This is a genomic window from Methylobacillus pratensis, from assembly GCF_054072455.1.
The window spans coordinates 1-114289 of record NZ_JBSUSR010000002.1 but is presented as its reverse complement, the minus strand read 5'-3'; the positions used below and the strand labels follow the sequence as shown (position 1 = coordinate 114289).

Annotated in this window: 109 protein-coding genes and 2 tRNA genes (1 of these 111 cut by a window edge); 73 read left to right on the top strand and 38 right to left on the bottom strand. The window is 57.3% G+C overall.

What is annotated here, in order from left to right:
• From ACW4YW_RS05200 to ACW4YW_RS05150, 11 genes are all read left to right on the top strand, one after another.
• Positions 1–3573, top strand: partial view of a filamentous haemagglutinin family protein gene (locus ACW4YW_RS05200; RefSeq protein ID WP_457136593.1) — the end only. The gene continues 6273 nt to the left of window position 1, outside the view; the window shows 3573 of its 9846 coding nt (coding positions 6274–9846); its start codon lies off the left edge, out of view; the stop codon is at positions 3571–3573.
• A gap of 136 nt (positions 3574–3709) precedes the next feature.
• Positions 3710–5374 (top strand): DUF2341 domain-containing protein, encoded by a 1665-nt coding sequence (locus ACW4YW_RS05195; RefSeq protein WP_457136977.1) that lies wholly within the window; start codon positions 3710–3712, stop codon positions 5372–5374.
• Positions 5375–5376: 2 nt separating this feature from the next.
• Positions 5377–5784, top strand: coding sequence for an ExbD/TolR family protein (locus ACW4YW_RS05190; RefSeq protein WP_457136592.1), 408 nt, complete (start codon positions 5377–5379; stop codon positions 5782–5784).
• 3 nt (positions 5785–5787) lie between these two features.
• A complete protein-coding gene (locus tag ACW4YW_RS05185; RefSeq protein WP_457136591.1) occupies positions 5788–6192 on the top strand; it encodes an ExbD/TolR family protein in 405 nt (134 codons plus the stop codon).
• A gap of 38 nt (positions 6193–6230) precedes the next feature.
• Positions 6231–6902, top strand: coding sequence for a TonB family protein (locus tag ACW4YW_RS05180; protein ID WP_457136590.1), 672 nt, complete (start codon positions 6231–6233; stop codon positions 6900–6902).
• A 68-nt stretch (positions 6903–6970) separates the two neighbouring features.
• Entirely contained in the window at positions 6971–8611 is a 1641-nt protein-coding gene (locus ACW4YW_RS05175; RefSeq protein ID WP_457136589.1) for a putative porin, read from the top strand.
• Positions 8611–9279, top strand: a complete 669-nt coding sequence (locus ACW4YW_RS05170; RefSeq protein WP_457136588.1) for a hypothetical protein — start codon at positions 8611–8613, stop codon at positions 9277–9279. The genes ACW4YW_RS05175 and ACW4YW_RS05170 overlap by 1 nt, the downstream gene beginning before the upstream one ends.
• Before the next feature lie 189 nt (positions 9280–9468).
• On the top strand, positions 9469–10953 hold the full coding sequence (locus ACW4YW_RS05165; RefSeq protein ID WP_457136587.1) for a choice-of-anchor I family protein: 1485 nt from the start codon (positions 9469–9471) through the stop codon (positions 10951–10953).
• A gap of 147 nt (positions 10954–11100) precedes the next feature.
• Complete coding sequence (locus ACW4YW_RS05160) at positions 11101–11592, top strand: FxDxF family PEP-CTERM protein (RefSeq protein WP_457136586.1); 492 nt, start codon at positions 11101–11103, stop codon at positions 11590–11592.
• Positions 11593–11792: 200 nt separating this feature from the next.
• Positions 11793–12308 (top strand): FxDxF family PEP-CTERM protein, encoded by a 516-nt coding sequence (locus tag ACW4YW_RS05155; protein ID WP_457136585.1) that lies wholly within the window; start codon positions 11793–11795, stop codon positions 12306–12308.
• Positions 12309–12491: 183 nt separating this feature from the next.
• Positions 12492–12992, top strand: coding sequence for an FxDxF family PEP-CTERM protein (locus ACW4YW_RS05150; protein WP_457136584.1), 501 nt, complete (start codon positions 12492–12494; stop codon positions 12990–12992).
• Positions 12993–13058: 66 nt separating this feature from the next.
• Here ACW4YW_RS05150 and ACW4YW_RS05145 read toward each other — a convergent pair whose 3' ends face one another.
• Entirely contained in the window at positions 13059–15122 is a 2064-nt protein-coding gene (locus tag ACW4YW_RS05145; protein WP_457136583.1) for a 7TM-DISM domain-containing protein, read from the bottom strand.
• Positions 15123–15154: 32 nt separating this feature from the next.
• Between ACW4YW_RS05145 and ACW4YW_RS05140 the strand changes: the two genes are divergently transcribed.
• The 4 genes from ACW4YW_RS05140 (at position 15155) to ACW4YW_RS05125 (ending at position 26401) form a co-directional block, all read left to right on the top strand.
• Entirely contained in the window at positions 15155–15910 is a 756-nt protein-coding gene (locus ACW4YW_RS05140) for a response regulator transcription factor (protein WP_457136582.1), read from the top strand.
• A gap of 363 nt (positions 15911–16273) precedes the next feature.
• A complete protein-coding gene (locus ACW4YW_RS05135) occupies positions 16274–21673 on the top strand; it encodes an SdrD B-like domain-containing protein (protein WP_457136581.1) in 5400 nt (1799 codons plus the stop codon).
• Entirely contained in the window at positions 21670–25878 is a 4209-nt protein-coding gene (locus ACW4YW_RS05130) for an OmpA family protein (protein ID WP_457136580.1), read from the top strand. Before ACW4YW_RS05135 ends, ACW4YW_RS05130 begins: the two co-directional genes overlap by 4 nt.
• Positions 25879–25897: 19 nt before the next feature.
• The gene (locus ACW4YW_RS05125; protein WP_457136579.1) at positions 25898–26401 is read left to right on the top strand and encodes a hypothetical protein; all 504 of its coding nucleotides are present in this window, start codon (positions 25898–25900) and stop codon (positions 26399–26401) included.
• On the opposite strand, the gene ACW4YW_RS05120 is transcribed toward ACW4YW_RS05125, so the two are convergent.
• Genes ACW4YW_RS05120 through ACW4YW_RS05100 form a run of 5 tightly spaced genes read right to left on the bottom strand, consistent with a single transcriptional unit; the run spans position 26291 to position 33216 of the window.
• A complete protein-coding gene (locus ACW4YW_RS05120) occupies positions 26291–27703 on the bottom strand; it encodes an ABC transporter ATP-binding protein (RefSeq protein ID WP_457136578.1) in 1413 nt (470 codons plus the stop codon). The genes ACW4YW_RS05125 and ACW4YW_RS05120 overlap by 111 nt on opposite strands.
• Positions 27700–28500: an ABC transporter permease gene (locus ACW4YW_RS05115; RefSeq protein WP_457136577.1), complete on the bottom strand. Its 801-nt coding sequence runs from the start codon at positions 28498–28500 to the stop codon at positions 27700–27702. Before ACW4YW_RS05115 ends, ACW4YW_RS05120 begins: the two co-directional genes overlap by 4 nt.
• On the bottom strand, positions 28497–29468 hold the full coding sequence (locus tag ACW4YW_RS05110) for an ABC transporter permease (RefSeq protein WP_457136576.1): 972 nt from the start codon (positions 29466–29468) through the stop codon (positions 28497–28499). Before ACW4YW_RS05110 ends, ACW4YW_RS05115 begins: the two co-directional genes overlap by 4 nt.
• A gap of 3 nt (positions 29469–29471) precedes the next feature.
• Positions 29472–31040 (bottom strand): ABC transporter substrate-binding protein, encoded by a 1569-nt coding sequence (locus ACW4YW_RS05105; RefSeq protein WP_457136575.1) that lies wholly within the window; start codon positions 31038–31040, stop codon positions 29472–29474.
• Positions 31041–31077: 37 nt separating this feature from the next.
• Complete coding sequence (locus tag ACW4YW_RS05100) at positions 31078–33216, bottom strand: TonB-dependent siderophore receptor (RefSeq protein ID WP_457136574.1); 2139 nt, start codon at positions 33214–33216, stop codon at positions 31078–31080.
• A gap of 276 nt (positions 33217–33492) precedes the next feature.
• Here ACW4YW_RS05100 and ACW4YW_RS05095 point away from each other — a divergent pair, with 276 nt between their 5' ends.
• The 12 genes from ACW4YW_RS05095 to ACW4YW_RS05040 all read left to right on the top strand — a co-directional run bounded on the left by ACW4YW_RS05095 (position 33493) and on the right by ACW4YW_RS05040 (position 41448).
• Positions 33493–33741, top strand: a complete 249-nt coding sequence (locus ACW4YW_RS05095; RefSeq protein ID WP_407993199.1) for an FmdB family zinc ribbon protein — start codon at positions 33493–33495, stop codon at positions 33739–33741.
• 32 nt (positions 33742–33773) lie between these two features.
• A complete protein-coding gene (locus ACW4YW_RS05090; RefSeq protein WP_309566076.1) occupies positions 33774–34376 on the top strand; it encodes a DUF502 domain-containing protein in 603 nt (200 codons plus the stop codon).
• 38 nt (positions 34377–34414) lie between these two features.
• Positions 34415–36202 carry an aspartate--tRNA ligase gene (aspS, locus tag ACW4YW_RS05085; RefSeq protein WP_457136573.1) on the top strand — a complete coding sequence of 596 codons (1788 nt, stop codon included), beginning with the start codon at positions 34415–34417 and terminating at the stop codon, positions 36200–36202.
• 54 nt (positions 36203–36256) lie between these two features.
• On the top strand, positions 36257–36472 hold the full coding sequence (locus ACW4YW_RS05080; protein WP_457136572.1) for an addiction module protein: 216 nt from the start codon (positions 36257–36259) through the stop codon (positions 36470–36472).
• Entirely contained in the window at positions 36473–36778 is a 306-nt protein-coding gene (locus tag ACW4YW_RS05075; protein ID WP_457136571.1) for a type II toxin-antitoxin system RelE/ParE family toxin, read from the top strand.
• A 14-nt stretch (positions 36779–36792) separates the two neighbouring features.
• Positions 36793–37320 carry an adenine phosphoribosyltransferase gene (locus ACW4YW_RS05070; RefSeq protein WP_457136570.1) on the top strand — a complete coding sequence of 176 codons (528 nt, stop codon included), beginning with the start codon at positions 36793–36795 and terminating at the stop codon, positions 37318–37320.
• Positions 37320–37799, top strand: a complete 480-nt coding sequence (gene nudB / locus ACW4YW_RS05065) for a dihydroneopterin triphosphate diphosphatase (protein WP_457136569.1) — start codon at positions 37320–37322, stop codon at positions 37797–37799. The genes ACW4YW_RS05070 and nudB overlap by 1 nt, the downstream gene beginning before the upstream one ends.
• 10 nt (positions 37800–37809) lie before the next feature.
• On the top strand, positions 37810–38943 hold the full coding sequence (gene nadA, locus ACW4YW_RS05060) for a quinolinate synthase NadA (protein WP_457136568.1): 1134 nt from the start codon (positions 37810–37812) through the stop codon (positions 38941–38943).
• Between the two features lie 13 nt (positions 38944–38956).
• Positions 38957–39712 carry an endonuclease/exonuclease/phosphatase family protein gene (locus ACW4YW_RS05055; RefSeq protein ID WP_457136567.1) on the top strand — a complete coding sequence of 252 codons (756 nt, stop codon included), beginning with the start codon at positions 38957–38959 and terminating at the stop codon, positions 39710–39712.
• The gene (clsB, locus tag ACW4YW_RS05050; RefSeq protein WP_457136976.1) at positions 39712–40863 is read left to right on the top strand and encodes a cardiolipin synthase ClsB; all 1152 of its coding nucleotides are present in this window, start codon (positions 39712–39714) and stop codon (positions 40861–40863) included. Before ACW4YW_RS05055 ends, clsB begins: the two co-directional genes overlap by 1 nt.
• A complete protein-coding gene (locus ACW4YW_RS05045) occupies positions 40863–41300 on the top strand; it encodes a DUF2721 domain-containing protein (protein WP_457136566.1) in 438 nt (145 codons plus the stop codon). The genes clsB and ACW4YW_RS05045 overlap by 1 nt, the downstream gene beginning before the upstream one ends.
• A 72-nt stretch (positions 41301–41372) precedes the next feature.
• Positions 41373–41448, top strand: a tRNA-Thr gene (locus ACW4YW_RS05040).
• Between the two features lie 69 nt (positions 41449–41517).
• Here the strand turns inward: ACW4YW_RS05040 and katE are convergent.
• Positions 41518–43650 carry a catalase HPII gene (katE, locus tag ACW4YW_RS05035; protein ID WP_457136565.1) on the bottom strand — a complete coding sequence of 711 codons (2133 nt, stop codon included), beginning with the start codon at positions 43648–43650 and terminating at the stop codon, positions 41518–41520.
• A 241-nt stretch (positions 43651–43891) separates the two neighbouring features.
• Positions 43892–46192: a putative bifunctional diguanylate cyclase/phosphodiesterase gene (locus ACW4YW_RS05030; protein WP_457136564.1), complete on the bottom strand. Its 2301-nt coding sequence runs from the start codon at positions 46190–46192 to the stop codon at positions 43892–43894.
• Between the two features lie 295 nt (positions 46193–46487).
• On the opposite strand from ACW4YW_RS05030, the gene ACW4YW_RS05025 reads away from it, so the two are divergent.
• The 6 genes from ACW4YW_RS05025 to ACW4YW_RS05000 all read left to right on the top strand — a co-directional run bounded on the left by ACW4YW_RS05025 (position 46488) and on the right by ACW4YW_RS05000 (position 56100).
• Positions 46488–47267 carry an alpha/beta hydrolase gene (locus ACW4YW_RS05025; protein WP_457136563.1) on the top strand — a complete coding sequence of 260 codons (780 nt, stop codon included), beginning with the start codon at positions 46488–46490 and terminating at the stop codon, positions 47265–47267.
• A gap of 255 nt (positions 47268–47522) precedes the next feature.
• The gene (locus ACW4YW_RS05020; protein WP_457136562.1) at positions 47523–49604 is read left to right on the top strand and encodes a putative bifunctional diguanylate cyclase/phosphodiesterase; all 2082 of its coding nucleotides are present in this window, start codon (positions 47523–47525) and stop codon (positions 49602–49604) included.
• A 67-nt stretch (positions 49605–49671) separates the two neighbouring features.
• Positions 49672–50046, top strand: a complete 375-nt coding sequence (locus ACW4YW_RS05015) for a hypothetical protein (protein WP_457136561.1) — start codon at positions 49672–49674, stop codon at positions 50044–50046.
• Positions 50047–50262: 216 nt separating this feature from the next.
• Complete coding sequence (locus tag ACW4YW_RS05010) at positions 50263–53469, top strand: efflux RND transporter permease subunit (protein ID WP_457136560.1); 3207 nt, start codon at positions 50263–50265, stop codon at positions 53467–53469.
• The gene (locus tag ACW4YW_RS05005; RefSeq protein WP_457136559.1) at positions 53459–54652 is read left to right on the top strand and encodes an efflux RND transporter periplasmic adaptor subunit; all 1194 of its coding nucleotides are present in this window, start codon (positions 53459–53461) and stop codon (positions 54650–54652) included. The genes ACW4YW_RS05010 and ACW4YW_RS05005 overlap by 11 nt, the downstream gene beginning before the upstream one ends.
• Complete coding sequence (locus ACW4YW_RS05000) at positions 54649–56100, top strand: efflux transporter outer membrane subunit (RefSeq protein ID WP_457136558.1); 1452 nt, start codon at positions 54649–54651, stop codon at positions 56098–56100. Before ACW4YW_RS05005 ends, ACW4YW_RS05000 begins: the two co-directional genes overlap by 4 nt.
• Positions 56101–56104: 4 nt before the next feature.
• On the opposite strand, the gene ACW4YW_RS04995 is transcribed toward ACW4YW_RS05000, so the two are convergent.
• From ACW4YW_RS04995 to fae, 6 genes are all read right to left on the bottom strand, one after another.
• Positions 56105–56932, bottom strand: coding sequence for a helix-turn-helix domain-containing protein (locus ACW4YW_RS04995; protein ID WP_457136557.1), 828 nt, complete (start codon positions 56930–56932; stop codon positions 56105–56107).
• A 34-nt stretch (positions 56933–56966) separates the two neighbouring features.
• Complete coding sequence (locus tag ACW4YW_RS04990; protein ID WP_457136556.1) at positions 56967–57566, bottom strand: ABC-type transport auxiliary lipoprotein family protein; 600 nt, start codon at positions 57564–57566, stop codon at positions 56967–56969.
• An 8-nt stretch (positions 57567–57574) separates the two neighbouring features.
• On the bottom strand, positions 57575–58525 hold the full coding sequence (locus ACW4YW_RS04985) for an MlaD family protein (RefSeq protein ID WP_457136555.1): 951 nt from the start codon (positions 58523–58525) through the stop codon (positions 57575–57577).
• Between the two features lie 3 nt (positions 58526–58528).
• Positions 58529–59308, bottom strand: a complete 780-nt coding sequence (locus ACW4YW_RS04980; protein ID WP_457136554.1) for an ABC transporter ATP-binding protein — start codon at positions 59306–59308, stop codon at positions 58529–58531.
• Between the two features lie 6 nt (positions 59309–59314).
• Positions 59315–60433, bottom strand: coding sequence for an ABC transporter permease (locus ACW4YW_RS04975; protein WP_457136553.1), 1119 nt, complete (start codon positions 60431–60433; stop codon positions 59315–59317).
• Positions 60434–60567: 134 nt separating this feature from the next.
• Positions 60568–61116: a formaldehyde-activating enzyme gene (gene fae, locus ACW4YW_RS04970; protein WP_457136552.1), complete on the bottom strand. Its 549-nt coding sequence runs from the start codon at positions 61114–61116 to the stop codon at positions 60568–60570.
• Between the two features lie 153 nt (positions 61117–61269).
• Here fae and ACW4YW_RS04965 point away from each other — a divergent pair, with 153 nt between their 5' ends.
• Genes ACW4YW_RS04965 through ACW4YW_RS04955 form a run of 3 tightly spaced genes read left to right on the top strand, consistent with a single transcriptional unit; the run spans position 61270 to position 64163 of the window.
• Positions 61270–61689: a secondary thiamine-phosphate synthase enzyme YjbQ gene (locus tag ACW4YW_RS04965; protein WP_309566105.1), complete on the top strand. Its 420-nt coding sequence runs from the start codon at positions 61270–61272 to the stop codon at positions 61687–61689.
• A gap of 3 nt (positions 61690–61692) precedes the next feature.
• Positions 61693–62307 carry an NAD(P)H-dependent oxidoreductase gene (locus tag ACW4YW_RS04960; protein ID WP_457136551.1) on the top strand — a complete coding sequence of 205 codons (615 nt, stop codon included), beginning with the start codon at positions 61693–61695 and terminating at the stop codon, positions 62305–62307.
• Positions 62307–64163 carry a monovalent cation:proton antiporter-2 (CPA2) family protein gene (locus ACW4YW_RS04955; protein ID WP_457136550.1) on the top strand — a complete coding sequence of 619 codons (1857 nt, stop codon included), beginning with the start codon at positions 62307–62309 and terminating at the stop codon, positions 64161–64163. Before ACW4YW_RS04960 ends, ACW4YW_RS04955 begins: the two co-directional genes overlap by 1 nt.
• A gap of 32 nt (positions 64164–64195) precedes the next feature.
• Here ACW4YW_RS04955 and ACW4YW_RS04950 read toward each other — a convergent pair whose 3' ends face one another.
• Positions 64196–64624, bottom strand: coding sequence for a CBS domain-containing protein (locus ACW4YW_RS04950; protein ID WP_407993179.1), 429 nt, complete (start codon positions 64622–64624; stop codon positions 64196–64198).
• Between the two features lie 447 nt (positions 64625–65071).
• Here ACW4YW_RS04950 and ACW4YW_RS04945 point away from each other — a divergent pair, with 447 nt between their 5' ends.
• The 7 genes from ACW4YW_RS04945 to ruvA all read left to right on the top strand — a co-directional run bounded on the left by ACW4YW_RS04945 (position 65072) and on the right by ruvA (position 69614).
• A complete protein-coding gene (locus ACW4YW_RS04945) occupies positions 65072–65602 on the top strand; it encodes a MarR family winged helix-turn-helix transcriptional regulator (protein ID WP_457136549.1) in 531 nt (176 codons plus the stop codon).
• A 57-nt stretch (positions 65603–65659) separates the two neighbouring features.
• Entirely contained in the window at positions 65660–66127 is a 468-nt protein-coding gene (locus tag ACW4YW_RS04940) for a YybH family protein (protein WP_407993177.1), read from the top strand.
• Positions 66128–66152: 25 nt separating this feature from the next.
• A complete protein-coding gene (locus ACW4YW_RS04935) occupies positions 66153–66533 on the top strand; it encodes a YybH family protein (RefSeq protein WP_309566112.1) in 381 nt (126 codons plus the stop codon).
• A gap of 149 nt (positions 66534–66682) precedes the next feature.
• On the top strand, positions 66683–67600 hold the full coding sequence (locus ACW4YW_RS04930; RefSeq protein WP_309566113.1) for a DMT family transporter: 918 nt from the start codon (positions 66683–66685) through the stop codon (positions 67598–67600).
• 165 nt (positions 67601–67765) lie between these two features.
• Positions 67766–68491 carry a YebC/PmpR family DNA-binding transcriptional regulator gene (locus tag ACW4YW_RS04925; protein WP_309566114.1) on the top strand — a complete coding sequence of 242 codons (726 nt, stop codon included), beginning with the start codon at positions 67766–67768 and terminating at the stop codon, positions 68489–68491.
• The gene (gene ruvC / locus ACW4YW_RS04920) at positions 68491–69033 is read left to right on the top strand and encodes a crossover junction endodeoxyribonuclease RuvC (RefSeq protein WP_309566115.1); all 543 of its coding nucleotides are present in this window, start codon (positions 68491–68493) and stop codon (positions 69031–69033) included. Before ACW4YW_RS04925 ends, ruvC begins: the two co-directional genes overlap by 1 nt.
• Positions 69030–69614: a Holliday junction branch migration protein RuvA gene (ruvA, locus tag ACW4YW_RS04915; protein WP_457136548.1), complete on the top strand. Its 585-nt coding sequence runs from the start codon at positions 69030–69032 to the stop codon at positions 69612–69614. Before ruvC ends, ruvA begins: the two co-directional genes overlap by 4 nt.
• A gap of 781 nt (positions 69615–70395) precedes the next feature.
• On the opposite strand, the gene ACW4YW_RS04910 is transcribed toward ruvA, so the two are convergent.
• From ACW4YW_RS04910 to ACW4YW_RS04885, 6 genes are all read right to left on the bottom strand, one after another.
• Positions 70396–71700, bottom strand: a complete 1305-nt coding sequence (locus ACW4YW_RS04910) for an LLM class flavin-dependent oxidoreductase (RefSeq protein WP_457136547.1) — start codon at positions 71698–71700, stop codon at positions 70396–70398.
• A gap of 2 nt (positions 71701–71702) precedes the next feature.
• Positions 71703–74003 (bottom strand): TonB-dependent receptor, encoded by a 2301-nt coding sequence (locus ACW4YW_RS04905; RefSeq protein WP_457136546.1) that lies wholly within the window; start codon positions 74001–74003, stop codon positions 71703–71705.
• Positions 74004–74088: 85 nt separating this feature from the next.
• Positions 74089–74907, bottom strand: a complete 819-nt coding sequence (locus ACW4YW_RS04900; protein ID WP_457136545.1) for a carbohydrate ABC transporter permease — start codon at positions 74905–74907, stop codon at positions 74089–74091.
• The gene (locus tag ACW4YW_RS04895) at positions 74907–75830 is read right to left on the bottom strand and encodes a carbohydrate ABC transporter permease (RefSeq protein ID WP_457136544.1); all 924 of its coding nucleotides are present in this window, start codon (positions 75828–75830) and stop codon (positions 74907–74909) included. The genes ACW4YW_RS04900 and ACW4YW_RS04895 overlap by 1 nt, the downstream gene beginning before the upstream one ends.
• The gene (locus tag ACW4YW_RS04890) at positions 75827–77092 is read right to left on the bottom strand and encodes an ABC transporter substrate-binding protein (RefSeq protein WP_457136543.1); all 1266 of its coding nucleotides are present in this window, start codon (positions 77090–77092) and stop codon (positions 75827–75829) included. The genes ACW4YW_RS04895 and ACW4YW_RS04890 overlap by 4 nt, the downstream gene beginning before the upstream one ends.
• The gene (locus tag ACW4YW_RS04885; protein ID WP_457136542.1) at positions 77089–78228 is read right to left on the bottom strand and encodes an ABC transporter ATP-binding protein; all 1140 of its coding nucleotides are present in this window, start codon (positions 78226–78228) and stop codon (positions 77089–77091) included. The genes ACW4YW_RS04890 and ACW4YW_RS04885 overlap by 4 nt, the downstream gene beginning before the upstream one ends.
• Before the next feature lie 207 nt (positions 78229–78435).
• Between ACW4YW_RS04885 and ACW4YW_RS04880 the strand changes: the two genes are divergently transcribed.
• From ACW4YW_RS04880 to xerD, 18 genes are all read left to right on the top strand, one after another.
• Positions 78436–79461: a LacI family DNA-binding transcriptional regulator gene (locus tag ACW4YW_RS04880; protein WP_457136541.1), complete on the top strand. Its 1026-nt coding sequence runs from the start codon at positions 78436–78438 to the stop codon at positions 79459–79461.
• Between the two features lie 29 nt (positions 79462–79490).
• Positions 79491–80531, top strand: coding sequence for an L-glyceraldehyde 3-phosphate reductase (mgrA, locus tag ACW4YW_RS04875; RefSeq protein ID WP_457136540.1), 1041 nt, complete (start codon positions 79491–79493; stop codon positions 80529–80531).
• A gap of 418 nt (positions 80532–80949) precedes the next feature.
• Positions 80950–81987, top strand: a complete 1038-nt coding sequence (ruvB, locus tag ACW4YW_RS04870; RefSeq protein WP_407996386.1) for a Holliday junction branch migration DNA helicase RuvB — start codon at positions 80950–80952, stop codon at positions 81985–81987.
• Positions 81984–82394: a tol-pal system-associated acyl-CoA thioesterase gene (ybgC, locus tag ACW4YW_RS04865; RefSeq protein ID WP_407993166.1), complete on the top strand. Its 411-nt coding sequence runs from the start codon at positions 81984–81986 to the stop codon at positions 82392–82394. Before ruvB ends, ybgC begins: the two co-directional genes overlap by 4 nt.
• Before the next feature lie 33 nt (positions 82395–82427).
• A complete protein-coding gene (gene tolQ, locus ACW4YW_RS04860) occupies positions 82428–83102 on the top strand; it encodes a protein TolQ (RefSeq protein WP_407996050.1) in 675 nt (224 codons plus the stop codon).
• 10 nt (positions 83103–83112) lie between these two features.
• On the top strand, positions 83113–83499 hold the full coding sequence (locus ACW4YW_RS04855; protein WP_309566127.1) for a biopolymer transporter ExbD: 387 nt from the start codon (positions 83113–83115) through the stop codon (positions 83497–83499).
• Between the two features lie 3 nt (positions 83500–83502).
• Positions 83503–84339: an energy transducer TonB gene (locus ACW4YW_RS04850; RefSeq protein ID WP_457136539.1), complete on the top strand. Its 837-nt coding sequence runs from the start codon at positions 83503–83505 to the stop codon at positions 84337–84339.
• A gap of 120 nt (positions 84340–84459) precedes the next feature.
• A complete protein-coding gene (gene tolB, locus ACW4YW_RS04845) occupies positions 84460–85758 on the top strand; it encodes a Tol-Pal system beta propeller repeat protein TolB (protein ID WP_457136538.1) in 1299 nt (432 codons plus the stop codon).
• A 139-nt stretch (positions 85759–85897) separates the two neighbouring features.
• On the top strand, positions 85898–86443 hold the full coding sequence (pal, locus tag ACW4YW_RS04840; protein ID WP_309566130.1) for a peptidoglycan-associated lipoprotein Pal: 546 nt from the start codon (positions 85898–85900) through the stop codon (positions 86441–86443).
• A gap of 3 nt (positions 86444–86446) precedes the next feature.
• The gene (locus ACW4YW_RS04835) at positions 86447–87265 is read left to right on the top strand and encodes a YbgF trimerization domain-containing protein (RefSeq protein ID WP_457136537.1); all 819 of its coding nucleotides are present in this window, start codon (positions 86447–86449) and stop codon (positions 87263–87265) included.
• Between the two features lie 6 nt (positions 87266–87271).
• On the top strand, positions 87272–87910 hold the full coding sequence (gene queE, locus ACW4YW_RS04830) for a 7-carboxy-7-deazaguanine synthase QueE (protein ID WP_457136536.1): 639 nt from the start codon (positions 87272–87274) through the stop codon (positions 87908–87910).
• Positions 87911–87955: 45 nt separating this feature from the next.
• On the top strand, positions 87956–88645 hold the full coding sequence (gene queC, locus ACW4YW_RS04825) for a 7-cyano-7-deazaguanine synthase QueC (protein WP_457136535.1): 690 nt from the start codon (positions 87956–87958) through the stop codon (positions 88643–88645).
• Positions 88646–88716: 71 nt separating this feature from the next.
• Positions 88717–88965: a 30S ribosomal protein S16 gene (rpsP, locus tag ACW4YW_RS04820; protein ID WP_309566134.1), complete on the top strand. Its 249-nt coding sequence runs from the start codon at positions 88717–88719 to the stop codon at positions 88963–88965.
• 53 nt (positions 88966–89018) lie between these two features.
• Positions 89019–89513: a ribosome maturation factor RimM gene (rimM, locus tag ACW4YW_RS04815; protein ID WP_457136975.1), complete on the top strand. Its 495-nt coding sequence runs from the start codon at positions 89019–89021 to the stop codon at positions 89511–89513.
• Positions 89510–90304 (top strand): tRNA (guanosine(37)-N1)-methyltransferase TrmD, encoded by a 795-nt coding sequence (trmD, locus tag ACW4YW_RS04810; protein WP_457136534.1) that lies wholly within the window; start codon positions 89510–89512, stop codon positions 90302–90304. Before rimM ends, trmD begins: the two co-directional genes overlap by 4 nt.
• Before the next feature lie 13 nt (positions 90305–90317).
• Positions 90318–90707 carry a 50S ribosomal protein L19 gene (gene rplS, locus ACW4YW_RS04805; RefSeq protein ID WP_309566138.1) on the top strand — a complete coding sequence of 130 codons (390 nt, stop codon included), beginning with the start codon at positions 90318–90320 and terminating at the stop codon, positions 90705–90707.
• Between the two features lie 125 nt (positions 90708–90832).
• Positions 90833–91321, top strand: a complete 489-nt coding sequence (locus ACW4YW_RS04800; protein ID WP_457136533.1) for a methylated-DNA--[protein]-cysteine S-methyltransferase — start codon at positions 90833–90835, stop codon at positions 91319–91321.
• Complete coding sequence (gene xerD / locus ACW4YW_RS04795; protein WP_457136532.1) at positions 91308–92201, top strand: site-specific tyrosine recombinase XerD; 894 nt, start codon at positions 91308–91310, stop codon at positions 92199–92201. The genes ACW4YW_RS04800 and xerD overlap by 14 nt, the downstream gene beginning before the upstream one ends.
• A gap of 10 nt (positions 92202–92211) precedes the next feature.
• On the opposite strand, the gene ACW4YW_RS04790 is transcribed toward xerD, so the two are convergent.
• Positions 92212–92979 (bottom strand): helix-turn-helix domain-containing protein, encoded by a 768-nt coding sequence (locus ACW4YW_RS04790; protein ID WP_457136531.1) that lies wholly within the window; start codon positions 92977–92979, stop codon positions 92212–92214.
• 97 nt (positions 92980–93076) lie between these two features.
• On the opposite strand from ACW4YW_RS04790, the gene ACW4YW_RS04785 reads away from it, so the two are divergent.
• The gene (locus ACW4YW_RS04785) at positions 93077–94156 is read left to right on the top strand and encodes a DUF3047 domain-containing protein (RefSeq protein ID WP_457136530.1); all 1080 of its coding nucleotides are present in this window, start codon (positions 93077–93079) and stop codon (positions 94154–94156) included.
• 2 nt (positions 94157–94158) lie between these two features.
• Here the strand turns inward: ACW4YW_RS04785 and folB are convergent, their stop codons facing one another.
• Positions 94159–94515 carry a dihydroneopterin aldolase gene (gene folB / locus ACW4YW_RS04780; protein WP_457136529.1) on the bottom strand — a complete coding sequence of 119 codons (357 nt, stop codon included), beginning with the start codon at positions 94513–94515 and terminating at the stop codon, positions 94159–94161.
• A 70-nt stretch (positions 94516–94585) separates the two neighbouring features.
• On the opposite strand from folB, the gene plsY reads away from it, so the two are divergent.
• Positions 94586–95176 (top strand): glycerol-3-phosphate 1-O-acyltransferase PlsY, encoded by a 591-nt coding sequence (gene plsY, locus ACW4YW_RS04775; RefSeq protein ID WP_457136528.1) that lies wholly within the window; start codon positions 94586–94588, stop codon positions 95174–95176.
• Positions 95177–95194: 18 nt separating this feature from the next.
• On the opposite strand, the gene tsaD is transcribed toward plsY, so the two are convergent.
• Positions 95195–96214 carry a tRNA (adenosine(37)-N6)-threonylcarbamoyltransferase complex transferase subunit TsaD gene (gene tsaD / locus ACW4YW_RS04770; RefSeq protein ID WP_457136527.1) on the bottom strand — a complete coding sequence of 340 codons (1020 nt, stop codon included), beginning with the start codon at positions 96212–96214 and terminating at the stop codon, positions 95195–95197.
• Between the two features lie 86 nt (positions 96215–96300).
• On the opposite strand from tsaD, the gene rpsU reads away from it, so the two are divergent.
• The 6 genes from rpsU (at position 96301) to ACW4YW_RS04740 (ending at position 101625) form a co-directional block, all read left to right on the top strand.
• Positions 96301–96513, top strand: a complete 213-nt coding sequence (gene rpsU, locus ACW4YW_RS04765; RefSeq protein WP_011480545.1) for a 30S ribosomal protein S21 — start codon at positions 96301–96303, stop codon at positions 96511–96513.
• An 18-nt stretch (positions 96514–96531) separates the two neighbouring features.
• On the top strand, positions 96532–96978 hold the full coding sequence (locus ACW4YW_RS04760; protein ID WP_457136526.1) for a GatB/YqeY domain-containing protein: 447 nt from the start codon (positions 96532–96534) through the stop codon (positions 96976–96978).
• An 89-nt stretch (positions 96979–97067) separates the two neighbouring features.
• Positions 97068–98798, top strand: coding sequence for a DNA primase (dnaG, locus tag ACW4YW_RS04755; RefSeq protein WP_457136525.1), 1731 nt, complete (start codon positions 97068–97070; stop codon positions 98796–98798).
• A 101-nt stretch (positions 98799–98899) separates the two neighbouring features.
• A complete protein-coding gene (rpoD, locus tag ACW4YW_RS04750) occupies positions 98900–100822 on the top strand; it encodes an RNA polymerase sigma factor RpoD (RefSeq protein ID WP_457136524.1) in 1923 nt (640 codons plus the stop codon).
• Positions 100823–100837: 15 nt separating this feature from the next.
• Positions 100838–100916: transfer RNA gene (locus ACW4YW_RS04745), tRNA-Ile, on the top strand.
• A 106-nt stretch (positions 100917–101022) separates the two neighbouring features.
• Complete coding sequence (locus ACW4YW_RS04740; protein WP_457136523.1) at positions 101023–101625, top strand: hypothetical protein; 603 nt, start codon at positions 101023–101025, stop codon at positions 101623–101625.
• Here ACW4YW_RS04740 and ACW4YW_RS04735 read toward each other — a convergent pair.
• From ACW4YW_RS04735 to ACW4YW_RS04695, 9 genes are all read right to left on the bottom strand, one after another.
• Positions 101585–102586, bottom strand: a complete 1002-nt coding sequence (locus ACW4YW_RS04735) for a phage integrase (protein WP_457136522.1) — start codon at positions 102584–102586, stop codon at positions 101585–101587. The genes ACW4YW_RS04740 and ACW4YW_RS04735 overlap by 41 nt on opposite strands.
• 156 nt (positions 102587–102742) lie before the next feature.
• The gene (locus tag ACW4YW_RS04730) at positions 102743–103975 is read right to left on the bottom strand and encodes a zonular occludens toxin domain-containing protein (protein ID WP_457136521.1); all 1233 of its coding nucleotides are present in this window, start codon (positions 103973–103975) and stop codon (positions 102743–102745) included.
• Positions 103976–103982: 7 nt separating this feature from the next.
• Positions 103983–104300, bottom strand: a complete 318-nt coding sequence (locus ACW4YW_RS04725; protein ID WP_457136520.1) for a hypothetical protein — start codon at positions 104298–104300, stop codon at positions 103983–103985.
• Positions 104301–104309: 9 nt separating this feature from the next.
• A complete protein-coding gene (locus ACW4YW_RS04720) occupies positions 104310–105221 on the bottom strand; it encodes a hypothetical protein (RefSeq protein WP_457136519.1) in 912 nt (303 codons plus the stop codon).
• A 618-nt stretch (positions 105222–105839) separates the two neighbouring features.
• Entirely contained in the window at positions 105840–105974 is a 135-nt protein-coding gene (locus ACW4YW_RS04715) for a hypothetical protein (RefSeq protein WP_457136518.1), read from the bottom strand.
• Between the two features lie 12 nt (positions 105975–105986).
• A complete protein-coding gene (locus ACW4YW_RS04710) occupies positions 105987–106292 on the bottom strand; it encodes a hypothetical protein (RefSeq protein WP_457136517.1) in 306 nt (101 codons plus the stop codon).
• Positions 106289–106501, bottom strand: coding sequence for a hypothetical protein (locus ACW4YW_RS04705; RefSeq protein ID WP_457136516.1), 213 nt, complete (start codon positions 106499–106501; stop codon positions 106289–106291). Before ACW4YW_RS04705 ends, ACW4YW_RS04710 begins: the two co-directional genes overlap by 4 nt.
• 5 nt (positions 106502–106506) lie before the next feature.
• Entirely contained in the window at positions 106507–106803 is a 297-nt protein-coding gene (locus tag ACW4YW_RS04700) for a hypothetical protein (RefSeq protein WP_407997750.1), read from the bottom strand.
• 3 nt (positions 106804–106806) lie between these two features.
• Positions 106807–107913 carry a replication initiation factor domain-containing protein gene (locus tag ACW4YW_RS04695; protein WP_457136515.1) on the bottom strand — a complete coding sequence of 369 codons (1107 nt, stop codon included), beginning with the start codon at positions 107911–107913 and terminating at the stop codon, positions 106807–106809.
• A gap of 316 nt (positions 107914–108229) precedes the next feature.
• Here ACW4YW_RS04695 and ACW4YW_RS04690 point away from each other — a divergent pair, with 316 nt between their 5' ends.
• Positions 108230–108442, top strand: a complete 213-nt coding sequence (locus ACW4YW_RS04690; RefSeq protein WP_457136514.1) for a hypothetical protein — start codon at positions 108230–108232, stop codon at positions 108440–108442.
• On the opposite strand, the gene ACW4YW_RS04685 is transcribed toward ACW4YW_RS04690, so the two are convergent.
• Positions 108437–108616 (bottom strand): hypothetical protein, encoded by a 180-nt coding sequence (locus ACW4YW_RS04685; protein ID WP_457136513.1) that lies wholly within the window; start codon positions 108614–108616, stop codon positions 108437–108439. The two genes, ACW4YW_RS04690 and ACW4YW_RS04685, sit on opposite strands and share 6 nt — an antisense overlap.
• Positions 108617–108733: 117 nt before the next feature.
• On the opposite strand from ACW4YW_RS04685, the gene ACW4YW_RS04680 reads away from it, so the two are divergent.
• Genes ACW4YW_RS04680 through ACW4YW_RS04670 form a run of 3 tightly spaced genes read left to right on the top strand, consistent with a single transcriptional unit; the run spans position 108734 to position 110599 of the window.
• On the top strand, positions 108734–109009 hold the full coding sequence (locus ACW4YW_RS04680; protein ID WP_407997761.1) for a helix-turn-helix transcriptional regulator: 276 nt from the start codon (positions 108734–108736) through the stop codon (positions 109007–109009).
• 49 nt (positions 109010–109058) lie between these two features.
• Positions 109059–109802, top strand: coding sequence for an abortive infection system antitoxin AbiGi family protein (locus ACW4YW_RS04675; protein WP_457136512.1), 744 nt, complete (start codon positions 109059–109061; stop codon positions 109800–109802).
• Positions 109803–109831: 29 nt separating this feature from the next.
• Positions 109832–110599 (top strand): hypothetical protein, encoded by a 768-nt coding sequence (locus ACW4YW_RS04670; RefSeq protein WP_457136511.1) that lies wholly within the window; start codon positions 109832–109834, stop codon positions 110597–110599.
• A 9-nt stretch (positions 110600–110608) separates the two neighbouring features.
• Here ACW4YW_RS04670 and ACW4YW_RS04665 read toward each other — a convergent pair whose 3' ends face one another.
• The 4 genes from ACW4YW_RS04665 to nhaR all read right to left on the bottom strand — a co-directional run bounded on the left by ACW4YW_RS04665 (position 110609) and on the right by nhaR (position 114135).
• A complete protein-coding gene (locus ACW4YW_RS04665) occupies positions 110609–111193 on the bottom strand; it encodes a hypothetical protein (protein ID WP_457136510.1) in 585 nt (194 codons plus the stop codon).
• Between the two features lie 24 nt (positions 111194–111217).
• Complete coding sequence (locus ACW4YW_RS04660; RefSeq protein ID WP_457136509.1) at positions 111218–112195, bottom strand: ImmA/IrrE family metallo-endopeptidase; 978 nt, start codon at positions 112193–112195, stop codon at positions 111218–111220.
• 358 nt (positions 112196–112553) lie between these two features.
• Complete coding sequence (locus ACW4YW_RS04655) at positions 112554–113039, bottom strand: GlcG/HbpS family heme-binding protein (protein ID WP_457136508.1); 486 nt, start codon at positions 113037–113039, stop codon at positions 112554–112556.
• 196 nt (positions 113040–113235) lie between these two features.
• Positions 113236–114135, bottom strand: a complete 900-nt coding sequence (gene nhaR, locus ACW4YW_RS04650) for a transcriptional activator NhaR (protein ID WP_457136507.1) — start codon at positions 114133–114135, stop codon at positions 113236–113238.
• Positions 114136–114289: the final 154 nt, after the last annotated feature.

Here is a 114289-nt window from a genome sequence, read left to right as displayed (position 1 = left end):
ACATTGCATGGACAGGCTAGTACTGGTAAGACCAGTGGCAGTTTTGTGCTGGATGCTGGCAGGCTTGCTGATTTTTCTGTTCTGAACGCAGCATTGAACGATGGTGGATTCCACGCCTCACGGGATTTGCGAGTACGTACTGGTGATGTGCATATCGCAGCTGGTGATAATGTGGAAGTGAGTCATTTCACCCTGAGTGCTGATGGTGGCGGTATCGAAATTGCAGGTACTGTTGATGCCAGTGGAAACAACGGTGGCGATATCAGGATATATGCTCGCGACAACCTGAGACTTAATGCTGGTGGACAGCTACTTGCCCGCGGGGCGAGTGATGGCAAAGGTGGCAAAGTATTGCTCTCAAGCGAAAGTGGCACGATCAATACCAAAGTGTTCGGGGCAGATGGTGTTACTCGGCTGGCTGATGCGGCAATGATCGATGTGAGTGGTGGCCAGCGAGGGCAAGTGAACATGCGCGCTGAGCGCGAGGGTACTGCTGGCCTCAAGGTTGACCATAATGCGACTGCTGCAGTGTCTGGTGCCGATAAGATATTACTGGAATCGGTGCATGTTATGGAGAGTGGCACTACCCTGAATGCCGCCACGCTCAATTCGATCAAAGCCAATACTGATCAGTTCTATGCGGATGCAGACGCTGCAGCAGCGAGCTATCACGCTAGTAGCGACGGCGTTACCGCGATTGTCGCGCCACATACTGAAGTGCGTGTGGATGGTAACGCGACTCTGGCGAATGACTGGAATTTAAACTCCCTGTCGCAAGGGCGCGATGGAGCAATCACGATACGTAGTACAGGCAATCTGCAGCTCAATGGCAGTATCAGTGATGGCTTCAATGGCGTCCTTGCGACATCGGCATTGGCGACAGGTGATTCGTGGTCGATCAGTCTGGTATCGGGCGCAGATATGACGGCTGTGAATCATTTGTCCACCATCCAAAATGAAACATCAGGCAACCTAGTGCTGGCGAACGGCAAACTTGTGCGTACTGGGACAGGGGATATCAATATTGCCACTGGTGGAAACCTGACACTCGGTAATGCAAGCTCGGTGATTTATACCGCGGGCAATGCAGCCGCAGACCTGAATGGTTTTATTGCACCGGCTACCACGGATGGATTTGGTAATAATGGAGCGCAATACCTGACCAATGGTGGTGATCTGAGTATTGTGACGCAAGGAGACATCACTGGCATATTAGTAAATGCTTCTGGCACCCAACAAGTGGTGAACAACTGGTTGTTCCGCCAGGCAGTCGGTACCACAAACAAACATCCCACATGGTGGTTGCGCACGGACTTGTTCCAGCAGGGTGTCGCGGCGTTTGGTGGTGGCAATGTGCTAGTGAGTGCGGGTGGCAATATCACTAACTTCTCGGCCTCGGCGCCTACGACGGCACGTTATGCGCCTGATGCATCGGTCATCGATGGCGGCGGTAATCTGAGTGTTTCGTCTGGAGGCAATATCCTCAATGGCATGTATTTTGTGGGTAAGGGCCAAATGGATATACAAGCGGGGGGTGAAATTGGCCGTACCTTCAATGCACAAGGCAATGCAGTGACTTTGGGGACTACATTAGCCTTGCAGGATGCGACTGCCAACGTGGCTGCGCTCGGTAACGTCTACATTGAATCGGTATACAACCCGACCCTATTTGCGCAAACGACAACCAATGCGCAAAGCACATTGAACCAGACTGGACGCAGCGCATTCTTCAACACCTACTCTGACCGGGCAGCCATTGACGTGGCATCGCTTGGAGGGGGAGTGACATTTGGCATGGTGCAGTCAAGCACCTCTAATTTCGTCAGCAAGTTGACCGGATTGGCAAACGCAAATAATTCAATTGCCAGCTTGGCTTATTATCCAGGCACTGTCAGTGCGACGGCTTTTGGTGGTGATATTAATGTTGGCACGATGAAATTGATGCCTAATGCTAATGGCAACTTGAGCCTGTTGGCGGCAGGTAGTTTGCTGGCAGACCAAATCCTCATTTCAGATGCTGATCCTGCGCAAGTGCCTGGTATCAGGTCGCCTATATTCAATCCTGCTGGCGCTAACGGGCTGGATAACATCATTGTCAATAATCATGCGCCCGTACCCTTGCATCGTGACAATATGTTAATAGCGTCCATTGTGGCACGCGATGGCTCCTTGGCATCATGGACGAATACGTCTGGCCTTTCCAGCATTACCTTGCCCAAGGAATCCGTCATTGTGGCAGGCCAGGATATCCGCAATCTTGATCTAAATATGCAGAACATGCGTAGTGGTGATTTGAGCGTGGTGCGTGCCGGGCGTGATTTGTATTACGCCAATGTCCGGGCTGGCGGCATTAATGTTGGCGGGCCAGGCAATTTACTTGTTGAGGCTGGGCGCAACCTGGATCTGGGTCGTAGCAATGGTATCAACAGCTTGGCGAATACGGCGAATGCGGCTTTGCCACAACAAGGAGCCTCAGTCACAGTTTTGGCGGGTGTCGGGCAGGGTGCCAGTGTTGATGATTATATTAATTACTATATCAAGCCTGATGGTGGCGGACCGGTTGCACTTCAAGGTGACCCTGCGAGCATGGCGGCATATCGTGTGGCGACCAGTCAAGCCCTCACAGAATATATGCGTGGGCTGACTGGTAATGCCAATTTGTCAGATGCCGATGCATTAACGTCCTATCTTGCCCTAGAAAAAGATCAACAGGCGGTCTTTGTTTATCGGCATTTCTCGTCGGAACTCTTGGCATCTGGCAAGGCATATGCCTCAACACAAAGCCATGCACGTGGTGACGCAGCGATTGCGATGCTTTGGCAGTCTGATCATTACAAGGGAGATATGAGTCTCTTCCAAAGTCGTATCCGCACCGTGCGCGATGGCAGCATAGATCTGTTGGCGCCTGGAGGCATGATCAACGTGGGCGTTCCAGGTGGCGCTGCATCTGGCAATATTGGCGTATTTACCGAAGGTGGCGGTGATATTCGGGCGTTTGCAGAGACTGGCTTCCAGGTCAATCAGTCCCGCGTGATTACTCAGTATGGTGGTGATATTACGGTATGGGTAAATCATGGGGATATTGATGCAGGGCGCGGATCTAAGACGGCGGTGTCGATTCCCGACGTGGAAATCAGTACGGACGTATTTGGTCGCACGACCCGTACGGTCAAAGGTGCTGCCGCAGGTAGCGGCATTCAGGCTCAGACTTATGACCCTGACGGCTTTGATGGCCCGCTTGAGGCACCGAAGCGAGGTGCTGCATCTTTATTGGCTCCTCGGGGATTGTTGAATCTCAATGAAGCTGGAGTGGTGGCAGGTGATTTCTTGGTAGTAGGGCCTATTATTGGCATGGGTGGACTTACCGTATTTGGTAACACCCAGGGGGTTACCCCTGCACCGACCAGTACTCTGGCTGGAGCTAATGTCGGCAGTAGCGGAACGGGAGCATCAGCAACAAATGCTGCGGATATAGCCGCTCAGATGGCGCCAGCACAGCTATTTAATCCTGCGACAATGCTGCCATCGTTTGTAACGGTAGAGATTTTAGGCCTGGGTAATATACTGAGATAACGCACGGTAGTGAGAAAAAGGACTAGTCGAGACTAGTTCTTTTTTCATTTTTGTGACTCGGCAATTTCACGTATGGGTCACTAGTGTGTCACATGTGAAATTTATATTACGCGCTTTGTTTGTGGAGCGCGGTTCGATGTTGAGAAAGTGTGGTTTTCTGCTGGGCTTGCTGATGGTGTCCTCATTGGCGCATGCAGCCTGGAACGATGCCTGGAGCAGCCGTGCCAAGGTGGATGTGAATCCGGCGGGGATACAGTCTGCGGAAAGCCAGGTGCCTGTGGTGCTGCGATTGCATTCCGGCAATTTCGATTTCTCTTCCGCCAATCTCGATGGCTCGGACCTGCGCGTGATTGCCGCAGACGACAAGACCGAACTCAAGTTCCATATCGAGAAGTTCGACTCGATCAACGAATTGGCCGTGGTATGGGTATTACTGCCGACGGTGGATCCGGCCGACAAGAGTGCCCACATCTGGCTCTATTCCGGCAATGAATCCGCAGCGTCTACCTCGGACAGCCAGGGCAGCTTCGATGAGGCCACCACGGCGGTATTCCATTTCGCCGAAAAAACCTTCCTGCAGGATACCAAGCACGGCCTGGTTGCCAGCGGAAATGCTTCGGTGCAGAAGGCGGCGTTGATTGGGGAGGCCGCTGTGCTGGATGGGTCGCCATTGGTGATCCCGGGAAATCCCACTCTGGCGCTGAGCAATGCGGGTGGGTTGAGCGTGAGCGCATGGCTCAAGCCCACTGCGCTGGATGGCACTTTGTACCAGCAGGGCAATATCAGCTTTTCCCTCGAAGGCGGCAAGCTGAAATTCAGCAATGGCAGCGCGGCAATTGCGGGCGGTGAACTCAAGTCCGGCGCATGGCAGCATGTCGCGCTGACGGTAGGCAACGGCAAGGCCAGCCTCTACCTGGATGGCGCCGAAGTTGCCAGCGGCGATGCAGGGCTGGCGGATGTTGCAGATAACGTCCAGGTCGGTGCGGGCATCCAGGGCGAGCTGGATGAACTGGAGCTGGCGAACACTGCCCGCAGCGCTGCTTGGATTAAGCTGGCGGCCATAGGGCAGAGCATGGACAGTCAGTTGATCAAGGTGCATGCCGCTGATGAAGGTGACGAAGAGGAAGGCAGCAGCTCGCACTTCATGGTGCTATTCCATAGCCTGACGGTGGATGCCTGGGTCGTCATCATCATCCTGACCATCATGTTTGCCATCAGCGTTGCCGTGATGGCGGCCAAGGCAAGGCAGGTCGCCCGCAACGATAAGGCCAACCGGGATTTCCTGCAACGTTTCAATGAAGCCAGCAATGCGCAGTTGTTGCAGCTAGACCAAGGCGCCAATACAAGCGATTCCACATTGGCCAGGCTCTATATGGCGGGATTGCGTGAAATACGCAAGCGCTACGCAGAGGACGGCTCGCTGGCGCTCAGCGGCGCTTCCCTGGATGCAATCAAGGCGGCGATCGATGCGGATCTGATCCGTGAGAACAAAAAGCTCAATGCCAATATCGTGCTGCTTACGATCGCGATTTCCGGTGGCCCTTTCCTGGGCCTGCTGGGAACCGTGATCGGCGTCATGATCACCTTTGCCGAGATTGCGGCAGCGGGTGATGTGAACGTCAATGCGATCGCGCCTGGTATTGCCGCAGCGCTGATGGCGACCGTTGCCGGTCTTGCCGTCGCGATTCCCGCCCTGTTTGGCTACAACTATCTTTCCAGCCGCATCAAGAACATCAACACCGATATGCAGATATTCGTCGATGAGTATGTCACCCGCGTTGCCGAGCTCTACGGGAAGTAAGCATGGCGGATATCAAGGAAGACAACCAGCCGTATGACGAGATCAACATCACGCCGATGCTTGATCTCGCCTATGTGCTGCTGGTGATCTTCATCATCATGACCACGGCATCGGTGCAGGGCGTCAAGGTGGAGATTCCACAGACCAGCGCGACAGGCAACCTTGCCAAGCCGGATATCCGCGGCATCACGATTACGAGCGAGGGCGATGTCTACCTGGACGCCTACCCGGTCGACCTTGCCACCTTGGAACAGCGATTGGGCGAGTACAAAGCCAACAACCCAGAGCTGCCGGTGGTGCTGAAGGGCGATGCGGCAGCGCACTACGAGAAGGTCTCTGCCGTGCTGGAAATATGCAAGAAGCTGGGCATCACCGAGGTGGGCCTGGTCACCAAGAGAGTGGAGGGCTGAGCCATGCAGATTCAAGACGACAGCAAGCCGTACGACTCGATCAATATCACGCCGATGCTGGACTTGGCCTACGTGCTGCTGGTGATTTTCATCCTCATGACGACGGCATCGGTGCAGGGCTTGACCATGAACCTGCCCAAGCCTTCCAACAAGCCGAGCACGGAGCAGCACGAAGTCAAGATCGTGCAGGTGCAGGAAGGCGGCAGCATGCTGCTGAACGGTATAGGGGTGAATCTGGCTGAGCTGGAAAGCCAGCTCAATGCCGCGAAGGCGCGCGACCCGAAATTCTCCGTGATGATCAAGGGAGATGCGCGAGCGCCCTATGCAGGAATCATTGCCGTGGTGGATCTCGTGACCCGGCTGGAAATCGAGAACGTGGGCCTGGTGACTTCCAGGATCGGGACGTGATGCAGGACGGCAATGCAATGGCAGTGGAAGCAAATGCAGTGAAGAGCACAGCAGCAGCATCCAGGCGAATTGCCATGGTGCTGCTTGCGGTGGTCGTGCTGGCATTGATTGGGTATGGCATTTATAGCCTGTTGTCGAGCAAACCAGGGCCGAAGAAGCAACCGGTGACCACGATCAAGATCCTGCCGGATACACCGCCGCCTCCGCCACCGCCGCCAAAGGAACCGCCCAAGGAGCAGCCGAAAGAGCAACCGAAGGAAATCAAGGTGGATCAGCCCAAGCCCGTGGAAGCGCCGCCCGAACCGCAGAACCTCAAGATGGAGGGCGATGCGGGAGATGCGCCCAGCGCGTTCGGCGCAGGCAAGGTTACCAACGAATATAGCGGCGGCGACGTGGGAGTGAAAATCGGCGGTAACAAGAGCCTGGCGGCATATGCCTGGTACACGGGCAAGATCAAGGCCAGCATCGAGGCGGCGATTGCAGAGCAAAAGGAGTTGGCGAAGGAGCAGTACAAGATCGTGGTCGAGTTATGGCTTGCCAAGGACGGGCAGGTGGAAAGAATCGAGCTGGTGAATGGCAGCGGAGACCAGAAGAAGGACGAGTTGCTGCGGCAGGCGCTGCGTTCGGTAAAACGCATTTCTGAACCGCCGCCCGAGGACATGCCGCAGCCTGTGAAATTACGGATTACCGCCAAGAGCATGGGCGGCTGACAGTCTCGACGGTGAGTCGGTTTGTATATGCATGGGCTTGATAGGCCAAGATGAAGATAAGAGAACAGATGATGAATAAACCAGGGATGATGAAACCCACGATAATGGCGCTAGTGATGGCGAGCGCTTTTGCATCGCCTGCCATGGCGGGCGAGCGCGAATCGCTGGAGCAGTTGCGCAGCACCACGGTCGGCTTGATCGAGGCATTGGTGCAGGAAGGCATTCTGTCCAAGGACAAGGCCGATGCCTTGATCAGAAAGGCTGAGGAAGCGAGGCAATCGCCTGCATCAAGTGCCGAGGCGGAATCAGCGGTCCCAGCGGCGGCTGGAGCAGTGGGTGCCCAAGGCGACAGCAATGTCGTGCGCGTCCAATATGTGCCTGATTTCGTCAAGCAGCAGTTACGAGCCGATATCGAGAAAGACGTGATGGCCAAGCTCAACTACCACGTTGAGGAAGAGCGGCTGAAATTGCCAGACTGGCTGGACCGCATCTCGTTTGAGGGTGATGTGAGATTGCGTTACGAACCGCTCAGATTCTCTGCACGTAATGCTTCAGAATATGCATTGGCCGTGGATCCTTCACGCCAAGTATTGATGTTGAATAGCACACAAGACCAGGATCGGTATCGGGTGAGGGCACGCTTTGGCGTGAATGCGAAATTGAGTGATTGGCTGACTGCAGGCATCCGCATGACCAGCGGCCATATGGATAATCCGTTATCTCCTAATCAATCGATTGATATCCGCGCTGCTAAATTGGATTGGGGGCTGGATCGAGTGTTCGTGACAGCCAAGCCCTATGACTGGCTGACAATAAGTGCGGGACGGTTTGCCAATCCTTTCTTTTCTTCAGACATGGTGTGGGATCGTTCATTGGCATTTGATGGGGCTGCAGCGACTTTTATGCCCAAATTTAACGATAGCGTGAAAGGCTTTGGCACGATAGGCGCTTTCCCGATCGACCAAGTGCAGAAAGGCGATGTTAACAAGGCCAAGGATAAATGGATATTGGGTGCCCAGGCTGGAGTTGAATGGACCAGTCCGAATCAGTCATCCGCCAAGATTGGCCTTGCATTCTATGACTTCAAGAATGTGCAGGGGATTCCCAACAACCTAGGGCCGGCATTGGATATGCGCTATAACAGCACCGTGATGCCTTATCGTCAAAAGGGCAATAATACGCTGGATATTTATCGTAATGGTCAAGCATCATGTGGAGATGTTTCTGGTGGGTTTGGGGTGATTGAGACTCGTGGTTGTGCCGTAGCATCTAAATTTCGCGTGATCAACCTGACGTCTCAGCTTGATCTGGCTGCATTTGATCCGGTACACGTGATTTTACAGGCTGACTATGCAATCAATATCGGATTTGACCAGCAGGAAATTTTGCGTCGTACCAATACTTTGTATGAAAAGGAAAATCAAGCTTATCAGCTCAAATTGATCGTGGGAATGCCTGAAATGCAGCAGCGCCATGATTGGCAAGTGTTTGGAGCATACAAAAAGTTGGAGGCAGATTCAGTAATGGATGCATTCACTGATTCTGATTTCCATCTTGGTGGTACTAATGCCAAGGGATTTATTCTTGGTGGGTTGTATGGTCTGGACAAGAACACATGGCTGACAGCGCGTTGGCTGAGTACGCAAGAGGTAACTGGATTGCCATTGCGAATCGACGTGTTCCAGTTTGACCTGACAGCCAGGTTCTGATGATGAAGTCAGCGAAGATATTGGTTGCGTGGTTGCTGATGGCTGGGATGTTTGCGGGTGTTTCAACCGCCGCATGGCCGGCGGACAGCAAGGACAAAGCAGCCAAGCAGCAAGAGCGTCGCATGCGTCAGATGATGCAACAGGTGCAAGCCGAAAAAGAGCAATTGCAGAGTCAGTTCGAGCAGGAGAAAGCCAAGCTCAAACAGGAGGCGGAGGCTGAACAGGTTAAGAGCAATGAGTTGAAGAGCAGCGTTGCCAGCGCCAGCCGCCGCAATGCCGTCTTGAGTGCCGAGATCGAGGAGCTTCGCAAGGAAAAGGCGGCTATGCAGTCGAGCAGCCAGGCATTGCAGGCCAAGCTTGAAGAGGCCCAGCAGCAGCTTGCCAATGCCCAGGATGCCATACGCAAGGGAGAGGCCGAACGCGGCAATATGCAGGCTGTGATCGTGAAAAAGCAGCAGCAGTTGAATGCCAGCAGGGAAAAGAACGACAGGCTCTATGACTTCGGCCTGCAGTTGATCAAGATTTATGAAAAGCCCAGCCTGTACCAGAAAGTCATACGCGACGAGCCCTTTACCCAGCTTAAGCGAGTCGAGTTGGAAAATATCCTGCAAGACTACAAGGATAAGATAGACGAAGCCAAGTTGGGCGCAGGCGATATCGCCCCCTAGCTTTGCAGTGTGATCGAGGTAAGCGCAAGCGTATTGTCCCGGCCTTAGGCCGGGATTTTTTTGTCATTCACCTTTTGTCTAATTGGACTATGAAATCACATACAACTGTCATATTGAGTTCCTAGAATAGTTTGCAATAGAAACTGCTTTAAGCAGCGTGTTATTCAAGCCAATGACAGGAAATCAAAAATGAAAAAAAGCATAATATCTGCCGCCATTGCGCTGGCATTGTTTCCAGCCGTCAGCAGTGCGGCCAACCCACTTAACGCGCTGGAAAAACTGTGGACTTACGACCATGCAAACACTGGCGTAGCAGGTCAGTCTTCCGAAATCGTTGCGTTCGATCATCTCACTAATTCGCTGTGGGTAGCGGGCGTTGCAGGAGTGGATGTGCTCAATGCGAGCAATGGCAGCTTGATTCAGCATATCAATACCAGTATTTACGGCAGTATTAATAGCGTGGCGATTTACAACGGCATTGCGGCCTTTGCTATCGAAAATACCACTGACCGTACCCAGTCGGGCGTCGTCAAGCTGTTTGATACCACGACACGCGCATTGACTACCGGTGTCAATTCCATCACCGTCGGCGCTTTGCCCGATATGCTGACATTCAGCCCGGATGGCAGCCGGCTTCTGGTCGCCAACGAGGGTACACCAACCGACTATGCAGGCTATGACCCCGTCGGCAGCGTCAGCGTCATTGAGATGGGTACGCGCACCGTCACGGCTACCGTCAATTTCAATAATGCGCCAGTATCGGGCAGTGACTTGCGTCCCCAATCCATTGCCGGAATGGATTATGAGCCGGAATATATTGCCGTGAGCCGCGATGGCACCAAGGCATTTGTTTCCCTGCAGGAGGCCAATGGCGTGGGCGTGATCAATCTCAATACCAATCAGGCCGAGCAGGTCATTGGCCTGGGTACTAAGGATTTCAGTGCGCCTGGCAACTATATTGATCCATCCGATCGTGATGGGCGTATCGAGCTGCGTCCCGTCAATGCGCGTGGCCTATACCAGCCTGATGGCATTGCAGCTTACGAGGCCAATGGGCAGACTTTCATCGTGTTGGCCAACGAGGGGGATACCCGTGAAGACGAGGTGGACAAACAGCGCCTGGGAGGAAATGGCGATGCCAACCGCCTGAATATTGCCGTTCCAGATACGACATCGGAGGATGTCGTCACATTCGGTGCGCGTTCGTTTTCCATTCGCGACCAGTATGGCAACCTTGTGTTCGATAGCGGCAACCAGCTGGATGCCAAGGCAATCGAGCTTGGCCTCTACGATGATGGCCGCAGTGACGACAAGGGGGTAGAGCCTGAAGGCGTCGAGCTGCTTGAAATCAACGGCCGCACCATTGCGTTTATCGGATTGGAGCGTACGCTCAAGTCTGCGGTCGCAGTATACGACATCACCGATCCACTCAACGTCAGGTATATCGACATGATCGTGACCGACGGTGATCTTGCGCCTGAAGGCATGAAGGGATACTTCCACGATGGTCAATACTACCTCTCGATTGCGAATGAAGGGACTGCGACCACGTCGCTTTATCGCTTGGCGATAGCTGCTGTCCCGGAGCCGTCGACGTATGCCATGTTGATGGCCGGTTTCATCTTGATGGGCTTTGTCAGCTATCGCCGCCGCCGGGAAAAATTCAAGTTGTAATGAGAATTAGTATGGATTAGTCCTAACGGACTAATCCAAAAGCACTGAAACTCAGTGCTTTTATGGAGTGGGCTCATTTATAATTGACGTAGTTTCAAGTAATAAATAACTGTTTGTCTTTACATTTATATTTTTAGGGGATTTTCCATGAAGTTTATCAAGGCTTTGCTGGCTTCCGTGGCGCTCATAGCTGCGGCTTCCAGTGCGAATGCGACCGCTTACAGTTGGGGTGTGGTAAGCGATACCGATACCTACAAGGTGTATACCGTTGCTGCCGGTAATTTCACCGACACTATTACTTTCACAATCGATGAAGACGTCGTAGCTGACTTCGGTGCCGGTGTATTGAACGTTATTGTTGGCAAGAAACAATTTGAATTCATCGACAACTTGACAGTTTCTCTTTTTGATATTGAAAACAATGAGATTGATTCAGGCCTCAATTTCTCAGTTCCATTGCTTTCTTCAGGCACGTACGTGTTGCAAATCAGTGGTTTTGCATCTGGGATTAATGAAGATGCTGGCCGCTACGGTGTGGGCCTTTCCATCGCCGCTGTACCAGAGCCAAGCAGCGTAGCGATGCTGTTGGTCGGTTTTGCCGCTCTTGGCGCTGTAGCACGTCGCCGCAAGAGCCTGTAATTCATCATTCGATGAATGCTGAGAACGGCACCGTAAGGTGCCGTTTTTATTTTTTATATCCTTGAATTTGTATAAGCTTATTCCAAGAAATTTCTCGGATTAGTCCATTCGGACTCAAGACAAAAAAATATGGCTTGTTATAATTTGTCTACGTTGTAGAACAATAAGTTTTCTTTCTCACCATTTATAGGGGATTTACCATGAAGTTTATCAAGGCTTTTCTGGCTTCCGTAGCGCTCATAGTTGCGGCTTCCAGTGCCCATGCTGATGTAGTTGATTTGGGTCCGTTAACAGAAACATATGATCACACCAAGACTGTTGCAAAAAACACAACATTCAGTGATTTTTATACATTTGAATTAGATGCCACTGGCGCTGAGTTCTCAATTAGCAAGATTATTCTGACCAATAAGGCTGGCGATCGTTATAATTTTTCCACCCTAACTTTCTCGGTTTTCTCAGGTACCTATGGTGATCTTGATGCGGATGCACTTTTGTATTCCGTATCTGTCCCTACCGCTGAAGAAGTACAGTTTGATCTGAATGCTCTCACAGCTGGTAGTTATTATGTACAAGTTGCAGGTATAACTAGCGGTGCTTCTGGTGGTACTTACGCATTCTCTATCACTCCAGTACCAGAACCAAGCAGCGTAGCCATGTTGTTGATTGGTTTTGCTGCTCTGGGTGCTGTTGCACGTCGTCGCAAGACTCTGTAATTCCTGGCATCGGATTAGTTTAATTCTGATGTGTGAAACGGCGCCGTTGGCGCCGTTTTTATTTTATAAATCAGTTATATCGCTTATATGGGAATAACTATAAATTCTTTGAATTTTAAGTTCTTGATGTATAATTCCCAATGGGGGGAATATCATCGATATTAATCAGAAAAAGGAGTTTGTATGAATATTCTCAAAAACGTACTGGTTCCTGCAGCGTTCTTAGTTGCAGCCTCTAGTGCTTATGCTGATGTGGTAGATCTTGGTGAACTCAATGCCGGTATTAATACCTATACCGATACTGTGGCTGCTGATACTACTTTCAGCACTAACTACACTTTCAGTCTTGCAGATGTTAGCAGCGGCATTTTCTCTTTGAGTCAATTGCCATTGTCTAACGGTGGTATCAGTGTGCTGGATTTCAGCAACCTGACTTTCAACCTGTATAGCTCTACTGATACTTGGTTGGCTGGTGCTGTTGCTGGTGGCGAGTTCACATTCAGCAGCCTGGCAGCTGGCGAATACTACATCACAGTGGCTGGTACTAGCAGCGGTGTATCTGGCGGTATCTACAGCGGCGCGATCAATATTGCTGCCGTGCCAGAACCAAGCAGTGTTGCTATGCTGATGATCGGTTTTGCCGCACTGGGTGCAGTAGCACGTCGTCGCAATACTAAGCTGTAATTTGGCTTTGTAATGAAGCACAAACGGCGCTCATTGAGCGCCGTTTTTTATTTATTCGAGGCCAGTTTACTGGGGATGGCGTGGCAGGGTCAGGCGGAAACAAGTGCCTTGACCAAGTTCGCTACGCACAATTAATTGCCCGCCATGGCTTTCCGCAATTCTTCTTGCAACATGCAAGCCCAAGCCAGTGCCGTGGATAGTCATGTTGCCTTCTATTCTGACGTATTTCTCAAAGATGCTTTCTTGTCGTTCCGGCGCGATGCCAGGTCCAAAATCCTGAATTTCGACATGACAATAATGTTGCCCATGAAATACACGGGCGATGATGTCTGTACCTGCCGGCGAATATTTCAGTGCATTATCAATGAGGTTGGAAATGACCAGGTTGATTAGGTACTGGTCGCCTGATACATCGGCTGGTGTGCTGCTCGACTCCATGACGATGTTGCGATCGCTGAAGTCCTGGTAATGCTCCACTGTCGTTTGCACCACTTGACATAGATCGAGTGGTTTTTGGCTGAAGCCTTGATTGGCATGTACACCTTCAAGCCTATCCATGCTCAGGAAGTTATCAATAATACGGCTCATGCGCTGTGTTGCACGCCGGATTTTACGCAAGGCTGGAGCGAGCATGGCGCTGGCATCAAGGTCAGGCTGGGATTGCAGGAGCGACAATCTCTGCGAGGTTGTGTCAATGATGGCGAGAGGGGTGCGGAATTCGTGAGATGCCATGGCAAAGAATTCCCGTTGTGCTTGCATCAGTTCTTTTTGTTGTTCAAGGGAATTTTCCAGCTTCACTTGTAACGTCTGACGCTCTCTAATTTCATCATTTAGCTTGACGTTGGCAAATGCAAGTTGCTCGGTTCTTTCCTGTACGCGTTGATCGAGTTTTCTTTGGCTTTCCTGCGAAAGTTCAAGTGCCAATTCCTTTGCTTGCAGCTTTTTTTCGGCTTCTCTTTTTGCGACATTGACAATACCAAGCGTGATCAAGGTCAGTGATAATAGTGACCATAAAATAGGCAAGTCCACCATGGTGGTCGGCGGACCTATGTCGAGGCCAAAGTTTTGCAGTATGACCAGGATATACATGCCAAATCCTACCCAGAAAGCTGAGATGTAAAGCAAACGGTCAAAATGCTTATGGGTTAATAGCCATAGGCTGCTATAGGCAAGAATACTGATATTAATCAGAGGCAGGATATTGGTCATCAGTCCGCTGAAAGGTAATAAGCGGGTACTGACGCCGATAAAAAGTAACAGTTCCAGAATGACCATTCCCTGAGCCAAACGGAATAGCAAAGGCAGATGTTGCTTGATCTGGAACAAAGCGGTATAAAAAATCAATACGGTGGCCATGAACAGAAAATTCATGGACTTTTGCAATGCGTCGGCGGTGAGGGGCTCCAGTGGAAACGCGATTTGTGCCGTGCCGGCAAGGAAGGCTTGCGCGGTACAGGTAACGCACTGGTAAAGCGAGTACAGGACGAAAATATTGTGCCGTAGCCATAACCACAAAATAAAGGCGAAGAGCGCCAGGAACAAGCGTACGCCATAATATGCACCAGTCAGGCTATCGGGGCGGCTGTGCTTGCCGACGAAAATATGGGGTTGCCAGAGCGTGGCATGGAAAGTCATGGTGTTGGTGGTCTGGAGCCGTACGTAATAGGTCAGTGCAGGGCCGTTGGCCTCAGGGAAAAGCGGGAAGATAAAGTTTCGGTGCAGGATAGGCCTGGCACTCACCGGGTGATGATCGCCCATTTGCATGCTGGTATAGCTGTGATCCGGTTGCGGAAGATAGAGCACCACATCGTCCAGCGTCGCAGGGGATATTTCAAGCCAATATTTGTTGTTGATAATGTCGGGAAAATCCAACGTGAATTTCAGCCAGACGGTGTCTGTGGTGTATCCTGCATTCCAGTCCGGGGGCAAAGGCCTGAAGGCGCCGGATTCGTCTTTGGCAATGATATCCTGCAGCGTGGCAGTGCCAGATGCGTCGCGTAGGTAGGAGACTGCGCCTATTTTGTCCAGGTCAATGCCTTCTTTCAGCGCATGCGGCACTTGCAGCGCATGCGCATAGAGCGGCAAAAGCGATAAAAAGATGGTGAAAAAACGTAATAACCGATTGAGCAAAATAGTAAACTACCGCAGCTTTGCAATAAATAATGAACGGATTCTATACGGAATTGAATAACTCTAGTCATTTGCGCGTGATTATCGTGGAGGATGATCATGACCTCCGTGAAGAGACAGAGTTGGGGTTGCGCTCGTTAGGGATAGAAGCGACGGGAGTGGCGGATGCCGCGGCGCTTTACCGCGAGCTGGTCAATAAGACCTACGATATCGCGGTCCTTGATATCGGCCTGCCGGGCGAGGATGGGTTGTCCATTCTCAAGCACCTGCGCGGCTCGAACAATATGGGGATTGTGATGCTGACCGCGCGCGGCGCCTTGAATGACCGCGTGCAGGGGCTGAATGACGGTGCCGATGCCTATATGGTCAAGCCCGTTGATTTGAAGGAGTTGGCTTCCGTGCTGGGCTCGCTGGCACGCCGCTTAGAATCGATGCGGGTCGAGCGCAGGAAGCAGGCTCCACCATTGCCAGAGTTGCAGACAGTGCCAAGCTGGAAATTGTGCAAAACGCACTGGACCTTGATCTCGCCCGAAGACATCTCCATTCCGTTGACTCCCAAGGAGTACGCGTTTTTAAGCCGCCTGGTGGAAAAATGCGGCCAGCCGGTGCCCCGAGCGCACATCGTGCATGCGTTCGGCGGCAGCGTCGATGATTTCGATTTTCACCGCGTTGAAGTCATGATTTCGCGCTTGCGCCGCAAAGGCAAGGCGATCACGGGAGAGTTGTTGCCGATCAAGGCCCTGCCTGGCTTCGGTTTTTCCTTTACCGCGGATTGCATTCTCACTTAATCCCTTTTTGTTCCTGCTATCCGGCCTTGCGGGAATAGTCCGTCTTGGCTAGTTGTCTATTGTTGACAAATTCCCCTCACATCGCACCAATATTTTTCTGATTCCTGAGATACCGCATTAGGCATAGCTTCCAGCAATATTGACATTATTTATTCATGGAAACGGCTCATGAGTGTTTGTGAGTCGTTGTGAGTAAATGTCAATGATCCCTATTTCAAATAGGGATAAATTCTCCCAGCCTTTAAAGGGGTCGTGAATCGACAAGGCAAAACAACAGAAATTGCAAGTTGTTGGGAGACCGTTGTGCAAACCAAAAAATATATATGCCGCCAGATAGCTGCTATCGGCGGAGCCTGGCATGGAATGCTGCAAAGATTCGTCAAAGTGGCGCCAGGGATTGGGAAACCTGAAACTCGTACCAATGTGAACGTGCCGGGAAGATGGCAGGTTCCGTTACGGGCATTGGTGTTTTCCGTGGCAGGGTTGGCAGCCGTGCCTGCCTTTGCCGCCAACGTGCTTGTCAGCGGCATCACGGATACACCCGATCCCGTGTTCCGCGGCGGCGACGTCGTTTATACCATTCCCCTGAACAACAACGACAGCGTCGATCCAGCCAACGATGTCACCCTGACAATACCGCTGCCGCCTACAACGCTCTACCAAGGCGCAACCATGACTGGCGGTACTTGCCCGGCAGCGGGCAGCGTCATCGCGCCCAATTCAGTGGTATGTACCCTGAGCGCCCCCATGCCGCCCAATGGTTCGGCCACCGTGGTGCTCACGCTCAGAACCACGGCTGCAACGAATACCTTTGGTATCACGGCTACCGTGGCGACTTCCAGTACCGATACCAACCTCGGTGACAACGTCGGTACCCAGAACACGACCGTCCAGAACGGCGCGGATATGCAGATCACCAGCGTTTCGGGTGCGCCAGACCCGGTGGCGGCAGGCGGAAATGTCACGTGGAACGTGAGCGGGCAAAACGCAGGTCCAAACGATGCCCCCAGCTCCACCGTCACCATGACCCTGCCGGGCACTTTGACTTTCGTTCCCGCCGGCAGTGGCGGCGATGGATTCAACTGTACCGCCTCTGGGCAACTGGTGACCTGTACCAGGAACACCCCGCTTGCAAGCGGCAATACATTCGACGGCCTCAACATCGTCACGACTGTGAATGGGGTGGGTACCGGCAATGTCTCGGTCACGCCGACGATCAGCGCGCCGGTCGGTGATCCGTTCCCGGACAACAATACCCCGCCTGAGGCCAGTGTGGTGGTGAATGCGGGTTCTGACTTGTCGATTCCGCAAATCGCCCCCAATCCGGTTTCCGCGACTTCGGGCGGTAGCGTGACCTTTATCATGCAACCCACCAACAGCGGCCCAAGCGACGCAAGCAGTGGTGTGGCGGCTAGTTACACCCTGCCAGCGGGATTTACTTACGTTTCGTCAAACGCGCCCGCGGGCTGGTCATGCGCGCCGCCCGCCGGCCAGGTCGTGACTTGTGAGCGTTTAGGCAACTATCCCAACGGCACCGTGAACGACATCACCATCGTCGCCACCGCTCCAGCGGTCGCCGGGCTGCAAAACTATTCCGGAACTGCAACTATTGCCCACCTTCCTGGCGGCCCGGCCGATCCCAATCCGGGTAACAACAGTTCAACAGAAGCGCTCAATGTGAAACCGGAAGGTCCAGGTCCCACGATCAGCAAGGAACGCTCTCCCGGTCCGGTCGCGGCGGGCCAGAACATGACCAGCACCATCCGTGTGGGCAATGCCGGGAACGGTCCTGCGCCTGCCAATACCATCATCGTGACCGACACGATCAATACCGCCAACGAGACGTTTGTCAGTTACAGCGGTAATGGCTGGTCTTGTTCGCCAGTTGGTTCGGGTGGAGGAAATTCCCTGGACGCTGCAGTCAGTACGGTGACATGTCGTTACGGGCCCGAACTGGCGGCAGGGGAGAATGCGCCTGCGCTGCAGATTGTCACCAAGGCTGGCGATGTCAATATCTCAGCGACAAATACAGCTGCAGTGAGTTGTGAGGCTGTACTACCTGCCTGCTGGTATCCAGGCCCTGCAACGGTCAATGCCAACGTCACGATCTCCAGCGAAAACAACTCGGTCGACCTTGGCATCACCAAGACGGTCACCACGCCGAATAGCGACCATATCCTGGATGCCAATGAGAGCGCCATGACCTATACCCTGGTCGTGACCAACCACAGTCCTAGCGTGGGCGCAGAGAATATCGTAGTGAGCGACCCCATCCCTGGGTATTGCGCCGCGACCGGCTGCAATACACCAAGCGTGGTTGCCAGCTATGTTGCGTCAGACCCTTCCGTTACTTTCAGTTGCGTCATGGATAGTGCCACTCTGCGTTGCACGCAGAGTGCTGGCATATTGCCGCCCAATGGCACCGTCACGTTTACCGTGCCGGTTTCACGCGATCTGCAGGCTTTCGACGGCAATAATACCGCAACCGTGAGATCCGCAACGCAGGGCGATACCAATGGGGCGAACAATACTGGTTCGACGCCTGTCCGGATCATGCCGCTCGCCGATGTGGAGATGGTTTCCAAGGTAGTGACGCCCACGCAGGGCGAGGCTGGCACCAATGTCAGCTATACACTCTCGTTCAGGAACAACGGCACGGATGCGGCGCAGAATGTCACCGTGACGGATGAGTTCGTCGTTGCGCCGGGCGATCCCGGCTTCACGGTAGTATCTGTCACTCCCAGCACGGGCGTGTCGAGTTGCAGCGGCCTGAATGTCGGGCAGAGTTACGGGGCAGGCACCCACACTATCGCTTGCCAGGTCGGTGCGCTGGGCAGGGCGGTGGCCCGCACGGTGAACATCGTCGTGCGGCCCAACTGGAAGAGCGGGCAGGTCAGCGGCCAGACCTGGAACATCGACAATACCGCGCGCATCAGCACCGATACGCCTGAAAACGTCGATGGCACGGATGGCGGCAACAACAGCAAAACTGCACAATTCATCGTGCAGGCTGCGTCGGTGGATCTACTGGTCAACAATATCGACAATGTCGATCCGCTTGGCTACGACCCCAGCAATGGCGGCGACAACCCGCAGAATGACGTGATTTACACCATCAACATGGTGAACAGCGGCCCTTCGCTTGCCACCGGGCTCAAGTTCACCTACAGCATCACGCCTCCTGCAGGAAAGACCGCGCGCTTCCTCGGCGATAGCGCCGCCATGGGGCCGCCCGCCGACAGCATTTGTGACAATATCGGCAGCGAAGTGAGCAGTCCCACAAGCGGACCGCTTACTACGTTGACCGTGACTTGCACCTTCACAGGAGAAGCCGCCAGCCTGGCCAATGGCGAGGCGCGCAACCGCTACCTCAGCGTACGCATGTTGAGCGAACCCTCAGCGAGCGGCGATGTGTACAACAGCATAGCCGAGGTTTCTGCGAATGAAACCGACGCCAACCAGGCCAACAATACCGAGGCCGAGGCCACCAGCGTGCGCGACGATATTCCGTCCAACAACCTGAGCCTGGGCGGACGGGTATATATCGACATCAATGACGACGGCGCCTGGAACGGGCCAGGGGAAACCGGCATTGGCGGCGTGACCGTCACGCTCACCGGGACGGCATCGGATGGTACACCGGTAAGCCGCACCGTGCAGACCAATGCGGACGGTAGCTATGTCTTCACTGGCTTGCCGCCTTCGAATGGCGCTGGCTACGCGGTGGTGCAAGCTCAACCGGCTGGATATACCGACGGCAAGGATAGGGTAGGTAGCGCGGGCTCGTCGCAAGGGCCGTCAGGTACGGTGCTGAATGCCGGCACGGACACTTTTACCGGGATAGTGTTGACGCAATCCGCCACGGGTTACGACTTTGGTGAAACATCGGCACCTGGCGCCTTGGCCAGCCTCAGTGGCCATGTGTGGCTGGATGGCAACCACGACAGGACATTCAACAGCACCAGTCCGGATTCGGCTGACGTGCCTCAGTCCGGGTGGGCGGTGGAGCTGCTGCGCAATGGTACGCAGGTTGCCAGTACCGTGACCGACGCCAATGGTTTCTACAATTTCATCAACCTGCCGCCTGGCTCTGGCTATCAGGTGCGTTTCCGTCATCCGGTGACCGGCCTGGTCTACGGTTTTGCCCGTCCGAATGAGCGTGGCCTGCCGTTCGATCCCGGCGTGACTAGCCCAGCCAACCCGGGCGGTGCCAGCAATGTCGATGGCACCCTCAGCGGAATCACGCTTTCCGCCGGCGACAACCTGGTGGAGCAAAGCCTCCCGCTCGACCCTGCCGGCAAGGTGTATGACGCCGTGACCCGCCAGCCGGTAGCCGGCGCCACGGTCACCATCAGTGGGCCGCCTGGATTCACCCCGGCTGCGCATCTTGTGAACGGCAATGCCACACAAACTACTGGCATAGATGGCACGTACCAGTTCCTGCTCAACCAGAACGCTCCCGCAGGGCTGTATACGCTGGAAGTGACGCAGTATCCGTCCGGGTATATTCCGCAGCCGTCCAGCATGATCCCGGTTTGTAACGCGACGCTGCAGGTCGGTGCGACCCCGGATCCAGCGCTGGTACAACAGAATGGCGTTCCGCCTGCAGAAGCGGTCGGCCCGCATGATCCGGCTACCTGCTCCCCAACGACGGGCGACGGTTCATTCGCCCTAGGCGGCGCTGGCGGCGGTACGCGCTACTACTTCAATATCCTGATCGATCCGGCGACATCGGCCGAACTGCTCAACAACCATATTCCCTTGGATCCGGTGCTGGGCGGGATCATCCGCATTACGAAGACCACGCCTCTGGTGAATGTCGTACGCGGTGACCTGGTGCCCTACACCGTGACGGCGACCAGCTCGGTGGCGATCAACAACATCACCATCACCGACCGCCTGCCGCCCGGCTTCAAGTACCGCACCGGTTCTGCATCGGTGAACGGTGTGCGTATCGAGCCCGAGGTGAATGGCCGCGACCTGGCTTGGGCGAACCAAACATTCAGTGCCGGCGAAACCAAGACCTTCAAGTTGATCCTGGTGGTGGGTACTGGTGTGGGAGAAGGGGAATACACCAACCAGGCCTGGGCGGAGAACGCCTTGGTCAGCACGCTGGTTTCCAACATCGGCTCCGCCACGGTCAAGGTCACGCCAGACCCGACCTTCGACTGCTCCGACATCATCGGCAAGGTGTTCGACGACAAGAACGCCAACGGCTACCAGGACCAGGGCGAGCCGGGCATTCCCAATGCGCGCGTGGTCACTGCGCGCGGTCTGCTGGTCACGACCGATGCCGAGGGCCGCTTCCACGTTACCTGCGCGGACATTCCCAACATGGACCGCGGCGCCAACTTCGTCATGAAGCTGGACGAGCGCACCCTGCCTTCCGGCTACCGCGTGACAACCGAGAATCCGCGTGATGTGCGTGTCACGCGAGGCAAGATGGTGAAGCTGAACTTCGGTGCGACCGTGCACCGCGTGGTTCGCCTCGACCTGAATGACCAGGCGTTCGTGCCCGATGGCATCGACCTGCAATCGCAATGGCAGCATGCGTTTGCCGACATGGTCAAGCAACTGGATGGCCGGCCTTCGGTATTGAGGGTTGCCTACGATCCGGGCGGCGGGGGGGAGAAGCTCGCCAAGAAACGCCTGGATGGTATTGCCAAGGCGGCGCGCAAGCTCTGGAAAGAGACACATAACAACAATAAGGATGAGGCAGCCTTCCCGCTGATCATCGAGACAGCAGTGGAGGTGCAGCCATGATGAAGAAGCGAGCGATTGCTATCGCCATCAGCGTGATGATGAGCGGGGCCAATGCGGAATCATTGCTGATCAGCGACCGGGGCTATGCGGCATCGATGTTGCCGACGCGCGATATGCCCGTGCCTGATTTCGAGCAGGAAACCGGCAAGCGTATCGACCATGGCCGCGTGGATTTCCATGGCATGCCTTCCCCTGCCGAGCGGCAGGGGCCAACCAGCTATCCGCTGCCTTCAGGCATCAACAGCAGCACGCTGGAGCGCATGCGGGCCGCAGCGGCCAACGTTCCGCAGGCTGAGCCGCAAGTGCTGACAAGGCTGGTGGAAAACAGCGGCGCGGCGCAGTTCGAGTCCGGCAAGGCCGATTTGACCGCCAGCTCGGTAGCCGAGCTGGAGGACTTGGCAGCCCAATTGCAGGGCAAGAAGAATGTGCGTATCGACATTGCCGGGCATACCGATAACCAGCGCCTGTCGCCCAACGCCAAGAAGATTTTCCGCGACAACCAGGGCTTGTCCGAGGCACGCTCGCTTTCCGTGGCGGCATTCCTCAAACAGAAGCTCGGGTTGGATGAGAGCCAGCTCAGCATCAGCGGCTATGGCGAGAGCCAGCCTGTCGCGGGCAACGACACGCCTGAAGGCATGGCGCAGAACCGCCGCGTGATCATCCGCGTCTGGTTCGACGAGCAGGAGATCATCCCGGCGGAACCGGTGGCTGTGGCGCCGCCTGTGCGCAGCGCTTGCGAAGCCACGTCCGTGGCGAGGGCGGGAGCGCCTTTCCGCATCAGCATCGACGGCGAGCCGGTCAATCTGGATGACGGCCCGCTGGAAGCGGACCGGCAGCGTTGCACCGACGTGGCGCTGGAAAAAGCCGATATCCAGGTGCGCTACGATAATCTTTCCACCCTGCCGCAGATGAACGTCTGGCAGACGACCAATGGCGTGGTGCGCGGCGAAGAGGCCGAGTTCCGCGCCTGGGCCAACTACTTGCCGTGGATCAGGAAGGCGGAAATCCGCCTGTTCAAGCCCGGTCAGCAACCGCAGGAGAACCCATTGGCCGTGCTGCCGGTGGATTGGAACGGCGTGACCAAGTGGCAGGCCAAGGTCGATGACACCGACCAGGTGATGTTCCTTCTGCGCGTGTACGACGAACAAGGGCGCTTCGATGAAACCGTGATGAAGCCGTTGGAGATACTCTCGCACGCTACGCCACGTCTCGGGAACGACCTGCAGCCGGGCAAGGAGGAATTGATCGGCTACGGCGAGAATAGCCTGAGCCTGCGCAATATCCCGGTCAAGGGCGGCACGGTGACCGTCAACGGCCGTTATATCCAGCCGGGCCAGCGTATCGAGACCCTGGGGCTCAACGTCCCTGTGGATGCCAATGGCCGCTTTGCCATCAAGCAGATCATGCCGCCTGGGCCGAACAGCGTGGAGGTCAAGCTGGTGGAAGCGGATGGCGAGTTCACCAGTTTCCGCCGCAACCTCAATATTGCCGACGACGACTGGTTCTATATCGCGATTGGCGACATCACCGCGGGCAAGAACAACGTGCGTGGCCCGGCGCAACTGGTGACCGGTGATAACCAGCATTACGACGGCTCCAGCCATATCGACGGCCGCGGCGCCTTCTACGTCAAGGGCAAGGTGAAGGGTGAGTATTTGCTGACTGCCTCTGCGGATACACGCGAACAACCGTTGGAGCACCTGTTCTCCAACTTTTCTTCTAAAGACCCGCGCTACCTGCTGCGCAACATCAACCCCGACCTGTATTACCCGGTCTATGGCGACGACAGCACGACAGTGGACGATGCGCCTACCCAGGGCAAGTTCTACGTCAAGCTGGCGCGCGGCGACTCTCATGTGATGTGGGGCAACTTCAAGACCAGCTGGAGCGGCACCGAGTTGCTGCAATACTCGCGCGGCCTGTATGGCGCCAACGCCAAGTACCGCTCCGACAGCACCACCAAGTACGGCGAGAAGGCGACGACGGTAGACGCGTTTGCCGCCGACCCGGGCACCTTGGGCGCGCGCGACGAGTTCCGCGGCACCGGCGGTTCGCTGTACTACCTCCGGCACCAGGCGCTCACTATGGGTTCCGAGCGCATCTGGGTGGAAGTGCGCGACCGTGATTCCGGCCTGGTGATCGAGCGCAAGCTGCTGGCGCCTGCGCAGGATTATGAAATCAACTACCTGCAAGGGCGGGTGGTGCTGCGCGAGGCGCTGACCTCGACCGGCGCGGCTTCGACCCTGATCAGCACCGCCTCGATCAACGGCAACGAAATCTACCTGGTGGCGAACTACGAGTATGTGCCGGGCCTGACCAGGGTGGATAATTTCTCCACCGGCGGGCGCGTCTCGCATTGGGTGAACGACTACCTGCAGATCGGCATCACCGGCTTCAAGCAAGGCCAGGGGGCGCTGGAGCAGAAGCTCAACGGCCTGGATGCCACCATCCGCTATACGCCTGGCACCTTCATCAAGCTGGAAGCTGCCCATTCCGAAGGCGCGGGCGATGGCGCGCAGACCTCCCTGGACGGCGGTTTTGCATTCAACAGTCTCACGACCAACGGCGAGCCGGCCAAGGCTTACCGCATCGAGGGCTCGGTCGACCTGGCGGACGTGACCGACAAGGCCAGGGGTAAAGTAACCGCTTACGTACAGAACCGCGAGCGCGGCTTCTCGGGCCCGGGCCAGATATCGACCACCGGCGAGGCGGTCGACCAGCATGGTTTCAAGGCCAATGTGCAGGTGACCGACAACACCTTTATTGATGCCAAGGGCGATGTCCGGCGCGCGGACACCATCGACACCCAGGCGGTGGAAGTCGGCGTGCGGCAGAAGCTCAACTCCGAATGGCAGGCGGGCGTGGCCGTGCGCCAGGATGACAGGAACGTGCATGTCACCAATGCCAGCAGCCTGCTGTCGCGCAACGGCAACCGTACCGACGTGCAAGTGCGCATGGACTACACGCCCGACGACCATGAAGCCGAGGTGCAGGAAGGCGAACCCTTGCCCAAGAAGGACTGGAGCGCTTACGGCTACCTGCAGGGCACGGTGGCGCGCGACGGCGAGCGCGAGGACAACAACCGCGCCGGCATGGGGATGAGCTGGCGCGTGAACGACCGCCTCAAGCTCATCGCGGAAGGATCGCAAGGCAACCTGGGCCCTGGCGTGAAGATCGGCGCGGATTATCGCCTGTCTGACCGCAGCAACGCCTATACCAACTATCTGGTCGAGAACGAGCGCCCGGACAACGCCTGGCGCGGCCGCCAGGGCAGCTGGGTTACGGGGACGTCATACCGCGTTACCGACGAAATGCGCGTGTTTGGCGAAACGCGCACCGTGGACGGTTCCGGGGTGCAAAGCCTGGTCAACGCCTTCGGCCTCGATTATGCCGCTAACGATTTCTGGAACTATGGCGTCAAGGGCGAAGTGGGCAAGGTGTCGCATCCATTGTCCGGCGACCTCAAGCGCAAGGCGGTGAGCTTCTCCATCGCTTACAAGCGCGACAACACCAAGTACAGCGGCAATGTCGAATACCGTGACGAAAGCAGCAACACCACGGGCGACCGCGATACCTGGCTGATCCGCAATACCTTCGGCCACCAGGCGACGCCGGAGTGGCGCCTGCTCGGCAAGCTCAACTGGTCGGTCTCCAACAACAGCCAGGGCGCGTTCTACGATGGCGACTACCATGAAGTCGTGGCGGGGGCCGCTTACAGGCCGATCGACAACGACCGCTGGAACACCTTGTTCAAGTACACCAACTTCTACAACCTGCCGTCGCCCGGCCAGTTGTCGCCTTCCGGTTTCACCGCGGATTACGCGCAGCGCAGCCAGGTGCTGTCCATTGACACCATCTACGACGTCAAGCCGTGGCTGTCGCTGGGTGCCAAGTACGCTTTCCGCATCGGCGAGCTGAAGGACAGCAAGGTGGATGGCCAATGGTTCTCCAGCCGGGCGGACCTCATGATCGTGCGCGCCGACTGGCACTTCGTGAAGGAATGGGATGCGGTGCTCGAGCTGCGCAACCTGCGTGCAACCGAGGCCAAGGACTCACGCGCCGGTGCATTGGTCGCTATCTACCGGCATATGGCGGAAGGCGTCAAGGCAGGTGTGGGCTACAACTTCACCAATTACTCCGACGACCTGACCAACCTGTCGTACCGCAGCCGCGGCTTCTTCATTAACGTCATCGGCACGATGTAAGGGCGGACCAGGGCGGCAGGTGAGGTTGGAGCTGGAGTATCTGGAGCAGCTGCATGTCAGCCGCGCGACGTTGTCCGGCGTCATGCGGCTGCTCGAATATCAGGCGATGGTGCAGGCTGTTCTGGCCGATATGTCCGTACGGAGGACAACCGGTATTGTGCTCGACCTGCGCGAGGTGGCGTTCAGCCTGAGCTTTGCGGAAACTTCCGGCTTGCCGGACCTCAACCTGAAGCTCGGGGTGCCCCTGCATTACCGCGTGGCCCTGGTTTACCTGGATTACTCCGCCAAGGCGGCGGGCGTCCGGCTGTACGAGGTCATCGCCGGCAACCGCGGGTTCTATGCCCAGAAGCTGTTCACCCGATATGCCGCCGCCATGCAATGGCTGGCGCCGTCCCTGGAAAGGGATGTGCGCTCAGGCACGCTGGATGACAATCTGGCGGTGCATGGTCCTGCCCGCCAACATCCTGTCGTGGGTGACCAGGAGAATTGCTGTTTCATTGGCGGCTGCCATCTCCAGCAATAAATCCATGGTCTCCTGCTGGCTGATGGGGTCCAGGCGTGAAGTCGGTTCGTCGGCAAAGATCAGCGCGGGCGAGAGCAACAATATGCGCGCCAACGCGAGCCGCTGCAGCTCCCCACCGGAAACCTGGCTCGGCACGCGGCGCAGCAGTGCTTCATCCAGCTTGAGCCTTGCCAGTAATCGAGGAAGCGTTCCCGGGTCGAGTTTGTGCAGGCGGATGAGGTCGTCAAATGCCTGTTTGAGCGTCAAGCGCGGCGCGAATGCCGAAACCGGGTCCTGGTAAAGCTTCTGCAGCTTGAGTTTATTGAGGCCCGGCGCCAGTGCAATGCTGCCCTGGTCCGGCGGCACCAGGCCCAGCAGCATATTGCCCAGCGTGGTCTTGCCCGCGCCGCTCGGGCCGCTGATGGCAATACGCTCCCCGGCATGAATTTCCAGGTTGATGCCGTTGAACAATGCTTGTGTGCCATAGCGTTTGCCTAGCCCTCGCGCTTCGAGGATTCGCTGGCCCGTGGCGGGAGCAGGCATGGCCTGTGTCCAATTTTCGGGGTCGGCGGCGAGCAGGGCGCGGGTGTATTCATGCTGCGGATTTTCCAGTACCTGCTGCGCCGGGCCTTGTTCCAGCACATTGCTGTCGCGCATCACCATGATGTCGCCGCCTAGCACCTGGGCCACGTGCATGTCGTGTGTGATCGTGAGCACGCTGCCGCCGTTCTGCAGTACCGATTGCAATACTGTGAGCAGATTGTCGCGCGCATCGGCGTCCAGGCCCTTGGTGGGCTCGTCCACGATCACAACCTGCGCCCCACCTGCGCGCGTGGCGGCGAACGCGACGCGTTGCGCCATGCCGCCGGAGAGCATGAAGGGATATTTCCCGTCCGCTGCGGCGACGCCAAGCTGGTCGAGGTCGCTCCGCGCTTGCGTCCTGGCTTGCGCCATGTCCATGCGTGCGTGGCCGACGTAGCGGTAAGACTCGGCCACCTGCTTGCCCGCGCGCATGCTGGGGTTGAGCGCCAGCCAAGGCTCCTGCGGCAGCATCGCCAGGGTGTGACCCCACCACGGGCGGCGGCCTGCGGCATCTTCCGCCCTTGAAGCCGCAGTGCCCAGGCGGATTTCCCCGCTGGCGCTGAGGCCGGGAGCGAGCGAGCCCATGATGGCCTGCACCAGCAGCGATTTGCCAGAACCGCTGCCGCCGATGATCGACAAGGCGACGCCGGGCTTCAAGGTGAAGCTGCACGGCTGCACCAGCCAGTTGCCTTTGCCGTCCTTGACGGCCAGGTCCTGGACTTTTAATTCCGGCGCGCTCATGGCAATTCCTTGCGTCCGCCCAGCAATGCCAGCGCGAGCATGATCAGCCCCAGCGTGACGACCGGGCTCGCGATCAGCCAGGGGGCTTCTTCGTAGTAAGGGAACAGTTCTATCATCATGACGCCAAGCTCCGGCGTGGGCGGGCGCAGGCCGACACCGACAAACCCCAGCGCGGCGAGCGCGAGAATTGCTGTAGAGATGCCGAACAGCATCAGCGTGCCGACGACAGGCGCGAGTTCTGGCAGCAAATGCCGCCGCAACAGGTAGGGCTTGCCGAAGCACAGCATGCGCGCGGATTCGACCGGCGCGCTGACCAGCGTGGCCTTGATCGTGGCGCGGCTGACACGGAAATATTCCACCCACAACGCAAACGACAAGCCGATGTAAAGCGACCAGAACTCGCCCTGGGCGAACGCGGAAAACAGCAGTACGACCAGCAGCACCGGCAGGGTCATGACCGCATCGGCAATGCTGGTGAGCACGGCTTCGATGACGCCGCCGCGCCAGGCGGCAAGCAAACCCAGGCTGATGCCGATGACGGCGGCGGAAAGCACGGATAGCGCGGCAAGGCTGAAAGAAAGCTGCAAGGCGTGCACCAGCCGGGCCAGCATGCTGCGGCCGAGGTGGTCGGTGCCCAGCGGCTGTTCCAGGCTGGGGGAGCGCAACACCTGGTCAAGGTCCTGCGAAACCGGGTCTGTTGCCAGTGCAGGGCCGAGCAGTGCGGCCACGATAATCAGCGCAAGCAGGGTCGCGCCGCTGCGGCGGGCGAACGTCAGGCTTTGCCACCAGCCGCTCATGCGTCAGCCCTCCTGGTGGCCAGGTAACGCTGGCGCGGGTCGGCCACCAGGCAGGCGATGTCCACCAACGTATTGCACAGCACGAACAGCAAGCCCATGACGATCGCCGTGCCCTGGATCATGGGGATGTCGCGGCCGAATACCGCGTGGGCGAGCGCATGGCCGATGCCGGGCCAGGCGAACAGGCTCTCGATGATGATCACGCCTTCCATGAGGAACACCAGTTGCACGCCGAGATAGGCGATCACCGGCACTGCGGCATTGCGCACGCCGTGGCGCAGCAGCGCCAGCAAGTCGCTCAGGCCCTTGGTGCGCGCGAAATTGAAATAGGCCGATCTGCGCACTTCCACCATCGCATCGCGCGCCACGCGCGATGAAACGGCGGCAAGCCCTAAGGCGAGCGTGAGGGCGGGCAGCAGTAGTCCGCCATGTTCATGGCTGGCGTTGGCTGCGTTGGTGATGCCGAGTTTGCTCGATAGCAGCAGGATCAGCAGGATGCCGAGCAGGAATGGCGGAAACGCGCGCAGGACGACCGAAAGCGCGAGCGATACCCGGTCCAGCCAGCCGTGCGGGTTGAGCCCCGCGACCAGGCCGATGGGCAATGCAATCGCGATGGATAATGCGAGCGCGCTGAGGGCGAGCTGCAGGGTATGGCCGAATTGCTCGCGGATTTCTTCAATGACGGGTGCGCTGGTGAGGTAGGAGTCGCCGAGGTCGAATTGCAGCAATTGCTGCCACCAGAGCAGCAGGCTTTGCAGCAACGGGCGGTCCAGCCCAAGCTCGGCCCGCACGGCTTCGGCCGCGGCGGCGGTGACCATGTCATAGCCGTAGCGGCCCGCGGCGATGCGGAACGCCAGGTCGCCCGAGAGGCTATGCATGAGGAAAAACGACACGGTGCTGACCAATAGCGCGACAAGGACGGCTTGCAGGCAGCGGCGGAACAATAGATGACTGAGGATGTTGACCATGGCTTATTTTGAAGACCAATACATATCGCTGATGTAATAGGATTGCTCAAAGGGGTCGACCTTGACGCCCTGAAGTTGCGGATGTGTTGCGACAGGCAGGCGGTACCAAGTGATGGGAATCACTGGAAGCTCCTGTTGCAGCGTTAGCATGATGTCGTGTCGATCGCGCATCTGGGCGGCCGGATCTGTCTCGACGGCAATTTTTTCAAGCAAGGCAGGCACTTCGCTGTTCTGCCACTGCATGGCGCCCCAATCGCCGCCGCCAGGCTTGAAATCCTGGTTGAGTGCGACAAACGGGTCGGGTACCAATGAATAATTGCGCGCGAGCAAGCCCATATCCAGCTTGCCGGTGCGATGTCCGAGCGGGATTTCGCTGGAGTTGGTGACCACTACCTTGACCTCGACCCCGAGCTTGCGGAACTGGTCTTGCAAGGCGGTGGCGACGATGGGCAGCTCGGGCCGGTCCGGGAATGTCGTGAGTTTGAGCGAGAAGCGCTCGCCATTTTTCTGCAGGATGCCATCGGCTCCGGGTTGCCAGCCTTGTGCGGATAACAAGGCCCTGGCATGCGCCAAGTCGGTACGCAGTTTGGGGAATTCGGCACCAAACTGGTGCCATTGGGCAATGCTGGGCGGGAAAAGCTGGTCCGCCGCGAGCTCGGGCGTACGCAGGATGCCCTTGGCAATGCCTGCGCGGTTGATGGCCAGGCTCAACGCCTGGCGTGTTTCCACATTGTTGAGGAAGCGGTGGCCGCTATTGAGCTTGAGCGTGACGGTGCGGGCGAGGTCGGCCTCTTTCATCACGACCTTGGGGTTGTGGCGCAAGCGTTGCGTGCTGGCCGGGTCGAAGCCGAACACCAGGTCTGCCTGGTGCGATTCCGCAATCAGGGCGCGCGTTTCGGGGCGGCTGACCGACAGGTAATGGATGTGCCGGATGGCGGGCTGCCTGCCTCGCCAGTGGGGAGACAATGCAAGCTCGAACTGCTGCGGCAGGGTCTGCCGCACGAGCTGGTAAGGACCGCTGCCCAGCATGCGGCGCACTTGGCCTTTTTCGTTATAGGCGGCGGGGGCGAGGATGATGGCGCTGCTGTGCGCGAGCAGCATGGGCAGCATGGCATAGGGCTTGGAAAGCGCGATCTTGATTTCCCCCGGCGCAGCCGCGCTGATGCTGGCGATGGGCGCCATGGCGAGCACGCCGGGCTGGCTGAGCGCGCGTTGCAGGTTCATGGCGACGCTCTCGGCAGTGACCGGGCTGCCGTCGTGAAAACGCGCGTCGGGCCGCAGGAAGAAGCGCCACTGCAACCCGTCGGGCGAAATCTCCCAGCGCTCGGCGAGGCCCGGCGCAGCCTTGCCTTCGAGGTCGGTGCCCACCAAGGCTTCCGCTACCTGCATGCGCAGGAAGAGATAGCCCGAGCGCGACGGCTCAAGCGTGCTGACTTCCCAGGGGCCGACAATGCTCAGGCTGCGCTTTGCCGCATTGTCGGCGGCCGTCAAAGCGGGGGCGACTAGCAATGACAGGCTCAGCATCGCTGTCGCCGCCGACAGCAAGCGCCTGCGTATGGAATATAAAAACATCGTTTGCTTTTTTATTTAAAACTTGGCTTACAGCGCCCTAGAATCTGGCTTGCAACCCTAGGGTCATCATGCGCGGCGTGCCCGGCATGGCCCAATTGCTGTTATAGGAGCTGGCGAAATATTCACGGTCGAACAAGTTGGTGACGTCGAATGAGAGTCGCAGTTTTTCATTGAATTGCCAATACGTCATTAAGCGTACCGTGACGTAGGACGGCAGTTCAAAAATATCTTCCGGGCTGTCGGCGCGCTTGCCAACATAGCTGAATCCGCCGCCTAATCCCAGTTTGCCGCCATTCGCCAATGTGCGCTCATGCATGAGCAGGGCATTGGCCGAGTGCTTGGGAATATTCGAGAGGCGCGAACCGGATGCAATGGAGGAGGCTGCGCTGAGGGCAATATCCTTGCCCAGGTAGGCATCGGTATAGGCATAGCTCGCAATCAGGCGCAGGTGTTCGGCAAGCTGGCCGTTCAAGTCCAGCTCCAGCCCACGGCTTTTGACTTCTCCAGCCGCGATGCTGAATAAGTAATTGCTTGCGGGGTCCGCGGTCAGCACATTCTGCTTGGTGATGTCGAATAAGGCGATATTGCCACCCAGTAGCTGGTTTGCGGACTGGTACTTGATGCCCACCTCGAAAGCGCGGCTGCGCTCGGGGTCAAATCCGTTGCCGGCGGCATCCGTGCCGGAGTTGGGCCTGAATGAGCGGCTGAACGAGGTGTATATCGAGACTTCAGGGTTGACCACATAAGTCAGTCCGACGCGGGGCGAGGTCACGAAATGGTCCTGCCGGGCTTGCGTATTGTTGGTGAGCGTATCTATCTGCTGGCGGAAGGAATCGAAACGCAAGCCTGCCATCAGTTTCCATTTTTCTGTGAGGCTGACCTGGTCCTGTGCGAACAATGCAATATCGGTTTGTTCTTCCTTGAAGTCCGATAATCTGGTCATCGGCGCAAGTGGCGCGCCATATACGGGGTTGTAGATATTGATGGCCGTGGCGCTCGAGCCGAATTGTCTCTGATGCTGGTTGAAGCGGTAGGCTTCCATTCCCAGCAAGAAATCGTGGCTGAGGCTGCCGGTGTTGAATTTGCCATTGAGGTCTGCTTGCAGCATCAAGTCGTCGGAATCGAATTCGCGGCCGCGCAGCCGGCGGTTGATGGTGCCGTTGGGAGAGACAGCGCTGAGCGGCGACAATTGCTCCACCGCGTCGCCATCGGTTTTGTTCTCCTTGTACGCCAGGCCAATCTTGCCGCGCCAGTTTTGTGAAAACTCGTGTTCCAGCGATAGCTGGTGGGTGTAGGCCTCCATCTTGGTATCGCCTGTGCCCGGCTCGCCCAGGAAGCGGCTATGCTTGACATTGTGCAGGCGGTTTCCATCGCGGTCACGCAAGGCAATGCCGCGGTCGAAAGGCGTGCGGTGCTTGAGGTATTCGAGTTCGTAGTTGAGGGTGGTCGCAGCGCCGACCAGCCAAGTGAAGGACGGCGCGACCAGCAAGCGCTCGCTGTCAACATAATCCCTGAAACTGCCATTATCCTCTGCCGCCACGACCATGCGGTACGCAAGGTTCTCGGTGACCGGGCCGGTGGAGTCGAGCGAGGTGCGGTAAGTGTCATAGCTGCCCGCGTAGACCTCTGCTGTATTGCTGGATTTGAACTGCGGCTTCTTGGTGACCACGTTGAGCGTGCCGCCTGGTTCGCTGTTACCGTAAAGCGCGGCGGCCGGTCCCTTGAGGAACTCGACGCGCTCGGTATTGGCGGTATCGCGCGGCGGGTTGAAGCCGCGGTTGCCGGAGAAGCCGTTGCGCAGCATGGCGGGGCCGGTGTTTTCATGGCCGGCGAAACCGCGGATGGCGAAGTTGTCCCATAGCCCGCCAAAATTGTTCTGTCGGCTGACGCCGCTCACGAGGTCGAAGGTATCGTCCAGCCGTGTAGCGTGCATGTCGTCGAGCACCTGGCGCGAGATGATCTTCACGGATTGCGAGGTTTCCTGCAGCGGGGTATCGGTACGCGTGGAGCCGCCCGCATCTTTCTGGTAATACTCGCTGGCCTTGTTCCTGGTACTGACGGCCTTGACCGTGATTTCCTCCAGTTGGGCGGGGCTCTCCGCAGTTTCGGCGTGGCTGTTGCAGGCAATGGCAAGCAGGGCAGGCAGTAGGCGCCCGACGTGGATTTGATTCTTCATAATCTCAGGGTCTGGGTTGCAGGATTGCAATCTGTGAGGAAAGCACAATGTGCGCCATTATAATTGGGTGCAACATGGTTGCGCAACGATGTTGCAATATTGTGAAAGTGTCATGAATGAAAGAGGCTGACCAAGTGAATGAAGCGCGGGCTGCGAGCTGGATTTTCCCGGCAATGCATTTGACTTGCCGTGAGCGCATTGAAAGTACGATGCAAAGCCCCATATCTTAGCCAACTCGCATTCGGGTATAATTTCATTTTTACGGGGATTGTTGCGATGCCTATTTACGATTATCAATGCACCAGTTGCGGCCACAAGGCCGAACTCATGCGCAAGGTCAGCGAGGCCGGCACCACGGCATGTCCGGCATGCGCAAAGGAAACCTTCGAAAAACAGGTATCCGCGCCGAGTTTCCAGCTGAGCGGCACGGGATGGTATGCGACCGACTTCAAGGGAAGCAGCCCTGCGAAAAAATCCGAAGAGCCAGCGCCCGCCGCCTGTGGCGCAGGCTGTGCCTGCCATTGACGCAATAAGTTTGCGTTTACATTAGAGCTGCCATGAAAAGTTACTTTATTACCGGCCTGCTAGTGCTGGTGCCGCTGTGCATTACCATTTGGGTGCTGAGCACCTTGATCGGCCTGATGGACCAGAGCCTGCTGTTGCTGCCGGAGTCCTGGCGTCCCGAGGCGCAGTTCGGCCGTGCCATTCCCGGCATTGGCGCCATTCTTACCCTGCTGATCGTGTTCGTCACAGGCCTGATCGCCACCAATTTCTTCGGCCGCCGCATCATCCAGTTCTGGGAAGCCTTGCTGGCCCGTGTGCCGGTGGTCAAGTCCATCTACTACAGCGTCAAGCAGGTGTCCGACACCCTGTTTTCCGATTCGGGCCAGGCGTTCCGCAAGGCATTGCTGGTGCAATACCCGCGCCAGGGAAGCTGGACCATCGGCTTCCTCACAGGGCAGCCCGGCGGCGACGTGGCGAACTACCTGCAAGGCGAGTATGTGAGCGTTTACGTGCCGACGACGCCCAACCCGACTTCCGGCTTCTTCCTCATGATGCCCAGGGCGGACGTGGTGGAGCTCGACATGAGCGTGGACGAAGCGCTGAAATACATTATTTCCATGGGGGTGGTGGCGCCAGCCGGCAAAGCCAAGCCTTGACTTTCAACCTTTAAGTTATAGCCTACAAGAAAACCGTTATGCGTACTCATTACTGCGGTCACCTGAACCGTGAACACATTGGCCAGACCGTCACCCTCTGTGGCTGGGCACACCGCCGCCGCGACCATGGCGGCGTGATCTTCATCGATTTGCGCGACCGCGAAGGCATGGCGCAAATCGTCATTGATCCGGATACGCCGGAGGCTTTCAAGCTGGCCGAGAGCGTGCGTAATGAGTTCGTGCTCAAGGTGGTGTGCAAGGTGCGCGCCCGTCCCGAAGGCACCGTCAACCTCAACATCCCGACCGGCGAAGTGGAGATGCTGGCGAGCGAGATCGAGATTCTCAATCCTTCGCTGACGCCGCCGTTCATGCTTGACGACGACAACCTGTCCGAGATGGTGCGCCTGGAGCATCGATACATCGACCTGCGCCGCCCCGCGATGCAGAAGAACCTGATGCTGCGCTACCGCGTCGCCAAGGTGTTGCGCGACCAGCTCGACAGCCAGGGCTTCATCGAGGTCGAGACGCCGATGCTGACCCGCTCCACACCGGAAGGCGCGCGCGACTACCTCGTGCCTTCGCGCGTGCACCATGGCCAGTTCTTCGCCTTGCCGCAATCGCCGCAATTGTTCAAGCAGTTGCTCATGGTGTCCGGCTTCGACCGCTACTTCCAGATCACCAAGTGCTTCCGCGACGAAGATTTGCGCGCAGACCGCCAGCCGGAATTCACCCAAGTGGATATCGAGACCTCCTTCCTCAACGAAGAGGAGATCATGTTCATCGTCGAAGGCATGATCCGCACCATGTTCAAGCAGGTGCAGGATATCGACCTGCCCAACCCGTTCCCGCGCATGCCGTTCTCCGAGGCGATGAACCGCTACGGTTCCGACAAGCCGGACATGCGCGTGACGCTGGAAATCACCGAGTTGACCGACGTCATGAAAGACGTCGACTTCAAGGTGTTCGCCGGCGCGGCCAATTCCGCGGGCGGCCGCGTGGCGGCCATCCGCGTGCCTAACGGCGCCGCATTGTCCCGCAGCGAGATCGACGCCTACACCGAATTCGTCAAGATATACGGCGCCAAGGGCCTGGCCTACATCAAGATCAACGATGCGAGCAAACTGAACGAGGAAGGCCTGCAAAGCCCCATCGTCAAGAACATCCACGAAACCGCGCTCAAGGCCATCATCGAGCGCACCGGCGCGCAAAGCGGCGATATCGTCTTCTTCGGCGCCGACAAGGCCAAGATCGTCAACGAGGCGTTGGGCGCGTTGCGCACCAAGGTCGGCCACGAAAAGGGCCACGTCGACGGCCGCGCCTGGGCGCCGTTGTGGGTGGTGGATTTCCCCATGTTCGAGCACGACGAGGAAAACGACCGCTGGGTCGCCCTGCACCACCCGTTCACCAGCCCCAAGGACGGCCACGAGGACCTGCTGACCAGTAACCCCGGCGCTGCCTTGTCCAAGGCTTACGACATGGTGCTGAACGGTTGGGAAGTCGGCGGCGGTTCCGTGCGTATCCATAAGCAGGAAGTGCAGTCCAAGGTATTCGACGCGCTCAAGATCAGCAAGGAAGAAGCCCAGGAGAAATTCGGCTTCCTGCTCGACGCGTTGCAATACGGCGCGCCACCGCACGGCGGCCTCGCCTTCGGCCTCGACCGCCTGGTGACCTTGATGGCGGGCGCGGAATCCATCCGCGACGTGATCGCCTTCCCCAAGACCCAGCGCGCGCAGTGCTTGATGACCAAGGCGCCGAACGAGGTGGATGAAAAACAACTGCGCGAGCTGCATATTCGCGTCAGGCAACAAAACATCACGGCTGGCTGACCGTCTTTCCACAGGGTTTTGTAGCGTGGGTAACTAAGTAAAGGAGCACTCTGTATGGATACTGCGACTAAAGCCATTGTTGAGCAAGCTGCTCAGCTTTCCGTCAATGAAAAAATCGAGTTGATTGATGCTTTGCTGGCGACTGTAGATAAGCCTGATGCTGAAATTGATGCCTTGTGGGCATCAGAAGCAGAAAATCGTTTGGCTGCATATCAAAACGGTGAATTGCAGGCGTTGGATTTGCACCAGGTATTGGCCAAATACCGTTAAATGCAGATCAGGTTTTTACAGCCTGCTCAGTATGAGTTGGATGAGGCTATCGCTTATTACAACGCCCAAGCGCCCAATTTGGGGCAAGGTTTTTTGGTGGAAGTGTTGGCAGGGTTGAATCGAGTTTGCCAGCATCCTGATGCTTGGCATGCTGTATCTGATAAAACAAGACGATGCCAATTAAGGCGTTTTCCTTATGGTGTCATCTATACAAGAGTCGACGATGTAATTTTGGTTGTTGCAATAGGGCATTTACATAGAAAGCCGGAATATTGGCAAACCTTGAAAACAAGGTTCGAGAAGTAACCTGGAAGAGATTAATGACCATCAAGTCGCTCATCCGCACCATCCCCGACTATCCCAAGCCTGGCGTCCAGTTCCGCGACATCACCACGCTACTCAAGGATGCCGACGGCTTGCGGCAGGTGGTGGATGCATTGGTTGAACGCTATGCGGGTACCAAGGTCGATAAGGTAGTAGGCATCGAGTCGCGCGGCTTCATTGTCGGCGCGGCGGTGGCATACGAGCTCGGCGTCGGCTTCGTGCCGGTGCGCAAGAAGGGCAAGCTGCCTAGCGACGTACTGGGGCATGATTATGCCTTGGAATATGGCACCGACCGCGTGGAAATCCACAGCGATGCCATCGGGCCGAATGAAAACGTATTGTTGCTGGATGACCTGATTGCGACCGGCGGCACTGCTGAAGCGGCGGCCGTGCTAATCGGGAAGCTCGGCGGCCATGTGCTGGAATGTGCGTTCATCATCGGCCTGCCCGACCTGGGCGGCGAACGGAAATTGCGCGCATTGGGCTACAAGACGTTCAGCTTGTGCGAGTTCGAGGGCGGTTAGTGAATAGCCAGCCACCGGTATACAAGACGCCGGTTTCAGCCTTGGTGCTGGTGCATACTCGGGATTTGCAAGTGCTCATCATGGAGCGTGCGGACAAGGCCGGTTTCTGGCAGTCCGTGACCGGCAGCCTGGAAAGATTGCCGAACGGCGAGCTGGAGCAGCCGGTCGATGCGGCAATTCGCGAGGTAAGGGAAGAGACCGGCCTCGATGCGGCGGATTACAAGCTGCTGGACTGGCACTGTTCGCACGTGTACGAAATCTACCCGCACTGGCGCTTCCGCTATGCGCCTGGCGTGACGGAAAATACCGAACATATATTCGGCTTGGAATTACCTGAGCCTGTCGCTGTCCAACTCGCTCCCCGCGAACATGTGGCTTACGAGTGGGTGGACTGGCGCGAGGCGGCAAAACGTGTATTCTCATGGACAAATGTCGAGGCCCTGCGCAAGCTGGGTGAACGTAACAACTTAACATTGTGAATTAGCAGCCATGCAAGCAACTCTAGAGACAACAGAAAGACCAGCGGTGATCGCCGAGCCGATCAAGTTCGAGCGTTTTCAGGCGACGCAGGAGGCCGAGCTGCAGGCGCGCATCATCGCCGCCAAGAAAAAGCTCGGCAACCGGCTGGTGATCCTGGGGCACCACTACCAGCAGGAAAGCGTGTACCGCCATGCCGATTACACCGGCGATTCGCTCAAGCTCTCTCGCTTCGCTGGCGAGACGGATGCCGAGTACATCGTGTTCCTCGGCGTGCACTTCATGGCCGAGGTTGCGGACATCCTGTCGCGCCCCGAGCAGATTTCCATCCTGCCCGACCTTTCCGCTGGCTGCTCCATGGCGGACATGGCCAACCTGGCCAAGGTCGAGCGCTCGCGCCGCGAACTGTCCAAGGTGCTGGATTTCGACGCCACCATCACGCCGATCACCTACATCAATTCCGCCGCCGACCTCAAGGCGTTCTGCGGTGAGCATGGCGGCATCGTCTGCACCTCGACCAACGCCACCAAGATCATCGAGTGGGGCTTCAGGCAGCGCGAGAAAGTACTGTTCTTCCCCGATCAGAACCTGGGCCGCTGGTCCGGGTACAAGATGGGCATCCCGCTGGAGCAGATGCCGGTGTGGGACCCAGACCTTCCGATGGGCGGCCTGACGGAAGAGCAGATCAAGAATGCCAAGATCCTGCTGTGGAAGGGCCATTGCGCGGTGCACCAGATGTTCCGCGAACAGAACATCACGCGCTTCCGCGCCGAGCATCCCGACGGCATCGTGATCTCGCACCCGGAATCGCCGTTCGAGGTATGCCTCAATTCCGATTACGTCGGTTCCACCGAGTACATCCTCAAGACCGTCAGCGACGCGCCTGCCGGCACGCGTTGGCTGGTGGGCACCGAGCTCAACCTGGTGAACCGCCTGGCCGAGCAGATGAAGCCGCAGGGCAAGATCGTCCAGTTCATGTCGCACGTGATCTGCGAGTGCTCCACCATGGCGCGCATCGACCCGCAGCACCTGGCATGGACACTGGAAAACCTGGCGGAAGGCAACGTGGTCAACCGCATCAAGGTGCCGGAACACGAGGCCGAGCTGGCCCGCCTGACCCTGCAACGCATGCTGGACGCATCCTGATGAAAGGTTGAGGTTGCAGAGCATCATCCGGATTGCCACCTTCAACATCCACAAGGGCGTGACCAGTTTCAACGCCCGTTTTGCGCTGCACGAGCAACGCGAACTGATCCGCAAGCTGCAGGCGGATATCGTCTTCCTGCAGGAAGTACGCGACCAGCATATCAAGCATAGCCGCCGCTTCAGCGCCTGGCCGCTGGACGGGCAGGTGGAGTTCCTTGCCGATGCGGTCTGGAGCGACTATGCTTACGGCAAGAACTCGGTCTATCCAGCCGGGCATCACGGCAACGCCTTGCTGTCCAAATATCCCATCGTCAAATACGAGAATACCGATATCTCGGCGCACCACAGCGAGCAGCGCGGCCTGCTGCATTGCGAGATCGCCGTGCCGGGCTGGCATCAGCCATTGCACTGCATCTGCGTGCACCTGGGGTTGTTCGCGGGCTGGCGCCGCAAGCAGATCGCCGTCCTGCGCGACCGTATTGCCGAGATGGTGCCGGAGGATGCGCCGCTGGTGATCGCCGGCGATTTCAACGATTGGAGCATGAGCGCAGGGCGCGAGCTGGTGCACGGCCTGCACCTGCACGAAGTGTTCGAACATCACGGCGGCGGTAAGCCTGCGCGCAGTTTTCCGTCTTTTCTGCCGCTGTTCAGGCTGGACCGCATCTATGTGCGCGGCTTCCATGTGCGGCATGTCGAGGTCCATGCTGGGCCGCAGTTCGTGAAGGTGTCCGACCATGCGGCACTGACGGCCGTGCTGTCGAGGATATGATGCGCTGGGAGTCCGGCAACCGCATCACCTTGCTCAGGAGCGGCACCGAGTTCTTCCCCGCATTGGCGGCTTCCATCGAGGCCGCGCAGCGCGAAATCTACATCCAGACCTATATCTACGAGCTGGACGCCACCGGCACCATGATAGGTGAAAAGCTCAAGGCCGCCGCTGCGCGCGGCGTGGTGGTCAATCTTTTGCTCGACGGTTTCGGCAGCCGCAAGCTGCCGCCGGAATATGTGCTGGAGATGGAAGCCTTCGGCATCAAGGTCATGTTCTACCGGCCGAAAATTTCCGCATGGTCGTTCAAGCGCAACCGCTTGCGGCGCCTGCACCGCAAGGTGTCGGTGTTTGACGGTCAGCACGCCTACGTCGGCGGCATCAATATCATCGACGACATGAACGTGCCGAGCAACCTCGACGCGCCTCGCGTCGATTACGCCGTTCGCGTCGACGGGCCCTTGGTATTTGGCATCCATGCCAGCGTGCGCAACCTATGGCGGCGCCTGGCCTGGATGCACTTACGGGAAGTCGCGGCCTACCCCAGCCTGCCGGCGCCGGCGTTCATCAACAACGGCATGCGTGCCGCCTTTGTCGTGCGCGATAACGTGCTGCACCGCCGCGATATCGAGCGCGCCTATCTCAAGGCCATCGGCAAGGCGCGGGTGGACGTCATCATCGCCAGCGCCTATTTCGTGCCGGGCAAGAAATTCCGCCAGGCATTGATTGAAGCCGCCAAGCGCGGCGTGCGCGTGCGCCTGCTGTTGCAGGGGCGCATGGAGTACTGGCTCATGTTTGCCACTCACGAGGTCTACGGCCTGCTGCTGCGCCACGGCATCGAGATCTACGAGTACCGGGCGAGCTTCATGCACAGCAAGGTGGCGGTGATCGACAGCCGCTGGGCCACCGTGGGTTCTTCCAACCTCGACCCGTTCAGCCTGTTGCTGGCGCGTGAAGCCAATATCCTGGTGCAGGATAAACGCTTCAATGCCGAGCTCAAGGCCGACCTGGAAAAGGCGATTGTGGAAAAGTCCGTCAAGGTGCGCCCCGAGGACTGGTCGCGCCGGCATGTGTTCAAGCGCGTATTCTCTTGGGTGGTGTATGTCGTCGTGCGGCTCATGATCGGTTTGGTTGGGTCCAAGGAGAAACATTGATGTTGCCAGTGCCTGATGTACTGAATGTCGCCAACGTCGCCAACGTGATCCAGCTGGCGGTGGCGCCCGCTTTCCTGCTCACCGGGAGCGGCGCCATGCTGGGCGTGATGGCGGGCCGCCTGGCCCGCGTCGTCGACCGCTTCCGCGAATTGCACGAATCCGGCGGCTGGAGCCATGAACAGAAATCGGTGGAAATGAACATGCTGCTCAAGCGCTCGCGCTGGATACACCGCGCCATTATCCTGACCTCGTTGGCAGCATTGCTCGTCTGCGTGGTGATCGCCACCTTGTTCGCCGCGGTGGAAGTGGGCTGGAACCCGTCGCGCATCGTTTCGCTGCTGTTCATCTGCGCCATGGGCTCATTGGTGGCGGGGCTGCTCTGCTTCTTGCGCGAGATCGCGCTTTCCACCGACATCATAGAAGAGTTCCGCGGCTAGCTGGGTTTATTGCGCGGATTTTGCGCGGCGGTTTTTAACTACTCGCCAGTTTGCGATAAAATGCGCAATGGAGCCGGTGTAGCTCAGTCGGTAGAGCAGCTCATTCGTAATGAGAAGGTCGGGGGTTCGATTCCTCTCACCGGCACCACATTGATTTAAAGGCCTCTCTAAGGAGAGGCCTTTTTTATGGCGGGCTTAATATCGTCAATTAATTTGCCTACGCTGGGATGCTGCCCACCTTTCCTTCCCTTGCCCATACGCGATGGGCGAGCAAGGCATCGGCGAAACGGTCCCGTACCGCATTGAAGTCCTTGGCCTGCAACAGGCCTTCGTCCTCGTCCAGGTTGAGCGCTTCCGTCAAGCTGGCGCCATCCCCTGTCAGCACAACCGGCTTCAAGTGCTTGAATGCCTCGAGGAGGTAGTGCACCGCTTCGCCGTTGTTCAACAATGCCGAGCTGTCTCGAATATCCGGCACCACTACCGCGTCATATAGAATCGAAGGCTCTCCCTTGATCGACCCGTCCACCTCGATGGACTTGCCGTCGCTAGTTTTGATTGGCGCAGAGGACGGCCCGAGAAATTGCAGCGTGATGTTGTGCTTTTTCGTCCAGTCGACGATTGGCTGGACCGCTTTGCTCGAAACGCCGTCGAATACCAGGGAGGCGATTTTCTTGCCTTGCAGGTCGTCGGGCGTCCGTTTCGATTGGCTCAGCGCCGGGGATTGCTTCAATTTGAATTCAGGCACTTTGATGCTCGGCCCTTTAGGCGGGGGAATGCCCAGCTTCTGGGCCACGGTGCCTGCCAGGTCCAGGTCGATATTGGACAGGATCTCGTTGACGACTCTCTCCCGGATGTATTTCCTCTTCACCTTGCCAAGCTCGAAGCTGTAAGACTCTGCAACGTGTTGTTGCTCGGTGGCGCTCAAGCTCTTGTAGAAAAGCCTGGGCTGGGAGAAATGGTCTTTGAACGACTCCGACCTTTCCCTGACCTTATGCGCATCCACGCGCTCGTAATAGCTTTCGAAACCTCCATCCTTCGCCGCTGGCGGCGTCTCTAGCGGCCATCCTCCGTCGATCGAGTTCGGCTCGTAGGAGGCCTGGCCCTTGTGGATGGTCGTCCTGTGCAATGCGTCGCGCTGGTTGTTGTGGAAAGGGCATACCGGCTTGTTGATGGGGATTTCATGAAAGTTGGGCCCGCCCAGCCTGCTCAATTGCGTATCGGTATAAGAGAAAACCCGGCCTTGCAGCAGCGGGTCGTTGCTGAAATCCAAGCCCGGAACGATATGGGCGGGACAAAAAGCGACTTGTTCCGTTTCGGCAAAGAAATTATCCGGATTGCGGTTCAATACCAGCTTGCCCAATGGAGTGATTGGCACCAGTTCCTCGGGGATGATCTTGGTGGGGTCGAGGATATCGAAGTCGAAGCTGTGCTCGTCTTTCTCATCGACGATCTGCACGCCGAATTCCCACTCGGGGTAATTGCCGAGCTCGATGGCTTCGTTCAAGTCGCGGCGATGAAAGTCCGGGTCCTTGCCCGAGATCTTTTGCGCCTCGTCCCATACTAGCGACAGCACGCCTTGCTTAGGGGTCCAGATGAACTTGACGAACTTTGAAACGCCTTCGGCATTGATGAACCTGAAGGTGTGGACGCCGAACCCCTGCATGGTGCGCAGGCTTTTGGGGATGGCGCGGTCGGACATGGCCCAGATCACCGCATGCGCCGATTCCGGCTGTAATGAAACGAAATCCCAGAAGGTGTCGTGGGCAGTGGCGCCTGTCGGGATTTCGTTATGCGGTTCGGGCTTGACCGCATGGACGAAGTCGGGAAACTTGATGGCATCCTGTATGAAAAACACCGGGATGTTGTTTCCTACCAGGTCGAAGTTGCCTTCGTCCGTATAAAACTTCAGGGCGAAACCGCGCACGTCCCGCACGGTATCGGCAGAGCCCCTAGGGCCTTGAACCGTGGAAAACCGCACGAAGACGGGAGTCTGCTTGCCCTTTTCGCTCAGGAACCCCGCCTTGGTCAGTGCGGAGTGGTCGGCATAGGATTCGAAATAACCATGGGCGCCGACCCCGCGCGCATGGACGATTCTTTCCGGGATGCGCTCATGGTCGAAATGGGTGATCTTTTCCCTGAGGATGAAGTCCTCGAGCAATGAAGGCCCGCGTGCGCCGGCCTTCAGGGAATTCTTGTTGTCCGCAATCTTGACGCCCTGGTTTGTCCTCAAGGCCTCGCCGCTCGCATCCGACTTGTATTGCTCGAGGTCGCGCGTCTTGGCATTGGTGTTTTTCTTGTCCGGGGCTGTTGCGCCCGCTAGCTGGCTTTTCTCTTTCTCCGCAGTCTTCATGACTATACCCTTATTTTATGTAGTGGCATTAGCTGTACTGTAAGGTCATATATCCAAGCGTGATGTAGGAAGATGGGAAAATGTTGTGTAGGAGAATGTAAGCAGAGGCTTGAGCATCGATGGCAACGCGCCGTGGTTCAAGGACATCGTCCTTGCATGCAAACTTGTATGAAAAACGGGATTTCCTGCCGGTATTTATCCGCACCCTCCCAGGCATCAAGCCGATGGTGAAGCGGTGGCGCTACTGCTGGTTAAGTCGCTCTACCTGCTCCGCATATTCCTCGGTGGGCATGGGGTAGCCATATAGATACCCTTGCACGGCCATGCAGCCTTCCGCGCGGACGAGGTCGAGCTGTTCGGCGGTTTCAACGACTTCCGCCACCGTGACCACGTTCAGCCGCTTGCCCAGGTCGGCAATGGCCTTGACCACGGCGGCGCAGTCGGGCCGGGTGACGGCGTCTTTCACGAAGGAGCCGTCGATCTTGATCTTGTCGAACGGGAAAATCCGCAGGTGGGCGAGGGAAGAATAGCCAGTGCCGAAATCGTCCAGCGCGATCCGCACCCCCATGTCTCGCAACTGGTGCAATTCCTCGATGCCTTCCTCGGCATGGTTGAGCAGAGCGGTTTCGGTGACCTCGAGCTCAAGGCGGCTGGGTGGCAGGCCGGAAGCGAGCAGGGCGGAGCGGATGATGTCCACGAGGAAGCCCTTGCCGATCAGGCTGGCCGAGATATTGACGGCAACGCCAACCTGCTCTTCCCAGTCGGCGGCATCGCTGCATGCATGGTTGATGACGAAATAGCTCAGGCGGCCGATCAGGCCGATCTGTTCGGCCAGCGGGATGAATTCGGAGGGAGGGATCCAGCCGCGTTGCGGGTGATACCAGCGCACCAGGGCTTCACGGGTGGTGACCTGCCCGGTCTCGATGTCGACGATGGGCTGGTAGAAGACGAACAGGTTCTCGTAATGCTCCAGCGCCAGGCGCAGGCTCAATTCCAGGTAGGTATGCTCCTGGATGCGTTGCTCCATCTCCACGGAAAACATCTTGAACGTGCATTTGCCCGCCGTCTTGGCGGCATAGAGGGCGATGTCCGCGCGCGCCAGCAACAGTTCGGCCGTGGTGCCGTGCTGCGGCGCCAGGGCAATGCCGATGGAGGCGCCGATGTTGACGTTGGCGTCGTCTTCGAGGTGGAACGGGGCGGTGATGATTTCGATGAGCGAGTCGGCCAGCGCTTTGGCCTGCCACGGGTCGTTGTGCTCCATGAGTACGGCAAACTCGTCGCCGCCGAGCCGGCCGATGGTCTTGCAGCCGCCATGGCTGGCGGTGCGCAGGCGGAGGCGGTCGGCGACCTGCTTGAGCAGGATGTCGCCGATGCGGTGGCCCTTGGAGTCGTTGACCAGCTTGAAGCCGTCCAGGTCGATGAACAGGATGCCCACGCGGCTGTCCTGCGCTTGCAGGCTGTCCGTGAGCTGCTCGTAGAAGCGGCTGCGGTTGGAAAACTTGGTGAGCGGGTCGTAGTGGGCAAGCTGCAGGATCTGGTTCTCCGCCTCGACTTCCTTGGTGATGATCGCCCAGGTCAGCATGGGGGCGATATAGCGGCCATCGTGGTCGCGCACGGCCGTGACCTGCAATTCCAGTATCTCCGGCCCCAGCCTGATGCGGGCGATATGCGGGAGGTTGGCCGGGTCGGCCAGCAGGCGGCGCTGGTATTCCGGCTGCCTGTGGAAGATGTCGATGGAGGTGCCGAGCAGGTTTTCCGCCTTGATCGGCAGCAGGTGCTCGATGCTCCTGATCAGGTTGACGGAGGTGGTATTGGCATAGTCGATGTTGAAGGTGTCGAGCTCGATGGTCATGACGGCGACAGGCATGTCGTCCAGCATGCGCAGCAGCTTGGCCTGCTCGCGCATTTGCCGGCGCAGCTCGACCTGGGCATTGATCATGCGGGCGAAGTCGCGGCTCTGGATCAGGATGATGATGACCGCGGCAACCAGCACGAGCAGTATGTTAACCGCCATGGCCTTGAGCGTCAGCACGTCGATGACGGCGAGGAAGCCGGTAAAGAATACCGCCATGATGCCAGCGACGATCAACGCAGCCGACGGCAGGTGGATCAGGCAAAACATGGTGCTGATCAGCGAAATGGCGAGGAAGAAGATCACATGGCTTTGCGTGTAGGTATCGCCGTGTGGGAACAGCATCATGGCCCAGGTGAGGAAGCCGATAGTGAGCAGGGCGGCGACCCGGTTGGTGCGCCTGGCTTCGCGCAGCGCCGTGTCTGGCGTGAGGACGACATGGCGGTTGCGCCACCAGGTGATGGTCCTGACCACGCAGATGGCGCTGAGGAAGATGGCGATACATAAGGTCATGGCGACCGGCGCCGAGTTGATGAAGCTGATGGCCAGGACCCAGCTATTGGCTATCAGGATGGAGTACAGCAGGGGAATGAAGCGGGATAGTTCCGTACACTTGGCGCAAAGCAGTTCCGGGTTGTCCCGCGGGACGGCGACGAGATTTCTAACCCGCGTAAAGGCATCTTCTAGCATGTAAGTTCTCCCTTGACTGACAATTGTCTTAATGGCGATGCCGTTCTGGTTTCTTTGGCGACCAGATTCCCCTGGCGCTTCTTGCGGCGCGCATGGGCGATTTTTATTAGTCAATATGCAATATATCAAAAATCAACGGCGCTGGAGAAGGATTCTTTAATTAGCAAGCAGGATCATAGGCAGGGGATGGCGCTGGGGATGCCCGCTCAAATGGCGCCAGCCGCCGATTCCGCCATGCATGGCCGATAACAATGCTAGTATTCAGCACCTTGATTGATGAGGCAGAGTGTCACCCATGGCGGTATTGAAGGAATCACAGAACGTCACCATCCGGAACGCGAGCGGGCTGGGGCTGGCGGCCAGGCTGGAGTTGCCCGACGGCCCGTTGTCGGGCCTCGCCATGATTGCGCCGGCATTCGGCTGCACCAAGGACATATTGATCGCCTCGAGGACCGCGCGCCGCTTGCTCCACTACGGCATAGGCTCGCTGCGGCTGGACTTTACCGGCATCGGGCAAAGCGAGGGTGATTTCTCGCTCACCAACCTGGATACCCAGGTCCAGGATTTCGTCAGCGCCGCGGAATGGCTGCGGCAGCAGGTTGCGGCGCCGGATATCTTGATCGGCCACAGCTTTGGCGGGCTGGTGGCGCTGGATGCATGCAGCCAGATCCCGGAAGCCAAGGCCTGCGTCACGATCGCCACGCCGGAGAGCCCGGCGCATGTACTGGAGATCATCGGCGCGGAAAAAACCAGGGAAATCGAGCAGGACGGCGCGACCGGGATCGAGGTGAACCGCCAGCCCTATACCTTGCGCCGGCAGTTTGCCGACAACGCCAGGCAGTTCCAAATAGGGGATACCATGCGGCGCCTCAAGGTGCCGCTCATGATCATGCATTCCCCCAGGGACGACATGGTGCCCATGCGCCACGCCTATGCGATTTTTGAAGCCGCCCCGCAGCCGAAAAGCCTGCTGGCGATAGAGGACGCAGACCATATGGTGTATGAGCGCCCGGCTGCGGAGTTCGTGGCGGATACCATCGTCTTGTGGAGCAGGCGCTACTTTGCCGCAGACTAGCCTGCCGCCAGCTTAATGGCAGATCGAAGGCATGCGCCTGGGGCAACTCCCGGTCATGCTGGCAAAATCAATCTTTTTTCTCGATACGTTGGTTGTTGGCATTTCAGTTTTGCATATTTTTCTGCTTTTTTAATTTTCATGATTGTCTAAAATGCTGTTGTGAAAAGATTTTTTGCTTATTCTGTTTTTCGGCTTCAGAACAGCTGATACGCAGCCGTAACTAGGAGTTCAGTCGTATTCTCCTGGTGTGTGTCCATGCTGCAAGAATTCTATGATGTAAACCTCGTCGCCATTTCGCTGGTGGTGGCCATCTTCGCATCCTATACCGCACTCAATCTCGCAGAACGCATCAATACCGCCAAGGGCAGGGCGGCAACATGGTGGTTACTGGGAGGCGCGGCGACGCTCGGTATCGGCATCTGGTCGATGCACTTCATCGGCATGCTGGCGTTCCGCCTGCCGATCCCGCTGGGGTATGACATGGGCATCACCGTGTTTTCCCTGGCATTGGTGATCGTCGTCTCCGGTTTTGCCTTGTACCAGGTCATCCAGCCCGTCTTGCCGCTCAAGCGCCTGCTGGTCAGCGCGGTGATCATGGGCATCGGCGTGGCGAGCATGCACTACGTAGGCATGGCCGCGATGCTCATGGAACCAGCGCCGACTTACGATCCCGGGCTGTTTGCATTGTCCGTCGCGATTGCAGTGGCGGCCTCGGCGGCGGCCATGTGGATCGCTTTCCGTCTGCGCCAGCGCGTGCCGCATCTGCTGCTGGCCCGCGCATCTGCCGCCCTGGTGATGGGCGTTGCGATTTGCGGCATGCACTACACGGGCATGGCGGCCGCGGAGTTCCCGCTGGGAAGCGTTTGCCGCGCCGCTGTGGGAAGCGGCAGCCTGGAGCACCTGACCATCATGGTGGTGATGGGCACCTCCAGCGTGCTGGTCATCGCGCTGCTCATTTCCATCCTGGATGCGCGGCTGGAATCCAAGACCGCGCAGCTGGCGAAATCGCTGGAAATTGCCAATCAGGAACTGCTGCACAAGACATTGCACGACAACCTGACCAGCCTGCCGAACCGCACCCTGCTGGAAGACCGCGTGAGCCAGGCATTGCACAAGGCGAGGCGGGAGCACAACAGTTTCGCCCTGATGTTCATCGACGTGGACGGCTTCAAGACCGTTAACGACTCGCTCGGGCACCACGTCGGCGACAGCCTGCTGATCGAAGCCGCGGCGCGGCTGCGCAAATTGCTGCGTGCGCAGGATACCGTGGCGCGGGTCGGCGGAGACGAGTTCGTGGTGCTGCTGGAGAAGGCCACGCCAGAGGATGCGGCGGTCGTCGCCGGCAAGATCGTGCTGGCGTTCCGCCAGCCGTTCACCAGCGGCGGGAGGACGTTGCGCGTGACGGCCAGCATCGGCATCGCCATTTCACCGGACAACGGGCAGACCTACCGCGAGCTCGCCATCAATGCCGATACGGCGATGTACCATACCAAGCGTTCCGGGCGGAACGGCTACCATTTTTTCGAGGCTTCGATGCATATCGATACGCAGGGCCGCCTCGACATGATGCTGGACCTGGGCATGGCGCTGGACAAGCAGCAATTCGCCCTAGTCTACCAGCCCAAGTTCGATGCCGGCCGCGAGCATATCGTCGGGGCCGAGGCCTTGCTGCGGTGGCACCACCCCAAGCTGGGAACCGTGCCGCCGGACAAGTTCATCTCGTTGGCGGAAAAGACCGGGCTGATCGTCCCGATCGGCGAGTGGGTGCTGAACGAGGCATGCAGGCAGATGCGGGCCTGGCACGACATGGGCTACCGGCACTGGCACGTCGCGGTCAACCTTTCCGCCGTGCAGTTCAGCCACGACAGGCTGCTGGAGGTGGTCAAGTCCACGCTGGCGCGCTGGAGCTTGCCCGCCCACTGCCTGACGCTGGAAATCACCGAGTCAACGGCCATGCACAACGTCAAGGCGACACTGGATATCCTGCATGCGCTGGCGCGGCTGGGGGTGAAGATATCGATCGACGATTTCGGCACGGGCTATTCCAGCCTGCTGTACCTCAAGCGCTTGCCCGCCGACGAGCTGAAGATAGACCGTGGCTTCATCAGCAACCTCGGCAGCGGCGACGGGGTGGATGACGGCGCCATCGTATCCGCGATCATTGCCCTCGGGCATACCTTGAACTTCAGGGTGGTGGCGGAAGGGGTGGAGACGGATGCGCAGAAAGCCTTTCTGCAAGGCCTGGGCTGCGACGAGCTGCAGGGCTACGGCCTGAGCAGGCCCATCACTGCCGCGCAAATGACGGAACAATATGCCACTGAGCAGCTAGCAAGCTAGGCGGACGATTGTTTATACTTAGGGTTTGAGCGCAATCGGCGCATAAACTGGATCTAGGGTTTTCATTATGTCAGTTCGTCTCGCCGGAGTTTCCGGAAAGTTTTCCCTGCTGCTGTTGCTTGGCAGCCTGTTGTCCGCGTGCGGCGGGTTCAGCGTCTGGCCGTTTGGCGGCGACGATGCCGATGTGCGCTCGCGCGGCCCTGCCGGCTCGACGGAATACCTCTGCGACAAGGGGCGCAAGTTCTACGTCAAGCTTGAGAACGCGGGCAAGGCGGCATGGCTGGTATTGCCTGACCGCGAAGTCCTGCTCAACAAGACCGAGGCCGGGCCTTACAGCAACGGCATCACCACGCTGGCGCTGGAGGGTGAGGCCGCCAAGCTCGATGACGGCTACAAGCACGAGTACAATAATTGCCAGGCCAACCTGCCTGCCAAGAAGTAGCGATGCACCACCGTGCAAGCCGCTCTTGGAGCGGCTTTTTTATTTTGCTTCTTTCAAATCGCAGCATTGCGCATCAATGCCCCCATTCGCAACCGGGGCATAATGGCAAAATTAAGCAACAATGTGGCAGTTTTGATTAAGCACAGCCTTAAATATCTCTGGAATAATTGTTGACTAAATCAGTCTGTCAAATGGATTCGTTATGGTAGTCGCGGCATGTTAGGCATAGTGAAAGTTGCGCTTAGGCGCCCTTATACCTTTGTGGTGATGGCGATCTTGATCCTGATCGCCGGCATTTTGTCGGCATTGCGCATGCCGACGGATATCTTCCCGGAAATCCGCATTCCCGTGATTGCGGTCGCCTGGCAGTATGCCGGCATATCGCCCGACCAGATGACCGGGCGCATCCTGACGACGTTCCAGCGTTCGCTGACGACGACGGTCAACGACATCGAGCATATCGAGGCCAACTCCTATGCGGGCCTGGGCATCGTCAAGATTTTCTTCCACCCGGGCGTCAATATCGCCACCGCCAACGCGCAGGTGACGGCGATTTCGCAGACCATGCTGCGCCAGCTGCCGCCGGGCACCACGCCGCCGCTGATCCTCAACTACAACGCTTCCACCGTGCCTATCCTGCAGCTGGCGCTGGCTGGGCAGGGCCTGACCGAGCAGAACCTCGGCGACCTCGGCATGAATGCGGTGCGCACGCGCCTGGTCTCGGTGCCGGGCGCGGCGATTCCCTATCCTTTCGGCGGAAAAACCCGCCAGGTGCAGATCGACCTGGACCCGGACGCCATGCAGGCGCGCGGGCTTTCCGGGCAGGACGTTGCCAACGCGCTGGCGGCGCAGAACCTGATCCTGCCTGCCGGGACGCAGAAAATCGGCAGTTTCGAGTACACGATCCAGCTCAATAACGCGCCCTCCAAACTGGAGGAGCTGGGCAACCTGCCGATCAAGGTGGTCAACGGCGCGACGGTGTATATCCGCGACGTGGCGCAGGTGCGCGACGGTAACCCGCCGCAGACCAACCTCGTGCATGTGGACGGGGCGCGTTCCGTGCTGATGTCGGTGCTGAAGAATGGCGCCACCTCCACACTGGCGATCGTGGACGGCATCAAGAGCAAGCTGGAGGAAATCAAGCCTACCCTGCCGGATGAGTTGGTGGTACGCCCGATCAACGACCAGTCGATTTTCGTCAGCGCCGCGATCAAGGGCGTGGTGCTGGAAGGCTGCATCGCCGCCGCCTTGACCAGCATCATGATCCTGCTGTTCCTCGGCAGCTGGCGCTCCACGGTCATTATCGCCATTTCCATCCCCTTGTCCATCCTGGGCGCGATCGCCAGCCTGGCATTGATAGGGGAAACGCTCAATATCATGACACTGGGCGGACTGGCGCTTGCGGTGGGCATCCTGGTGGACGACGCCACGGTGACGATCGAGAACATCAACTGGCATCTGGAGCAGGGCAAGCCGGTCGAGCCGGCGATCCTGGACGGCGCGCGGCAGATCGTGACGCCGGCGTTCGTGTCGTTGCTATGCATCTGTATCGTGTTCGTGCCGATGTTCTTCCTCGAAGGGGTGTCGCGCTTCCTATTCGTGCCGATGGCCGAAGCCGTGATGTTCGCGATGATCAGCTCCTTCATCCTGTCGCGCACGCTGGTGCCGACCATGGCCAAGTACCTGCTCAAGCCGCATGCGCCGCATACCGACCTGCACGGCAGCGACCATGCCTTGCCGCCGTCGCGCAACCCGCTGGTACGCTTCCAGCGCGGGTTCGAGGCGCGCTTCGAGCGCTTCCGCGAGGGATATCGCGGCGTGCTGCTGTTGATGCTGGCAAACCGCAAGAAGTTTATTGTCGGCTTCATGGCCTTCGTCATGCTGAGCTTTGCCTTGGTGCCGTTCCTCGGGCGCAATTTCTTCCCCGAGGTGGACGGCGGGCAGATCCTCATGCACGTGCGGGCGCCGGTCGGGACCAGGCTGGAAGACACGGCGGCCAAGTTTGCCAATATCCAGTCCGAGATCCGCAAGATCATCCCTGCGCATGAGATTGAAACCATCGTCGACAACATCGGCTTGCCGATCAGCTCCATCAACCTGACCTACAACAATACCGGCCTGATGGGTGTGCAGGACGGCGACATCCAGATTGCGCTGACCAGGGAGCACCAGCCTACAGCCATGTACGTCAAGCGCTTGCGCGAGGAGCTGCCGCGCCTGTTCCCCGACGCGACCTTCACCTTCCCGCCTGCGGACATCGTGAGCCAGATCCTTAACTTCGGCTCCCCGGCGCCGATCGACCTGCAGATCCGCGGTAGCAACTTGCAGGCCAATTTCGATTACGCCAACCAGCTGGTCGCGGAAATCCGCAAGGTGCCAGGCATTGCCGATGTACGCGTGCAGCAGTCGCGCCGCAACCCGGTATTGAATGTCGATATCGATCGCTCGCGTGCGCAGGAAGTGGGCCTGACCACGCGCGACGTGACGAACAACATGGTGGTGACCCTGGCCGGCAGCAGCCAGGTAGCGCCCACCTATTGGCTCAACCCGGCCAACGGCGTGTCCTACCCGATTGTGATGCAGACGCCGCAATACCGCATGGATAGCTTCTCGGCATTGGAAAACCTGCCGATCAACGGCAGCGCACCGACTACGACGCCGCAAATCCTCGGCGGCCTGGCCAGCTTCTCGCGCAGCAATTCCAACGCCCTGGTCAGCCAGTACGACATCCAGCTCATGGTGCAGATCAACGCCACTACGCAGGGACGCGACCTGGGCGCGGTGGCAAAGGATATCCGCCGCATTATCGACGCGCATGCCGACAGCGTGCCCAAGGGCTCCAGCGTCGCCCTGCTCGGCCAGGTCGAGACCATGGAGCATGCGTTCTCGGGCCTGTTGTTCGGGCTGGTGGGCGCGATCGTGCTGATCTACCTGCTGATCGTGGTGAATTTCCAGTCCTGGAGCGATTCCTTCGTGATCGTCAGCGCCTTGCCTGCCGCGATTGCGGGGATCGTCTGGATGCTGTTCGCGAGCTTCACGCCGCTATCGGTGCCGGCCCTCACGGGCGCCATCATGTGCATGGGCGTGGCGACGGCGAACAGCGTGCTGGTGATCAGCTTTGCGCGTGAGCGCCTTGCCGAGCTCGGCAACGCCACCCAGGCCGCGATCGAGGCAGGTTTCGTGCGTTTCCGCCCGGTATTGATGACAGCGCTGGCAATGATGATCGGCATGGCGCCGATGGCGCTGGGCCTAGGCGAGGGCGGCGAGCAGAATGCGCCGCTGGGCCGCGCCGTGATCGGCGGCTTGCTGTTCGCCACCGTCACCACCCTGATCTTCGTGCCGGTGGTGTTCAGCGTGGTGCATCGCAACTACCGCAAGCCTGTCGTAGAGAATTCGAGTTATGGAGAAGTCAATGTCATCTGATCTCAGGCCTACTGATCTTAGTTCTGCCGATCTTGGCGCGCCGCGCCGCACCGTACGCCGAGGCGGCCTGATCGTGGCCCTGGTGGCTGCCGCAATCGTGGTGTACGGTTTGTCGATTCGCGCCAAGGAAAGCGAGGCGCTCAAGGAGTGGACGAACGACCAGGCGGTCCCGTCGGTGACCCTGGTCAGCCCCCAGCAGGACAGCAGCGCACGCACGCTGGAGCTGCCCGCGAGGCTGGAAGCGTTTGCGCGTGCGCCCATCTATGCGCGCGCCAGCGGCTACCTCAAGCAATGGCATGCCGACATCGGCAGCGAGGTCAAGGCGGGACAGGTGCTGGGTGAAATTGAAACCCCGGACCTCGACCAGCAGTTGCTGCAGGCCAAGGCCGATGTCGCGACCGCCAAGGTGAATGCCGAATTGGCCGGCACGACGGCCAAGCGCTGGCAATCCATGCTGAACACCGATGCCGTCTCCAAGCAGGAAGTCGACGAGCGGATCGGCGATTACGCTGCCAAGCAGGCCATTCTGCAGGCCGCGCAGGCGAATCTTGACCGCATACAGGCCACCAAGGGCTTCACCAAGCTGGTGGCGCCATTCGCAGGTGTCGTCACCGCGCGTTCCACCGATATTGGCGCCCTGATCAACGCAGGCGAGTCCGGCCAGCCGCTCTTCGTCGTATCGGATACGCGCAAGCTGCGTCTTTATGTCAACGTGCCGCAGAGCTACGTGCCTGCGATTGGCAAGGGCGCCACGGCGAAAGTGACCATTCCCGGCCGGCCTGGCGTGGAGTATTCCGCCAAGCTGGTAGCATCGGCGCAGGCGGTGGATGCGGCCTCCGGCACCACCTTGTTCCAGTTCCTGGTACCGAATGAAGACGGCGAGTTGCTGCCTGGCGGCTTTGCACGCGCGAGTATCGAGCTGCCCGCCAGCGCCACGACCTTGAGCATCCCTGCCAGCGCCTTGATCGTGCGCCAGGACGGCGTGCGTGTCGCCACGCTGGACGAGCATGACAAGGTCGTGCTCAAGACGGTGACGATTGCGCGCGACCTTGGGAAAACCCTGGAAATCGGTTCAGGGATAAAGGCAAGCGACAGGCTGGTGGATAGCCCGCCTGACGATATCGCCGACGGCCTGCAGGTACGGGCGCCTGCCGACGCTGGGGCAGGGGCTGCCAAGTCATGAGCATCAGGCAACACGTTCTTGCCTATGGCGTGATGGCAGCGCTGGCCGGGTGCTCTTTCGCTCCCGAGCTCAAGCTGCCGGAAGTGCCAGTGGCCCAGTCTTACAAGGAAATGCAGCCTTGGGTGCCGGCGCAGCCTGCCGACCAATTGCCGCGCGGCGCCTGGTGGAAGCTCTATGGCGATGCCGAGCTCGATGCGCTGCAGGAGAAGCTGGTCGCGCACAGCCCGGACCTGTCGGCCGCATTGGCGCGCTACCAGCAGGCGCTGGCATATAGCGAGCAAGCCCGCGCCGGCTTGTTCCCCAGCCTCTCGGCAAACGGCCAGGCCGGGCGCAACCGCGTTTCCGAGCACCGCCCGCTGGTGCCGCCGAATGCCGTGATCCCGCCCACTTACTCGAATTACAGCATAGGCTTGCAGGCCAATTACGAGCTGGATCTGTGGGGTCGCGTGCGCAACACGGTCAAGGCCGGGGTTGCCGAGGCTGCCGCGATGGAAGCCGACCTGGAGTCGGTGCGCTTGAGCCTGCAGGCACAGCTTGCCGAGAATTTCATTGTGCTGCGCGGACTGGACCAGCAACTGCATATCCTCGAGGAAACCGTGCAGGCCAACGACAAGGCCTTATCCATCACCAAGACGCGGCACGATGCCGGCATCGTGCCCGGGCTGGACGTGAGCCGCGCCCAGACCCAGCTGGAAACGACACGCTCGCAGCTCGAGCAGGTCAAGGCGCAGCGCGCGGTTGTGGAGCACGCGATTGCCGCCTTGGTAGGCGAATCTCCTTCCAGTTTCGCGATTGCCAGCAGGCAGGACGCCATCGCCTTGCCGCAGGTCCCGCTCGGCATGCCCTCCACCTTGCTGCAACGCAGGCCCGACATTGCGGCGGCGCAAAGGCGCGTGGCCGCGGCCAATGCCAGCATCGGCGTGGCAAAGACCGCCTACTTCCCCGCATTGAGCCTGAGCGCGGCTTTCGGCTACCAGAGCGTTTCCACGGGTAATTGGCTCACTGCGCCCAGCAACTTCTGGTCCATCGGGCCGGGTATGCTGTTCCAGCTGTTCGACGGCGGACGCCGCAAGGCCCAGGTGGCCCAGGCCGAAGCGGTGCTGGATGAATCCGGGGCGCGCTATCGCGGCGTTGTGCTGGAGGCGTTCCAGCAGGTGGAGGATAACCTCGCGCGCCTCAATCATTTCCAGACTGCGGCGGATGCGGAACGGGCCGCCGCCGAGGCAGCGCAGAAATCCATGGAGTTTGCGATGAACCGCTATCGCGAAGGCGCCGCCAATTACCTGGAGGTGACTGCGGCCCAGACTCAGGCGCTGGACACCCAGCGCGCCCTGCTGACGCTCAACGTCAGCCAGCTGCGCGCCAGCGTGGACTTGATCCGGGCCTTGGGCGGGGGCTGGCAACAGCAGCCTGAAGTGGCGGATGCAGCCACGGGAAGCGTGAACTGATCCCTTATTTGGACGCCGGGTTTTCCTGCGACCAGCGCGTCAGGTAATTGCTGGGCGACTCTCCCATCGAGCGCGAGAACATGCTGGTGAAACCGGCAGTGCTTTCATAGCCCAGGGCCAGGGCGATGTTGGTGACGCTGGCGCCTTCGATCAACATTTCGACGGCGCGTATCAGGCAAAGCTGCTGGCGCCAGGCGGAGAATGTCATGCCGGTTTCCTTCTGGAACAGGCGGGCGAGCGTCCGCGTGCTGGCGCCCGCAACCTGGGACCAGTCCTCGATATTGCGGTCGTCGCCCGGGTTCTGGTGCAGGCGTTCCGTCACGCGGCGCAGGCGGGGGTCTCGCCCTTCGGGCAGGAAGAGCGGCGCCTGCTGGGCGGTGCTGATCTGGTCGACCAGGACTTGCATCAGCCGGTGCTCGCGTCCGTGCAGCGCATATTGGTTGTTGATCGCCACCGCCTGGGAGACCAGCTCGCGCAACAATGGCGTCAGTTTAATCACGCAGCAGCGCCTGGGCAGTTCCTCCAGCAGTTCCGGCGCAATCAATACCGTCTGCATTTCCGATGCCTGGGTATAGGTGACGCTGTGTATGGCCGCGCTGGGTATCCAGCAGGCGCGGCCCGGCGGCGTGATCCAGGAGCCGTCGCGCGTCTCCACGCGCATGCTGCCGTTCGTGACGAACATCAATTGCCCGCGCCGGTGCGCGTGGGCTTCCACCCGCCAGCTCTTGGAATAGCTGCCCACCCTGGCGACCACGGGAAGCGGCGAGAGGTCGGGGTCCGGGCCGGTGCCGTTGAGGTCGGTAAAGACCGGGTAAACTTTGATCTCTGTCATTTGACACGTATGCGGCTAGGTGCTGCCAAGGCGGTTACTGCGATGTAGCGGCTTGGCATTCGGGCGCGGATTGGCTGGTTGTTCCGGCCCAGTCCGCGGCCTGCTGCAACGCTTCGGTGCTGGCAAGGTTCAGTGCCGCCACGCCGCCGCGCGCATCGGCGCTCTGCGCTGCATGCTGGGCAGAAACCAGCGTGGAAGCCAGCAGCTTGCGCGAGCGCCTATCCACCAGTCCAAGCTGCAGCTGCACCACGCCCTGGCTGCTGTTGGCAGTGTCGAATACCTGGTCGAAGCCCACGATCTGCAGCTTCAGGCTGCATGCCGTATTGGCGGGCGAGGCATTGGCGACTTTCTGGCGCAAGAGGTCTATCGGCAGGGTGGACCAGCGGCTTTCCGCATAGGCGAAAACCTGGGATGGATTCTTGTAGTTGAGGCGGTAGCGGATGTTGCCGTGCTGGATGGCGTCGCTGGCGCCGAGCTGCTCCAGCGGCAGGCTGAAACTCACCCGGTTGTCCGCGGTTTGCAGGCCGAAATCGTAAAAGTCCAGCTGCTTGGTTTCAGGCTTGATCGAGCTGACGCAGGCGCTCAGGCTGAACGTTGCCAGGAGCATCATCACAAGGGACGGGATGGTTTGCATGGGATACCTCATTGAGCAGGTTTGAAGCCGGATTCACCAGGGCCCGGGCGAATTTCCGGTTTGCCGAAAATCAGGCTTTGCGGGTTTTCTTCCAGCATATCCAACAGGCGGCTGATACGGCGCGCGTCGTCGTTGGCGTTGGCTGTCAGTTCATTGAGCCGCGGCAGGGTTTCGTTATTGAGCGTGTCGCCGATCAGGCCCGCGCTGTTGCGGATGTCGCCTGTCATGCCGCGCACGTCCTGGACCGTGGCGGTCAGCTCGTTGAGCAATGGCGTGGCGGCCTGCGTGGCTTCCTGCAGGTTGTTCAGGGTTTGCGTGAGCTGCTGCTGGTTTTGCTCGGACATGAACTTGCTGGCCTTGCCAAACGCCTCGTTGGCGGTGGTCAGCGTCGGCCCAAGCTTGGATGACGCCTCTTCCAGGTTGGACAGCGTCTGGTTCAGGCTCTGCACGTCTATGCTCTGCATCACCGCGTTCGCATGCTCTATGGTGGCGACGCCGTGGTTGACGAAGGATTCCACCTTGTCCACCAGCCGAGGTACGCGTTCGGAAATGCGGTCTATCAATGAAGGGCGCATGGTGATCAGCGCACCGGGGGCCAGCTGGTCACCATTGTCGTTCGGGTCGTTGAGGTCGATGTAGGCGAGGCCGGTCACCCCCTGGGCGCGCAGCTCGGCGTAGGCGTCCTTGGTGAGGTGCAGCTTTTCATCGACGCGGATGGTGATCTCGATCGAGGATTGCGAGTCCGGGTCCAGCGCAATGTTGGATACCTTGCCCACGTTGACGCCACGGAATTTGACCGAGGCCTCCTGGCTGAGGCCGGTCACGGGCTGTTTCGAGATAATCTTGTATTCGGTAAGCGCCTGGCGCGTGCCACTCATCCACCAGAAGGCGAATGCGAGGATAGCGACCAGGATCAGGGTGACAATGCCAACAGCAAGGGCGTGAGCGCGGTTTTCCATAGATTATTCAATCCTTTCCAATCGGACACGAACGCCCTGGAAAAAGTTTTGCACAAAGGGATGGTCGATATTGCCAAGCTCGCGCAGGCCGCAATTGGCGACGATGCGCTTGTCGGCGAGGACGGCGACCTTGTCGGTCAGCGATACCAGGGTGTCGAGGTCGTGGGTGACGAAAATGACGGTCAGGCCCAGGGCGTGCTTGATGCTCTTGATCAGTTCCACGAATTTCTCGCTGCGGTCCGGGTCCAGCCCTGCGGTCGGTTCGTCCAGCAGCAACAGTTCCGGTTCCAATGCCAGCGCGCGCGCCAAGGCCACGCGCTTGATCATGCCGCCGGAGAGCTGGGATGGCAGCCTGGAGCCCGTGTCCGGCTCCATTTCCACCAGCGAAAGCTTGTGCAATACGAGCTGGTGGATGGTGGCTTCGTCGAACTGCTTGAGCTCGCGCAATGGAAAGGCGATGTTGTCGAACACGCTCAAGGCGGAAAACAGGGCACCCTGCTGGAACAGCATGCCCAGGCGGTTCATCAGGCGCTGCTGCGGCACGCGGTCCATTTCGTGCAGGTTCTTGCCGAAGAGCAGCACCTCGCCCTTGGTCGGGCGCGTCAGGCCCACGATGTGCCGGAGCAGGGTGGTTTTGCCGCTGCCTGAGCCGCCCACCAGGGAGACGATTTCTCCCGCGTTGATGGTCAGGTCGAGGTCCTGGTGCACGACATTGCTGCCGAATACGGTCCAGACCTTCTTGATTTCGCAGATCGGGCGTGTCTTTTTTTCTTGTTCTGCCATGGATGCTTATACCCCGATACCGCTGGTCAGGATGGCAAACGCGGCATCGATGAGGATGACGCAGGTGATCGCCGTGACGACCGAGCTGGTGGTACTGCGGCTGAGGCTTTCGGTATTCGGCTTGATGCGCAGGCCGAAGTGGCAGGCCATCACTGCGACAATGAAGCCGAACATGACGCCCTTGACCAGGCTCAGGGTGATGTTGACCGGTTGCACCACGGCGGCCAAGTAGTCGAAAAAGAAGCGGAACCCGAGGCCCAGCTCCATGTTGGCGGAGAGCGCGCCGCCAAACAGCGCCCAGCAGGAAGTCCATATCACCAGGAACGGTGCGATGACAGTGAGCCCTAACACTTTGGGCAGCACCACGCGCAGGATGCGCGAAATGCCCATGGTGGCAAGCGCGTCGATTTCCTCCGTAACGCGCATGACGCCGATCTGCGCCGCCATGGCGGAACCCGAGCGCCCCGCGATCAATACAGCCATGAGGATGGGGCCGAGCTCGCGGATGACGGCCAGCCCGAGGATATTGACGATGAAGATGTCCGCACCGAAGGTGCGCAGCTGGGTCGCCATCAGATAGCTCATGGCAATCCCGATCATGAAGCCCAGCAGCGCGGTGACGGGCAAGGCGGTGACGCCGCTTTTGTAGATGTTGGCGCTGAACTCGCGCCAAGGGAAATCCTGCGGGCGGCGCAATAGGTAGCCCAGCTCGAGTACCAGCAGTCCAATCAGCTTGACGAAGTCGATGACATGGCTGGTGATGAAGATGGTCAGCTTGCCGAACCCGGCGACCAGTTTCAGCCAGTCGAAGCGCTGCGGCATTTCAGCAGCTTTGGCCTCGATGGAAGCCAGCGTGTCGAATAGCGCGGCTTGCTCATCAGTGAGCGCTACCTTATCTTCCAGCTTGCCATGCCAGCCGTTCCATAATACGGCCGCGCCGGCGGTATCCAGTTGCTCCACCTGGGTCAGGTCCCATTGCGCCTTGGCATCGGAAAAATACGGCTTGAGCGCTCGGCGCAACTGGGCGAAATCATTCTCCAGGGCACGCAAGGACCATTGCCCATTGAGGACAATGCGCTTTGCGCCTTGCGCATCCTGCTCTACCTGAAAACTTGCTGCCGCCATGAGCTTCCTTCGGTGATAGGGCGCCAGTCATGCACGGCTGGCGCCGCAGGACTGGCATTGCACCGGCAGCCGAAACTGCCGATGCGCTCTTTATAACATGGGAGATGGCAGATTTAGAGATTAGACCCTGCCATTTATATTTTGCCGTCCAGGCCCATCTGGAAATACTTGTGCACGATCTTCTCCTGGTTCTCCAGCAGCCAGTCGATATCCGGCTTGTTGCTCATCGCCTTGTGGATGGCGTTGGCGGTCGCCTTGCGGTGGATGTCGAACAGGACCTTGTGGTCGAGGTTGTCTTGTTCGACCACGATCGGATTGAGCCAGACCGAGACGATGATGCCGAGGGCGTTGGCCTTTTCCTTGGGGATGTCGCCGTTGCGCACGGCATCCAGCACGCCGTTGGCGATCGCGGCCTGCACGGTGCCCATGAGGATGTTGGTATAGCGCTCGTTCTTGACGGTGACCTTGCTCACCATGATGGTGGCGGGGCGCACCATGATGTCGGTGTTGAGGATGGCAAGCACGCGCGAGTGGCCCTTGACTTGGTCGCCGAGCAGCGTGCCGAAGGCCGTGCCCATGGGGCCGTCCATCTCCCCGATGATTACTTCAGGTTCGGCTGCCGTGCCTGGAGGGCCTCCCGCTACCAGGGCTTCGCCGACGCGCATGAAAATCTTGTCACTCATTGTTTCTCCTTGCTGATGGATTGGATAACGAAAATAATGGATGAGCTACTTTTAACCGAAATCCGGCGTAATTGCAAAAATGCCGGCCGACCACTCAATGACAACAGCGGCAGGCTATAATTTCCCGGCTTACCATTTTTAAAGGCAAAACTCATGAAAAGTTATCGTAAAGAGCTATGGTTCAATGCGCCTTCGCGTGTGGCCTTCATCAACATCACGCACGAAGTGGAAGCCTGTTTGCGCGAGAGCGGCGTAAGGGAGGGGCTGGTGTTGGTCAACGCCATGCATATCACGGCCAGCGTCTTTATCAACGATGACGAGTCCGGCCTGCACCATGACTACCGCGAATGGCTCGAGCGCCTGGCGCCGCATGAGCCCATCCGCAACTACCGCCACAACGATACGGGCGAGGACAATGCCGACGCGCACATGAAGCGCCAGGTGATGGGGCGCGAGGTCGTGGTCGCGGTGACCGACGGCCAGCTTGATTTCGGGCCTTGGGAGCAGATTTTCTACGGCGAGTTCGACGGCCGCCGCAACAAGCGCGTGCTGGTGAAAGTCATTGGCGAATAGACGTTGAAGCAACGCGTACTGCTGATTGTGGCCCACCCCATGCTGGAGGGTTCGCGGGTCAATCGTGCCTTGCTGGATGCCGCCCAGGGCTGCGAGGGAGTCCAGGTGCATGACCTCTACGCCCGCTACCCGGAGCAGATGATCGATGTGCCGCACGAGCAGGCATTGGTCGATGCGCACGACATCCTGGTGTTCCAGCATCCCATGCACTGGTATTCGTGCCCGGCATTGCTCAAGAGCTGGCTGGACTCCGTGCTGAGTTACGGCTGGGCGTATGGCGACAATGCCACCAAGCTGACAGGAAAGGCCTGGGTGCAGGCGGTTTCCACCGGCGGTTCGGAAAGCGTCTATCAGCGGCGCGGCTACAATTGCTTTTCCGTCGCCGAGCTGTTGCGGCCGTTCGAGCAGACGGCGCGGCTGTGCAACATGCGCTACCTGCAGCCTTTCCTCACACAGGCGGCAGATACCTTGAGCGACGAAGCCCTGCGTGAGCAGGCAGCTAGTTATGCGGCATGGCTGGACCAGCTGGCTGAGGGCAAATGGCCGCCGCAGGTCGACAGCCTGCAGGCGGAGGAAGCGCAGTATCTGGCGCCCGCCAGCACGGAAGAGGCATCCTGATGGCGGAAGCGCATATCCCTTCCCTGTTGCTGGAAAGTGCCATCTACCTTGGCGCCGCCGTGCTGGCCGTGCCTATTTTCCGGCGGATCGGGCTTGGCTCGGTGCTGGGCTACCTGTTTGCCGGCATCGTGATTGGGCCCTGGGGGCTAGGCTTGGTGGCGGATACCGACACCGTCATGCATTTCTCCGAGTTCGGCGTGGTCATGATGCTGTTCCTGATCGGGCTGGAGATCGAGCCCGACAAACTGATGTCATTGCGGCTGCCCATCTTCGGCATGGGCGGCTTGCAGGTGGCGTTGACCGCGGCGCTGGTCTATGGCGCCGGCGTTGCCGTCGGACTGGATTGGCGCTTGTCGCTGGTGGTCGGCATGGGCGTGGCGATGTCCTCGACGGCGATCGCCATGCAGATACTGGCGGAACAGGGTGCGTTGAACCGCCCTTCCGGCCGTTCGGCGTTCTCGGTGCTGTTGTTCCAGGACCTGGCGGTGATCCCCATCATGATCCTGCTGCTGGTGATTGCGCCGGGAGCGCATACCGCCCACGGCGTGCACATGGACTGGCTGGCCATCCTCAAGGCGGTGTCGCTGGTGGTGTTGCTGGTACTCGGCGGGCAATACCTGTTGCGGCCGGTATTGCGCTACATCGCCAACACCGGCCTGCGCGAGATATTCATTGCGTTCGCGCTGTTCCTCATCATCGGCGTCTCCATCCTCATGACCCTGGTCGGCCTGTCCATGGCGCTGGGTGCCTTCATTGCGGGCGTGCTGCTCGCGGATTCCGAATACCGGCAGGAGCTCGAGCTCGACATCGAGCCGTTCAAGGGCTTGCTGCTGGGGCTGTTCTTTATTTCGGTGGGGATGTCGGTCAACCTCGACCTGGTATTGCAGCAGCCTGGATTGATCGTCGGGCTGGCGCTGGCGTTCGTCCTGTTCAAGCTGGTGTTCCTGTTCGGCCTTGCCAAGGCGTTCCGCCTCGATAACGCCGGCGGGCTCATGTTTGCGGTGAGTTTGTCGCAGGTGGGCGAGTTTGCGTTTGTCATTTTCAGCGCCGCGCTCGATGCCAAGGTGATCAGCTACAAGCATAGCGCGTTGCTCAATTCGGTCGTCGCATTGTCGATGGTGACCACGCCCCTGTTGTTGCTGGGCTTTCACGGCGTTTACCGCCGCAGGCTGCAGCAGCGGCGCAAGAGCGGTCGGCATGACGAGTTCGAGGAGGCGCGCCCCGTGATCGTGGCCGGCTTCGGGCGCGTGGGGCAGATCATCACCCGCCTGCTGACGAGCGTGGGCGTCGTGCCTACCGTGATCGAGCATGACCCAAACCAGATCGAGCTCATGCGCAGCTTCGGCTACCATGCCTATTACGGCGACATCACGCGGCCGGATGTGTTGCGCGCGGCGGGCATCGCGCGTGCCAAGCTATTGATCCTGGCGATAGACGACGCTGAAGAGGCGTTGGAGACGGCGCGCTACGTGCGCGAGCATTATCCTGATGTGAAAATTCTTGCACGGGCGCGCAACCGCACCTATGTGTTCGACTACATGGATATGGGCATAGACTGCGTGCGCGAGACATTCCTCAGCGCGGTGCATCTGGGAGAGAAGGCGCTGCGTGAAATGGGCTACTCCCCGTTCCATGCCTACAGCACCGCGTGGAAGTTTAGGCAGAACGACGAGAAAATGATGCATGACCTGCACCCCATCCATACCGATATGCAGAAAGTGGTGTCCTACAGCGTGCGCACGCGGCAGGATTTGCAGCGCACCCTGTCGCGCGAGATGGAAGAGGCGGTTGCCGGCCTCAACCACAATGCCTGGGAAGGGCGCCCCGAGGCTGGCGCGCCCAAGGACCAGGAATAAGGTTTTTCCAGCCAGTCAAAGGCGCTGGCAGCCTAGCTCTGGATATAGCTTTCCAGTTGCTTGATCAGGAATTCCTGGTAGGCGATGGTTTCCTTCACCAGGTCGCCGATCGAGAGCAGGCCGACCAGCTTGTCGTCCTCCAATACCGGCAGGTGGCGGATGCGCTTGCCCGACATCAGGTTCATGCAGTGTTCCACCGTGTCTTCAGGGCTGACGGTGATCAATTGCACCGACATGATGTCGCCTACGGTGGTGGTCTTGGAGGTCTTGCCCTTGATGACCACTTCGCGCGCGTAGTCGCGCTCGGAAAAGATACCCACCATTTTGTCGCGCTGCAACACCACCAAGGCGCCGATATGGTGCTCGGCCATGAGCAGCAAGGCGTCATAGACCAGGCTCTCCGGAGCGACGGAATAGATGGTGCTGCCTTTGGTTTCCAGAACTTGCCTCACGGTTTTCATGTTGGCTCCTCCTTCGTTTTCTTATTGGCGTAAGCTCAATATACACCTTAATGATAATAAGGTTAAACGCCCGCGCAACCGCCTTTCTGTAAGAGCCTGTTCATGGTCATTTCATAGGGCACGCATGGTTCCAATACGCGTCCGGTCAAGGCGCAGACCGCAGGTAATGCTCATTGCCTTGCCAAGGACTGCAACGCGGAGCGGGCGCGTGTTGGGGCCATGCCCTTCGGGTTGTCCCGGCAGGGCAGCCGCTGCTGCGTTGCAAATCCTCGCCGTGCAATGAGCACGTCTGTGGTTTGCGCCTTGCATCGACTACACCGCCGGGCAACGTGCCCTATGAAATGACCATGAACAGGCTCTAGCAATAATCCTATCGTCATGCCAAATCTAGGAAGGGCATCAAGGGTGGTTGACATAATTAGCTGGCTAATTATAATTCGACTAACTATGTTGCAGCTCAGAGATCTTCCAAGCAAGGCAGTCCTGGACAAGTTTTCCGCACGCTATCCGGAAGCTGATGTCAGCGCAGTCTCGTCCTTCCTGCACTTGCTGCGCGTCGCAAGCGATCTTTCGCTTGCGCTGGATGCATGCCTGAGCCAACATGGCCTGCTGCAGGGGCGCTGGTGGGTGCTGATCCTGCTCATGCGGGAGGAGCACGGCATTTCATTGCCTTCCGTACTGGCGGAGAAGGCCGGCGTCAGCCGCGCCACGATGACGGGCCTGATCGACGGCCTGGAGCGCGATGGCCTCGTGGAGCGCATCTTTGACAAGGATGACCGCAGGCGGGTGTCGATCCGCCTGACTGCCGCGGGGCAGGAAAAGCTCGACCAGGTAATGCCGGACTATTACACGCGCTTGCGTCAGTGCATGGCAGGGGTGAGCGAAGAGGAGCGGGATTTATTTAACGGCATCCTGGTCAAGCTCAATGCAGGCATCACGGCTTTTGATGCATCCGGCAACTGCCACCCGGGCACATGACGGCAGTCGTTGAAGCAAAGTCTATATTCAATATCAATTAACAAGAGGAGCAATATCATGAAGATCAGCAAGGTCGTTGTCGCTATCGTGTTACTGGCTTTGGTGGCGGTTGCCGCTGTCGCCGTCTACAAATGCAATGCCAAGCCGAACGAGGACGAGGCCAAGGCCATCGTCAGCAAGCTCAACAGCGCATGGGATGCCGCGTTTGCCGAGGCTTCCGCCGGTACGCTCGCATCCTATTACGACGCCAATGGCAGCTTGCTGCCTGCCGGTGGCGAGCAAGTGACCGGCAGCAAGGCGATTGCTGATTTCTGGTCCGGGCTGTTTGCCAAGGGTTTTGCCGATCACCAGATCACTACCGTGGAAACCGGCATCGTCGGCAACACCATCTACCAGCGCGGCAAGTGGAGCGCAGTGCTCAAGAGCGCGGACAGTGAACCGCAGCAATTCAGCGGCAACCTGCATATTCTCTACAAGAAGCAGGATGACGGCAGCTGGAAGATCCTGACCCATACCTGGAATTAATTTCTCACCACTACAAGGAACCAAGATGTCGAATTCAGATTTCAAGGCCACTGCCCAGCAACTCAACCAGGCCTGGGATGCCGCCTTCAATGCCAAGGACCACGCACTGGTCGCCTCTTTCTACGATGATGCCGCCACGGTCCTGCCCGCCGGCGCATCCCAGATCAGCGGCAAGGAAGCGCTGCTGGGTTTCTGGAAGACCTCGATCGCGCAAGGCATCATCGACCACAAGCTGGAGCTGATCGATGCGCAATCCGACGGCAACCTCGCCTTCCAGCGCGGCCATTGGAGCGCCGCCGCGATTGACGCGCAAGGCAACCGCCAGAGCTTCAACGGCAACGTGCACCTGTTGTACAAGAAGCAGGCCGACGGCAACTGGAAGCTGTTGAGCCATATCTGGAATTAGAGCCGCTAACGAAACTCTTCTGGCGTTTTGGTCCTGCCTTGCCGTAGCACACGTATTGCCTGCGGCAGGGCGGCTGGCCAGTACCGCTTCTCTGAGTTTTGCCAGCTGCTCTTCAATCTGCTAACTAAGGCCCTGGGCCAGGAATCGACATGAAAGCGGGAACCTCGACCACGTTGCGCGCCTTTGCAGCCTTGCTGCTGCTGGCGATGCTCTGGGGTTACAACTGGGTGGTGATGAAGCATGCGCTGGATTATGCCGGCGCGTTCCAGTTCGGCGCGATGCGGACGTTTTACGGCGCTGTCTGCCTGTTTGCGTTGCTGGTGCTAATGCGCAAACCGCTCAAGCCGCGAGAGGTGCCGACGTTGATCTGGCTCGGGGTGCTGCAGACCTGCGGCTTTACCGGCCTCATCATCTGGGCCCTGGTCGAGGGCGGCGCCGGCAAGACCGCGGTGCTGACCTACACCATGCCGTTCTGGGTGATGGTGCTGGCTTGGCCGCTGTTGGGCGAAAAAATCCGCGGCATCCAATGGCTGGCGGCATTGTTCTCGGTGATGGGCCTGTTGTTCATCCTTGATCCGCTGCACCTGGGCTCTGACCTGTTCAGCATGTCGCTGGCGATACTGGGCGGCGTGTTCTGGGCGGTTTCCGTGATCGTCGCCAAGAAGCTGCACCAGCGCGTTCCCGATCTCGACCTCATGTCGCTGACCGCATGGCAAATGCTGTTCGGCTCGCTGCCGCTGGTGGCCGTCGCTTTCATCGTGCCCGCGCCGCCGATAGACTGGAGCGTCAATTTCATCGGCGCCGTTTTGTTCAACGCCGTGTTATGCAATGCGCTGGCCTGGCTGCTCTGGCTCTATGCCCTGCAGCATCTGCCCGCAGGCATCGCGAGCATGACCTCACTGCTCGCCCCCGTGATCGGCGTGCTTGCCGCCTGGCTGCAGCTTGGCGAACAGCCGAGCCAGGGGGAAGTCATCGGCATGGCGCTGATCGGGGTTTCCTTGCTGATCATTTCATTGCACAGCATGAAGCGGCACGAAGAAGTCGACCCGGCAATGGGCCAGGACTGACCGGCATATCAAGCGGACAGCACGGATGTCATTTTCACGGGATGCATCCGTTTTGATGCCGATCCAACATAGCAATCGCTATTCACGCACGCATATTTTCGCTTAGCCCTATATGGTAAAATTCGCGAGGTTTTTTGCACAATTCGCAATCAAAGGATTTTACAAATGGCAGGGCATTCCAAATGGGCCAACATCCAGCACCGCAAAGGTCGCCAGGATGCCAAACGTGGCAAGATATTCACCAAGCTGATCAAGGAAATCACCGTCTCTGCCCGCATGGGCGGCGGCGATATCAATTTCAATCCGCGCCTGCGCGCCGCCGTGGCGGAAGCCAAGGAGCAGAACATGCCCGCGGACAATATCACCCGCGCGATCAAGCGCGGTACCGGCGAGCTTGAGGGCGTCAATTACGAGGAAATCCGCTACGAAGGCTACGGCATCAACGGCGCCGCCATCATCATCGACTGCCTGACCGACAACAAGCAGCGCGCCGTGGCCGATGTGCGCCATGCGCTGAGCAAGAACGGCGGCAACCTGGGGACCGACGGTTCCGTTGCCTTCATGTTCAAGCACTGCGGCGTGCTGGTGTTCGAACCGGGCACCAGCGAAGATCAAGTCATGGAAGCGGCATTGGAAGCCGGCGCGGAAGATGTCATCACCGACGAGGACGGCAGTATCGAAGTGATCACAGCGCCAGGCGATTTCACTGCGGTGAAGGAAGCGCTGGAGGCGGCGGGCCTGAAGCCGGTATTGGCGGAAGTGACCATGAAGCCGGACAACGAAACTGTGTTCAGCGGCGACGAGGGAGCCAAGATGCAGAAACTGCTGGACGCGCTGGAAGACCTCGATGACGTGCAGGAAGTCTATACCACCGCAGTGATCGAGGAGTAATGACCGTACGCATCCTCGGCATCGATCCCGGCCTGCGCTTGACAGGCTTCGGCGTGATCGAGAAGACGGGCGAGAAGCTCGCCTACGTGGCGAGCGGCACCATCAAGACCACGACCGGCAAGGGAAGCGAGATCGAAGACTTGCCGACGCGCCTCAAGATTATCCTGGACGGCCTGGCGGAAGTGATTGCGACCTACCAGCCGCAGCAATCGGCGATTGAAAAGGTATTCGTGAACGTCAACCCGCAATCCACCCTGTTGCTCGGGCAGGCCAGGGGCGCGGCAATCAGCGCCCTGGTGCTGAACCACCTCACGGTGGCGGAATATACCGCCTTGCAAGTCAAGCAATCGGTAGTGGGGAACGGCCACGCGGCCAAGGACCAGGTGCAGGAAATGGTGAAGCGCCTGCTCAACCTGCCCGCGGTCCCGAGGCCGGATTCGGCGGATGCGCTGGCATGCGCGATTTGCCACGCGCATGGCGGGCAGGGCTTGGGTAAATTGGCAACGGCAGGGTTCAGGGTAAAGGGCGGCAGGTTGATATGATTGCAAGATTGAGCGGTATCCTCGTCGAGAAAACGCCACCCCAGGTGGTGATCGACTGCAACGGCGTGGGCTATGAGTGCGAAGTGCCCATGAGCACTTTCTACAACCTGCCTGCCACCGGCGAAAAGGTGGTGCTGCTTACCCAGTTCATCGTGCGCGAAGACGCACAATTGCTGTACGGCTTCGGCAGCGACCAGGAGCGCGCCACCTTCCGCCAATTGCTGAAAGTGAACGGCATAGGCGCCAAGTCAGCGCTCGCTATCCTGAGCGGGCTGTCTGTGGACGACCTGGCCCAGGCAGTAGCCTTGCAGGAGACTGGTTTGCTGACCAAGGTGCCCGGCATAGGCAAGAAAACCGCCGAGCGCCTCCTGCTTGAGCTCAAGGACAAGTTCTCCATCGACGGCGGCACGGCGTTGGCTGGCGGCAGCCAAGTCAAGTCCGCCAGTGGTGACGTGCTCAATGCCTTGCTTGCGCTGGGCTATAACGAGCGCGAGGCCCTGGCTGCGGTCAAGCAGCTTCCTGCCGACATTGCGGTCGCCGAAGGCATCAAGCTCTCACTCAAGTCGCTCTCTAAAACATAAAGCTAAAATACCTCAGCAGTTTTTAGGGCGAGCGCAGCGATGCCAAGTATGGTTTTGACGTTGGATTCCCCGTCTGGCTGCGCCGAGTAGCGCAGATCTGTCTGGAAAAAGCGCTTGCGTCTGTCTGAGCGTTAGCGAGTTCAGCAAGCGCCCAGACAGATTGAGCAACGCAGGGGACCGGGAGCTTGCTCCCGGCGCTGACTCCGGGGTCGCCTTTTGTTTGGTTCCTTTATTTTGGCGAAGCAAAATAAAGGGACTCGCTGACAAGCGAAAGGCAATGGTTCAATCATCTGCAATAGTGGTCAAGACCATGGGTGCTTAACTCACTATCCAAGCTCCAACCCTCAACCCAATCAAACTCAACGGTTTTTAGTCTGCATCCATGCGGTGATTGCGCGAGGATGGGTTTCGCCTCGTCGGGCGAACCTATTTCTTTTATTTCGCCAAAAGAAATAGGTGAAAGAAAACGAAGTTTCGGCGGAGCCAAAAGGCGACCCGATTGTCTGCGTCCCTGCACTACGTTCCGGGCAACCTGTGTTGCTCGCTTTTAATGGGGACTGGCTGAACTCGCTGCGCTCAGACAGACGCCAGTCCTGTTTCCATTAAAAGCTGCGCTACTCGGCGCAGCCAGACGGGGAATTCAAGGTCAAACCCACACTTGGCATCGCTACGCTCGCCCTTGTTTGGTGAGTGTGAGTTTTGTGGTTTAGTAGGAAAAAATGCCTGGCGATGGTTGCCAGGCATTCAAGTTGCTCATCGGGAGAAAGCCGTTGATTCGTTATCAGGCTTTGCTGTAACGGTTTACCGGTTTCTCCAGGCCCAGGTGCTCCCGCAAGGTACGCCCCTGGTATTGCGTACGGAAAATGCCGCGCCGCTGCAATTCCGGCACCACCAGTTCCGTGAAGTCGCGCAGGCCTCCCGGCAGCCAGGGCGCCATGACGTTGAAGCCGTCAGCGCCTCCTTGCTCGAACCATTCCTGGATATTGTCGGCGACCGTTTCCGGGGTGCCGACGACGGTCAGGTGGCCGCGCCCGCCTGCAATGCGCAGGTAGAGCTGCCGGATGGTCAGATTCTCTCCCTGGGCGAGTTCGGTAAGCAGCTTCTGTCGGCTTTGCTGGCCATTGTCGGTCAGCGGCAATGCCGGAAGCGGGCCATCCACCGGGTAGCCTGACAGGTCGAAATTGCCGATCATGCGTCCGAGCAACGCCAGGCCGGATTCGGGGTCCACCAGTTCCTGCAGCTTGTTGAACTTGGCTTCGGCTTCTGCCTGCGTCCTGCCCACGATGCTGAAGATGCCGGGCATGATCTTGAGGCTGTCGGGCTGCCTGCCGTATTTTGCCATGCGCCCTTTCAGGTCTTGATAGAAAGTCTGCGCCGAAGCCAGCGTGGGGTGGGCCGTAAATACCACTTCCGCTGTTTCCGCCGCCAGCTCCCTTCCTGTCTCGGAGCCGCCCGCCTGCACGATGACAGGCCTGCCTTGGGGGCTGGGCGGTACATTCAACGGGCCGGCGACATCGAAGTGCGGGCCGTGATGGTCAAGGGCATGTAGCTTGCTGCGGTCGAACCAGACGCCTTTCTCCTTGTCGTTGAGGAACGCGTCCTCTTCCCAGCTATCCCAAAGCCCCGTGACCACCTCATAGAACTCCCTTGCCCTGGCATAGCGCTCGGCATGGGAAACATGCTGCGGCAGGCCGAAGTTGGCCGATTCCGATGCATTGTCCGAGGTGACCAGGTTCCAGCCGCTGCGCCCGCGGGAAATCTGGTCGAGGGAAGCGAATTTCCTGGCGATATGGTAGGGCTCGTTATACGTCGTGGTGGCGGTGCCGATCAGGCCGATGCGGCTGGTCACCGCTGCCAGCGCGCTCAGCAATGTCAGCGGCTCCAGTCCTGCAGGGCCTGCCGCGGCGGTCACGGCATCGGCAAAGAACACCGCATCGAAATGCGCTGCCTCCGCCAGAAGTGCCGCTTCCTTGTAGACGGCAAACGGGTCGTCATCCAGCACATTGTCCGGGTAGCGCCATCCTGCGACATGGTGACCGTTGCGGATGAGGAACGCGCCCAGGCTGAGCTGACGGGGTTGGCTCATGATTAGAAGTCCTTTCTGACCTGAACGCCGAAATAGCGAGCATCGTCGCGGGGGACGTAGCGCAGCGTATAAGTGGAGTTGGCATTGCTGACCAGGTTGCTCGCATAGGAGCGGTCCAGCAGGTTGCGGCCTACCAGCGCGAAGCGCCATCCGTCCTGGGTGGACAGGGCCACGCTGGCGTTCCAGATGCCGTAGGCTTCCTGGATCGTATCCTTGGTCTGGGTGAGGCTGTATTGCTGCTTGCTTTGCCAGGTATAGTCAGTGCCAATATCGATCACGTAGCCGCCATTCAACGGGATCGCATAGTTGGCACGGGCGACCGATTTGAACTCAGGGGAGAACGGCAAGGGTTTTCCATTCACTGCGCAAGAGGCCGCGGCATTGGCAGGGCAATTGAATTGGTCGATTCTTGCATCGACGTAGGCCAGGGAGCCTGCAAGCGTCAGCCTGGAAGTCGGCTTGGCGGTGGCGTCGAACTCGATGCCGCGGGTGGAGACATCGCCGGCGTTGACCAGCCGCGTGACAACATCACCGCCAACCAAATCAACGAAATTCGCTTGATAATTCTTGTATTTGGTGTAGAACGCTGCCACGTTGAAAATCAGGCGGTTGTCCAGGTAGGCTGATTTGAGGCCAAATTCGAAAGCGTTGGAAGTTTCAGGATCTAATCCTAATGTATCTCCATTAGCATCTGTCATATTGAAAAATGCGTTATAGGCGGGTCCTTTATAACCTCGCGAGTAAGTAAAATAGCTGGTTACGTTGTTGCTCCAATCATATTGGAGACCAAGGCGGCCAGAGTAAGCATTTTCGCTGGTGTTACCTTTGCGAAGTGACTGGCTAGGCCTTACACCACCTATGAATTGTCCAACTGGAACATTACTGTTTCGAGAATGATCGAATTCGAGTTCGTCGTGTGTCCAGCGTAGGCCGACAATCCCGCGGAAATCTGAAGTGAAGTTCAGCGTGCTTTCACCAAATAAGGCTACGCTTTCACTGTCGATGCCGTAATCGGCACGGCCAATGAAGTTGGTACCAGCGTTGTTTGTGCCGCTACGTTGGTATGTTTCATTAGTCTTTCCTTTGAGGTAGTAAATACCAGCAACGTATTCCAGGAAACGGTCTTTGGGAGAGGCAATGCGTAATTCTTGCGAGAACTGCTTGGAGTCGACAGTACCACGGTCACGGGTAGCGGGAAATGTCCCATTAATTCGCGATGGATCGTAATTGTTACCTATCTGCGATATAGAGGTGTTTTGCGTGTTGTCCCAGGTCCGGAATGCGGTGATGGACGTCAATGTGTAATCGTTGAAGCGCCAGTCTACCTGTGCGGAAACCCCCTGGTTGGTGTCGGTGACTTCGCTCTTGCCATCGGTATAAACCCTGCGGTTGCCTTTGCTTACATTGACGGGGCTGATGCCCTGGTTGAATGCGGCGTTGCTGGAGCTGTAAGGCACGCCGCTGGCGCCTGGGACGCTGTTGGTGCCATGCGTGTAGTCGGCGATCAGGGTGATGTCGAGGTCCTCGTTCGGCGTCAGCAGGAACTTGGCGCGGGCGCCTTCGCGTTCATAGCCGTTGAGATTGCCGCCAATCACGTTTTTCACATTGCCGTCGTAGTCGGCCCATAGGCCGTTGATGGAAGCATAGAGCAGGTCAGGCACCAGCGTGCCGGAGAGCCCGAAGCGGATGCGCTTTTCCCCGCCTTCATAGTAGGAGGCGTCGACATAGGCATGTGGGTCGGCGCTGGGTTCGCGCGTCACCACGTTGATCACGCCTGCCGAGGCGTTCTTGCCGAACAGCGTGCCCTGCGGGCCGCGCAAGACCTCGATACGCTCCACGTCCAGCAGGTCCAGCGTGGCCTGGCCCGGACGGGCATAGACCACGCCGTCGATCACGGTGGAGACGGTAGGCTCGATGCCGGGCGACGTGGAAATGGTGCCCACGCCGCGGATCAGGATGGAGGAGTCCTTGTTGCCGCCCTGCTGGCGGAAGGTCAGGCTGGGCACCTCGTTGGCGATGGTCTGGATGCTGTTGAGATTGGATTGCTCCAGTTTGCGGCCGTCCAGCACGGATACGGCGACGGGAATGGATTGCAGACTGGCTTCGCGCCGGGTGGCGGTGACGGTGACCGTGCCGAGCGCAGGCTGCGCCTCCTGATCAGCCGAGGTCTGCTTGCTTTCGGCTTCGGCGGTTTCTTCGGCGGCAAATGCCGCAGGGATGCCGCCGGACAGCAATGCTGAAGCGAGTGCCAGGCTGATGCCCCGGCGCCGGAACTGTTGCAATTGAGTATGGTGTGGTTTCATGCAGATTCCCCTAATTTAGTCGTAAAAATGATGTAGTCAGCCTGATACCCGTTGTCGGGAAACCAGGGGAATGGAAAGAAATGCCTCATCCCTTGATGCCTCCTGTGGTGAGCCCGCTGATGACGCGTTCCTGGAACAGGATGATGAGAATGGCGAGCGGCACGATGGCGACCACCAGTGCGGCGGAGATCACCGGCCATGGAAAGGTGAACTCCCCTTGGTAGAGCAGGATGCCGACCGGCAGGGTACGGCTGCCCGGCGCGGCATTCAGGGCCAGCGCCAGCAGGAACTCGTCCCAGGCATTGACGAAAGCCAGGATGCCGGCGGTGAACACGCCGGGGGCAGCCAATGGCAGCACGATGCGGTAGAGCGCCTGCAGCCTGGTGCAACCGTCCAGCATGGCGGCGTTCTCGATGTCCTTGGGCACCTGCTGGAAAAAGCTCGCGAGCACGAGTGTGCATACTGGCAGGCTTTGCACGGCGTAAGGCAGCACCAGTGCGCCGTAGGTGTTGATCAAGCCCAGCCCGCGCATGATCTCGAACAGGGGTACCAGCAATGTCGCCGGCGGGAACATGGCGATCGCGACCAGTGCCGTGAGGATCAGGCCGCGACGGTGCAGCCGCAGCCGGGTGAGCGCGTAGGCGGCCCCGGTGGCCGCGAATAAGGTCAGCAGGGTGGAAAGCAAGGCCACCGCGAAGCTGTTGCCGAGGAACAGCAGCAAGGGCTGGTCGCTGAATGCATGCACGTAATTACCCAGGGTGGGGTGCTGCGGCCACCAGGTGATCGGGGTTTGCGCCAGCTCGGCATCGCGCTTGAACGAGGTCAGCAATATCCACAGGGCGGGGAAGAAACCGTTTACCAACAGCACGGCGGCAGCGATCCAGCGCAAGGGGAGCTTCAGCATCACAGCGCCCCCTTGTAGAGTTTGCGCAGATAGACCGAGCTGACGGCCATGGACAACAGGAACAGCAGCACCGCGAGGGCGGATCCGTAGCCGACATCCATGTATTCGATGGCCGTGGTGTTGATCAGGATGGACAAGGTCTCCGTATAGCGGGCTGGGCCGCCCTGCGTCATCGCATAGGGAATGTCGAAGGACTGCAAGGCGCTGATGGTGCGGAAGATCAGTGCGACCATCATGGCCGGCATCAGTAGCGGCAGGGTGACGTGGCGGAAGGACTGCCAACGGCTGGCGCCTTCCAGCGCCGCGGCTTCGTACAAGCTGCGCGGGATGGTCTGCAGGCCTGCGAGCAGGATCAGCGCGACGAACGAAGAGGTTTTCCAGATGGTGGCGATGCAGATCGCAAGAAAGCCCCATTGCGGTATTAGCAGGAAAGAGATCGGGGCCAGGCCTGCACGGCTCAACAGGTCGTTGACCACGCCGTATTCCGTATTGAAGAACCATGCGAAAATCATGCCGGAAAATGCAAGCGGCAAGGCCCAAGGCAGCAGCAATGCCAGCCGCACGGGCCAGCGCCATTTCCATTCGCGGTTGGCGAGCAGCGCCAGCCCGAGACCGACGAGCAGCGCGCCGGGGACAGTGAGCACGCACAAGGCAATCGTAAAGCGCACGGCGCGCCAGACATCCGGGTCGCGCAAAGCGTCAACGTAGTTGGCAACGCCGACGAAAGCCGGGCCGCTCTCGCTGAACAGGCTGATGGAATAGAAGCTGTCGTGGATGACTTTCGCCACCGGGTAGACCACGATCAGGGCGAGCAGTAGTGCCGCAGGCAGCAACAGCCAGAATGCTAGCGATGACTCACTGACATCACTGGCACTGTTGCCCTGGCTGTTTTGCCGTTGGTTGAAAAGTGCGCGCAGGCTCAACGCAATATCCTTTCCAGGCGGCGGCTGATGTCTTCCAGGCCTTCCTCGGCCGTCAATGATCCGGCCAATACGGCCGAGGTCGAGATGCGCAGCACGTCCGACACCTGCGCATAGCGCGCGGTCAATGGGCGGGGCTTGGCACCCAGCAAGGCCGGCTTGGCATCCTTGAGCCAGGGGATCACGGCGTGGACCTCCGCATCGTCGTAGAGCGAAAGGTAAGGCGGCAGCAATGCGCCTTGCAGAGTAATGAAGCGCACGCTTTCAGGCGAAGCCAGGAAGCGCAGGAAGTCGGCAGTCTGCGCCTTGTTGCGCGAATAGTTGGAGAGCGCCCACTGCCATCCCCCCAGGCAGGTTGCATGTTTGCCGTCTTGCACCGCAGGCATGCGGATGACGCCGACCTTGCCCTTGACGCGCGAGTCCGCGTCGTTCTGGAACACGCCCCAGGCAAAGCCCCAATTGATGGCGAAGATCGCATTGCCGGCCTTGAACGTGTTGACGGTATCGCCGGTCTTGACTTCGGCCACGTGACGGCGGATCACGTTCTTGTCGATCAGGCCTTGCCATAATCGCAGGCTGCGCAATGCCGCGGGTTTGTCCAATGCCAGCTTGCCGTTGCTGTCGAGGATGTCCTTGCCCTGGCTCCAGTAAGGCAGCAAGAAACTGCATACCGTGCCTTCGATTGGCGCCCCTTGGATGGAAAGCCCTTGCAGCGCAGGATTGTTCTCCTGCTTCAGGATGGCCTGCGCGGCATTTTCCAAGTCCTGCCAGGTTTGCGGCGGCGCAATGCCATGTTGCGCCAGCAGGTCCTTGCGGTAGTACATGAACATGGCATCGGTCACTGCGGGCAGGGTGTAGAGCCTGCCCTTGATCAGATTGGTCTGGCGGTAGATGGGCAAGCCGTCGGTGAGCAGCGTTTGCTTTTCCTTGCCGAAATACGGGTCTAGCGGGGCGATCCAGCCAGCGGTGGCGAATTGGTAGGGATTGACGATATCCAGCATCAAGGCGTCGAAGCTGGGGTCGTGCGCATTGAGCAGGACGGAAAGGTATTTGCGCTGCAGCTCCGAGGTGGCCGCGCCACTGCCGATTTCGATGCGGATGCCAGGATGGCTGGCTTCATAACGGTCGGCAAGCGTACGGAACAGGTCGGGGCGTTGCGCCGCGCCGCCGATGAAGACGCGCAGCACCGTTTCCGCTTGCGCAGAGGCGGCAACGGCTACCAGCAGGATGAACGCAATGAGCCGAAGTGCGCGCGGGAGACTCATGCCGCTGGTTCCATGTTGCCGGCTTGGCGAGTGGCAATGCGCGTGCCTTGTTCGCCGTCGAACCAGTGCAGGTTGGCATGCGCTACATGGATTTGCAGTTGCTGTCCGGGGGATACCGTCTGGTGGCCGGGCAGGCGCGCCTGCACCGTGTATTGCCCGAGGTTCGCAGTCAATTGTTCCAGCCGCAGCGTGGCAATGGTCTCCGCGCCCAGCGGCTCGATCAATTCAACCGCGGCGTTGAGGCGCAGCGATGCCTGGCCGTTGAGGGAAGCGGCGTCGATATGGAAGTGCTCAGGGCGGATGCCCAGGGTGATCTGCTGTGCCGGCTCGATCTCCAGATGGTTGACGGGCACCGATTGCCCGGCAATAAAGGCGGATCGATAATCGGCAGACCATTGCAGCGGCAGGTCGAGCAGGTTCATTGACGGGGAGCCCATGAAGCCGGCCACGAAGGTGGTGGCGGGAGACTGGTAGATTTCTGCCGGCGTACCCAATTGCTCGATGCGGCCGTGATTGATCACCGCGATCCGGTCAGCCAGCGTCATGGCTTCCACCTGGTCATGCGTGACGTAGATCATGGTCTTGCCGATGCGCTGGTGCAGGCGCTTAATTTCCATGCGCATTTCCGTGCGCAGTTTGGCGTCCAGGTTGGACAGCGGCTCGTCGAACAGGAACAGCTGGGCGTCGCGCACGAGCGCGCGGCCGATCGCCACGCGTTGGCGCTGGCCGCCCGAAAGCGCGGCGGGCTTGCGCTGCAACAAGGGAGTCAGCTGCAAAAGATCCGCTGCGGCGTGTACTTTCTGCTGGATTTCCTGCTTGGGCGTGCCGCGGATGATGAGGCCAAACGCCAGGTTGTCGTAAACCGTCTTGTGCGGATAGAGCGCATAGTCCTGGAACACCAGTGCCATGTTGCGTTCGCGCGGCGGCAGGCGGTTGATGCTGCGGCCGTCCAGGATCACTTGCCCTTCGTCGGCTTCTTCCAGGCCGGCTAGGATGCGCAGCAATGTCGACTTGCCGCAACCGGAGGGGCCGACCAGCACAATGAATTCCCCTGAGGCGATGTCTAGGTTGATCTCCTGGAGGATGCGCGTATGGGCGAACTGCTTGCCCAGGCGTTGCAGGCTAAGCTTTGCCATGGATACTTGCCTGCATGAAAGCCGACTTTGATATATCCAAGCGTGGCTTTTCCTGAATAAAATACAAATGTTTTGAAAATTTTGGAAACACTGATAATCTCAATGATGTTACCGGTAACATTCGAATGTTCGGGCAAGTGTTTGTATGTTGTCAAAGAATTAAAATGAAAATCAATATTTATAAAAGTTATATGTGGGCGGTTGCCGATGTCGGGTAAGCGCAAGGGACTGGGCAGGGCCACCGTGCATGACGTGGCGAAGCTGGCTGGCGTTTCATCCATTACCGTGTCGCGGTATTTCAAGCAGCCGGAAATCGTGTCCGAAGTATTGCGGGGCCGCATCGCCAAGGCGGTGGCGGCGTTGGACTACCTGCCCAACCATGCCGCGGGCGGCCTGGCGTCGACCCGGGGCCGCATTGTGGCCATGGTGATTCCCAATATTTCGGGGCCCATCTTTGCCAACACCATCCAGAGCTTCAGCGATGAGCTGAACCGGCATGGATACCAGCTGTTGCTGGCGTCGAGCTATTTCTCCATGGAAAAGGAGGAAAGCGCGGTGCGCGCCTTCCTCGGTTGGTCGCCGGCGGCGCTGGTGCTGACCAGCCAGTATCATTCCGAGGGAACCGAGAGGCTGATCGCCAAGGCCGCTATGCCGGTGGTGGAAACCTGGGACTACGTGCCGGAGCGCAAGCCGGTGCAGGTGGGGTTTTCGCATGTGGAGGTTGGCCGGCAATCAGTGGAATACCTGCATGGCAAGGGGTACAAGCGCATTGCCTATGTGCAGAACAGCCTGATAGGCGACTTGAGCGCGCTTGACCGCCGTGATGGCTATATTGCGCGCATGAACGAATACGGCCTGGAGCCCTGGGTGTTCGTCCCCACCCAGGCCGATCCGTTCGAGGCGGGCCGGCAGGCGGTCAACTCCCTGCTGTTGCGCCAGCAGCCTGCTGAAGCCATTGTGTTCGCCAACGACAACCTGGCTGCGGGCGGCATGTTGGCTGGCCTGCGGGCCGGCAAGCGCTTTCCCGAGGATTGTGCCATTTTCGGCTTCGGCAATTACGCTTTTTCCGAAATGCTGCTGCCCAGCCTGACCACCATACGCCCTCCCGCGAGGGAGATCGGCGAGGTTGCCGCCTTGCGCGTATTGCAGGCATTGGGAGAAACGCCGGCGGATGGCCCGGTGCAGCACCTCAACTTGCTGGACTGTGAATTGATTGCGCGCGAGAGCGCTTAACAATGAGTTGTGAATTGAAGGAGCAGCAAATGACTTACCAGGCCGATGAACATCGTTATGAGCAGATGCAGTACCGCCGTTGCGGCAAGAGCGGGCTCAAGTTGCCGTTGCTGTCGCTGGGCTTGTGGCACAACTTCGGCGATAACACCCATATCGCCGTGCAGCGCGACATGCTGCGCACCGCGTTTGACCTCGGCATTACGCATTTCGACCTCGCCAACAACTACGGCCCGCCGTACGGCAGCGCGGAAGCCAATTTCGGACAGTTGTTCCGGCAGGATTTCCGCCCTTACCGCGACGAGCTGATCATTTCCACCAAGGCGGGATGGGACATGTGGCCGGGTCCCTACGGGCAGGGCGGCGGTTCGCGCAAATACCTGCTTGCGAGCCTGGACCAAAGCCTGCAGCGCATGGGGCTGGAATATGTGGATATCTTCTATTCGCACCGCTTCGACGCGGAAACGCCGCTGGAAGAGACCATGGGCGCTCTCGCCAGCGCAGTGCAGCAGGGCAAGGCGCTCTATGTCGGCATTTCTTCCTACTCCCCCGCTAAGACGCTGGAAGCTTCCAGGCTGTTGCGCGAATGGAAGATCCCCTGCCTGATCCACCAGCCTTCCTACAACCTGCTCAACCGCTGGATAGAACGCGGCCTGCTCGACACCCTGCAGCAGGAGGGCATGGGTTGCATTACCTTTACCGCGCTGGCCCAAGGGCTGCTCTCGGACAAATACCTCAACGGCATTCCGCAGGAGGCGCGCATCAACCGTCCGGGCGGCAATTCCATCCCTCCCAGCCACTTGAGCGAGCAAAACCTCAAGCGCATTCACGGCCTCAACCGGATTGCATTGCAGCGCGGGCAAACGCTTGCACAGATGGCGTTGGCTTGGGTGTTGCGCGACGAACGCGTGACCTCCACCTTGATCGGGGCGAGCAACAGCCAGCAGATCCGCGAGAACGTCGCCGCCTTGCAGAACCTTGCCTTTACGCCGGAAGAGCTGTCTGCGATAGACGTCCTCGCCCAGGAAGGAGGCATCGACCTCTGGGCCGGTTCTTCCAGTGACTGGAAATAGCTGGTCTAGAGCCTGTTCACGATATTTTCATCGGGTACGCAAGGCTCCAACACGCGTCCGGTCAAGGCGCAGTTCGCAGGTGATGCTGATTGCCTCGCCAAGGACTGCAACGCAGAACGGGCGCGTGTTGGGGCCTTGCCCATAGGGTTGTCTCGGCAGCGCAGCGGCCGGGACGTTGCAATTCCTCGGGTAATGTCCCGGTGAAATCCACACGCTTGATAGTTTGCACCTTGCATCACTTGCCCTGCCGGGACAACGTACCTGATGAAAATATCGTGAACAGGCTCTTGGTAAGTCGCGGAAGGTTTTTACGTTTTTTGACTGGCAAGGTAGAGAACAATCGCAGGCTTTTCTGTATCATGCGCATATGCCGCTGCGCGCAGAAGCTGCGCAGTGTAGCCAAGCAGAATCCGACCTGATGATAGAAACCGACCGTTTAATCGCCCCATCCACCCAAGGCACGCAGGAAGAAGCGCTGGAGCGTGCCCTGCGTCCCAAGGTATTGGATGAATACGTAGGCCAGGAAAAGGCGCGCGGCCAGCTGGAAATCTTCATCAACGCCGCGCGCGGCCGTGCCGAGGCGCTGGACCACGTGCTGCTGTTTGGGCCGCCGGGCCTGGGCAAGACCACGCTGGCGCACATCATCGCCAAGGAGATGGGCGTCAACCTGCGCCAGACCTCGGGCCCGGTGCTGGAGCGCGCGGGCGACCTTGCGGCGCTGCTCACCAATCTCGAACCCAACGATGTCCTGTTCATCGACGAAATCCACCGGCTTTCCCCGGTCGTGGAGGAAATACTCTATCCGGCCATGGAGGATTACCGGCTGGACATCATGATCGGCGAAGGGCCTGCCGCGCGTTCGGTGCGCCTTGACCTGCCGCCTTTCACCCTGGTGGGGGCGACCACCAGGGCCGGCATGCTGACCAACCCTTTGCGCGACCGCTTCGGCATCGTCTCGCGCCTGGAGTTCTACACTGCGGAGGAGCTGGCCCGCATCGTCCACCGTTCCGCCGGATTGCTGGAGGTTTCCATGCAGCAGGAAGGCGCGCTGGAAATCGCTCGCCGCTCGCGCGGCACGCCGCGTATCGCCAACCGCCTGTTGCGCCGGGTGCGCGACTATGCCCAGGTGAAGTCCGACGGCGTCGTCAGCGCCGATATTGCCGATGCCGCCCTGAAAATGCTCGACGTGGACAAGCTTGGTTTCGATGTCATGGACCGCAAGCTGTTGCTGGCCGTGCTGGAGAAATTCGACGGCGGCCCGGTCGGGCTGGATAACCTCGCAGCCGCGATCGGCGAGGAGCGCGACACCATTGAGGACGTGCTCGAGCCGTACCTGATCCAGCAAGGCTACCTCATGCGCACCCCGCGCGGCCGCATTGCCACGCAGCAGGCTTACCAGCATTTCGGGCTCGCCACGCCCGGCAAGATCGGCACCGGAGAACTCTGGCAGCAATGAGCGCAAGTACGGAGTTCCGCTGGCCGGTAAGGGTTTACTACGAAGATACCGATAGCGGCGGCGTGGTCTATCACGCCAATTACCTCAAGTTCATGGAGCGTGCGCGCACCGAGTTCCTGCGCAGCCTGGGTTTCGGCCAGTCGGAACTAAGGGATGATCTCGGGGTCTTGTTCGTGGTGCGCAGCCTTGCGTTACAATACCGCCGTCCCGCGCGCTTTGATGATGCACTGGAAGTGGTGACGCGGCTCGAGGAGCTTGGGCGCAGCCTCATGAAATTCGAGCAGAAGATATACCGCGGCGAGCAATTGCTGACAGAGGCCACCGTGGATATCGTCTGCATCGATGCGGAACAGTTCAGGCCGGCCATCATCCCGCCTGCCGTGCGAAACCTGGTCAACCCTATATGATCAACCTTATGTGATCAACCCAATGGAGCTTGAATGAATCCTACTGAAGACATGTCGTTTATATCGCTGATCAGCGGCGCCAGCGTGCCGGTGCAGATCGTGATGGCATTGCTGCTGCTCACATCGCTGATCTCCTGGTGGTATATCTTCATCAAATTTTTCTCCATCCGCAGCGCAGACAACGAAGCCGAGGAGTTCGAGCGCGTATTCTGGAAGGGCGGCGACCTCAACCAGCTTTATGAAAGCGTGACGTCGGGGCGCCGCAACACGCAAGGCCTTGCCAGCATTTTCGAGGCCGGCTTCAAGGAATATGCGCGCCTCAAGCGCCAGCCCACCCTGGACGTCGGCGACGTGACCGAAGGCGCGCGCCGCGCCATGCGCGCTGCCTACAACCGCGAGATGGACGAGCTGGATTCGCATCTGCCTTTCCTCGCCTCGGTCGGCTCGGTGAGTCCTTACATCGGCTTGTTCGGTACCGTGTGGGGCATCATGAACGCATTCCGCGGCCTGGCCAACATGGCCCAGGCCACCCTTTCCCATGTCGCGCCCGGGATTGCCGAAGCGTTGGTCGCTACCGCGATCGGCCTGTTTGCCGCGATTCCCGCCGTGATTGCCTACAACCGCTTTACCGCCTCGGTTGACAGGCTGGCCGTGCGTTACGAAAGCTTTATCGAAGAATTCACCAATATCCTGCAACGCAAAGCATAAGGAGGCCGTGATGAGCCGTCGCAAATCCCGCCGCCTGATGAACCAGATCAACGTCGTGCCCTACATCGACGTTACGCTGGTGCTGCTGGTGATCTTCATGGTCACGGCGCCCATGACCAATCCCGGCATCGTCGAGCTGCCTCAGGTCGGGCAGACGCTCAAGCAGGCGGCCGCGCCTATCGTCATCACCGTCAAGGCGGATGGCCGAGCCGAGATCGAAAGCAAGGTCATGGAACGCGACCAGTTGCTGTTCGAGGTCAAGACCCAGGTCGAGAAGACGCCGGACCGCGCCATCGTGATTGCCGCCGACAAGAACGTGCAATACGACAAGGTGGTGACGCTGATGGACAGCCTCAAGCAGTACAAGGTCGGCCTTTTGCTTAAACCAGCCAATTGATGCATGAGAAAACGTCGAGCCAATCCTTATAAAGCGCGTGCCGCAGCACTTTCGCTGCTCGTACATTTGCTGTTGCTGGCGCTGCTGCTGGTGTCGTTCGAGTGGAAGACGCAGCAGCCGGTGATGGTGGCCCAGGTCGAGCTATGGGAGAACCTGCCCGCCGACAAGCCGGTGGCGAAACCGCCGCAGCCGCAGCCTGTTCCCGAGCCGCCAAAACCTGAGCCTAAGCCGGAACCGCAGCCCGAACCCAAGCCTGAGCCAAAACCGGAACCCGCGCCTGAGCCGGAACCGAAGGCAGACATCCAGGTGAAGAAGGAGCCGGAAAAGCCCAAGCCGCCGAAACCGGAAAAAAAGCCCGAGCCGAAAAAACCCGAAAAGAAACCTGAACCCAAGAAGCCCGAACCGAAAAAACCAGAGCCCAAGAAAGAGGACAAGGTCAAGCTGGATGAATTGAAGAAGCTGCAGCAGGAACTGCTGGAAGAAAGCTCGCAGCCCGCGCCGGCGCAAAAACAAGGGCCGACACAGTCGGGCGCCAATGTGGCCAACCAGGGCGAAATTGACAAGTCCCTGGGCCAGATTCGCGACAAGATCAGGCGCAACGTGAATCGCCAGCTATGCGGTACAGGCAAGCCGGAGCTCGAGGTCGGTATCAGCCTGATGCCCACCGGCGAGGTGATAGGCGTGCCGCACATATTGAAGAGCAGCGGCCTGCCAGCGTGCGACGAAGCGATCGAAAGAGCGATCCTGCAGGCGCAGCCTTTGCCGGTGCCGACGCAACCCGAGCTGTTTTCGCGTCTCCGCGACCTCAGGCTCAAGTTCCGCCCCAACGAGGATTACTAGCAGCTGATTATCGGTTTGATCGGTAGGCAACAAGCCCCATAGCAAGTCTGTGGGCGAATTTGGTAGAATGTCCGCTGATCAATCGGGGAACTTTGCATTATTTTACCGCCCTAAACCCACATGAATAAATTACGCTTATTTCTCAGCCTCTTAGTTTCCTTCCTGCCATTCGGTGTGACGTCCGGTGCGCATGCCGCCCTGACCGTCGAAATTGTCGGTGGCGCCGCCCAGCAAATCCCGATTGCGGTCGTACCCTTCGCCCAGCAGGGAACGATCCCCGGCCAGCAGGACACGATAGCCAACGTGATTGGCGCCGATTTGCGCCGCAGCGGCCTGTTCCGCGTGCTGGAAACCCGCGGCGTTGCCAACCAGCCCAGCGAACTCAGCCAGGTCAATTACCAGGACTGGGCCTCGATCCAGGCGCAGGCATTGACCATAGGCAATATCGAGACGCTGCCCGGCAATCGTCTTAAAGTGTCTTTCCGCCTGCTGGACGTATACAAGCAGAACCAGCTGGTGGGCATGGAATACAACATCACCCCGGCCCAGTTGCGCCTGACCGCGCACAAGATCGCCGACGTGATCTACCAGAAGCTGACGGGCGAGCAGGGCGTCTTTGCCACCCGCATCGCTTATGTCAGCAAGTCCGGCGGCCGCTATGCATTGCAAGTGGCGGATTCCGACGGATACAACCCGCAGACCGTCGTCTCTTCCGCAGAGCCGATCATTTCGCCCGTCTGGTCTCCTGACGGCACCAAGCTGGCGTATGTATCGTTCGAAAAGAAGAAGCCCATCGTCTATGTGCAATCCTTGATATCCGGCCAGCGCACCGTATTGGCGAATTTCAAGGGCAATAACAGTGCGCCTTCATGGTCGCCTGACGGCAAACGGTTGGCGATCGTGCTGACGCATGCGGCCAATTCCCAGATCTACTCCATCAATGCCGATGGCACCGGTTTGCAACAGTTGACGCGCACTACCGCGATCGATACCGAGCCGACATGGTCGCCGGATGGCCGCTATATCTATTTCACCTCCGATCGCGGCGGCAGCCCGCAAATCTACCGCATGGCCTCCAGCGGCGGCGATGCCAGCCGCATGACGTTCGAGGGCGGTTACGTCGTGAGTCCGCGCCTGTCGGCCGATGGCAAGTCTCTTGCTTACATCCGCCGTGACGGTGGCCAGTTCAAGGTCGCTCTGCAGGATCTGCAGAGCGGGCAAGTGCAGGTATTGAGCGACGGGCCCAAGGATGAATCGCCCAGCTTCGCGCCGAATGGCCGCATGTTGCTGCACGCCACCCGTATCGGCGGTCGCGGCGCATTGGCGGCCGTGTCTGCCGATGGCCGGGTCAAGCAGCGCCTGAGCGAGAGCGGCGGCGATGTGCGCGAGCCCGCATGGGGCCCGATCATCAGTCAGTAGGGAATTGAAATAACAAGCAAGTTATTGTAAAAACGGCCGTTATGCTTACTTGGCGCCGGGTGTTTTTGTAACAACAGGCAAGTTTGTAGTGTGGTAACAGTTGATGGTGTGTCTTACATAATTTAAAGGAGAGAACAAAGTGAACAAGAATATCGTGATCAGTGTATTGCTTGCAGCCATGTTGGCAGCTTGCTCGAGCAAGGCAGTGAAAGAAACTCCACAGGCGGCCGTCGAGGACAAGAGTCCAGTCGCCACTCAAAGCAGCAGTAGCACCACTAGTGATTCTGCTACGAGTGGCGTATCCGACTCCTCTTTGGCAAGCAACCCGCTGAAGGACCCTAACAACATCCTGTCCAAGCGCAACGTGTACTTCGATTTCGACAGCGATGCGATCAAGGCAGAGTTCCGTCCATTGATCGAGGCGCATGCGCAATACCTGAGCTCGCACGGCGATGCCAAGGTGTTCCTGCAAGGCAATACCGATGATCGCGGCACGCGCGAATACAACTTGTCCCTGGGTCAGCGCCGTGCCGTTGCTGTCAAGAAGGTGTTGAACCTGCTTGGCGTGCAAGACGCACAGATCGAGACAGTAAGCTTCGGCAAGGAAAAGGCGAATGCCGGTTGCGCGGATGAAACTTGCTGGCAGCAAGACCGCCGTGTAGAGCTTCTGTACCAAGGCGAGTAATTCATGATGCAGCGTTTACTGGTTCTGGTTGTAGTCGGTTTTCTCTCGCTGCCTCACTTGGTGCAGGCTGCGCTTTTCGGCGATGATGAGGCAAGGAAAAAGATCGCTGATCTGCAACAGCAGGTTCAAGCCCAGAACCAGGAAACGCAAGCCGCGTTAGCGGAATTGAAAAAGAGCCAGCAGGCCCTGGAAACCAAAAGCCAGGGCATGTTGGACTTGATGGGCCAGATAGACAGGCTCAACCAGGAAATCAGCCGCCTCAAGGGCGAGCTCGAAGTCGTCAACCATAATGTTGAAAATACACAGCAGCGTCAGCGCGACTTGTATGCTGACACTGACGGCCGTTTGCGCAAGCTGGAAGAAGGCGGCGTCCCCGCCACCGCTCAGAACGGCGGTGACGAGGGCAACGCACAAGCCGCTGCCAATGGCGATAGCCCCGAAGCGCGCGACCTGGAGGCAGCCAAGGCGTTCTCAGCCTCGGGCAAGTTCAAGGAAGCCTTCGACGCTTATGGCAAGTTCCTGCAAAGCTACCCAGGTTCCCCTTTGACTGCCGACGCATTGCTCGGCTTGGGCAGCGCGCAGTTCTCGCTGAAGAACTACAAGGCATCCATCAATACCCAGCAAAAGCTGATTTCCCTGCACGCGAACAGCGACAAGGTGCCGGATGCGATGTTCAGCATTGCCAATAGCCAAATCCAGCTCTCAGACGTGGAAGGCGCCAAGAAGACACTGCGTGGATTGCTGGAAAAATTCCCCAACCACGAGCTGGCCCCGAGCGCCAAGCGCCGCCTCAACGTGCTGGACTCGATCAAGTCCAGATAGTTTTCCGTGTTACGCATCCATGAGATATTCCACTCCCTGCAAGGGGAGTCGTCGCGCGTAGGCCTGCCTACCGTTTTCGTGCGCCTGACGGGCTGTCCGATGCGTTGCGTCTATTGCGATACCGAGTATGCGTTCAAGGGCGGCAGCAATATGTCGCTGGAAGAGATCATGGCGCAGGTCGGCAGCTATGGCGCCAAGTATGTCTGCGTCACAGGCGGCGAGCCGCTCGCGCAAAAGAAGGAGTGCCTCAAGCTGCTCGAGCGCTTGTGCGACAACGGCTACGAGGTTTCGCTAGAGACTGGCGGCGCCATTGCCACCGATGGCGTGGATGAACGCGTCGCCGTGATCCTGGATATCAAGACGCCTGGTTCGGGCGAACTGGCCAAGAACAAATGGGAAAACCTGCAGCGGCTCAAGCCGAATGACGAGATCAAGTTCGTGCTCTGCAGCCGCGAGGATTATGACTGGGCCAAGCAGTTGCTGGCAGAGCATGCCCTCAATGAAAAGTGCCAGGTGATATTCTCGCCTGTGTTCAGCCAGGTCACGCCTACCGATCTGGCAGACTGGGTGCTTGCCGACAAGTTGCCTGTGCGCATGCAGGTGCAGCTGCACAAGATCCTCTGGGGCGAGACGCCCGGCAAATAGGCATTCATGGCCGCATCCATGCGGCTGTCATCAAGGAATCAATATATGAGCAAGAGAGCCGTAGTGCTGTTGTCGGGCGGTCTGGATTCCGCCACGGTGCTCGCTATCGCACGCAGCCAAGGCTATGAAGCCTATTGCCTGAGCCTGGACTACCAGCAGCGGCATCGCGCGGAGCTGGATGCCGCCGACCGTGTCACCGGTGCGCTTGGCGCTGCCTTGCACCGCACCGTGAAGCTGGATTTGTCGGTATTTGGCGGTTCTGCGCTCACCGACGCCTCGATCGCTGTGCCGGAAGTGCCGAGCGAAGGCATTCCCGTGACCTATGTGCCCGCACGCAATACCATCATGCTATCCTTGGCGCTGGCATGGGCCGAAGTGCTGGACGCGCGCGATATCTTCATCGGCGTGAACGCACTGGATTATTCCGGTTATCCCGACTGCCGCGGCGAATATGTCCACGCCTTCCAGGCCATGGCCAACCTCGCGACCAAGAGTGCAGTCGAGGGGCGGACGATCACCATCCATGCGCCCTTGATCGATATGACCAAGGCCGAGATCGTCACCCAGGGCGCCGCGCTCGGGGTCGACTACAGCTTGACCGTTTCCTGCTACCAGGCGGATGCCGAAGGCAGAGCCTGCGGCGTATGCGATTCCTGCCGGTTACGGCGCCAGGGCTTTGTCGCAGCGGGCCTAGCCGATCCCACCCGTTATGCGCCAACAGCAAATACTGCATGATTGACTTGCCAAGACTATAAAAAATAACGTAAAATCCGCGCCTTTCAGTCTAATCCAAAGAGAACAAGATTATGGTGATTATTCGTCTCGCCCGCGGTGGCGCGAAGAAAGCTCCTTTTTACAGCGTCGTTGTCGCTGATTCCCGTAACCGTCGTGATGGCCGCTTCATCGAGCGCGTTGGTTTCTACAACCCGCTCGCCAAGGAAGGCCAAGAAGGCCTGCGCCTGAACAGCGAGCGTATCGCTCACTGGCGTAGCAACGGTGCTCAGTTGTCTGACAGCGTCGCTCGCCTGGTTAAGCAAGCTCAAAAGTCTGCTTAATTGAAGGGCCGCTGTGAAAGCGGTTGCTGCAAGTTGTGAGTGAATTAGTCATTATGGGGCGCATCGTCGCCCCTTATGGCGTTTATGGTTGGGTGAAAGTCCAGCCGGATACCGAGTACATCGACAGCCTGTTTGATTATGACCGCTGGATGCTGGGGCGCGCCGATCCGAAGCACCCCGAGCAGTGGCGGCCGTATGAGGTCGAAAAGGCAAAAGTGCATAACGACCTGCTGCTGGTCAAGCTGGAAGGCGTAGATGACCGCGACCAGGCGTTCGCCTGCAAGGGCATGCATGTCGCGGTGCGCCGGGACGAGTTGCCTGAGCCCGAAGAGGACGAGTATTACTGGTCCGACCTGATCGGCCTGCAAGTGCGCAACCAGCAAGGCATAGACTTCGGCCAGGTGGCGGATGTATTTGCCACGGGCGCCAACGATGTGCTGGTGGTGAAAGGCGACCGTGAGCGTTTGTTGCCTTTTATCGGCCAGATCGTGCTTGAAGTGGATATCGACGCCAAGGCTATCTTGGTGGATTGGGATCCGGAATTTTGAGCAGGGCCGGCCATACGCAGGAAAGGCGCGCCACGCAGTTTGACGTGGTGACCCTGTTTCCGGAAATGTTCGATGCCTTGACCAGGTTCGGCATCAGCTCCCGGGCCCAGGAACGCGGTATTTATGAACTGGGATTGTGGAACCCTAGGGATTTCACAACAGACAATTACCGCACCATAGACGATAGGCCATATGGCGGCGGCCCAGGCATGGTGATGCTGGCCGAGCCGTTGGAAAAGGCGATTGCGGCAGCGAAAATCCGGCAGCAGTCGCGCGGTGTGGAGAATCCCAAAGTGATTCACCTCTCGCCGCAGGGCGTACCGCTCAAGCATGAGCACGTGATGCAGTTGAAGGATGCGCCCGGCTTGATATTGCTGGCGAGCCGCTATGAAGGTGTGGATGAGCGTTTGCTGTCCACGCTGGTGGATGAAGAATATTCGATCGGCGACTATGTGTTGTCTGGCGGTGAAATTCCCGCCATGGTGATACTGGACGCGATCATCAGGCAGTTGCCCGGTAGCCTGGGCGACGCCGGTTCGGCAGAGGAAGATTCCTTTGCCGATGGTTTGCTGGATTGTCCGCATTACACCCGCCCAGAGGAGTATGCGGGGCAGAAGGTGCCGGAAGTGCTGTTGTCCGGCAACCATGCCAAGATCAAGCGCTGGCGGTTGAAGCAATCGCTGGCGCGAACCCGGGCAAAACGCCCGGATTTATTGGCCGCAAGGCCGTTGACGAAAGAGGAATCTCGGCTGCTCATGGAAATAGAGCAGGAACAAGATTCCCATAACTAAAAGGAAGCAAAAAATGGCTGATATCATCAAGCAACTGGAACAGGAAGAAATTGCCCGCCTTGGCAAGACCATTCCTTCTTTCGCGCCAGGCGACACCGTTGTCGTTGGTGTGAACGTGGTTGAAGGTACACGTAAGCGTGTACAGGCATACGAGGGTGTTGTGATCGCAATCCGCAACCGCGGCCTGAACTCTTCCTTCATCGTGCGCAAGATCTCCTCCGGTGAAGGCGTGGAACGTACTTTCCAAACCTACTCCCCGCTGATCGCCAGCATCGAAGTCAAGCGCCGTGGTGACGTACGCCGCAGCAAGCTGTACTACTTGCGCGAGCGCTCCGGCAAGTCCGCACGTATCAAGGAAAAGCTGCAACTGCGCGCTCCCAAGGAAACAACCAGCGCAGAATAAGCGTTTGCTTGTTGGCAGAGCAAGAAAGCCCCGGCCTCCGGGGCTTTTTCATTTTACTGATCCTGTTTTTGCTGATCTTGCTGCATCGCGTTTTTTATCGCGCTGTTTTCCTCTATCATCGCCATATGGAACCGAACCAAACGCCTTCCTTCGATGCCGTCGTCACAGCGCCGTTCGGCGCGATAGGGATCAATGTCTCGAACGACTACGTGACGGGCATGCGCCTGCTCTCCAAGCAGTTGCCGGCGTTTTGCAGCGCCAATCCTTTCGTCCAGCACGTCGCGCGGCAAGTCGGGCAATACCTGCAAGATGCCGCCGCGCCGCTCGATTTCCCTTATGTGCTCCAGGGCACCTTGTTCCAGAAGCGGGTATGGCAGGCCATGTCCGCGATTCCGCTTGGCGCGGTGTGGACGTATGGCGAACTGGCGGATCGGGTGAGGTCCGGCCCGCGGGCCGTTGCCAATGTCTGCGGCGCCAATCATCTGACCTTGGTGATTCCCTGCCACCGCATCGTCGCCAAGGGCGGCCTGGGCGGGTTCATGCAGGGCGATGCCAAGGGCCTGGAAATCAAGCGCTGGCTGTTGCAGCACGAGCGGGCCGATGGATACCGTTGACGCGCTGCTAGACAACTTTATCGACCATTTGTGGCTGGAAGACGGCCTGGCAAAGAATACCTTGTCCAGCTACCGCCAGGACCTGGCCGCATTTGCCGCCTGGCTGCAACAGGCCAGGCACAGGACTATGCTGGAGGCCGGCCCGGAAGATATCCAGGGATTCATCGCGTTCCGCTTTCCGCAAAGCAAGCCGCGCAGCATCAGCCGCCTGGTTGCCAGCCTGCGCCGCTTCTACCGCTTTGCCTTGCGCGAGTCCCATATCGATGTTGATCCCAGCATCCACATCGAGTCGCCGAAACTGCCGCGCTCGTTGCCTAAGAGCTTGAGCGAAGACGACGTGGAGCGGTTGATCGATGCGCCTGACCACAATACCAACCTCGGGTTGCGCGACCGTGCTATGCTGGAAACGCTCTACGCGACAGGGCTGCGGGTTTCCGAGCTCGTCGGCATGCACGCCACCGAGCTGAGCCTGACGGATGGCGTAGTGCGTATTACCGGCAAGGGCAGCAAGACTCGGCTGGTGCCGCTGGGCGAACAATCAGTGGAATGGCTGGCGCGCTACCTGCAGGAAGGCCGTCCGTCCATCCTGCAGCAACGCTTGAGCGACCACCTGTTCGTGACCCAGCGTGGCGAAGGCATGACGCGCCAGGCGTTCTGGCACATCATTAAGCGCTATGCCGCCGTTGCCGGCATCAAGGCTTCCTTGTCTCCCCACGTACTGCGCCATGCCTTCGCCACCCATCTCCTCAACCACGGTGCTGACCTGCGCGTGGTGCAGATGCTGCTGGGCCACGCCGACATCTCCACCACGCAGATCTATACCCACGTCGCGCGCGAGCGCTTGAAGCAATTGCACGAGGCGCATCACCCGCGCGGATGATACTTGCTGGTCAGGTTATCATCTCGAAGCGCTTGATTGCGCGGAACACAAAGCTAGGCTGCACGCCGAAGCTTCGATGGAAGCAGTTGCTGAAATGCGCCGAGTCGGTGAACCCGTTATTGAGCGCCACATGGGTCATATTGTCCGTGTGGTAAAACTGCCCGGCCGCTGTCAGCAACCTTTTCCAGCGCCTGAAGCGCCTGTAAGGATTGCCGGTTTCGGCCTTGAATAAATGCAGGAACCTTGACGGCGAGAGATCGACCGCGGCAGCAAGGTACGCATTGGAAAAATTCCGGTCGGGCTCGTTGCGCATGATCTCGATCGCGGCCTGTATGCGCGGGTCGATCACGCGCATGCTGGATGCGTCTCCTAACAAGCGGCTTAGCCGGAGATCCACTTCGCCCTTGGCGGGATCATCCTCGTAGATGCTGCGGAAGCAATCGACCAGCCCTGCGTCGTGGAAGGTGGTGGCGGAGTGCGTGCGATAAGGGAATCGTTGCCGCAGCAACTGAAATTCCGGGCTGTCCATTTCCACGAACATTTTGCCGTGAATGCCGTTGCCAAAATCAATCTCATGATTGACGCCGGGAGGAATGATGGCGCAACTGCATGCCACGGCGGCTCCGCGATTGATCGTGATCTGGAACGGCTTGTAGATGCCGACGTGGATCGCGGCAGCGCCATACAGGTGCTGGCCGAGCGGAGGGGAAGGGCCGAAATACAGCACTTTTCCTGGCCAGAGAAATATTCTCAGGTGGGTCGGGTAGGCAGTCAACATAGCTGGTTTTTGCAAGAACCGATAGGTTGGAATCCCTAGAATATCAAGCTCATAAGCAATTGTTCAATTGATCGTTAATGCCAGGGCGAGGTGGAGCATGAACCAGCAAGAATTCAAACGCGGTTTCGAGGCGTTGTTGCAACAGTCTCCAGCAGGTGTGGTGCAGGATTTCCGTTTCTTTGATTTGTCATCGCGGGATGTACCCTGGATCGACAGCGGAATCGACGTGCAGCAAGGTGACAACTTCAGCAGTTTTGCCATTGGCAGGACAACGCTGAGCGGAACCCCAATCTGGATCGGCCCGCATTACCAGCTATGGTTCCGGGTCGGGGAAGGCGGCGAAGTCTTTCGCGGCACCCGCGACACGCATTCCTGGCAGGCTGCGCATGCAGGCCGGCTCTATCTTGCCAGCTATTTCCCCGGCGAATGGGCGGATGCAAGCGGCAAGCTGGCCACGCCGAAGGAAGCCTATGGCATGGTGGAGGGAGGCTTCAGCCTGTTGCTGCTGCGCTGGCAAACGGAACCTCGGCAAGGCTTGGAACGTTTGCTGCCACTTGGGGATGTCAATGGATTGTTGCAGCAGGAAGCAAATAGATTGGCCAATGGGGTGGGCGTCCCCGAAGGATGGCAATACCTCTGGTTCATCGGGCCGGCGGAGATATACCGCAAGCATGCACATGAGCATGGCGAAACGATGTGCTGCAATACGCACAATGACGTCGGCCTGCTGCAACAGGATGTGGATGTGCCGCTAGTGCCCGATGCCCGGCTGCAATGGTCGTGGAAAATTGATCTTTTGCCATCCAGCGTCGCCGAAGATACATTGCCTACCCACGATTACATGAGCATCGCCGTCGAGTTCGATAACGGGCAGGACATCACTTACTACTGGAGCGCCGGCTTGCCGGTTGGTACCGGCTATCGCTGTCCCATCCCGAGCTGGACGGCGCGCGAGACTCATGTCGTTATCCGCTCAGGCGAGCAGGATCTGGGCAAGTGGTTGAGTGAGCAGCGCAACCTCTACGAGGATTACGCCAAATACATAGGCGGTGCAATGCCGGAGCGGATTGTACGCGTATGGTTGATCGCCTTGAGCTTATTCCAGCGCCGGGAAGGGAGGTGCGAATACAGAGATATTGAACTGCTGGCCGAAGGCAGCGTTGTTCCGGTCAAGTAATGTTATTGGGCACGGCTCCGCTCTATCACCACTCCCAACGCTTTCAGCCCCGGTAAAATGCCCGGTTTGGCGACGCGTAGCTTGACCCAGGGTGCGCCGAATTCCTGCATGATGAGCTGGCAGATATGTTCCGCCAGGGCTTCGACCAGCTTGAACGAGTTTTCTGCCAGTGTTTCGCGGATGCGCGAAACGACCACGCCGTAATCGATGGTGTCGCCGATGTCGTCGGTCTGGCAGGAACTGCTGTCGGGCATGGCGATTTCAATGTCGAGGATGATGGTTTGCGCCGTGAGGCGTTCCCAATCGGGCACGCCGAGATGGGTTTGCACCTTGACTTCGCTGAGAAAAATGATGTCCATATGAGCGGGGATCCTGCGTTAGGGCTTGTGGGCTGATAGAATACGGCAACTCAATTTTAATCCAATCCTCATGAATAACGCAGTTTTCGTCATCGCCGCCTATCTTCTCGGCTCAATTTCTTTCGGCATCCTCGTCAGCAAGGCCTTTGGCCTGCCTGATCCGCGCACCTTCGGTTCCGGCAATCCCGGCGCGACCAACGTGTTGCGCAGCGGCAAGAAGCTGGCTGCATTGCTGACATTGCTGGGGGATGCGGCCAAGGGCTGGCTGCCGGTTTGGCTGGCGCAATGCTATGCATTGCCGGTGGAAGTGGTGTGCTGGATTGCGGTAGCAGTGTTCCTGGGGCACTTGTACCCGGTGTTCTACCGCTTCAAGGGCGGCAAGGGCGTGGCGACCGCATTGGGGGTGCTGCTGGCATTCTCCCCATTGTTGGCAGGGCTGGCTTTGCTGAGCTGGATCGCGGTGTTCGCGCTGACGCGTTTTTCATCATTGGCCGCATTGACTGCCGCGGCCTTGGCGCCTGGTTTCGCCTGGCTGCTGCTGCCGCAGGTGGGCTACATCATTGTCGTGTTTGTGCTGTCGTTATTGCTGATCTGGCGCCACCGCAGCAATATCCGCAAATTGCTGGACGGTAGCGAAGCCGGGTTCGGCAAGAAGCGCTAGCCGCGCTTTGAGTGTTTTTTACGGCCTGGTCAGCTCCGCCAGGTCCCAGCGCGGCCTCACGGTGAAGCCGTGGTTGCCTTGTTTGGCATGCCGCATGCGCATGGCGCCGGCAAATGCGATCATGGCGCCATTGTCGGTGCAAAACTCCAGCCTCGGATAATGCACTTGATATTGCCTGCGTTTCGCCGCCATATTGAGGCGTTCGCGCAGCCGGGCATTCGCGCCAACCCCGCCTGAGACGATCAATTGATTCAACCCGGTTTTGCGCAGGGCGGCCATGCATTTCTTGGTGAGCACTTCCGTGACGGCTTCCTGAAATTCGTAGGCAATATTGGCGCGCGCAGTCTCGTCCAATGTGTCGCCGTATTGGTTGACCAGCGTGAGCACGGCGGTCTTGAGGCCGCTGAAGCTGAAATTGAGGTCTCCGCTGTTCAGCATCGGGCGCGGCAATTGGCAGGCGCCGGGCTGTCCTTGGCTTGCCAGCCTTGAAACCGCGGGGCCGCCGGGATAGCTGAGGCCGAGCAGCTTGGCGGTTTTGTCGAACGCTTCTCCTGCGGCATCGTCCAGGGTGTCGCCCAGCAGCTCATAGTCGCCGATCGCGGAAACGCGCATGAGCTGGGTATGCCCGCCCGATACCAGCAAGGCGACGAACGGGAATGCCGGTGGGTCGGGCTCGAGCAAGGGGGCGAGCAAATGGCCTTCGAGATGGTGGACGCCGATGGTCGGGAGGTCGAGGCTGAACGCGAGGGATTCGGCAATGCTGGTGCCGACCAGCAGGGCGCCCGATAGGCCTGGGCCCTGGGTGTAGGCGATGCCGTCCAGGTCGGCCAATGATTTCCCTGCTTGCTCCAGCACATGCTGGGTCAACGGCAATGTCCGGCGGATATGGTCGCGAGAGGCTAATTCCGGCACCACGCCGCCGTAGGCGGCATGCATGTCGATCTGGGAATGCAATGCATGGGCGAGCAGGCCTTGTTCCGTGTCGTACAGGGCCAGGCCGGTTTCATCGCAGGAAGATTCAATGCCGAGAATTAACATAAGTTTGCGGATAATGTTGATAAAACAATAATGAGGCGCTAGAATAGCAAACTTTTTCACCCTTTCTCAAAGGTAAAGTGATTTAAATGTCTAGCGTACGTGTAAAAGAGAACGAGCCGTTTGACGTGGCTCTGCGCCGTTTCAAGCGCATGATTGAAAAGACTGGCCTTCTGACCGACTTGCGCGCTCGCGAGTACTACGAAAAGCCAACATGGGAGCGCAAGCGTAAGGCTGCTGCTGCTGTTAAGCGTCACTACCGCCGTATCCGCAGCCAGACCCTGCCTACCAAGCTGTACTAAGCTAAGAGTAGTATTGCTGTGACGATCAAGGCGCAACTCGCCGAAGATATGAAAGCCGCGATGCGTGCAAAGGATAGCGCACGTCTCGGGGCTATTCGCCTTTTGCAGGCGGCGATCAAGCAGCGCGAGGTGGATGAGCGCATCGAGCTGGACGACGGCCAGGTGATCGAGGCAATCGAGAAGATGCTCAAGCAGCGCCGCGATTCGATCACCCAGTATGAAGCCGCCAACCGTCATGACTTGGCGGATGTGGAAAAGTTTGAAGTGACTGTGCTGAAAACCTATCTGCCTGCCGCATTGTCCGAAGATGAAGTGAATGTCATCCTGGACAGCGTGATTGCGGAAACCGGTGCTACCAGCATCAAGGATATGAGCAAGGTGATGGCTGCCATCAAGCCCAAGGTGGTCGGTCGTGCCGACATGGGCAAGATTTCAGGATTAATCAAGTCCAAGCTTGCCGCATGAACCTGATTGCTCGGTAATGTTGGAAAAGGAGCTTCGGGCTCCTTTTTTGTTTTTGGTTTCAGTTTGGGGTTCGGCTATTATTTTCACTCATGATTCCTGATTCCTTCATTCAAGACTTGCTCAATCGCGTCGACATCGTCGATGTGATCGACCGCAGCGTTCCCTTGAAGAAGGCCGGGGCTAATTACTCCGCCTGTTGCCCATTCCATAACGAAAAATCCCCGTCTTTTACCGTCAGCCCGACCAAGCAGTTCTATCATTGCTTCGGTTGCGGCGCGCATGGCTCCGCCATCGGCTTTGTGATGGAGTACCAGGGGATCAGCTTTGTCGAGGCCGTGCACGAGCTGGCCAAATCAGTCGGCATGATCGTGCCGCAGGAGTCGCGGCCTGAGGATGCGGTGAGGGCGAAGGTGATTCCGGGCTTGCAGGAGGTGATGCAGCAAGCGGCGGATTACTACAAGGCGGAGCTGAAGAAGTCGCCGCGCGCCATCGATTATCTCAAGGGGCGCGGCTTGAGCGGCCAGGTGGCCGCCCGCTTCCAGATCGGTTACGCGCCAGCCGGCTGGCAGAACCTGGAGGCCGTGTTTGCGGACTACCGGCATGAGGTGCTTCAAACTGCCGGGCTGGTGATTGAAAACGAGCAGGGCCGCCGCTATGATCGGTTCCGCGACCGCATCATGTTCCCGATCCATGACCAGAAAGGCCAGGTCATCGGTTTTGGCGGCCGGGTGCTGGAAAGTGCGGATGCCGGGGCGAAATACTTGAATTCGCCGGAAACGCCCTTATTTCAGAAGGGTCAGGAGCTTTATGGCCTTTTCCTCGCACGCCGGGCTATCCGCGAAGCGGGCAGGGCATTGGTGGTGGAAGGCTATATGGATGTCGTGGCGCTGGCGCAATACGGCATCGATTATGCAGTGGCTGCGCTGGGCACCGCCACGACGCCGACGCATATTACCAAGCTCATGCGTCAGGCGGATGACATCGTGTTTTGCTTTGATGGAGATAATGCGGGCCGGAGCGCAGCCTGGCGTGCGGCAATGAACGCATTGCCCGCGCTCAAGGATGGATTGCGACTCAGTTTTCTATTCTTGCCTGCCGAGCATGACCCGGATAGCTATGTGCGGGAATTTGGCAAGGAGGCGTTTGAGGCGCTGATGACGCAGGCCTTGCCGTTGTCGCAATACCTGATTCAGGAGCTGAGCGCCAATAACCGCTTGCAGTCGCAGGAGGACAAGGTGCAGTTCCTCAACGAGGCGGAGCCTATCCTGAAGCAGATTCAGGCGCCGAGGCTGGCATTGCTGTTGCGCAAACGCATAGCGGAGTTGGCGGATATTTCCGGCGATGAAATGCGCCGCATGATCAAGCTGCCGGAAACTAATCGCCCGCAGGCACGGTCTGCTCCCAAACAGGCCCGGGTGACGATGTCGTTGCAGCGCAGGTTCGCGTTGATGGCCATCATGCAGCCGCATTTGGTGCAGGAACAGGATTTGGCCTGGTTGACAGGTACTGCCGGTGAAAACGAAATGGTGCGCCAGGTCATCAAGCTGGCACTGGCAAACCCAGCTGCCAAACCTGCGGCGATGCTGCATGGGCTTGAGCCGTTGATTGACGCACGCTTGCTGCCCGATTTGCAGCGCGAGCTGCATTTGCTCGACGAGAGCGTGGACCTGGCATTGGAATTTGACGGCGTGCGCAGGCAATTGAAAGAAATATGTCTGCAGCGCCAGACAAGCTCTGCAGTGGATAGGCTCAAGGAAAAAAGCCTGAGCCAGTTGACGGAAGAAGAGCGCGAACTGCTGAAATCCATCGGCACGCGCTGAAATTGCAGTGGCAGGCTGTATAAAACTGCTAAAAGTTGTAGGTGTTTTTAAGGTATAATCTAGGGTTTTTCGTACTCAACCGCAGTCCGATGGGGTCAAGCATGGCTAAAGAGCAACAGAACGACAATGTAAACGACAAAGCTGATATCACGCTGAATGACGCTGATATACGTCGCACGCGGTTGAAGTCCCTTATCGTCCTGGGCAAGGAGCGTGGGTACCTGACTTACGCCGAGATCAACGACCACTTGCCTGATGACGTCCAGGATTCCGAACAGATCGACGGCATCATCGGCATGATCAACGACATGGGCATCCAGGTGTACGAAGAGGCGCCTGATGCCGAAGCGCTGTTGATGTCCGATGCTCCCGCGCCGGTGGCTGACGAAGATGCGGTTGAAGAAGCCGAACAAGCTCTTTCCACCGTGGATTCCGAGTTCGGTCGCACCACCGACCCGGTGCGTATGTACATGCGCGAAATGGGTACAGTTGACCTGTTGACACGTGAAGGCGAAATCGAGATTGCCAAGCGCATTGAGGATGGCCTCAAGCACATGGTGCAGGCCATTGCCGCCTGTCCCAGCACCATTACCGAACTGTTGGCCATGGTAGACCAGGTCGAGAAGGGCGAACTCGGGGTCGATGATCTTGTTGACGGCCTGATCGACTCTGACGATGGCCTGGGCGAGGAAATCGTGGCGGAAGAAGCCGCTGATACCGATGATGTGGCCGACGAAGAAAGCGATGAAGACGAAGACGACGATGACGGCGCCAAGGCGGCTGCCATTTCGGCCGAAGCCCTTGCCAAACTGCGCGAGGAAGTATTGGCGCGTTTTGCCGTCATCCGTGGTGCTCATGAGAAAATGACCGTCATCCTGTCGGGTAAAGGCTCTCAGGACAAGGAATACCTCAAGCTGCAGGGCACCATCATTGAAGAACTGATGGCATTCCGTTTCTCCGCCAAGCAGGTGGAAGCGCTCTGTGACCGTGTACGCAGCATGGTGGATGAAATCCGCGGGCACGAACGCAAAATCATGGATTTCTGTGTGGAAAAGGCCGGCATGCCGAGGCCGCATTTCATCAAAAGCTTCCCCGGCAACGAGGGCAACCTGGAGTGGTTGAGCGCTGAGCTTACGGTCAATAAGCCTTATGTTGAGCGCCTGGAGCGCTTCCGGCACTCGATTGACGACCAGCAGCAGCAATTGCTGGATATCCAGGACCGCGTCGGCATCCCGATCAAGGAACTCAAGGAAATCAACAAGCAGATGTCCACAGGCGAAGCCCGTGCGCGTCGCGCCAAGCGCGAGATGATCGAGGCAAACCTGCGTCTCGTGATCTCCATTGCCAAGAAATACACCAACCGCGGCCTGCAATTCCTCGACTTGATCCAGGAAGGCAACATCGGCCTGATGAAGGCGGTGGACAAGTTCGAATACCGTCGCGGCTACAAGTTCTCGACATACGCCACATGGTGGATCCGCCAGGCGATCACGCGCTCCATCGCGGACCAGGCGCGGACCATTCGCATCCCTGTGCACATGATCGAAACCATCAACAAGATGAACCGCATCAGCCGCCAGATCCTGCAGGAAACCGGCTTGGAGCCAGATCCAGCGACCCTTGCGGAAAAGATGGAAATGCCGGAAGACAAAATCCGCAAAATCCTCAAGATTTCCAAGGAGCCTATCTCCATGGAAACCCCGATCGGCGACGACGACGACTCCCATTTGGGTGACTTCATTGAAGACGTGGCTACGTTGGCTCCCGTGGATGCTGCTGTATACGCAAGCTTGCGCGATGCCACCAAGGAAGTGCTAGAATCGCTGACCGCAAGGGAAGCCAAGGTGCTGCGCATGCGCTTTGGTATCGAAATGAACACCGACCATACGTTGGAAGAGGTAGGTAAGCAATTCGATGTCACGCGTGAGCGTATCCGTCAAATCGAGGCCAAGGCGCTACGCAAACTGCGCCACCCAACCCGCTCTGAACGCCTGCGCAGTTTCCTCGAAACTGGCAACGACTAAGCGGCTACAGTTTAAGGGCCTCTAGCTCATGCATGGTTAGAGCAGCGGACTCATAATCCGTTGGTGCCCGGTTCGACTCCGGGGAGGCCCACCAAAGAATCAAGGGGTTACGTTAATTCGTAACCCCTTTTCTCATTCTAATGTCAACACAATGTCAACGAAGGCATAATGAGGACAATCACATTACTTAAAATTAAAAAATGATTGAAATATTAATTGAGATATTAAAGGGGCTCGCAATAGTAGTAATACCTTTGGTAACAAAGCACATCTTTGAGAATTTCAAAGGTACAGTAAAGGGGCATGCTCGGCTTTTAAAGGATTTTAAGTTTATTACCAACTTTATGGAGGGTGGTGATATAGAGTTAAGAAATCCTCTAATTGTGGAGCAAGCGTTCTATACTTTTTTCAGAAAGCGTTATTCGTATGAGGCAATCAGGTGTTTGCTGAAATATCCGAATCCTACTAGAGCATTTTCACTTTATGACAAGGGAAGAAATTATTTAGAGGTGCGGAATCAGCGAATTTACTTTGAGGAAAAATACGCATCAGCGAGAAAAAGAAAATGGCTCAGAAGACTAAAATATATCGTGGCTTATATTTTAGTAATGATATTTTTATACTCATTAATTTTTTATCCTAGGCTGTCAGATTATTTTGGTAGTGGGGTGTATTTGCAACTGGTTATTGGCACTTTTATATTTGCCGTTATAGGAATGGGGCAATTTTGGGAGGCTTTTGGTTTGCACTGCGCCGAAGCGCTTATAAAAAAGCAAGAGAAGCTAGAGGGTTATAAGTCTTAGCTTCTTGCAGATGCTCCGGCGCAAGATGGGCATACTTCATGGTCATGGTGATCGAGCTATGGCCGAGAATGCGTTGCAAGGTGAGAATGTTGCCGCCGTTCATCATGAAGTGGCTGGCGAAGGTATGGCGTAGGACGTGGGTTAGCTGACCTTGTGGTAGCTCGATGTCCAGGGTTGCAACGCAGCGCCGGAAGTCTTCATAGCAATCCTTGAATAGGCGCATGCCGAAGCCTTTGATGGTACGGCTTGTGATTTCATCGGCAAGATCTTGCGTGATGGGTATGGTCCGGTTTTTACCAGACTTTGTTTTTGTGAAGTGGATTTGGTTATTCTTGATCTGGCTAATGCGCAGTTGTTCGGCTTCGCTCCAACGTGCGCCGGTGCTCAAACAGATTTTGGCGACTAGGTAGGTGTTGGTCTGCCTTTGTTCTAATGCGCCAAGCAGGATTTTGATTTGCTCGTGGTTGAGATAGGACAGTTCACGCTCTTCAAGCTTGAATTGCCTGAGGTCCCGCAATGGGTTCTCTTTTGTCCATTCGCCTACGCGGCGTAATTCGTTGAATACCGCTCGCAGGTAGGCATGTTCCCGGTTCATGTTGTTTGCTGTCAGGCCGCTTTCAATGCGCTTGGTGCGGTAGCTGGCAAACATGGCGGCATTGAATACGTCTGCCGTCGGATTGTGCATGGCTTTTGCCATGGCTAATAGACGTTGATGGGTGTCTTTGCCTGATCTTAGCTGGCTGCCGTGATGCTTGTACCAGAGGTCCACTAGGTCGGTCAGGCGGCGATTATCTCGCTTTTGTGGTTGCCATGCTGGAGTTTGAATGACTTGGGTTTTTACCCAGGCTTCCCAGGCCAAAGCTTCAGCTTTGGTGGATAGGGTCTTGCGGAAGCGCTTCGCGCCCCGGCCGCCGGGCTGGATATCGACGAGCCAGCCGGAAGGGGTTTTCTTGATGGTCATACGTTTAGGTCTATAAGCGGATTGCATGTCGTCGTGCCGGACGACGGCACGACCCTAACGGGCAAGCGACAGCATGCAACCGAGGATAGGCCGGGGTTTCGCTTCGCTACAGCCCTATCGGGCCTCACATCGCCCCGGCTACGAGATTGAGAGGCCCTAGTCTGCATGGGAGAGGCCTTCATCCCGGATTAAGTCCAGCCTTGCCTGTGTGACCTTGCCATCCTGGTCGATCTTGGGCCAAGCGGTAGCGATATAGCGCGAATGGTACTTCTGGATAATGGCGAGGCTGGCCGTCTGGTTGACCAGCACATGCCAGCCCATCATTTGCAGCTCATCGAACGACATGCGGTCCACCACTCCCTGCGACTCGTTGTACCACTCAATCACCCCGGATACCTTGTTGCCCATTTGGATATAGCCGGAGAGGCGGATACGCGCGGTTTTCGAGAGGTGGTCCACGATATCGGGCGGATCATCGGGAATCAGCATCGGATCGACGAAGGCCGGTGACTTGGCTTGCTCATCGTAGGCCGGCTTGACCGGGGCGGGCTGCGGTGACGGCTCTGCCGGTTCTGCCGCCTTTGGCAATACCGGCATCGTCGCAGGCACGGGCGCTGCCTGGGTAGTCACGGCAGGCGTATCCTGTGCCTTCTTCTCGGGCTTGGTGCCGCCGACCAGGCCGCCCGACTTGAACATATAGACCACATAAACTATCGCGCCCACAAATACCACGCCATAAAGAGGAAGCCACTTTTTAATAAAAGGATGGTTCCAGACGTTAGCGCGATCATCCACCAACGTTTCCTTGTTGGCAGTTTCATCAGTATGGGAAGCATAAGCCCCAAAGTAAGACTGATCATATTTCTGTCCCTTGATTGAGCGGATTTCCTCGAATACCACATCCTTGCCCTTGGGCACCGGCTTGAACACGATCGCCGTGAACTCGTCCGGTTTGCCCGCCGCATCGCGCTTGAGGAAATACACCTTTTGCGCTACCCGGCGACGCCAGAGGTTATGGATATCCTTGATATCCTGGCCCATGCAGAGGATGTCCAGGCCGCGGTGGCCGTGCTCGGTAATGAACTTGGTGATATCCGGGTTGAGCTTCTCCCGCGTGGACGGCCAGAAATTCTGCAACTCGTCCAGGACCACAAACGCGTCATTCTCTACATGGTCGTAGACGGTCGGCACCTGTTCCGCCGTGAGCGGGTGCAGCAGCTCACGGCATTGTTCCGGCGGGATGTCCGCCAGCACCGCGATATGGTCGTGGTTCAGCCCGTTCAAGTAGGCAAACACCTTGCGCCCCTTCTTGAGCATGGGGACGATGTAATCCTTGAGGGCGTTGAGCGACTTGCCGGAACGCGGCAGGCCTTCGTAGAAGATGATCATGGGGCACCTACCATTGGAATAATGTGAAGAGCTTGCGGGCCAAGCGGAAGGCTACTCCGCAAGCAATAATGGCAAGCGCGGATTTGAAATCAATCTGACTCACCACGTAAATGGCAAACGGCGGGAGACGGCCAATGAGATCACCGACCCAATTGACCGGAACGCAACAAGGATCGGGGATGAGTTCAAGCAGATCACCAACACCCGTTAGGACGTTATCGAACAGCCAAAGCAATATGTCTTTGAGCAGATCGAATAAGGCTGTGAATGCCTCCCCGAAGAGGTCCTTAAAGAACTTGGAAATTTTCTGTAACCAGTTATCCATGATGGCTCCCTAGAATAAAAATGCGATAGAGAAGGCCACCCAAGTCGCAGCCAATTGAACACCGATGCTTAAGACCTGATACATGCTCAAAGCAGCAGATCCACAAAAAACAGCATCGAGGTCGTAATCGAAAGAATAACCACCGAAACCGACAGAGCCAGAAAGGCCACCGCAGGAGCCGCCCGGCATGGTGACTTCAAAGAAACCAGTAATGGACTTGAACCAGGACAGGTTTTGCACTCGATCGCCAAAGGTTTGCATCACGACCTTAAAAGTCTTGTCTTCGCTGTACTGGCTTTCATACAGGCCATCCACGTCAACAGCCTCGCCGGAATCGATTTCCTTGCATGCCGGAATGTCAGGGTTCTCCGCGCAGATATCGACCTTCTTGTCCTGGTCATTCCCTTCGCTGCCGTTGTTGTTGCCATTGTTGGAACCGCCAGACACCGCACCCGGTGCCCCTGTCGCTGGCGTTTCAGTCTTGGTCGTGGTGCTGGAGCCGTCCGGGTTGGTCGTCGTCGTGGTAGTCGTACTGGAACCATCCGCCCGGGTCGTGGTTTCGGTTTCCGTGGTCGAGCCGTCCGGGTTCTCGGTCTTGGTCTTTTCGGTTTTCTCGGTTTCTTGTGGCGTATGCGGGTTTTGCGGCTCGCCATCGCCGGAGCCGACACAAGCGGTCTTGCCGTTGATCTGCCCCATCGTCTGCCCATTACCGCAGGAAGGCGGCGGCAGGCTGGTTGTCCCCGGCGGCGCGGAGCCAGTACCGCCCGGGCAGTCAAAGCCGTTGTAGATGAACGAGCCTTCCGCGAAATAGTGATATTTGCCGTTGACTAGCTGTTCTTTGCCCGGGATATTGCCATCGAACTTAAGCATGCACTGGTTGAGGCAGGCCACCGTGCTGAAATTGGTAGTGGACGTGCCCATTTCGAACAGGCCGGAGCGGGCGACCTGACCTTCCTTATCCTCGCAGGTTGGCGGAGGTTCAGAGCATGAGCCATCGGGTTGGCGTACTGTTGGCGGCTCGCAAGCCGGGACGGTACACATGACAGGAGTAGACTCATTAGGATTTTGCCTCACCCATGTACCGTTATTCCCGGTGCAGGAGACGTATAAATCCAGATAGTTCAAGTTGGAGTAACCGGATAAATTTGGATGAGTGGCCCTACAAGCATAGGTACGATGGTCATATTGCACGGCTCCAGCGGGAACATATCCGTAACCAGAATTGCCGGGCGCGGTATACCAAGCCAGCCACGGGGTACAGAGCGCCTCAGGATCAGGACCATTTAATGCGCCGGTATAGCCGGAGCCTGGGGACGCGTATACCCATAACTTATGCGAGGCCGGAATTTGTTCATCGGCTGCACTGGCAAGCAATGGCAATATCATGAGTAATGCAACGAGGAAGCGCATAGCCATTATCCCGCCGAGAAGACAACCCAATAAATGCAGGCACATGCAAGGCCAGAAAGAAACATGCCGAATAACCAGATCATGGGAGCGAAGTGGGGCGGCTGGAGGTTATCCGCCGCCCCTGGCTAATTAACGGAAGAAGTTAGCCAGCTTGTTGGCGCCCCAGGCCGCGACGTTAGGGGCGATCTTGACCGCCCCCATGCCGATGATGGCGGCAGCCAAGCCAGTGACTACAACTGCGTCAGCGATAGAAGAAAAGTCCATTTGTGTTTCCTTTCATGTTTTCCAAAAATTAACCAACTTAGAAACCGCCCAGGCCATCATGCCGACGGTCATGGGCAGCGAGAACCCGGCGAACCATGCTTGTCCAAGCATGGAGGCGTCGGGCATTTGCCAGAGGCCGGCCCAGGAGCCGGCTTCTTGCAACACGTAGGCTGTGCATTCTTCAACCGGTGTCAGGTTGGCGATCACATAGCCGTTTGAATCGACGGTGGCGCAGACTTCCGCAAAGGCGTACACGGAGAGGCCACCCAGGAGTAGGCCGAAGGCCAGGGCTAGGAGGTTGATGATTAGCCGTCTCATGCGGCGACCTCCTCAATCTCGGAGACGATTTCCCAGGCAGAAAACACCGCATAGTCGTCGTCCAGGTTAAGACGTGCCGTATCCACCGCTTCATGCGGGCAATAGAGTCGCCCGGCTTTCTCGGCAAGGTTGGTGTAGCCCAATTCCTCGGTGAGAAAAGCTCCAGTGCTACGGCACTGAATGATGTAGAAGCGGCGGAACTCGGTCATGATGGTTAAGCCGCTGTCTTGAGTTCAGACTTGCCGACCAGTTTGAAGCCCTGGCAGACAATGCCCTTGGTGGTCATTTCCAGGTCGAGTTCAGCCTCGACCGGGTAGGGGAGCTGCTTCAATTTCTCGAAATTGGCCGCTGTACCGAACGTGATGGTTTGCGCATTGAAGCCGACCTCAGAGCCAGCCGAGGTGGAAACAGGCATCACAACGTGGATTTTGGTGAAATCGTGCTTTGTGCCCTCAACAACATCGTTGAAGAAGCGCGCGCCAAGAACAGTTACTTTGCTTTTAAATTGCATGATTTAAGTCCCTTCGTGGAGAAATGAGAGAACAATAGGCATGTGATCTAGCGGGGAGTGATGCAGGCTGGAGTCAACATGGCGATAAGATGGAGGGAGTACGCCCTTTGGGAGCTTGCCCTCTCGTTTGATTAACTCGACGACTCTTTCAGCAGAGCCTTCGACGTTAAGCATCAGGTTGATAGCGGCACCACACTGGCGTTTCAGCCATTTCTGGGTGCGCTCATAGCAGGTTTGTACTGTCTTCTGGACAGTCTTTATGCGTTGGATATCGACAGAGAAACTGCCGAGAATGGGATAAGCCGCTGCAAAATACTCGTGCGGGAAGAGCAAAATTTCAAACGGTATAACTCGGTCAACTGACTTGAACTCGACTTCAAGCCGCATCCATGGCGAATCTGTGCCACCAAGCTGCTTGCCTTTTTCATAGCCGCAGAAAAATTTTCCATTTGAGCGATTGCCAATATAGACGGTTCGCCCCTTACCATTAGGATTTTTCCAGTTGCCCCGCAGCTCAATATCAGGATTTCGCCCGCCACAGTTAAAGCTCCCATGCTCGTACTCCTCAACCAATGAATCAGGCGTAAAGCGCTCGCCCTCAATATCGTCATGCGCTAAGTCAACACGGGTGATCTTGGGATTGGCGGCTGATTTAAGGAAGTCATACAAGCGACGCTCCCAACCACCACGAGCCGCAGCGCAACCCTCACCGGATAACGAGATCAGCACGGTATTGCGTTGCCCGCCATAGCATACGAGGCCGTAGTTTTCGCCCAGGACATAAGAGGTCTTATAGAAATTGGCCCCTTTATCCCGCTTTACCGTGATACCGAAACCAAAAATGGATTCACAGGCCAGCGATACGGAAAGAATGACTTCCTGGTCCGTCACAGCACCCTCCAGGATCTGGAACGTGTCCTCATGCATAGTCACGTTAATCCAGTCCAGGAAACAGACTTTGGAGGAGTAATGCTTTCTTTCCGGGATTTGCTTGATTTGCCCACCCTCAAGAACGAGCTGTACATACTTTCCCCCCGTATTACCTGTGGGGGAAGCCGTTGCGCCAACACTGCCGTGCGGCAGTGTGGTGGCCGCAACGGCTGCGTCCATGGCGTTAACGCTGTACTTCAAATCAGCATTAATACGGTCAGTCTTCTTGCACTAACTTTGCACGTGCAAGCACATGCGCATCAGCGTGAAGGATTGGACGTTTCTTGATCGAAGCCATTAACGGATGAGCTCCAGTAAGGGGTTGAAACTACAATGAAATTTCCCCTTGTAGGAAAATGCGAGTATGGTGGGAAGTTCTCCAGCTATTGACTCATAGCTTTCAGGGGTACTTTCTTGTCCGCGTTGAAAAGCGTGCCCATCAACTATCCGAGCCAATCTCTTCAGGAGTTCTATCCCCCAGGAAAAGGCGATAACGATGAACGCATCTTTTGTAATCATGATTAATGGCAAATACGTCGGCTCAGGCGGAAACGGCGAGCTCAAATTGTTCGATACGATCTGCGAGGCAGAGAAGCTCAATTCATATGCCGAAGCATTCTTCGTGGCGAGCCATTGGTTTTTCGATGATTGGCAGATCATTGAAGTGGCTCCCAGCAATTCCGCTCGATTCGACATGGCCTTTTCATAGCGAAAACTCTTGCTCCAGCGCGTGTTTGTTCAGCAGCGCTAGGTTCACCAGGCGGTATTTGCCGATCTCGACCACAGGCAGATAACCGCGATTAATCCAGCCTGTGACAGTGTCTTCCGTCACGCCTACCAGCTCGGCAAATTTCTTGCGGGACATCACCGGCACGGATGGCATTTGACTTGTATCTACTGGACTGTCCATAATCGCGATAGGCCTCTATATATTTCATTGGATGGCTATACGTGAAATCACGTATACGTTAGATCACACTGTAAGGATATTCACGTATAGATGTCAAGTGCTGTCGGAAGAAAAATTAGAGCAATCCGAGAGTGCCTCGATATGGGAAGGCAGGAATTCGCCGATTTAACCGGGATTCCTAAAGGCACCTTAATTGGTATTGAGCAAGATAGGCATGAGCCAAAAGCAGGGGTTTTGGAGACTATTGCTAAAGTTTGGCCTGAATATGCCGCTTATCTGCTAACAGACGAAACGAACGTAAAACAGAAAAATCCGGAGCTAGAAGCTTTGGCCAGGGAATTGGAAGATCAGAAAAAGGCGAGTTAATCGCTCGAGAAGTAAAAGAAAAATGGTTTAGAAATATAAGGGGAAAATCGTGAGGCCAAAGTCTAATACTTTGTTTCATTTCACAAAAAGTCAAGAAACCCTAAAGTTAATCCTCAAAAATGGATTCTGGCCTAGATATTGCCTTGAAGATGTGACTTGGCTTGCATTCGCTAATCCACATGAATATATTGCTTACCCATTAGTATGTTTTTGCGATATTCCGTTGTCCAGAATATCTGAACATGTGAATTTTTATGGAGAGTTTGGAGTTGGTTTAACTCGAGAATGGGCAGAGAAAAATGGCTTAAATCCAGTTTTATACGTTGCCGGAGACAATAATATTACAGCATCGTTCAGAGAGCTAATTACACAGGGAGATCAACATACTAGTGTTGATTTGCAAAATTCTTGCAGAGCTACAGCTCGTTATCTCTATGCCCACTCTAAGCCACTCGCTGGACGAATGGTAGTGAATGGACAACCAGTTGAGAAGGTGTTTTATCAAGAATCGGAATGGCGATATGTTCCCAAAGAAGAAAATATTGAAGAATTTTTAATAAAAGCAAATTTTGATAATCAAGATTATTTAAATAATGCAAATAAACTTACTAAAGAACATTGCACATTAAAATTCACACCAAAAGATGTGAAATATATCTTTGTAAAAAAGGACTCTGACATTCCCGACATAATTAATTTTATTCAAGTTGAATTAGACCAGCACCCAGGGGCAGATCAAAAAATATTAATGTCTCGAGTTGTGTCTTTGGAGAGTTTGAGCGAAGACTTATAGTAAAAAAATAGTAATGATGAGGGCGCATCATGAAGTTAGATCAGGAAGACAAAGAATTCTTCCAGCGTAGAACACGCAAAGAAACACCGCACGGCCGTCTGGCCTTCATCCTTGCATCAATAATCATAGCGGGTAGCTTGTATGTGCTTTATGAAAACAAGCAAACTAAACCTAGCATGCAGCCTACTCTGATGATCGCGCAGTCAGAACCATCTAGAAGCGCTTTGCCACAGACTCAACCAAGGCATTACGAGTCGCAGACTTATCAATCAGCACCAAGACAATATGAGCAGGAGGCTATAGAAATCAAGCCAGAGCCTATCTATGTTCCGAAATCATCAAGAACTACTGTATTTAAGTGCATACAGCCTGATGGCAGCATCCTCTACAGCGGGACACTATGTAATCCCGAAGCCGCTACCCAAGTCGTGAATGTCGCAGAAAACGTAATTGATTCAAGCTCTCTTAGAAACAACGCTACACAAAATAGAGCTATGTCACTGCATAGTGGTACCCCAAGCACGCGAGTTGATGAGGTGCGCTATATGTCAGAGGTTGATGTCTGGAAAAGAGTAAAAGAACTAGAAATGGACCTTCAATCCATCACCGCTACCCCAGAAAAGATGAGCGCAGCCCGGACAGAAATCAACGTACTCAAAAACAGGAGAGTCCGAGAACTTAGCTATGACGATGAAAACGAGCGGGCAGGGTTACGACGCTTACTGAATAGTCAGAATAGCGTTACTCGGCGCGAAGCTCTCAATAAGTTAAACTATCTGTATAGAAGGTACGGATAGTTAAATTAACTATTTGAAAAGAATGAATTTCGCTTCGCCTGACAGAGCATTTAAGTTCGACATAATTGATTCGAGTGCATGTTCTGCATTTCTACCGAAAGTTAGTTTCATAAACTTGTCAGTATGATTTGATTTTGTAATTTTAGAATCAATATGATCGAAGCCATATTTTTCAATTAACGAATACAACACTTTCTCAAAACATAAAACATTTCCCTCAAGTTTAGAAAAAAGCGTATCGTCGTTATCAGCGAAGATGGAAATTTCGCGAATTGCACGCTTGTCGCCAGTTATCATTTTTGCATTTTCTTGGGTTGAAAAAACAGCGAGAAGCTGTCTTTCCCCAATGTCGAGAGTAGAGTATCGATTCAATAAATCATTGTCGGCAGGAGGGATAACTGAGCTTTTTGAAAGAAAGTAATCTAATCTTTTAAGAGAGTCTGAACAGCCTTTTAGTTTATTTTTTAAAACATACTTAAGTGAAGATAAAATAAGAATTTCATTAGGTGGAACTTCGAGGATAACCAGAAATTCCTCTATTAAATTACAATGTATGACTTTATAAATAACGTCATTGTCAGCAATAAATATCAATCTGTAGCCTATTTATTATTTTTGTTAGATTAGCACTGTCTTGTGTAACAAACTTTCTTGATCCTCGGAAATGAAGGTCATGTCAGAATTGTTGTAAAAGTTAGAGTTGATAGTTTGTGGGCCGCTTTTGGTATGCTTGATAAATTTCAGAGCGGTTTGTCCCACAGCAAACATGTTATTCGTGTTGCTATAATTTAAAATTACGTGACCCAAATCCACTCTCTTTTCTTTAGCTGTTAAAAGAGCTGCAGTAAACAATGACTTTGCATTAAGTGGAACTTTTGAGGTGTAGTCAGCCTTTTTCCCATTGAGTAATTGAATGGCGAAATCATCAGCCTCCTGCTCATCAGAGTCAGTGCCATGGCCTATTGTCTCATCAGCAACAAAGCCATCATTTTGTAGATGATTCTTAGCTATATGGCCAAGCTCATGTGCTAAATGGAATAGTAATGAAGACGGGTCACAGTTTTTTGATAAAACAATCGCAAACCTTCCATTTAGCCTTATAGCTATCCCCATCATTTTCTTACCGGGAAGTTTGGGAACATGCAAAACAGGAAGCCCTGAATTATTGCAATATTCCAATAATGATTCTAAGCCAACATTCTCATGTTTTTCTAAAATAATGTTCCTAATAGCTAATGGATCTGGAGCCACAGGAACAAAAGGGACCTTAAAAGCTTTTAAGGCAAGCTTAGCGATAGCCGTTGCATACTGAGCACTGGGTGAGACAGCGTTTTGGTCAACATTCTTATTTAATTTGAATTTGTGCTGCTGGTTAGTCGCAAAATACAAAGGAGTCGATTGGGAATCAAAACTACTCCATTCAATGTTAAACACGCTAGAAAAGTATAGTTTTGCCTGCTGGTAACCGCTCTCAGACAAAACGATCTCATCATCCCACCAGTCAGGAAGCGTCATGCGGGCAAATGCTTTTGGAATGCCTATGTCCTGTAATTGCCCATACAGAGCTTTCATTATATCGGTATGAGTTTTTGCCATATACTCCTTATGCATTTGTATTATATTTATACTCTGATTATATACGACGACGATTGTTCCCTTCAATAGTTAGTTAGTACTAACAAATGGCAACAGAATGTCGACAATTAAGATAAGCAGAGAATAGTATTGAATGCAGTGGATTTTCTATCTGCATGATTAGAAAGGTAAAGCTTTATAATGGGGCTTGAGGGAATTTACTCATAATTCGTTGGTGCCCGGTAAGATGGCTGATTGGCGAATGCAGCAGCTCACTTCCTAAGTTTGATTATTTGATCGATGTCCATCCTTTAATTAGCACACTGAATACAAAAGGAAGGGTATTGGTATTCAGCGTGCTTTTATCTTGCTGGAGGTTTTATTTGGCCCCAAGAGCTGCCAAGCCTGCGGCGGCCGCTTGTTCATCCTGCTGAGAGGTAGCACCGCTTACACCGATGGCGCCTACGATTTTCCCGTCAAGGATGATTGGCAAGCCGCCTTGTAGCGGCAAAACATTGGGTAGGTTGAGTAGGGCGACGCGACCACCGGCTACTACATCGTCCAGCGCTTTGGTTGGACGTTTGAAATTGTTAGCGGTGCGAGCTTTGCCAATGGCGGTTTCCACGCTGGAAATCTGGGTGCCGTCGATTTTCTCTAGATAGGACAAGCTGCCGCTGCTATCGACTACTGCGACTACTACCGCCAAGTTATTTTTTTTTGCATCTGCAATCGCCGCTGTAGCGGCTTTTTTGGCCTGTTCACTCGTGATGGGAGCTCCGTAACCGATGATATCAGCGGCCAAGCCGAAGCTAGAATAGGACGCAAGGATTGCAGCAACGATAGTCGAGCGGAAAATATAAGTCATTATTGAGGTCCTTTTTATGAAAAGACCTAGACCTGCAATTGATATGCCAATTGGAAAAGAAAATGTAATTGGCTGTTTTTACAGTTTTTTGTATGGAAGTATTTGAGTGGGATGTTCAGTGCAAATCACTTGTTAATGAAAAATCAACAGGCTGATGCTTTTGCAGCATTTCTGGAGCGCTCTTTCTGTGTAGCTTTTAAGGTTTGTTAAACAAAAATAGTTTATCCGCTGATTCATTCACGGCTACCACGGCAGGATGAGTTGCTCGCTTGGGTACGGAAATGGCGTAGAAATGTTGGGTAAATTCGTCGGTGTCGGCGATTTTGATGACGTCATACTCCTGTTCAATTTCATGCGCGATGACGGATGAGACGGTAAAGAAACCTGCTCCTGCTGTGCCGAAGGCTTTCATCAGCGCGCTATCATCAAACTCCCCGACAATGTTGGGGGTGATATGTTGCTCGTTCAGCCAGCGCATGATTTGCCCCTGTAACAAGCTATCCTCTCCCATGACCAGCATGGGTGCGCGGTGCAGGCGGTCCGGGAACTGGCCTGGATATTTCATGGCGAGTTCTGCGGTGGCAAAGAAAGAGGTGCCGCTTTCTCCGAGTTTGCGGCTGATGCCGGTGATGTTGACCTCGCTGGGCATGGGCCGGTCTGCCAGCACAATGTCTAACTTATGAATCGCCAGTTGCGCGAGCAGTGTTTCGAAGTTGTCTTCCCGGCACACAATGCGAATCGGGTCTTCTAATTCCATGGCTGCCGAAAGCAGGTGGTAGGCAATGGATTTGGGGACGAATTCTGCGATGCCTACATTGAAAACTCTGGGACGTTTCTTGGGTTGATGATGCAGGGTTTCTTCCAGCATGCTGCCTATTTCAAAGATACGTTCGGCATAAGGCAGCGCAAGCCGGCCTGCATCTGTGAGTTCCAGACCGCGTCCGGCGCGTTTGAACAATGTGACGTTCAGGTCGGCCTCAAGCAGTGATATTTGCCCGCTGAGGGTTTGCGAGGTAACGCCTAATTGCTCACTGGCTTTCACCAGGCTGCCGGCTTTGGCTACTGCCCAGAAATAGCTAAGTTGTTTATAGTTCATCGCTTTTCCTTAGGTGTGGGTTCCAATTCTTCGAAAATCCCGAAGTATTGATCAGAGAATAGTATGTTTTTCTTGTGATCTTCGTCTAGTAGGATGAGCACCATTGCAAGACAAAATATTAATTCACTATTTGGAGACGATGATGAATAAGACT

Bases quoted from the DNA above. Each gene is read 5' to 3' on its own strand.
- ACW4YW_RS05000 (WP_457136558.1), top strand. From the start codon at position 54,649: ATGAGCATCAGGCAACACGTTCTTGCCTATGGCGTGATGGCAGCGCTG.
- ACW4YW_RS04890 (WP_457136543.1), bottom strand. From the start codon at position 77,092: ATGAGTCTCCCGCGCGCACTTCGGCTCATTGCGTTCATCCTGCTGGTA.
- ruvB (WP_407996386.1), top strand. From the start codon at position 80,950: ATGATAGAAACCGACCGTTTAATCGCCCCATCCACCCAAGGCACGCAG.
- ACW4YW_RS04680 (WP_407997761.1), top strand. From the start codon at position 108,734: ATGTCAAGTGCTGTCGGAAGAAAAATTAGAGCAATCCGAGAGTGCCTC.
- ACW4YW_RS05190 (WP_457136592.1), top strand. From the start codon at position 5,377: ATGGCGGATATCAAGGAAGACAACCAGCCGTATGACGAGATCAACATC.
- ACW4YW_RS04690 (WP_457136514.1), top strand. From the start codon at position 108,230: ATGAACGCATCTTTTGTAATCATGATTAATGGCAAATACGTCGGCTCA.
- ACW4YW_RS04660 (WP_457136509.1), bottom strand. From the start codon at position 112,195: ATGGCAAAAACTCATACCGATATAATGAAAGCTCTGTATGGGCAATTA.
- ACW4YW_RS04925 (WP_309566114.1), top strand. From the start codon at position 67,766: ATGGCAGGGCATTCCAAATGGGCCAACATCCAGCACCGCAAAGGTCGC.
- ACW4YW_RS05140 (WP_457136582.1), top strand. From the start codon at position 15,155: ATGAACGGATTCTATACGGAATTGAATAACTCTAGTCATTTGCGCGTG.
- ACW4YW_RS04735 (WP_457136522.1), bottom strand. From the start codon at position 102,586: ATGACCATCAAGAAAACCCCTTCCGGCTGGCTCGTCGATATCCAGCCC.
- fae (WP_457136552.1), bottom strand. From the start codon at position 61,116: ATGAGTGACAAGATTTTCATGCGCGTCGGCGAAGCCCTGGTAGCGGGA.
- ACW4YW_RS05130 (WP_457136580.1), top strand. From the start codon at position 21,670: ATGATGAAGAAGCGAGCGATTGCTATCGCCATCAGCGTGATGATGAGC.
- ACW4YW_RS04685 (WP_457136513.1), bottom strand. From the start codon at position 108,616: ATGCCATCCGTGCCGGTGATGTCCCGCAAGAAATTTGCCGAGCTGGTA.
- ACW4YW_RS04930 (WP_309566113.1), top strand. From the start codon at position 66,683: ATGAAAGCGGGAACCTCGACCACGTTGCGCGCCTTTGCAGCCTTGCTG.
- mgrA (WP_457136540.1), top strand. From the start codon at position 79,491: ATGACTTACCAGGCCGATGAACATCGTTATGAGCAGATGCAGTACCGC.
- ACW4YW_RS04910 (WP_457136547.1), bottom strand. From the start codon at position 71,700: ATGAGCCAACCCCGTCAGCTCAGCCTGGGCGCGTTCCTCATCCGCAAC.
- ACW4YW_RS05175 (WP_457136589.1), top strand. From the start codon at position 6,971: ATGATGAATAAACCAGGGATGATGAAACCCACGATAATGGCGCTAGTG.
- ACW4YW_RS04950 (WP_407993179.1), bottom strand. From the start codon at position 64,624: ATGAAAACCGTGAGGCAAGTTCTGGAAACCAAAGGCAGCACCATCTAT.
- ACW4YW_RS04725 (WP_457136520.1), bottom strand. From the start codon at position 104,300: ATGGATAACTGGTTACAGAAAATTTCCAAGTTCTTTAAGGACCTCTTC.
- ACW4YW_RS04835 (WP_457136537.1), top strand. From the start codon at position 86,447: ATGATGCAGCGTTTACTGGTTCTGGTTGTAGTCGGTTTTCTCTCGCTG.
- ACW4YW_RS04990 (WP_457136556.1), bottom strand. From the start codon at position 57,566: ATGCAAACCATCCCGTCCCTTGTGATGATGCTCCTGGCAACGTTCAGC.
- ACW4YW_RS04670 (WP_457136511.1), top strand. From the start codon at position 109,832: ATGAAGTTAGATCAGGAAGACAAAGAATTCTTCCAGCGTAGAACACGC.
- ACW4YW_RS05095 (WP_407993199.1), top strand. From the start codon at position 33,493: ATGCCTATTTACGATTATCAATGCACCAGTTGCGGCCACAAGGCCGAA.
- ACW4YW_RS04940 (WP_407993177.1), top strand. From the start codon at position 65,660: ATGAAGATCAGCAAGGTCGTTGTCGCTATCGTGTTACTGGCTTTGGTG.
- ACW4YW_RS05155 (WP_457136585.1), top strand. From the start codon at position 11,793: ATGAAGTTTATCAAGGCTTTTCTGGCTTCCGTAGCGCTCATAGTTGCG.
- tsaD (WP_457136527.1), bottom strand. From the start codon at position 96,214: ATGTTAATTCTCGGCATTGAATCTTCCTGCGATGAAACCGGCCTGGCC.
- ACW4YW_RS05100 (WP_457136574.1), bottom strand. From the start codon at position 33,216: ATGAAGAATCAAATCCACGTCGGGCGCCTACTGCCTGCCCTGCTTGCC.
- rpsU (WP_011480545.1), top strand. From the start codon at position 96,301: ATGTCTAGCGTACGTGTAAAAGAGAACGAGCCGTTTGACGTGGCTCTG.
- ACW4YW_RS05090 (WP_309566076.1), top strand. From the start codon at position 33,774: ATGAAAAGTTACTTTATTACCGGCCTGCTAGTGCTGGTGCCGCTGTGC.
- ACW4YW_RS04980 (WP_457136554.1), bottom strand. From the start codon at position 59,308: ATGGCAGAACAAGAAAAAAAGACACGCCCGATCTGCGAAATCAAGAAG.
- ACW4YW_RS05195 (WP_457136977.1), top strand. From the start codon at position 3,710: ATGTTGAGAAAGTGTGGTTTTCTGCTGGGCTTGCTGATGGTGTCCTCA.
- ACW4YW_RS04785 (WP_457136530.1), top strand. From the start codon at position 93,077: ATGAACCAGCAAGAATTCAAACGCGGTTTCGAGGCGTTGTTGCAACAG.
- ACW4YW_RS04975 (WP_457136553.1), bottom strand. From the start codon at position 60,433: ATGGCGGCAGCAAGTTTTCAGGTAGAGCAGGATGCGCAAGGCGCAAAG.
- clsB (WP_457136976.1), top strand. From the start codon at position 39,712: ATGCGCTGGGAGTCCGGCAACCGCATCACCTTGCTCAGGAGCGGCACC.
- ACW4YW_RS04850 (WP_457136539.1), top strand. From the start codon at position 83,503: ATGAGAAAACGTCGAGCCAATCCTTATAAAGCGCGTGCCGCAGCACTT.
- katE (WP_457136565.1), bottom strand. From the start codon at position 43,650: ATGAAGACTGCGGAGAAAGAGAAAAGCCAGCTAGCGGGCGCAACAGCC.
- ACW4YW_RS04880 (WP_457136541.1), top strand. From the start codon at position 78,436: ATGTCGGGTAAGCGCAAGGGACTGGGCAGGGCCACCGTGCATGACGTG.
- ACW4YW_RS04710 (WP_457136517.1), bottom strand. From the start codon at position 106,292: ATGAGACGGCTAATCATCAACCTCCTAGCCCTGGCCTTCGGCCTACTC.
- ACW4YW_RS04955 (WP_457136550.1), top strand. From the start codon at position 62,307: ATGGCGGAAGCGCATATCCCTTCCCTGTTGCTGGAAAGTGCCATCTAC.
- ACW4YW_RS05025 (WP_457136563.1), top strand. From the start codon at position 46,488: ATGGCGGTATTGAAGGAATCACAGAACGTCACCATCCGGAACGCGAGC.
- ACW4YW_RS04900 (WP_457136545.1), bottom strand. From the start codon at position 74,907: ATGCTGAAGCTCCCCTTGCGCTGGATCGCTGCCGCCGTGCTGTTGGTA.
- nadA (WP_457136568.1), top strand. From the start codon at position 37,810: ATGCAAGCAACTCTAGAGACAACAGAAAGACCAGCGGTGATCGCCGAG.
- ACW4YW_RS04700 (WP_407997750.1), bottom strand. From the start codon at position 106,803: ATGCAATTTAAAAGCAAAGTAACTGTTCTTGGCGCGCGCTTCTTCAAC.
- nhaR (WP_457136507.1), bottom strand. From the start codon at position 114,135: ATGAACTATAAACAACTTAGCTATTTCTGGGCAGTAGCCAAAGCCGGC.
- ACW4YW_RS04705 (WP_457136516.1), bottom strand. From the start codon at position 106,501: ATGACCGAGTTCCGCCGCTTCTACATCATTCAGTGCCGTAGCACTGGA.
- ACW4YW_RS04965 (WP_309566105.1), top strand. From the start codon at position 61,270: ATGAAAAGTTATCGTAAAGAGCTATGGTTCAATGCGCCTTCGCGTGTG.
- ACW4YW_RS04995 (WP_457136557.1), bottom strand. From the start codon at position 56,932: ATGACAGAGATCAAAGTTTACCCGGTCTTTACCGACCTCAACGGCACC.
- ACW4YW_RS05160 (WP_457136586.1), top strand. From the start codon at position 11,101: ATGAAGTTTATCAAGGCTTTGCTGGCTTCCGTGGCGCTCATAGCTGCG.
- ACW4YW_RS05030 (WP_457136564.1), bottom strand. From the start codon at position 46,192: ATGCTAGAAGATGCCTTTACGCGGGTTAGAAATCTCGTCGCCGTCCCG.
- xerD (WP_457136532.1), top strand. From the start codon at position 91,308: ATGGATACCGTTGACGCGCTGCTAGACAACTTTATCGACCATTTGTGG.
- ACW4YW_RS04790 (WP_457136531.1), bottom strand. From the start codon at position 92,979: ATGTTGACTGCCTACCCGACCCACCTGAGAATATTTCTCTGGCCAGGA.
- ACW4YW_RS04905 (WP_457136546.1), bottom strand. From the start codon at position 74,003: ATGAAACCACACCATACTCAATTGCAACAGTTCCGGCGCCGGGGCATC.
- ACW4YW_RS05010 (WP_457136560.1), top strand. From the start codon at position 50,263: ATGTTAGGCATAGTGAAAGTTGCGCTTAGGCGCCCTTATACCTTTGTG.
- ACW4YW_RS05150 (WP_457136584.1), top strand. From the start codon at position 12,492: ATGAATATTCTCAAAAACGTACTGGTTCCTGCAGCGTTCTTAGTTGCA.
- rimM (WP_457136975.1), top strand. From the start codon at position 89,019: ATGGGGCGCATCGTCGCCCCTTATGGCGTTTATGGTTGGGTGAAAGTC.
- aspS (WP_457136573.1), top strand. From the start codon at position 34,415: ATGCGTACTCATTACTGCGGTCACCTGAACCGTGAACACATTGGCCAG.
- ACW4YW_RS05115 (WP_457136577.1), bottom strand. From the start codon at position 28,500: ATGAGCGGCTGGTGGCAAAGCCTGACGTTCGCCCGCCGCAGCGGCGCG.
- ybgC (WP_407993166.1), top strand. From the start codon at position 81,984: ATGAGCGCAAGTACGGAGTTCCGCTGGCCGGTAAGGGTTTACTACGAA.
- ACW4YW_RS04935 (WP_309566112.1), top strand. From the start codon at position 66,153: ATGTCGAATTCAGATTTCAAGGCCACTGCCCAGCAACTCAACCAGGCC.
- ACW4YW_RS04985 (WP_457136555.1), bottom strand. From the start codon at position 58,525: ATGGAAAACCGCGCTCACGCCCTTGCTGTTGGCATTGTCACCCTGATC.
- ACW4YW_RS05120 (WP_457136578.1), bottom strand. From the start codon at position 27,703: ATGAGCGCGCCGGAATTAAAAGTCCAGGACCTGGCCGTCAAGGACGGC.
- ACW4YW_RS05165 (WP_457136587.1), top strand. From the start codon at position 9,469: ATGAAAAAAAGCATAATATCTGCCGCCATTGCGCTGGCATTGTTTCCA.
- ACW4YW_RS05170 (WP_457136588.1), top strand. From the start codon at position 8,611: ATGATGAAGTCAGCGAAGATATTGGTTGCGTGGTTGCTGATGGCTGGG.
- plsY (WP_457136528.1), top strand. From the start codon at position 94,586: ATGAATAACGCAGTTTTCGTCATCGCCGCCTATCTTCTCGGCTCAATT.
- ACW4YW_RS04885 (WP_457136542.1), bottom strand. From the start codon at position 78,228: ATGGCAAAGCTTAGCCTGCAACGCCTGGGCAAGCAGTTCGCCCATACG.
- tolB (WP_457136538.1), top strand. From the start codon at position 84,460: ATGAATAAATTACGCTTATTTCTCAGCCTCTTAGTTTCCTTCCTGCCA.
- ruvA (WP_457136548.1), top strand. From the start codon at position 69,030: ATGATTGCAAGATTGAGCGGTATCCTCGTCGAGAAAACGCCACCCCAG.
- ACW4YW_RS04655 (WP_457136508.1), bottom strand. From the start codon at position 113,039: ATGACTTATATTTTCCGCTCGACTATCGTTGCTGCAATCCTTGCGTCC.
- ACW4YW_RS04740 (WP_457136523.1), top strand. From the start codon at position 101,023: ATGATTGAAATATTAATTGAGATATTAAAGGGGCTCGCAATAGTAGTA.
- ACW4YW_RS04715 (WP_457136518.1), bottom strand. From the start codon at position 105,974: ATGGACTTTTCTTCTATCGCTGACGCAGTTGTAGTCACTGGCTTGGCT.
- ACW4YW_RS05015 (WP_457136561.1), top strand. From the start codon at position 49,672: ATGTCAGTTCGTCTCGCCGGAGTTTCCGGAAAGTTTTCCCTGCTGCTG.
- ACW4YW_RS04855 (WP_309566127.1), top strand. From the start codon at position 83,113: ATGAGCCGTCGCAAATCCCGCCGCCTGATGAACCAGATCAACGTCGTG.
- ACW4YW_RS05080 (WP_457136572.1), top strand. From the start codon at position 36,257: ATGGATACTGCGACTAAAGCCATTGTTGAGCAAGCTGCTCAGCTTTCC.
- ruvC (WP_309566115.1), top strand. From the start codon at position 68,491: ATGACCGTACGCATCCTCGGCATCGATCCCGGCCTGCGCTTGACAGGC.
- rpsP (WP_309566134.1), top strand. From the start codon at position 88,717: ATGGTGATTATTCGTCTCGCCCGCGGTGGCGCGAAGAAAGCTCCTTTT.
- ACW4YW_RS04695 (WP_457136515.1), bottom strand. From the start codon at position 107,913: ATGGACGCAGCCGTTGCGGCCACCACACTGCCGCACGGCAGTGTTGGC.
- ACW4YW_RS05185 (WP_457136591.1), top strand. From the start codon at position 5,788: ATGCAGATTCAAGACGACAGCAAGCCGTACGACTCGATCAATATCACG.
- rpoD (WP_457136524.1), top strand. From the start codon at position 98,900: ATGGCTAAAGAGCAACAGAACGACAATGTAAACGACAAAGCTGATATC.
- queC (WP_457136535.1), top strand. From the start codon at position 87,956: ATGAGCAAGAGAGCCGTAGTGCTGTTGTCGGGCGGTCTGGATTCCGCC.
- ACW4YW_RS05105 (WP_457136575.1), bottom strand. From the start codon at position 31,040: ATGTTTTTATATTCCATACGCAGGCGCTTGCTGTCGGCGGCGACAGCG.
- dnaG (WP_457136525.1), top strand. From the start codon at position 97,068: ATGATTCCTGATTCCTTCATTCAAGACTTGCTCAATCGCGTCGACATC.
- ACW4YW_RS05045 (WP_457136566.1), top strand. From the start codon at position 40,863: ATGTTGCCAGTGCCTGATGTACTGAATGTCGCCAACGTCGCCAACGTG.
- folB (WP_457136529.1), bottom strand. From the start codon at position 94,515: ATGGACATCATTTTTCTCAGCGAAGTCAAGGTGCAAACCCATCTCGGC.
- ACW4YW_RS04945 (WP_457136549.1), top strand. From the start codon at position 65,072: ATGTTGCAGCTCAGAGATCTTCCAAGCAAGGCAGTCCTGGACAAGTTT.
- ACW4YW_RS05070 (WP_457136570.1), top strand. From the start codon at position 36,793: ATGACCATCAAGTCGCTCATCCGCACCATCCCCGACTATCCCAAGCCT.
- ACW4YW_RS04730 (WP_457136521.1), bottom strand. From the start codon at position 103,975: ATGATCATCTTCTACGAAGGCCTGCCGCGTTCCGGCAAGTCGCTCAAC.
- ACW4YW_RS05020 (WP_457136562.1), top strand. From the start codon at position 47,523: ATGCTGCAAGAATTCTATGATGTAAACCTCGTCGCCATTTCGCTGGTG.
- ACW4YW_RS05005 (WP_457136559.1), top strand. From the start codon at position 53,459: ATGTCATCTGATCTCAGGCCTACTGATCTTAGTTCTGCCGATCTTGGC.
- rplS (WP_309566138.1), top strand. From the start codon at position 90,318: ATGGCTGATATCATCAAGCAACTGGAACAGGAAGAAATTGCCCGCCTT.
- ACW4YW_RS04720 (WP_457136519.1), bottom strand. From the start codon at position 105,221: ATGGGCACGTCCACTACCAATTTCAGCACGGTGGCCTGCCTCAACCAG.
- ACW4YW_RS05135 (WP_457136581.1), top strand. From the start codon at position 16,274: ATGCTGCAAAGATTCGTCAAAGTGGCGCCAGGGATTGGGAAACCTGAA.
- ACW4YW_RS05110 (WP_457136576.1), bottom strand. From the start codon at position 29,468: ATGGTCAACATCCTCAGTCATCTATTGTTCCGCCGCTGCCTGCAAGCC.
- ACW4YW_RS04800 (WP_457136533.1), top strand. From the start codon at position 90,833: ATGGAACCGAACCAAACGCCTTCCTTCGATGCCGTCGTCACAGCGCCG.
- tolQ (WP_407996050.1), top strand. From the start codon at position 82,428: ATGAATCCTACTGAAGACATGTCGTTTATATCGCTGATCAGCGGCGCC.
- ACW4YW_RS05075 (WP_457136571.1), top strand. From the start codon at position 36,473: ATGCAGATCAGGTTTTTACAGCCTGCTCAGTATGAGTTGGATGAGGCT.